Here is a 114,392-nt window from a genome sequence, read left to right as displayed (position 1 = left end):
CACTTCTTGCCGGTCTGGATGTCCGAGATGGTCCCGCTGGGATTGGCCGACCACTGCTGGGTCGGTCCGCCGGTGCAGGGCTTGAGCAGCAGGCTGCCGCCGGACATGTCGGCGCACAGCCCGTTGCGCTGCAGGAAGGTGCCGTCGAAGCTGAACTGCTGCTCGGCTGCGCCGGAGCAGGTGGCCATCCCCAGCCGCACGCCGCTGCTCGCGCTGTTGTGCGGGTCGTCGATGCAGGTGGCCGTCGAGGCGTTCTTGTACGGGCCCACGGTGACGGTCGGTTTGGCGCCGCCGTAGCAGCCGCCGGTCGCGGTGTTGAAGATCGGGGCGGAGTCGTACGGCTCGCCCGAGGGCGGATCAATGACCACCGGCTCCATCGACGGGGTGTTGTCCGCGGTGTAGTCGGTCAGCGCGTTCTCGCACTCGATGGCCTTCATCGGACTTCCGCCCTTGCCGCCGAGCCAGAGGTCGAAGTGGGCGAGCTTCGGCCCGCCGTTGGGGCCCTTGCCGCTCCAGTCGGCGCTGCACTCCTCGCAGCCGTCCTCCATGACGAAGTACTTCCCGACCCGCGGGACCCAGATCCTGGTGCCCGGCGCGATCTCGGCCTTGTCGCTGGCGAAGGTGATCGGGTCGGCGTAGGTGCCGGTGCCGCCGGCGGTGCTGTGCAGCGTGGGGTAGGAGATGGCGCCGCCCGGCGGCGTGTTGTCCCACCAGCCGTAGAAGGTCAGGAAGGTCTGCTGGGTCGTGGCGTGCGTCGTGGCGTGCGTCGTGGCGTGACCGGCGGCGCCGGTGCGGGCCGCGGCGATCGGCGCTCCGGCCAGCAGAGCTGCGAGGGTCATGACCAGGGCGGTACAGGCCGTAGTGACGATCATCGTCAGCGTGCCTCTGCGCATGGGTGGGCCTCCAGGCCGTCGGGTGTCCAGGCTGGCCAACTTCCTTGACGTAGCAGCGTCGTCGTCCTGTGGGGTACGCGTCAATAGTTGTTAGGAAGTTTTCCTAACTGATCTCTCACAGGCGCGATGCCGACCGGCGTCCGCCGGACAGGCCCTAGGAGGCTCGTGAAGATCTTGGGTTCTGGCCTCGCCGCGCGAGCGGCGGGGCCAGACTGCTTCTTGTGGCGATGGGTGAGTGGTCCGGGGAGACGGTCGGGCCGGATGTCTGGGAGACGTGCCGGGGGTTGATCCCGGTGGGCAGCGTGTTCGCGTTCCTGGCCGAGCACCGTGGTGAGTTGTTCCCGGCGGTGATGTTCGCGGACATGTACCCGTCGGCGAACGGGCGGCCGAGCATGCCGCCGCAGATCCTGGCCGCGGCGATCGCGCTGCAGGCCCTGCACGGCCTGTCGGACTTCGAGACGGTCCAGGAACTGCGGTGCGACCTGCGGTGGAAGGCCGCGTGCGGACTGGGCCTGAACGACACCGCGTTCGACCCGTCGCTGCTGGCCTACTTCCGGCGCCGCCTGGCCCGCTCTCCCCGGCCCAACCGGATCTTCGAGGCCGTGCGGGAGGTCGTGCGGGCCACCGGTGTCCTCAAGGGCAAGCACCGGCGGGCGCTGGACTCCACCGTGCTGGACGACGCGGTGGCCACCCAGGACACCGTCACCCAGATCATCGCCTCCGTCCGGGCGGTGATCCGCGAAGTCCCCGGCGCGGATACGGTCGCGGCCGTGCACTGCACCGCCCACGACTACACCGACCCGGGCAAACCCCGCATCGCGTGGAACGACGAGCAGGCCCGAGCCGACCTCGTCGACGCCCTGGTCGGCGACGCGCTGCGGCTGCTCGGGCACCTGCCCGAGCAACAGCTCGGCGAGAAGGCCGCGAACGCGGTCGGCCTGCTGGCCCTGGTCGCCGGGCAGGACGTCGAGCCCGCCGAGGACTCCGACGGACGCGACGGACGCTGGCGCATCACCCGGGGCACCGCCCACGACCGGATGGTCTCCACCGTCGACCCCGAGGCCCGGCACGTGCACAAGACCCGCACCCACCGGCAGGACGGCTTCAAGGCCCACCTCGCCATCGAGCCCGAGACAGGGTTATACACCGCGGTCGCCCTGCGGCCCGGCGCCGGAGCAGAACACCACGAGGCCGCCGTCGGACTCGACCTGCTCGCCGACGAGGACGCCCCGGTGGACGCCTTCGCAGACACCGCCTACTCCACCGGCGACGCCCGCCAGGCCCTGGAACAGCAAGGGCACCGACTGTTCCTCAAACCCGCCCCACTGCGGGCAGCCGTCCCCGGCGGCTTCACCCTCGACGACTTCACCATCGACACCACCGCCGCCACCGTGACCTGCCCCGCCGGACACACCGTCCCGCTCTCCGACCCCGGCGGCCGCCACCAGCAGCGCAAGGCCACCTTCGCCGGCCTGTGCACCGGATGCCCCCTGCGCGAGCGGTGCACCAAGGCCAGGGCCGGACGCACCCTGACCATCCGCCCGCACCACGACCTCCTCACCGCCGCCCGCCGCCAGGCCGCCACCGACCCCGACTGGCAAGCCGACTACCGCCGCTGGCGACCACCCGTCGAACGCGCAGTCGCCTGGATCGTCCACCGGGGCAACCGCAGACTCCGCTACCGCGGCACCATCAAGAACGACACCTGGCTCCACACCCGAGCCGCCGCCCTCAACCTCCGCCGCCTGATCAACCTCGGACTCACCCACACCGGCAGCACCTGGCAACTCACCCCGGCAACCAACGCATAACCAGAGGGGCAGCCCGGCCTACGGCCGGACAGCCCCTCAACAAGATCTTCACGAGCCTCCTAGGCTCGGGCGCATGGGTGTCGAGGAGCGGGAGAGCGTCGACGGGGTCCGGGTGCCGGTGCCGCCGTTCGACTCGTACGCGGAAGCGCAACGCTTCCACCGGCTGCTGCTGCTCTTCCTGCGGGATCTGAAGGAGGCGGGCGAGCCGATCAGCAGGCAGCAGTACCTGCTCGCCGGGGTGGTGGACCTGCACGGGCCCGCCGCGGCCTCGGCCGACCGGGCACCACAGGCGCAGCAGCCGTGCTGTGCGCTCTGCGGCACGCCCTACCCGTGCCGGACCGTGCTCGCGGTGGCCGTCGGGGCCGGGCTGCCCATCGCGTGGTCCGCTCCCGCCGAGGTCGTGCCCGTGCTGCGGGACGCGGGTCTGCCGCCCGGGCCCGGGGGCGAGGTCACGGCGGAGAGCGTCGCCTGGGAGCGGGGCTGGGGCGCGCGGCGCGAGGCCGGCGGCGGCTGGGAGATCGGGATCACGATCGACCGGGGCGAGGTGGCGACCGTGAACGTGCCGGACGACGCCGCGATGGCCCGTTACCTCGCCGACCGGGCGGGCCCGGCGAGCCCGTTCCCGTACGGCTGGGTCGAGGACCCGGCGCAGGTCGCCGCGGTGCGCCCGGCGGCCTACACGCAGGCGGCGCAGTGGCGCGAGCAGGCCGGACTGCCGTACCTGACGGAGCACCAGGCGTTCGGGGCCCCGCCCGCATGAGGCGGCCCGGGGCAGGCCGCGGACGGTCGGGGGCGGGCGTCAGTCGTCCATGGCACCCTCCACGACCCACCACAGGACGCAGGCCAGCGGGCCGCCGACCGCGCCCATGACCACCGCGATCCACAGCATCCCGTAGGCCCCATCGGTCACGGGCGACCGCTGCGGGTGAACGGGATCGATCCGCACGTTCACCCGGTGGCCGTCGGGCCACTGGTCGGAGGCCCCCTCCCGGGTGCTGTAGTCCCGCCCGTCCACCGACCAGTGGTAGCGGCAGTCGAACCCGCTGTCGGGGCCGCTGGTGCAGTCGGTGACGGTGGCCGGCACCCGCAACGTGGCCCGCCGGTCGCGGTCGTGCTCGTGGAGCCAGCCGCTGAGGCCGAAGGCGAACAGGCCGCAGAAGACGGCGAGCAGCAGGGCCATCAGCGCGTGGGTGAGCAGCGGGCCGGCGATCCGGCCGGAGCCCCCGCCCTCGCGCAGGAACGGGCGCACCGCCGCGGTCACCGCCATGACCGCCGCTGCGAAGCCGGCGCCGACCCAGCCGGCGTACCAGGTCTCCGACCCCCACGGTGTGAACGCCGTCAGCAGGGTGCCGGCCAACACGGCGGCGCCGGCCAGGCGTTGGAGCGTGCGCACGGCGCCGCGCGTCCACCGGCGCGCCCGGTCGGCCGGGTGCGGCTGGTCGGCCGGGGCCCCGGCAGTCGCACCGGTGGGCCGCCGGTCCTCGGGAGTGGCGGGTCGCTCGTCCTCGGTCGTGGTCACGGGCTCAGGCTGACAGAGCGCCGCGGCGGGCAACAGAAAGCAGCGCTAACCCCGGCTTTCGCCGATGCTTACGGCTGCGGGGTCGGCGACTGCGGGGTCCAGTCCTCGCCGAGCAGGCCGAAGAGCAGATCGTCGGTCCATTCACCCTTGATCCAGGTGTGGCCCGGACGCAGCCCCTCGCGGCGGAGGCCGACCCGCTCCAGCAGCCGGGCCGAGCCGAGGTTGCGGGCGTCGCACTCGGCCGAGACCCGGTGCAGGCCGCGCCGTTCGAACAGGTCCGACAGCACCGCGCGGACCGCCTCGGTGGCGTAGCCGTGCCCCTGGTGCCCGGCGGCGAAGGTGACGCCGAGCTCGGCCTGGCGCAGGTTCTCCGCCAGGCACACCCCCAGGTCGCCGACGAGCTCCCCGGTGGCCCGCAGCTCCACGGCGTACTGGAACCAGCCGGCCCGATCGGGGTCTCCCTCGGCGAACGTGCGGACCAGCTCGGCCGCGGTCGCCGGGTCGACGGGCGCGCTCCAGCCCTGGTAGCGGGCGATCTCCGGGTCGGACCGGTAGGCGGCCAGCGCGGGGGCGTCCGCGGCGTCGAAGCGGCGCAGCCGGAGGCGGGGCGTCCCGATCAGCTCGATCAACATGGCAGCAGCCTCTCACCCCCGTCACCGGGGCTGTGCAGCAGGGCGGTTGGGAGCCCGGCCCCGGTGACCTCCGGCGCTACTCCCCCGCCTCTGCCGGCGCCCCGTCGCCGCTGCGACCGGCGGTGGGCAACTGGTCCTTGATCAGCTGCATGACCGAGCTGTCGGTGAGCGTGGTGACGTCCCCGAGGCTGCGGTGTTCGGCGACGTCGCGCAGCAGTCGGCGCATGATCTTCCCGGAGCGGGTCTTCGGCAGCTCGGGGACCACGAGGATCTCGCGGGGCCGGGCGATCGGGCCGATCTCGGTGGTGACGTGCGCGCGCAGGTCGTCGGCCAGGCCCTGGCCGCCGTCCCCCGCATCGGCCCGCAGGATGACGAAGGCGACAATGCCCTGCCCGGTCGTCGCGTCCGTCGCGCCGACCACCGCCGCCTCGGCCACCTTCGGGTGCGAGACCAGCGCCGACTCGACCTCGGTGGTGGAGATCCGGTGGCCGGACACGTTCATCACGTCGTCCACCCGGCCGAGCAGCCAGATGTCGCCGTCCTCGTCCTTCTTCGCGCCGTCGCCCGCGAAGTACAGCCCGGGGAACTGCGACCAGTAGGTGTCGAGGTAGCGCTGCCGGTCGCCCCAGACGGTGCGCAGCATCGCCGGCCACGGCTCGGTGAGCACCAGGTAGCCGCCCGCGCCGTTGGGCACCGGGGTGCCCTGCCCGTCGACCACCTCGGCGCCGATGCCGGGCAGCGGGCCCAGCGCCGAGCCGGGCTTGCAGGTGCTCAGTCCCGGCAGCGGGCTGATCATCTGGGCGCCGGTCTCGGTCTGCCACCAGGTGTCCACCACGGGGCACCGGTCGCCGCCGATGTTGTGCCGGTACCAGATCCAGGCCTCCGGGTTGATCGGCTCACCGACCGAGCCGATGATCCGCAGGCTGGTCAGGTCGAAGCGCTCCGGCACCTGCCCGCCCCACTTCATGAAGGTGCGGATCGCGGTCGGGGCGCAGTAGAGGATGCTGACCCGGTACTTCTCGACGATCTCCCACCAGCGGCCCTGGTGCGGGGTGTCGGGCGTGCCCTCGTACATCACCGAGGTGGCGCCGTTCGCCAGCGGGCCGTAGACGATGTACGAGTGGCCGGTCACCCAGCCGATGTCGGCGGCCGTCCAGAAGACGTCCTGCTCGGGCTTGAGGTCGAAGACGGCCCAGTGCGTCCAGGCCACCTGGGTCAGGTAGCCGCCGCTGGTGTGCAGGATGCCCTTGGGCTTCGCGGTGGTCCCCGAGGTGTACATGATGTACAGCGGGTGCTCGGCGTCGAACGGCTGCGCCTCGTGCCGCGGCGACTGCCGGTCCACCAGTTCGTGCCACCACAGGTCCCGGCCCGGCGTGAACGGCACGTCCTGGCCGGTGCGCCGGACCACGACCACGTTGCGCACCTGCGGGCAGTCGGCCACGGCCTGGTCGACGGCGGGCTTGAGCGCGGCGGCGGTGCCCTTGCGGTAGCCGCCGTCGGCGGTGATCACGACCCGGGCGTCGCAGTCCAGGATGCGTCCCTTGAGCGCGTCGGCCGAGAAGCCGCCGAAGACGACCGTGTGCGGCGCCCCGATCCGGGCGCAGGCGAGCATCGCGACGGCGGTCTCGGGGATCATCGGCATGTAGATGGCGACCCGGTCGTCGGCCTGCACGCCCAGCTCGGTCAGCGCGTTCGCCGCCCGGCAGACCATGTCCTGGAGGTCCGCGTAGGTGATCGTCCGGGTGTCGCCCGGCTCGCCCTCCCAGTGGAAGGCGACCTTGTCGCCGTGTCCGGCCTCGACGTGCCGGTCCACGCAGTTGTGGGCGACGTTGAGGCGACCGCCGACGAACCAGCGGGCGAACGGCGCCTGCGACCAGTCCAGCACCTGGGTCCAGGGCTCGGCCCAGGTCAGCCGGTCCGCCTGGGCGGCCCAGAACGCGAGCCGGTCCTGCCGCGCCGCGCGCACCGTCCCGGCCGTGGCGTTGGCCGTCGCGGCGATCTCCGCCGGCGGGGGGAAGCGGCGCTCCTCGCGCGACAGGTTGGACAGGATCTGGTCACTCATCGCCACTCCTCAGGTGCTACCGGGGCCCCGGAGCCGGGCTGCCCTCGTGCCCGCCGAGCGGCACCACCGGCAGGACGGTCCGTTTGAAGGTGCTGTTGGTGACGATGGCGAAGGAGGCGTACCAGGCGACCGCGGCGGTCACCAGCCCGGCCCAGCCGCCGACCTTCGTCCAGGTGTCGGACTGCCCGAAGGCGCCGATGGTCAGGAACAGGAAGGTCAGGTCCAGCGTGACGAAGACCGCGAGCACCGCGGCGGTCGTGCGCGCGGCGGCCACCGCCATGTAGGCGGTGAAGATGGTCCAGGCGAGCAGGAAGAGGCCGGTCGCCTGGTAGAGCTGGTGGACCCGGAGCAGATGCGGGACCACGGTGCGCACGAATCCCCAGTAGGCCAGCCAGAAGGCCCCGAAGGAGGCGAAGGCCGTGGCGGCGAAGGTGTTGCCCCGCCGGAACTCCCACATGCCGGCGAGGATCTGGACGAGGCCTCCGTAGAAGAAGGCCAGCGGGAGCACGACGGTGATGACGGACTGGCTGACCAGGCCGGCGTTGAAGCAGCTGAGCACGAAGGTGGTCATCGCGAAAGCCGCGAGACCCAGGGCACCCGGATCGGCGATCGTCACCGCCGCCGGCGGCGGAACGGGTGCGGCCGGTGGACCCGGCGGGACTGGAGGAACCGCGGATTCCGCATCCGTGCGGCCAACGTCTGCCACGATGACTCCTCTCCCGCGGCGTGCCGGTCACCCGCTCCGCCGGTCGGGCTGTTCCGCTCCGGCGGCGGACGCGGCGCCGGTGGACGACGCAGCGGTTCTTTCCGGCGCCCACCGGGTGGGCGGGCGTCACGCATCGAGTGCTGCCGGACCACGGGTACGCGGCGCGGCACCTTCCATTCTCCATCCGATATGACCGGTGCCACATCCGCTGTGGACGGCGTTCGCTGTGGACAGCGCTGCGCACGCACGCGGCCACCCGCCGGGGTCCGACAGGTGCTCCCCCGCGTGCAGGTCCCGTGCCCGGTCGACGCCACCGCGGCTGGAGTGCCGGATCGCCGCGCTCACCCGGTACCGGCCGGCCAGCAGCACCGGATCGCTGCGCCGGCGCCCGTGGCCGTGGCCGCCAGGCGCGGGTGTGGGCGTGGGTGTGGGCGCGGGGAACGGGCTGGGCGCCCAGGACGGCGGCGCGAACCGCGGGTTGCGCCGGTCGACGGTTGACGTACCGTCAGGTGCGAACACCCGTCCCTCGTAGAACCCTTCGTCGTTCAGCTCGCGCGGCCGGGCGAAGCAGCCTCGCGCCAAGTCGCCGCCCTGCACGTGTATCTGACTCACCGTAGGGGGGTTTTCCGGTTCTGCCGCGATCGGGGCGGAGCAGCGCCTACCCTGGCTGTCATGTTCATCCTGGAGCTGACCTACATCGCACCCCTCGAGCGCGTCGACGCCGCCCTCGCGGAGCACAACGACTGGCTGGACGCCCACTACGCCTCGGGCACCTTCCTCGCCTCCGGCCGGAAGGTGCCGGCCGACGGCGGCGTGATCATCGCTGTCGGCGACGACCGGGCGAGGATGGAGGAGATCGCGAAGAGCGATCCGTTCACGGTGGCCGGTGTCGCCGAGTACGCGATCACGGAGTTCGGTGCGTCGAAGACCGCTCCGGCACTGGAGGCGTACCGCCAGGGCTGACACGCGGCGGTCGTTCGGCCACTACCCCATGCTGCTGATCCTCTCCGGCTTGATCACGAAGATCACCCGGACCTGGTCCCGGCCGCCGTACCACGGGTACGCCGTACCCAGGTACTTCTGCGCAAGCGCCTCGATGTGCTCGACCGCGCCCTCGGTGGTGACCTCGACCACCCGGCCGCGCACCTGGAAGTAGCGCGAGGGGTTGTCCGGGTGGGAGATCGCGACGGCCACCCGGGCGTCGCGGGCGATGTTCCTGGTCTTCAGGTGCGTCTGCACGCTGTTGATCAGCACGTGCTCGCCATCGGTGTCCACCCAGGTCTGGGTCAGCTGCGGCGAGCCGTCGGCCATCGAGGTGGCGAGGTAGCAGGTGCTGGGTGCCTTCAGCAGGTCGAGCAGTTCTTCGGGCAGGTTCACGGTGGCCTCCTGGAGGTCTGACGCTGCGCGGGCCCGGTGGCCTGCCCAGTTCGGTCGACGCGCAGCATACGAGCCGACGTCCGCGCGCGGAAACCCGGATGACCGCAGCCGTCCCCGTCCTCGACAATGGCGCGTGCTGATCGACCACTGGCCCCTGCTGGGCCTGCGTCTGACCACCCCCCACCTGGAGCTCCGGCTGCCCGGCGAGGACGAGCTCGCCGCGCTGGCCACGAGCGGCGGGGAGCAGGGATGAGCGCCAGGGACGTTCGCGTGTGCTTCATCGGTGACTCCTTCGTCCAGGGCGTCGGCGACCCGGAGTACCGGGGCTGGGTCGGGCGGGTGCTCCAGGCCGGCCGCGGTGACCTCACGGCCTTCAACCTCGGCATCAGACGCAACACGTCCGAGGACGTGCTGCGTCGCTGCTGGCCGGAGGCCACCGGCCGGACGGTGCCCGGCGCCGACAACCGGCTGGTCGTCTCGGTCGGCAGCAACGACACGGTCGAGGAGGACGGCAGCGTGCGCGTCGAGACGGCCCGCTGCCTGGAGAACCTGGCGGCGCTCCTCGACGGGAGCCGGAGCCGGACGATCGCCGCGCTGGTGGTGGGTCCCCCGCCGGTCGTCGACGCGGGCCCGTGGCAGGCCTGGCTCGCCGACCCGCCTCGGCACTGACACGGCAGTGGGAGGGGGTGCGGAGCCGGGGTGCCGGGGTCGGACCAGAGGTCGGCCGGCACGACGCCCACGGATCTGCCGCACGGATCGAGGAGGTGGCCCAGCAGCTTGTCCTGGCGGAGCATCACCGCCCGGTCGACGAACTCCAGGCCGGGGTGCCGGGTGGCCAGCTGCGTCTCGAAGCGCAGGACATCGGAGAGGGAGTGCAGGCTCGCTTCCACGAGGAGGTTGTACGGCCCGCTGACCGCGGCGCAGTTGCGGGTCTCCGGGCAGCGGACGAGCGCGTGACTCCGGTATCCGCAGCGGCACCGACGCGGTGAAGGCCCTCGCGCTGGGCGCCCGTGCCGTGGGCATCGGCCGCCCGTACGCCTACGGGCTCGCGGCGGCACCGCGGGCATCGTGCACGTGCTGCGCTCGATCCTGGCCGAGGCCGACCTGGCCATGGCGGTCGACGGCTACCGCGACCTCGCCGCCCTCACGCCGGAGGCGCTGCGCCGCACCCGGTAGCCCCAACGCCGGGCGCACCCCCGCTCCGCCCGGCGCCGCTTGACACTGCAAACATGGGATGTTCCCATGTTCCCATGTTCCCATGTTTGCAGTGCCGTGGAGGCTGGCAGCCCCGCGAGCAGATCTGCGGACGGACCTGTGCAACAGACCTGTTCCAACAGACCTGGGGAGGGCCCTCGATGCCACTGCGGAACGCCGCTCGCGCCAGCCTCGTCGATCTGGTGATCGAGCAGTTGGAGCGCCTGATCAGCGAGGGCGAGTGGCCGGTCGGCAGCAGGATCCCGGCCGAGCCGCTGCTGGTCGAACAGCTCGACGTCGGCCGCAACACCGTCCGCGAGGCGGTGCGCGCCCTGGTGCACACCGGTCTGCTCGAAGCCCGCCAGGGGGACGGGACGTACGTCCGCGCCAGCAGTGACTTCGGTGCGGCCGTGCAGCGGCGCCTGCGCCGCGCCGCCGATCTGGAGATGTACGAGGTCCGGGCGGCCCTGGAGCGCGACGCCGCCCGGTACGCCGCCCAGCGCCGCACCGAGGACGACCTGCGGGCGCTGCGGGCGGCGCTGGCGCGGCGCGACGACGCCTGGCGCGCCGGCGACGTGGCCGCCTTCGTGGACGCCGACGTCTCCTTCCACCGCGCGGTGGCCGCCGCCGCGCACAACGCCGTGCTGGCCGAGCTGTACGAGCACCTCAGCGACGCGCTGCGCTCGGCGCTGCGCGCGGTGGTCGACCAGCCGCTGCCCGACCCGGTGCGCCACCAGTTCGACGCCCACGCGGCCATCGTCGACGCCATCGAGGCCCGCGACGCCGACGCCGCGGAGCGCCATGCGCTGGCCCACCTGGCCGAGGCCATGGCCGCGCTGCGCGGGACGGACACCGACCAGCCGATCGACTCGACCGAGGAGCACCGTGCCTGACGACACAGCGGCCACGGCCGACGCACCCGCGAACACCGAAGCCACCACCACCACCACCGCCACCACCGCCACCACACAGCTGGGGGCGGGGCGGGGCCTGCTCTTCCTGGGCGTCGGCGTGGTCCTGCTCGCGCTCAACCTGCGCCCCGCGCTCGTCGCCGTCTCCCCGCTGACCGACACCATCCGGGCCGACAGCGGCATGTCGGCCACCGCGACCAGCCTGCTGACCGCGCTGCCGCTGCTCTGCTTCGGCCTGCTCGCCCCGCTCGCGCCCAGGATCGGGCGCCGGCTGGGGGTGGAGCGCGCGCTGCTCGCGACCATGGCGCTGGTCGGCGTGGGCACCGCGCTGCGGCTGCTGGACTCCGTCGTCGCGCTGTTCGCCGGCACGGTGGTCATCGGCGCCGGGATCGCGGTGGCCAACGTGCTGCTGCCCGGCCTGATCAAGCGCGACTTCCCGGGCCGGGCGGGCCTGATGACCGGCCTGTACTCCATGTCGCTGTTCGCCGGTGCCGCGCTCGCGGCGGGCATCACCGTGCCCGTCCAGCACGCCGCCGGACTCTCCTGGCGCACCACGCTGGCCTGCTGGGGCGCACTCGCCCTGGTCGCCGCCGTGGTGTGGCTGCCGCAGGCCCGCCGCCGCACCGCCGTCCCGGCCGCGGCGGCCGGGCAGGGGGCCCGGCCGGTGCGCGGTCTGTGGCGCTCGCCGCTGGCCTGGCAGGTCACCGCGTTCATGGGACTGCAGTCGCTCAACTACTACGCGGCGGCGGCCTGGCTGCCGAGCCTGCTCAAGGACGCGGGCCTGAGCGAGGGCGATGCCGGGTGGATGCTCTCCTTCTCCTCGCTGCTCGGCATCCTGGGGTCGTTCGTGGCCCCCGTCATCGTCGGCAGGCGGCTGCCCGCCGGGGTGCTGGCAGCCGTCGGCGCCCTCGGCTGCGCGCTGGGCTTCGTCGGGCTCCTGACGGCACCGGCCGGCGGCGCCTACCTCTGGATGGTCCTGCTCGGCCTCGGCCAGGGCGTGAGCATCAGCCTCGCGCTGCTGTTCATCGTGCAGCGCTCCCCCGACATCCGGCACACCGCCCAACTGTCCAGCATGGCGCAGTGCTTCGGCTACATCCTGGCGGCCAGCGGGCCGGCCGTGCTGGGTGCGTTGCACGACGCCTCGGGCAACTGGACACTGCCGCTGACGGTCCTGCTCCTGCTGCTGGTCCCGCAGGTCGCAGTCGGCTTCGGCGCGAGCCGGGACCGGCACGTGGCAGGGACGCCTTCCTGCTGATCAGCGGGTCAGCAGGAAGGCGTCTGCAGGTCAGCCGATCAGCAGGTCAGCCGATCAGCTGATCATCAGGAAGGCGTCCCACTCCTCGGGGTCGCTCGCGGGCGGCCCGGTACGGGTGTAGGCGTGCAGGGCGAGGGCTGCGCCTGCCGTCCCCTCCAGCAGGCCGGGCGGATCACCGGCGCCGAGTGCCGCGTCGAGCTGCTCCGCGACGGTGGCGGCGAGCGCGGGGAGGTGGGCCGCCAGCTCGGCGGAGGCGGACTCCTGCGCCATCCGCTGGGTGATCCGCAGCAGGCCGCCGGTGCCGTGGCAGAGCCCGGGGCCCTGGAGGTTCCAGCCGGACGGGTCGTGCAGCGTGTCCGCCAGGGCCGCGACGGCGGTGGTGCGCCAGTCGGCGCGGCTGCGGGCCGCGCCCGCCAGGAAGAGTGCGCGCGCCGCGCCAGGGGTTCCGTAGCACCAGGCCGCCCGGGTCGGCAGGTCGACCGGCAGGCGGCCGGCCTCCTCGTCCTCGACCCGCACGGTCATCGGCCAGGAACCGCCGATGCCGAGCCGCCTCCTGGCGGTGTCCCGGTCGGCGGCGGTGTCCAGGTCAGTGGCGGTGTCCGGCTCGGTGGCGGCGGATGCCGTCGGCGCGGTCGGGCCAGGTGTGCCAGGGACCCGCCGGGCGCTGAGCCAGCTCGCCAGCGCCTCGATCGCCTCGTCCTGGCCGGGCACCCGCACGCCGCGCAGCCGGGCCAGGGCCAGCAGGGCGAGCGGGCCCGGGATCCCGTGCGCCAGGCCCAGGTTGAGGTGCCCGCGGGGGTGGTCGGGATCAGGCCCTGGCCGCCCCGGTCCGCCGGCGGTCCACCAGCGGGGCAGCGCGCCGCCGGTCGGCTCGGTGAGGGCGACCAGCGCGGCGAGCAGCTCGGCCAGCACCGGCCCGTCCGGCTCCAGGGCGAGCAGCAGGCGGCCCAGGCCCGCCGCGCCGGAGACGGTGTCGAAGGTGTGCGAGCGCAGGCCCGTACCGGCGGCCAGGTCGGCACGGAGGTCGGCGACCCGCCCGGCCGCGGCCTGGCGGACCCGGGGGGCCAGCCCGTCCAGCAAGGTGCGGTACTCGCCGGGGCGCCGCGCCATGGTGCGGGCGGCGAAGGCGATCGCGGCGGCGCCGGAGTAGAGCCCGCCGCTTCGCATCGCCCCGGGCGACTTCGCGGCGGCCACCAGGTGCCCGTGCGCGGCACGGCGCAGCGCGGCGTCGTCCTCGCGGTCGGCCAGCACGGCCAGCGCGAGTGCGGTGCCGCTGTGGCCGGCCCCGAGCGAGTGGGCCGCGGCGGGTGGCGTGCCGTCGCCCTCGGCGGCCAGCCGGTCGGGCGCTCCGGGGCTGCTGAGCAGGTCGGCGACTGCGCGCAGCGGATCCGTGGGGTTCATCGCCGCTCCCGCGGGTTGGTGTGGCGCGAGCGGTGGGCCTCGACGGCGCCTCGGGCCAGGGCGTAGGCGCGGCGTTCGGACTCGCGGTCGATCCCGACCAGCCGATTGTGGCCCATGTGCAGCAGCGAGGCCAGCGCCGGGTCGGCCGACCTCTGGTCCAATCGGGCTGCGTACCGGGCGAGTTCGGTGGCCCGCCGCTGCCAGGCCTCGGTCAGCGCGGGGTCGGCGGGCAGCAGGCCGCCCGCCGGGCCGGACGGTCCGTCGGGGCCGATCGCCCGCAGCGCTGCCGCGCGCTGGGACCGGAACGCCTGGTGGTGCTGTTCCGACTTCGGATACATCGCCGCCAGCCATGCGCCGACCGCGGGCGCCTCGCCGGCTCCGGCGCGGCCGGCCAGGAAGGCCTGCGCGGTGCCGACGGCGTTCACCGCGGCCAGCAGGTCCCGGGAGAGCGCGCGCTCGGCCCGGGCCAGTCGCAGGGCCGCGAGCGCGACCAGGCTGTCGGCGTGGAAGACCCGTTCGGCGTCGGCGAGCACCTCGGCGCCGCCGTAGCGGTCGGTCTCCGGCGCGTAGCTCTCCAGGCGCAGGTCCGTGCCGAGCCCGGCCCGGCGCAGCTGCAGCACCCAGTCGTGCAGGCGGGGCAGCAACTCGGCGGCCAGCGCCGGTGGCGTGCCGTGGAAGCGCAGCCGCAGGTGCGGCGCCGAGTCCTGGTAGCGGATGAAGAACCAGCGGTCCACCTCGGCCGGCAGTGCGTCGACCAGGCGGGGCAGGTGCTCGACCAGGACCTCCTCGTGCCGTGCCTCGGCCACCGCGAGCCGGGCGAACAGCCAGGAGCTGCCGGGCAGTTCGACGATCCGCTCGCGCCGGGCCGGCAGCGGGCGGCGGGGGCGGGCCACCGCCGGGCCTCTCGGGGTCCGGCGCAGCGGGACCACCAGCTCGGCGGTCCGGGCACCGTCCGGTCCGCACAGCCAGCCGCCGTCGCCGGCGGGGGCGAGTTCCTCCTGGAGCACGGTGTGCTCGGCGGAACGCGCCTGGCTGTGCAACAGCCGCCGGTGCCACGGGAGATCGAGGTCCAGGCTGATCCGCTGGTCGCCGCTGATCAGCCGGACGGCGGCCGGCACGCCCCAGCGCCGGCGCCAGCGGACCAGCCCCTCCTCCCACTGCTCGAACGGGGCCGAGGCCGCCGGGACGGGCGCGGTCAGCCGCCAGGTGGCCGGTGCCAGCACCACCCGGCCCCGGCGGACCCGCGGCAGCACCGGCGCGCTGCTCGCCGCGCCCCAGTCCCAGGACTGCCAGGGCCGCTGCCCGGTCAGTGCCACCTCCTGCAGGAAGCGGGCCGCGTTGGGCGCGCCGCTGCGCAGGTTGAGCACGTGGTGGGCGGCGGCGCGGACCTCCCGGCCGAGGCTGCGGGAGTACACCGCGAGCCGCTCGGGATCGGCCAGCACGACCAGGTCGTCCAGGGGCAGCGCGCACGGGCCGCCCGGGTCGGCGAAGGCGCTGACCACCACGCGGTGGTCGAGCCAGCGCGGGGTCAGGGCGATGTTGGCGTGGCGCGAGCGGTAGGGGGTGAACTCCAGGTGCGCTTCGAGGGCGTCGGTGCCGTCGGGAGCGGCAGGTCCGGCGGCCTCGGCCAGCAGGGCCCCGCCGCTCGCCCCCTCGCCCGCGCCGGTCGCGTCCGCACCCGCACCGACACCGGCACCCGCACCGACACCGGCACCCGCGCCCGCACCGGCGCCCGCGAGGAGGGTGGCGAAGCGGCCGAAGGTGGCTCCGGCGCGGTCGCTGCCGACGACCGGGGAGAGCACCAGGCGGAAGTCCCCGGCGTCCAGCGCCGCCAGGGAGTCCGCCGCCAGTTCGGCGTACAGCTCCAGGGAGGCGGGCGGGGTGTCGGCGGCGCCGCCCGGCTCCTCGCGCGGCGCGACCAGCTGGGCCACCAGGGCGTCGTCCAGCAGCACTTCGGGCAGCAGGCCGCCCGGCTCCCGGTCGGCGAGGGCGCCCGCCGCCAGCTCGGCGAGCACCCGGTCACGGGCCGCGTCGGCGTCGCCGCGGCTCCGGGACGGCTGGGGGTTGGCGGCGCCGCGGGGGCCGGCCGGGCGCCGGTAGCCGGCCGGCGGCCCCAGACCGGTGTCCGGGTCGAGCAGTTCGGCCAGCCCGACCGGGCTGTCCACGCCGTACCGCTCGACGAACTCCGCGTGGTAGGAGCGCAGATGCTCGGGTGCGGTGGCCGGCGGCGACATCCGCCAGAGCAGCGCGGCGGTCTGCTCCAGTTCGGTGCGGACGCCGTCCGGCAGGACCACCTCGACGTCCAGCGCCAGGTCCGCGTGGAGCGGGCGGTCGGCCGGGGCGAGCCGGGTCATCCGGGCGCGGAGCTCGCGCAGCAGGTCGGTGGCCTGCCCGCGCGGCAGGGCTGCCGCGTGCGCCAACGCGCCGCGGATGGCCGCGAGTTCGGCGCGCACCGGGTGGCCGTCGGGTATCCGCTCCAGGACGTGGCCGAGCAGGTCGGTGCTGTCCGGCGGGGGCGTCAGGTCGGTGAGCAGGAACCCCTGGCCGACCAGCGAGCGGATCAGCGTGGCGACCGCCTCGGCCGGGGCCGTCGGGAATTCGGCGGTCAGCGCGGCGAACAGCTCGGTGTACCCGACCGGCTCGGCGGCGGTCCGGACGGCGGCGCGGACCACGGCGGTGGCCCGGACGGTGCGTTCGGTGAGCGGCTGCGCCTCGTCACCGGCGCCGGACCGGCGCTCGGACGAACGGCCGGGCAGGCGCTCGGGCAGGTACGGCAGGACCAGGCGGCCACCGCGCAGCCGGGCCTGCTGATCCACGGCCAGCCGCAGCCCGGGCAGCACCGCGGGATCGGTGCGCAGCCGGTCGAGCAGCGGGAGCAGCCAGCCGAGATCGGGCCGCAGGGCGCGGCGCTCGGCGGCGGGAGCGGCTTCGACACCGGCACCGGCTTCGGCCCCGGGCCAGCGCACCTTGGCCGACGGGCCGAAGCGCGCCGCCGCCACCGCTGCCATCAGCCCGAACGGGGTGGGCCGGGTGGCCATCCGCAGCCGGTAGCGGGTGACCGCCTCGGCCGCCCGGCGCAGCGCGGCCGGGCGGGGCGTGCTGCCCGCGGCGACCTGACCGAGCAGGTCGGACAGCGAGGGGCTGGACAGCTCGATGGCCTCGCGCAGGGCCGGATCGGCGGCCGCCTCGGCCAGGTGCGCGAGGAGGGCGTCGGCGTCCGGCCCCGAGGGTCCCGACGGCGCCGACGGCCCCGGGTGCACGGGGTCCGCCGGGTGCGCGGGGCCGGCCGGGGCCGGGTGGCGGCGTGAGCGCGGCAGGGCCGGCGTCCGCAGCAGGACCGGGCCGGTCGCGGTGAAGAGTCCGTCCTGCCGCGCTCCGTGCGTCTCGACCACTGTGCTCCTCGTGCCTCGTGCCTCGTACGTCGTGCCGCTGTCGGCAGCAGTGCCGTGTCGTCAGCGCGGGTCGCCTGCTGACGGCGGGTCGGGTCGTGTCTACCTCGGCGATCGAAAACTGTCCACTGTCGATCGAATGGTTTCGACTTTGGCTGAACTCGTCGATTCATTCGCGCAAAACCATTGCTGGGGCCATTCAGGACGCCTAACGTCCGCTGCAGCTCGCGGCACTCAGCCGCAGCACCGACGAAGGGAGGCCCCCATGGCCGACGACATGCTGGAGCTGTTCGACCTCGACGTGCAGGACGTGGTTTCGACCGAGCTGGCCGAGCAGGAGGAGTCCTTCATCAGCTTCTCGTGCGACGGTTCCTGCACCCGTCCGTGGTGTATCTGATCCATTAGCAGTACCGCACCACAGGGCGTGGTTGCCCAGGCCGTCCGTTCGGCCCGGGCAACCACGCCCTTGGCATGCCCTCGTCCGGCTCAGTCCCCCGCGGCCAGCGGTCCGTGGCCCGGCGCCGCGCCGTCGCCCCCTGCCGCCGGCAGCGGTCCCCGGGCGAGCCGCAGCAGCTGCTCCGGGGTCAGTTCGGCCAGCCGCGCACGGCCGAGCCGGAGCACCTCGGCGGCCGTGGCCAGCAGTTCTTCCGGCGTCGCCGGGCGCTCCGGCAACCCCTCCGCCCAACCTCCGCGGGCCAGCCAGCCGCCGACGGCACTGCGCAGCTGCCCCGTGCCCGCCTCCCGGATCGTGAAGGAGAGGTGCACCGCCAGGCCTTGATGGCCCGTCGCGGCGTGCGGGGCACCGCGCGGCACGTACAGGACCTCGCCCGGCCGCAGCACCGAGTTGTGCGCCACCGCGCCGGGCTCGGGGGCCGGCCCCGGGCGCCAGCGCCCGTCGGCCGGAGCCTCGTACACCGTCCACTCCTTCTCCCCCGCAAGCTGCACGACCAGCACGTCCGCGTCGTCCCGGTGCACGTCCAGCCCGCGTCGGCCCGCGCCCGTCGCGAAGCAGAACGCCTCGGTCCGGCGGCCCAGTTCGACCGCGATGTCGGCGGCCAGCGCGCGCACCGGCGCGTACCACTGGTCCAGCTGCGGCAGCAGCAGGGTGGCACCCTCGGCCAGCAGGGCGGCGATCCGGTCCGGATCGGCGAAGCCCTCCTCCCGGCGCCCCGCGACCAGCCGGGCCGTGCAGAACTCCGCAGGTGGGACGACCTCACCCGCCCGGACCATCTCGACGTAGGGCACCCGCAGCAGTCCGCCGCGCAGCACGGCATCGAGCTCGCTCGGCCGGGGCAGCCCCGCCGGCCACCCGGCGGTGCGGAACACCCTTGGCCGGCGCTCCCCCAGCACCTTCGCGAAGGCCTCGGTGTCCCCCACCAGTTCGGTCAGCACTCGTCCCATCGCCCATCCTTCCGTCCAGCAGCCCACCACCGGTCGACCGTCGCACAACTGACGGGTGAACGACTGGACCTGGTTCATCGCAAATCAGCCACCGGTCGGGAATCAGCCAGCTTCGTGCCGGAACGCGACGGGCGGACCGGCCGGCCGGCGGGACAGATCGGGCAGATGTGACACGGGTCACAGGCCGGCGCCGGCCGGATGTGCCCCTGAGTGCCCGGTCAGAGCAGCGGTGGCGCGTCGGGGGCCTCGTCCAGCAGGTGCGGCCCGTTGTTGCGGACGCTGTTGACGGTGGTGGGGACCGGCCGGACGGTGAGGTGGCCGCCGGCGGGGGTGTGCAGGAGCGGGCGGAGCCGGGCGGGCTCGGTGCGGTCGGGATCGAGCCAGGCGTCGAAGTCGTCCTGGTGGACCGCCAGCGGCATCCGGTCGTGGACGCGCCCGGCGTCGTCCGTGGCCCGGGTGGTGATGATCGTGGTGGTGGTCAGCCAGGCGAGCGGGTCGCCGTCGGGGCGGGTGGGGTCGCGCCAGAACTCGTAGAGCCCGGCCATCGCGAGCAGGGTGCCGTCGGCCGGCGCGATGAAGTAGGGCTGCTTGTAGGCCTTCCGGCCGTCGGCGGCCGGGACCGGGGCCCACTCGTAGTAGCCGTCGGCGGGCAGCAGGCAGCGCCGGGCGGCGAAGGCCTTGCGGAAGGCGGGCTTCTCGTGGACGGTCTCGGAGCGGGCGTTGATCATCCGCGCGCCCACAGCGGGGTCCTTCGCCCAGGACGGCACCAGTCCCCAGCGCAGCGGGCGCAGTTGGCGGGCGAGCTCGCCGGTGTCGCGGTCCAGGCGTTCGAGCACGGCCCAGACCGGGTCGGTGGGCGCGGTGTTCCAGCTGGGCGCCAGCGCCTCGGCCGGGTCCCAGCGGCTCACGCCGAACAGGGAGACGAGGTCCTGGGGGCTCGTGGTGGAGACGAAGCGACCGCACATGGCTCCAGCCTGCCACGCCCGCTGCTGCCGGGCGTCCCACCGCCCGGCGTGGCCGAAAAGGCCGTCTACCCCACCGACCCGGGGCGGAGAACCATGAGGCCCCACGCACGGCACCGGCGCCGTGCGCCACCGGAGGCCGGTCGTTTCCGGGCCGCTGCATCCGGTGCAGGAACAGGAGGAATGCGATGCCGTCGTACAGGCTCACGCTGACAGCGAGGCCGGGCCGGCCCTACCCGGACCTGGGGACGGGCACGGTCCCCGGTGGTCCGAGGCCGGTGCCCCTGACCCTCCACCACATCGTTCCGTTCAGCCTCTCGAAGGGCCTGGCCGCCCTGTGGAACGCCGTCGCCGCCGACGGCGCACTCTCCGCCGCGCAACCGCTGCTGAGCGCGATCGCCCTCAACGTCGACCGCTACGGCACGAACCTGGGTTCCGCCGACCGGGAGCGGGTCAAGACGATCGCCAACGGCATCAAGAACGGCACGATCACCCACAGCTCCACCGCCACCACCACGCCCGACGGTTGGGACAACTTCGCCCAGGTGTACGCCTGGCTCCCCGGCAACCTCTTCTGCGGGCCGACGGACCGGGCCGACGCACCGGCCAACGACGACTTCGACGCCCCGGCCCGGCTCATCATCGGCACCGGCGCGCAGTACACGACGCTCCAGACGGCCGACAGCAGGATCCGGCAGTACCTCGCGGACCGGAAGGTGGGCTATGCCGAGCAGGCCTACGACAGCCTCGGCACCGTCGCCCGGAGCAACCTCGCCTTCACGCCCTTCACCTCCACCCAGTGGACCTGGGACTCCGGCAGGAACCTGCCCAAGGTGAAGGGCTCCTGACCCGGGGCCCGAGCGCGAGGCACGAGGACGAACAGCAGTACCAGCGGGGCGGGCGCGACGAGTTCCGCGTCCCGCCCCGCTCAGTCCGCCAGGCGGGCGAGCAGCTCCGGGTGGCCGGCCAGGGCACCGGCGAGCACCTGGCGGGCGAGCGGCCGGTAGCGCCCGGTGTCCGTGCCGGCCCAGTCGATCGGACCGAACGGCGGCTGCGGGTCGTACTCGATGAGCAGCTGGATCTCGCGCGCCACCTCCTCGCCGGCCACCCGGGCGACCAGGTGGAGGGCCATGTCGATGCCGGCCGAGACGCCGGCGGCGGTGACGTAGCGGCCGTCCTCGACCCAGCGCTCGGCCACCGGGGTCGCCCCGAAGCGGGTCAGCAGGTCGCGGTACCACCAGTGGGTGGTGGCCCGGCGGCCCTCCAGCAGCCCGGCGGCGCCCAGCAGCAGCGAGCCGGTGCAGACCGAGCCCACCAGGTGGGCCCCGCTCGCGGCCTGACGCAGGCGCTCCAGCAGCTGCTCGTCGGCGAGCGCGGCGAGGGTCGGGGCCAGGCCGCCGGGAACCACCAGCGCGAACGGCTCGGGGACCTCGTCGAAGGTGTGGCTCGGCACGACCGCGAGCGGGGTGTCGGTCCCCATCGGCTCGATCCGCTCGCCGACCACCACGGTGCGGAAGCCGGGCGACAGGTCCCGCAGCGCTGAGCAGACCTGCAGCGGGCCCACCAGGTCGAGCACCGTGATGCCCGGGTAGGCGACGAAGGCGATGGTCCGGAGAGCGGTCCCGGGGTCCGCGGTCGCTCCGGTCTGGGTCTGGGTCTGGGTCTGGGACATGAGTTCGGCTCCTGGTGTGCTGCGTCGGCTCGTCCGGGGCCGGACGGCTGGTCCGGCCCCGGTCTCACCGTCGCCCACACCGCGCGCCGGCCGGGCCGAGCCGGGGCGTCGTGTCCGGAATCCTGTGATCCCTGTCCGTCGGACCTGCCCGTGAGCGCGCGCGAGCGGAATCGGGCCGGTGCAGTGCGTGCCGGTTCGATGCGTACCGGTTCGATGCGATGCAGTGCGGTTCGGTGTAGTTCGGTACAGGGCGGCAGATCAGCGGAAATGAACGCGGTGTGCCCGAAAGGACATCGCTACCCCTGATGACAATGTGACCTGCGGTTCAAGTTTGACCTGCAGTTGTAGAGTCAGCTGACGACCCTGGTACATGCCAGGTTCTGCACGCGCATCGCTTGATGGGGAGGATGCATGGCGCTCAAGCTGCTGGGCCCAGTCGAACTGGACCATGAAGGACGCTCGCTCGATCTCGGCGGACCACGGCAGCGCGTGGTCCTGGCGATGCTGGGACTGAACGTCAACCAGACCACCTCCACCGAGCAGCTGATCGACGCCGTGTGGGGCGACTCGCCTCCGGTCACCGCACGGGGTCAGATTCAAGTGGCCATCTCGACACTGCGCAAGCGGTTCGCCGAATCCGGCCGGCCGCAGGCCATCGGCACCCGCTACCCCGGCTACGTGCTCGAACTGGACCCGGCCAGTGTGGACAGCCTGGAGTTCGACCGACTGGTCGCCGTCGCCCGCGAGGAGAGCGCGGCGGGCGGCACCCTGCAGGCCGCGGCCACCCTGCGCACCGCCCTCGGACTCTGGCGCGGCCCGGCCCTGGACGGCGTGCCGAGCGACCTGGCGCAGCGCGGCGCCATCCGGCTCAACGACCGGCGGCTGACCGTCCTGGAGGAGCGCATCCGGCTGGACCTGATGCTCGGCCGGCACGGCGACCTCAGCGCCGAGCTGACCGCGCTGACCTGCCAACACCCGTTGCGCGAGCGGCTGTACGAGCTGCTGATGCTGGCGCTCTACCGCTCGGGGCGTCAGGCCGATGCGCTGGAGGTGTTCCAGCGGGCGCGCCGGGCGCTGACCGAGGAGATGGGCATCGAGCCCAGTCAGGAGCTGCGCGACCTGGAGCAGGCGATCCTGAACCAGTCCCCCGCACTCGACCTTCCCTCGACCGCCACCTCCTCGGCCACGCGCGTCCCTGCGCCCAGGTCGGCTGCACCCGAACCGGCGAAGGAGGCGGCTTTTCGTCTGACACCCCGTCAACTTCCGGCCAGCATAAGTGATTTCATCGGCCGTCGCAGTCAACTCGACGACATCAAGAAACTGATCGTACCGAACGCCCAGGAGGGATCTGCGGGCTACGCGGTGCCGATCGTGAACATCTGCGGTCCGGGGGGTGTCGGCAAGTCGGCGCTGGCCGTGCGCGCCGCACACGAGCTGGGTACGCACTTTCCGGACGGCCACCTCTACGCCGACCTGCGCAACCCGTCCGGGGACGGCCGGACCGAGACGCTGCTGGCGCGGTTCCTGCGGGCCGTCGGGGTACCGGCCAAGGCGGTGCCCGAGGACCTCCAGGAGCGGGCCGAGATGTACCGCAGCAGGCTGGCCGACAGCCGGGTCCTGGTCGTGCTCGACGGGGTGACCGACGCCGCGCAGGTGACGCCGCTCCTGCCGGGCAGCGCCAGCTGCGCGGTGATCGTCACCAGCCGGGTCCGGCTGGCGAGCGTGCCGGGCATCCACCAGGTGGACGTCGACGTCTTCGACATGTCCAACGCGCTCGACCTGCTCTCCGGGATCATCGGCCGCCCGCGCGTGGAGGCCGAACTCGACACCGCCGTCGAGCTGGTGAACCTGTGCGACGGCCTGCCGCTGGCGCTGCGGATCGCCGGGGCCCGGCTGGCCGCACACACGCACTGGCCGATCGAGCGGCTGGTGCGGCGGCTGCGCAACGAGCGCCGGCGGCTGGACGAGCTCAGCCACGGCGGCCTGGAGCTGCGCCCCACGATCAGCCTGACCTACCGGGCGCTGCCGCCGTTCGCGCAGCGGCTGTTCCGGTTGTTCGCCCTGGTGCAGGTGCCCGACTCGCCGGCCTGGATCGCGGCCGCGCTGCTGGACACCGACGCCACCACCGCCGAGGACACCCTCGACACGCTGGTCGAGGCCCAGGTGATGGACATCGTCCAGTACCCGAACTCACCGTGGCCGCGCTACCGGTTCCACGACCTGGTCCGCGCCTACGCGTGGGAGGAGTTGCTCATCAGGGAGCCGCGCGAGGAGCAGGAGGCCGCGCTGGCCCGCATGCTGGGCGGCTGGCTGGCCCTGGCCGAGGACGCCCACCGCAAGGAGTACGGCGGCGACTACACCATCATCCACGGCAGCGCGCAGCGCTGGCGGCTGCCCGAGTTCGCGACGGCCGGTCCGTCCGCCGGTCCGATGGACTGGTGGAGCACCGAACGGCGCGCGCTGGTGACGGCCGTCCGGCAGGCGGCCGACGCAGGGCTCGACGAGCTGTGCTGGGACCTGGCGCTCAGCTCGGTCACGCTCTTCGAGTCCAAGGGGTACTTCGACGACTGGGAGGAGACCGCCCGGCTGGCCCACGAGGCCGCGCTGCGCGCCGGCAACCCGGTCGGGCAGGGGGCGATGCTCTACTCGCTGGGGACCCTGCACATGTTCCAGGCCCACATCGAGCAGGCGCAGGACTACTTCGGCCGGGCCCAGGTCCTGTTCGAGACGGCTGGGCACGACCACGGGCGTGCCCTGGTACTGCGCAACTCCGCCTACCTGGACGGGCTGCGCGGCGAGCACGTGGCGATGCGCGAGAAGTACGACGAGGCGCTGACCGTGATGCGGCTGGTCTGCGACCGGATCGGCGAGGCGCACATCCTGCGCAGCCTGGCGGGCTGGTGGATGACCGCCGGCAGCATCGACCGGGCCCGCGGCATGCTGGAGCAGGCCCTGGTGATCTCCCAGGAGGAGAAGTGCCTGCGGGTGGAGGCCCAGGTGCTGCAGCGCTTCGCCGAGCTGTACCTGGCCACCGACCAGGTGCCGCAGGCCATCGAGGCGCTGCGGGAGGTGCTGCGGATCGTGCGGGACATGGGGGACCGGATCGGCGAGTCGTACGCACTGTACGGCCTGGGCACCGTGCGCCAGCGCGAGGGGCGGCTGGAGAGCGCGGTCGAGACGCTCACCCGGGCGCTGAACCTCTCGCGGCAGGTCGGCGAGCGGGCGATCGAGGCCCGGTCGCGCTACGCGCTCGGCGAGATCGCGCTGCAGCGGGCCGACTACGCGCTGACCACCACGCACCTGGAGGCGTCCCGGGCGCTGTTCGCCGAACTGGGCGCGCAGTCCTGGCTGGAGCGGGCCGAGGACCTGCTGGCCGAGGTCGGGCCGCCGGCGGTGCTGTGCTCCGCCCAGCCGGAAGCCTGCTGAGGCGGCAGGTGCCCCAGGAGCGCCGCGTGCCCGGCCGAGACCGCCGGGCTCGCGGCGCTCGCGCGCCCACTCAGCTCTCCCAGCGGATCCGGTCCGCGTACCAGGCGGCCAACTCGTCGGCGTGCTGCGCCACTTCGGCGGCGTCCCGACCGGTGATCACATAGCCGCAGAGGAACTTGCCGGACTTCTGACCGCCCTGGTAGGACTCGCCGACCGTCCCGTGCAGGCGCTGTTCGACCACGAAGTCCGGCGGGTCCCCCGGCAGCGCGGCGAGCCGGCCGTGTTCGGGGTAGAAGACGACCCAGCCCGCCGCCCGGCCCGGTTCGGCCCCGCGCACCGCCTCGCGCACGGCCTCGCCGGGGGCGGCCGGGCCGCCGAGCTGGGCGGCGAACCACCGCTCGTCCAGGTCGAAGCCGTTGCAGGCGCGGATCGCCGCTCCGGTGAGCGCGCCGCCGGTGCGGCTGGCGACCTCGCACAGCACCAGGCGGTCGTCCGGGGTCAGGAAGACCTCCAGGTGGAAGGTGGTGCACTCAGGGGTCGGCAGGGCGGCCAGCACCTGCTCGGCGTACCGGGTCAGCCGCGGCACCAGTGGGTCGTCCCCGGTGAGCTGGGCCGCCCCCAGGTAGTCCCCGGAGCGGAACGACAGGCAGTCGTTGAGGTAGTGCGAGACGTAGGCGGCGGCCAGGCGGCCGTGCGTGAGCAGGCCGTCGACGATGTACATCCGCCCTTCGACGAAGGTCTCCACCTCGGCGTGCTCCGGCAGGCCCGCCCGCAGCAGCGCGCCGAGGTCGGCCTCCTCGTGCAGGATGTGGGTGCCGGTGGAACCGGACCCGTAGGCCGGCTTCACCACGACCGGGTACCCGTGCTCCCGGATGAACCCGAACAGGTCGAAGGCGACCCGCACCGGCGCGAACTGCGGCACCGCGATGCCGCGTTCGCGCAGGATCGTCTTCATCAGCACCTTGTCGCGGAACGCCTGGGCGCTGTCCCAGTGCTGGCCGGGCACGTCGAGCAGTTCGCGCAGCCGGGCCGCGCGCAGCACGTCCCCCTCGCCGCGGGCGAGCACCGCGGACGGGCGCTGCCCGCCGGCCGACTCCAGTGCGGCCAGCTCCAGTTCGCCGCCCTCGTGGTAGCCCGTGATGGGCCGGGCCTCGGGCAGGTGGGCGTACTGCGGGTACTTCTCGGCGGAGACCAGCAGGGTCAGCCGGGCGCCGGCCCCGGCCGCCCAGGCGTCGTAGGGGGTGTCGGCGTGGTCGCTGTCGACGAAGGCGAGCGCGTGGGGCGCCGTGCCGGCGGTCACCGGTGCTCCTCCTCGCCGACCGAACCGACCGAACCGGTAGTGCCGGCCGTGCCGGCCGTGCCGACGGCGCCGACCAGGTGGTCGCGGGCCGGCCGGGCCGGCAGGCCGTCGATACTGCTGCTGTTCTTGGTCAGCATGTACTCCTCCAGCTGTTGTCGGGTCTTTCGCTCACCCCACTTGTCCTGCAGGTCGCGTTCCCGCACCAGGTCCATCTCGGGCACGGTGAACCCGCAGGAGTCGGTGATCCGGTGGATGTGCGCGACGATGATCGAGCGCGGGATCGGGTGGCTGCCGAAGCGGCCGATCAGGTCGTCCCAGCGCGGATCGTCGGGGAAGACGCACTCCCCCCGGCCGTACAGGCGCAGGATCTTCGGCTGCCGGGAGAACGAGCAGAGCATCAGCGTGATCCGCTCGTTCTCCCGCAGGTGTGCGATGGTCTCGGCGCCCGAGCCGATGAGGTCGAGGTAGGCGACCGTGGTGCCGTCCAGCACCGTGATGGTGTCCATGCCCCCTTTGGGCGAGACGTTGACGTGTCCGTCGCGGTTCAGCGGGGCGGTGGCCACGAAGAACATCGGCGCCTGGGCGATGAACTCCACCAGTCGGGGGGTCAGTTCCTGGTACTGCTGTCCCATCTGCCGTTCTCCTCAGGTCGGGAGCGGGTGTCAGGTCGGGAGCGGGCGTCAGCTCAGGAGCAGGTCCCGGCTCAGGCCCAGCGGGCGCTCTGCCGCCACCACCGCACCGCCTGGTCGATCCGCTCCGCCACCTCGGCGGGGTCGGCGCCGCGGACCAGGGCCGTGGCCGCGCCCTCGGCCGCGTGCGCCACCCCCTGGCACACCGTCCCCGCCTCCAGCTGGAGGCTGAGCTCGACCCCGGGGACGGGGCACGGCCCGGCCGGGGGCGTGAAGGTGCCGTGCCCCGGGGGAATGACCAGCCAGCCGTAGTAGCCCCCCTCGGGCTGCTCGGGCTGGTGGCGCAGGGTGAGCTCGGAACCGCACTGCGCGCGAAGCCCCTCGCGGGCCAGCTGCACCCCGAACGCGCGCTCGTAGACCTGGGCGATCCCGGCGCCGCCGGCCCGGCTGGCGATCTCGCAGAGCACCGGCTTGCCGTCGGCGCGGATCCACGCCTCCAGGTGGAAGGCCATCGGGCCGTCCGCGACGGGCAGCGCGGCTATCAGGTCGGCCGTGAGCTTCATCAGCACGGCGTGGCGCGGGTCCTCGGCCGCGATCAGCACGCTGGACAGGCTGGAGTCGTGCTCCAGGTGCTCGGCGACCCCGCTGTTGTACTGCGAGGGCCAGCCGTGCACGATCCGGCCCTCGGACATGATGCCGTCCACGTGGCAGAAGTCGCCCTCGACGAAGAACTCGGCCATCCAGTGGCCGGGCAGGTAGGGCAGCGTCGACTCCTGCTCGCGGGCCAGGAACGCGTCCACGCCCTGCTGGTCGCGCAGCACGTGCACGCCCTCGGCGCCGTAGCCGGAGCGCGGCTTGACCACCACGGGGTAGCCGACCGTGTCGATGAACTCCATCAGGTCCATCGCGCTGTCCACCGCGGTGAACGCCGGTACCGGCAGGCCGGCCTGGCGGGCCAGCTGCTTCATCAGCACCTTGTCGCGGTAGGCGATCGCCGAGGCCGGGCTCTGGCCGGGCAGGCCGAGCCGGGCGCGCAGCCGGGCCGCGCGCAGCACGTCCTGCTCGCTGGTGGAGGCGATCCGGTCCACCGAGAACTCGCGGGCGGCCTGCTCGGCGGCCAGGTCGGAGGACCACGCGTGGTAGTCGGCCACCAGCCGGTGGCGGGGGAAGTACTTGGCGAGCTCCTCCGGCGTGTCCGCAACCGCCTTCTCGGTGGTGAACAGGACGACGGTGTCCGGGGTGTCGTCCAGCCACTCCTGCAGCGGACGGGAGGAGAGCGGCTGGCGGGAGAGAATGAGCGTGGTGGTCATGATCAGCTCCTGACGAGGGCGGGGTGGGGGACGGGCTGCATGGCGCCGTGCAGGTGGACCAGGCTGTCGCCCGGCGCGCCCTGCCGGGCGTGCTCGACGGCGGCGACGACGACGTGGTGGTCGCCGATCCTCAGGGTGTCCTGCCGGGAGCAGACCAACCAGCTGAGGCAGTCGTCCAGCAGCGGGACGCCGTGCGGGCCGAGCCGCCAGCGGGTGGCGGGGCCGAAGCGGTCGGCGCCCTTGCTGGCGAACAGCTGGGCCAGGTCCCGCTGTTCGGCGCTGAGGATCTGGATGCCGAACCACTCGCTGTCGCGGACCTGCTGCCAGGTGGAGGAGGTCTCGGCCAGCGCGAAGGAGACCAGGGCGGGCTCGGCGCTGATCGAGGTGAAGGAGGTGATGGTGACGCCGACCGGGCCGGGCGCGGTGAGCACCACGATGCCGGCGGCGTGCGAGCGCAGTACCGAGCGCAACTGACTGGCGTCGACGTCCGTCCGCGTGGTCACTTGACGGCTCCCGTCGCGCGGTGGGCCGGGCGAGCCAGGCCGAGGTTCTCGCGCAGCGTCGTGCCCTCGTACGCGGTGCGCATCAGGCCGCGCTTCTGCAGCTCGGGCACCAGCAGCGTGACGATCTGGTCCAGGCCGTCGGGCAGGCAGTCGGGCATGATGTTGAAGCCGTCGGCGCCGTCGTTGACGAACCACTCCTCCAGCACGTCGGCGATCGACTCGGCGGTGCCGACCAGCCGGTGGTGGCCGCGGCCGGCCGAGACCGTCTGGTAGACCTGACGGATCGTCAGCCCCTGGCTGCGGGCCTGCTGGTAGATCAGCTGCTGCTTGCTGATGCTGCCGCCGGTCTCCGGGAGCTCGGGCAGCGGGCCGTCCAGGTCGTAGCCGGACAGGTCGACGTCGCCGAGCTGCGCGGTGAGCAGGCTCATCCCGAGCACCGGGTCGACCAGGCTCTGGAGTTCGTCGAACCGGTCCTCGGCCTCGGACTGGGTGCGGCCGAGGATCAGGAACGCGCCGGGCATCACCTTGAGGCTGTCGGGGTCGCGGCCGTGGTCGGCGACCTGCTTGCGCAGTCCGAGGCGGTAGGTCCGGGCCTGGTCCAGGGTCTGCTGGACGGTGAAGACGACCTCCGCCCACTGCGCGGCGAAGTCCTGGCCGTCCGCCGAGGAGCCGGCCTGGACGATGACCGGGTGGCCCTGCGGCGGGCGCGAGACGTTGAGCGGGCCGCGGACCGAGAAGTGCTCGCCCTTGTGGCCGAGGATGTGCAGCTTGGCGGGGTCGAAGTAGCGCCCGGACTCCTTGTCGTAGAGGAAGGCGTCGTCCTCCCAGCTGTCCCACAGGCCGGTGACCACCTCCATGAACTCCCGGGCGCGGTGGTACCGGGCGCTGTGGTCGGGCTGCTGCTCCAGGTTGAAGTTGCGCGCCTCGGCGTCGGTGGCCGAGGTGACCACGTTCCAGCCGGAGCGCCCGTTGCTGAGGTGGTCGAGCGAGGCGAACTTGCGGGCGATGTGGAAGGGCTCGTTGTAGGTCGTGGAGGCGGTCGCGGTCAGGCCGATGTTGGTGGTGTGCACGGCGAGCGCGGAGAGCAGGGTCAGCGGCTCGAAGTGGACCATGCGGCCCTGGCGGCTGAGCTCGTCGGCGTCCTTGTAGTGGGTGCGTACACCGGCGCCGTCGGACAGGAAGACCATGTCGAACAGGCCGCGCTCGGCGGTCTGCACCAGCGAGCGGTAGTAGTCGAACTCCAGGCTGCCCTGCGGACGCGAGCGGGGGTGGCGCCAGGCGGCGACGTGGTGGCCGGGGGCCGGCAGGAAGGCGCCGAGCTTCATGGTGCGGCGCGGGGTGGTGGTCACGGCTGATCGCTCCGATCGGGACGTTCGGTGAAGAGGTTCGGGTCAGGAGAGGCGGCGGACGGGCGAGCCGGCCAGGAAGGCCTGGATGTCCTCGACCGCGTGGCCGTAGTAGGTCCGGTAGTTGTCACCGGTGACGTAGCCCAGGTGCGGGGTGGCCAGCAGGCGCGGGGCGGTGCGCATGGGGTGGTCGGCGGGCAGCGGTTCGAGGTCGAAGACATCGATGCCCGCACCGGCGATGGTGCCCTCCCGCAGCGCGTCCAGCAGGGCGTCCTGGTCGACGATGGCCGCCCGGGAGGTGTTGACCAGGTAGGCGGTCGGCTTCATCAGGCCCAGCTCCCGCGCGCCGAGCAGGCCCCGGCTGCGCTCGCCGAGCTTCAGGTGGACCGACACGAAGTCGGCACCGGCCAGCAGTTCCTCCTTGGAGCCGGCGAGCTCCACGCCGGCCTCCGCGGCCCGCTCGGCGGTGAGGTTCGGGCTCCAGGCCACCACCCGCATGCCGAAGGCGAGGGCGATCCGGGCCACCCGGGTGCCGATCTGGCCGAGGCCGAGCAGGCCCAGGCAGGCGCCGTTCAGGTCGGTGCCGACCGTGTTCTGCCAGCCCCCGGTGCGCACCGCCGTGTTCTCGGCGACCAACTGCCGGGCCAGGCCGAGCAGCAGCGCGAAGGTCAGTTCGACCGGCGGCACCGAGGAGCTGGCCGTACCGCACACGGTGACGCCGTGCCGCTCGGCGGCGGCCTGGTCGATCACCGAGTTGCGCATGCCGGAGGCGACCAGCAGGCGCAGCTTCGGCAGTCGGGCGAAGAGCGAGGCGGGGAAGGCCACCCGCTCCCGCAGCGTGACGATGATATCGAAGTCCGCCAGGGCGGAGGCAAGTTCGTCCTCGTTCGGGAAGTGTTCGGGGAACCGGACGAGCTCCACCTGGTCGGCGATCGGCGACCAGTCGGCGTGGGTGAGGGCGGCGTCCTGGAAGTCGTCGAGGAGGGCGCAGCGCAGACGCATGATCAGTTCTCTTTCGTACGTGTGGTGGTGCTGTCGGCGGTACCGGCGCCGGCAGTGGTGACACCGAGGCCGGGGCCGTCCGGCAGCGTGAGGGCGCCGCGGTCGATGCCGAGGCCCCGGAACGGGTCGTCACGCAGGTTGAGCGGTCCGTCCAGATCCAGGTGGTCGGCCAGCGAGGCGAGTTGGGCCATCGCCGTGACACCGAGGGTGCTCTCATTCTTGCACCCGAGCATGATCCGCAGACCGGCGGCGCGCGCCAGGACGATCATGTCGAGTGCGGCGCGCAGTCCCCCGCACTTGGTCAGTTTGATGTTGACGCCCGAGACGGCGCCGCGCAGCCGCTGGATGTCGGCCGGGCCGGCGCAGTCCTCGTCGGCGAAGACCGGGATCGGGGAGCGCTGGTGGACGTGGCGCAGCCCGTCCGCGTCGCCCGCGGGCACCGGCTGCTCCAGCAGCTCGACGCCGTGCCGGTCGAGCTCGGCGACGACCCGCAGCGCGCGCTCGGGCTCCCAGGAGCCGTTGCCGTCGACCCAGATCCGCCCCGGGTAGGTGCGGCGCAGGTGGCCGACCCGGGTGCCGTCGTCGTCCGCGGTGAGCTTCAGCTTGAGGATCGGCCAGTCGCGGTACGCGGCCCCGCGCTCGGCCAGTTCCTCGTTGGAGCAGGCGCCCAGGGAGAGCGCGGTGGGCGCGATCGGGGCGCCGGCCAGGCCGAGCAGCTCGTGCAGCGGCCGTCCCGTCGCCTTGCCGAGCAGGTCGTGCAGGGCCAGGTCGACGCCGGCCAGCATCGCCGGGCGGATGCCGGCGGCGGCGAGCCGGTCCAGGGTGTGCCGCAGGGTGAACGGGGAGGCGTCCGCGAGCAGCTCGGCGCAGGCCTCGGGTTCGCCCGGCTCGACGGCCAGCGCCGCGCCGTACCCGGTCAGACCCTGCCAGGAGAGGCGGACCACGCTCTGGCGCACCTCGGTGGTGACCCCCCGGTTGCTGGTGAAGGGGTGCGTGAGGGGGATCGCCACGCGCTCGTGGGTCATCCTCATCCGCCGCACACCTCCTCGAAGGCCGAGACCAACGAGGAGGCCTGGCGGAACGTCAGCTCACGGAAGCCCTCCGGCTCGGTGGACAGGTCGGCCTCCCGCGCCGCGCCGTCCCGCGGCACCCCGGCCTCGGGCCGGAAGCGACCGCGCAGGTAGTCGGAGAAGTCCTCCTCCCGGGAGGCCACTTCGCGCAGTGCGACGTCGTGGACCTGCTCCGGATCGGCGGCGCGCACCGCCTTGATCACGCCGGCCAGCTGGTCCAGGTCGCCGAAGGAGGAGCCGGGCGGGCAGAGCATGAAGACCTGGGCCGGCAGCAGGACGAAACAGATCGGCTTGGCCTCGGGGAAGTGGCGCACCAGGGTGCGCAGGATCTTGCGCATCGGACTCAGCCGGGTCTTGCGCGCGAAGTAGCCGTTGCGGCGCGGCGGGCAGCCCGCCATGGCGCGGGCGCCCCAGTGCAGGTGGGTGATGAACGGCCCCTCGTCGGGGATGCCGGTCTCCTCGGGCCGGTGCTCGCCGAACAGTGCGAACAGCACGTTGGCCAGCAGCAGCGAGGGCACCGGCAGGACGGTGGGCAGGGCGGCGATGTTCGCGAAGAACCAGGTCGGCTCGGTCAGTGCGCGCAGCGTGAGCAGGGTGCCCTCGGCCAACGCGCGCACGGAGTCGTAGCGGTGGCCGTCCAGCAGGAACCCGGCGCCGTCGCGCACCGGCCCGCAGCGGCCCACCTGGCCGTCCAGGTGGACGGCGTGGCTGAGCAGCTCCGACAGGGTCCGCTCCGGGCTGCTGTCCGCGACCGCCTCCGTGATCAGCACGCAGAGCATGTCCAGCAGCAGCGCCTCGTTGTCCATCAGCGACTGCGCCCAGCTCTTGAAGCGGTAGCCGGGGATGCCCAGCATGCGCTCCCAGTGCACGGTGATCAGCGCGGCCAGTTCGCCCTCGCGCTCGGTCTGCACCAGCGGGCAGAAGAGCGGTCGGCCGCGGTCGCGCAGCGCGAACTGCCGACCGTCCCAGGTGTACAGCGGCAGGGCCCGGGCGCCGCCCCGCTCGACCAGCGAGCCGGGCAGGTAGACGTCGTCACCGCCCTCGGTGTCCGCCTCGGTGCGGGTGAATCCGTAGATCAGCGGGTAGCCGTGGCCGGCGCCGCAGATGGCGCCGTTGAAGTCCATCGCCCCGGCCCGGCCCTGGGCGATGTCCGCCCAGTTGCCGAGGTGTCCGGTGCGCGGCGGCAGCAGATCGTCGTGCCGGTGGATCACGTCGAGGACGGTGCCGATCGGCACGTCCCGGGTGCCGAGGTGGACCGGGGTGAGGGTCCGGGTGCCGTCGGCGAGCCCTTCGGCGTCCGCGCCCAGGCCGAGTTCACCAAGGATCTGCAGGCTCATCGGGCCTCCTCCGCGCGCAGCCGCTCCAGCAGGTAGGGCAGCGTGCCGCCGGATCCCAGGACCTCCCACTCGCCGGCCGAGCGGACGTCCGCCCGGGCGGTGAGGACCACCTCGCCGGCGGCCACCCGCACCCGTCCGGTGGCGGCGACCTCGCCCAGGTCGAGCTCGAACTCCTCCGCCCCGGTGAGGCCGAGGTCGGCCCAGGTCTGCCCCTCGGGCAGCAGCAGCGGCAGGATGCCCATCGCGCACAGGTTGCCCCGGTGGATGCGCTCGTAGCTCTCGGCGAGCACTGCCCGCACGCCGAGCAGCCGCGGCCCCTTGGCCGCCCAGTCCCGGGAGGATCCGGTGCCGTAGTTCTTGCCGGCCAGTACGATCAGCGGAGTACCGGCCAGGGCGTAGCGCTCGGCGGCCTCGAAGACCGGCAGCCGCTCGCCGGTGGGCAGGTGGGTGGTGGTGCCGCCGCCCGCTCCCTCGACCAGGTGGTTGCGCAGTCGCGGGTTGCTGAACGTGGCCCGGGCCATCACCTCGTGGTTGCCCCGGCGTGAGCCGTAGGAGTTGAGCTCGGCCGTCGCGCGCTCGTGCAGGTAGCGTCCGGCCGGGGAGTGCTCGGGGATCGAGCCGACCGGCGAGATGTGGTCGGTGCTGACGTTGTCGCCGAGCGCCACGAGCACCCGGGCGCCGCGCAGCTCGGTGGGCAGCGCCGTGGCCGGGCCGACGTACGCCGGCGGCCGGATGTAGGTGGACTCCTCGTCCCAGGCGAAGACCTCGCCGCCCGGTACCGTCAGGTCGGCCCAGCCGGCGTCCGGGGCCTGGCCCGCGCCGTAGACCTCGGTGGTCACGAACTCCTTCTCCAGCGCGAGCAGTTCCTCGGTGCTCGGCCACAGGTCCGCGAGCCGGACCGGTGCCCCGTCGGCGTCGGTGCCCAGCGGCTCGCTGCTCAGGTCGATCCGGACGTGGCCGACCAGCGCGAGGGCGACGACCAGGGCCGGGGAGCCGAGGTAGGCCGCGCGGACCTGGGCGTGCACCCGGGCCTCGAAGTTGCGGTTGCCGCTGAGCACCGCGCAGGCCGTCACGCCGTCGCGCTCGACGGCCTCGGCCATCTCGGGGTGCAGCCCGCCGCTGCCGCCGTTGCAGGTCATGCAGCCGTAGCCGGCGACGTGGAAGCCGAGTTGCTCCAGATCGGCGAGCAGGCCGGCCTTCTCCAGGTAGCGGGTGACCGCCTGGGAGCCGGGCGACAGGCTCGTCTTGACGTGCGGCGGCACCCTCAGGCCGCGGGCCACGGCCCGCCGGGCCAGCAGGCCGGCCGCGAGCATGGCCTGCGGGTTGGAGGTGTGGGTGCAGGAGGTGATGGCGGCGATCGCCAGGTCGCCGTCGCGGTGCGGGCCGGTCTGCCGGGACTCGCCGGTGAGCACGCTCGCGAGCGAGCCGGGCAGCTCGGCCAGCGTGAGGTGCTGGTCGGGCCGGCTGGGGCCGGCCAGGCTCGGACGGACCGAGCCGAGGTCGAACTCGACGATCCGGCCGAAGGCGGGCTCGGTGGCCGACCGCAGCAGCTGCTGCCGGCCGCAGTACTCCTCGACCTGCCGGACGTGCGCCGCCGGGCGGCCGGTCTCCCGCAGGTAGGCCAGGGTCTGGGCGTCGACCGGGAAGAACGCGGTCATCGCGCCGTACTCGGGCGCCATGTTGGCGATCGTGCAGCGGTCGGCGACCGACAGGCCCTCGATGCCGGGGCCGGTGAACTCCAGCATCAGACCGCGGACGTTCTCCTGGCGCAGCAGCCGGGTCAGGGTGAGCGCGAGGTCCGCCGCGGTGGTGCCGGCCGGGACCGCGCCGGTCAGCCGCACGCCCACCACCGCGGGGATCCGGATCGGGTGGGCCAGCCCGAGCATCAGGGCCTCCGCCTCCAGCCCGCCGACGCCCCAGCCCAGCACGCCCATGCCGTTGACCATGGTGGTGTGGCTGTCGGTGCCGATGACGGTGTCGGGCACGAGCCGGCCGTCCTGGTCGGTGGCGACCACGGTGGCCAGCTGTTCGAGGTTGACCTGGTGCACGATGCCCTGGCCCGGCGGGATCACCCGCAGCCCGTCGAAGGCCTCCTCGGCCCAGCGCAGGAACCCGTACCGCTCCCGGTTGCGGGTCATCTCCCGCGCCTCGTTGCGGGCCTGGGCGTCGGGCCGGCCCGTCCAGTCGGCCTGCACCGAGTGGTCGACGACGACGTCGACAGGCAGGCCCAGGTTCACCCGGCGCGGCTCGCGCACCTGGTCGCGCAGGGCGGCGAGGTCCACCAGCAGCGGGATGCCGGTGTAGTCCTGCACCAGGATCCGGGCGGGGCGGAAGGCCATCTCCAGGGCCGGGTCCCGGCCCTCGGCCAGGCGCTCCAGCAGCTGCCCGGCCTGCTCCTCGGCCCCCTCGCGCAGCAGCGACTCGGCGAGCACCCGCCCGCAGTACGGGACGGCGGCGAGGTCCAGGCCCGCCCGCTCGGCGAAGGCCGGCAGGTCGGTGGCCGGCGCGGGCCGCTGGTCGATCAGCGTGTCGGCGGTCATACGGCGGCTCCGGGGAACGGGCGCGAGGCGGGGCCCTGGTAGTCGAGCAGCGGGCGGATCAGCACGTTGTTCGCCTGCTGCTCCAGCGCCTGGGCCACCCAGCCGGCGGTGCGGCCGATCGCGAACAGCACGATGGCCAGGTCGTCCGGCAGGCCCAGCAGGCGGTAGGCCAGGCCCGCGTACAGGTCGACGTTGGGCGCCAGGCCGTGGCGACCGTAGGGCTCCATCGCGGCGGCCACCGCGTCGAGGATCGCCAGGCCGCTCTCGTCGCCCCGCTCGCGGCTCAACTCGACGACGGTCTCCCGCAGATGACGCACCCGCGGGTCCTCGGTGCGGTAGACGCGGTGGCCGAAGCCCATCACCGGCTCGCTGCTGCCGAAGCGCTCCGCCACGTAGCGCGGGGCGTTCTCGGGCGAGCCGACCGCGTCGACCAGCTTGACGGCGCGCTCGGCCGCCCCGCCGTGCACCGAGCCGGCGAAGACCGCCAGCGCCGCGGTGATCGCGGCGTTCATCCCGGCGCGGCTGCCGACGGCGACCCGGGCGGCCACCGTGGAGGCGTTGGAGCTGTGGTCGGCGTGGACGATGAAGCCCTTGTTGATGAACCGCACCGCGGCCGGCGTCGGGGCCTGGCCCAGCAGCGCCGTCAGGAACGCCTCCGCGTAGGGGAGGTCCTCCTGCGGCACCAGCGGCTCGCGGCCGTTGCGCACGGCGTGGTGGGCTGCGACGATCATGGGGATCCGGGCCAGCAGCGTCAGCCCGGCCTCGCGGGACTCGGCCGGCGTCTCGTCCCGGCTGCGGTCGCCCGGGGTGAGCGCGCCCAGGGCGGAGACGCAGGTGCGCAGCGCGTCCGTGGGGTGGGCCTCGGCCAGCGACCGGATCAGGTCGAGGACCGGTGCGGGCAGCTCGCGGCGGGCGCTCAGCTCCTTGCGGAAGACCTCCAGCGCGCCCTGGTCCGGCAGCTCGCCGTTCACCAGCAGGTGGGCGACCTCCTCGAAGCTCGCGTTGCGGGCCAGGTCGTGGATGCTGTAGCCGCGGTACTCCAGGATTCCCTCGGTCCCGTCGATCCGGGTGATCGCGGAGTGGTCGAGCACCACGCCCTCCAGCCCGCGGTGCACGGTGACCGCCGCGGCGGCGGGTGCGGCGGCTGCGGGTGCGGCGGCGGGGCCGGGGGCCGGTGCCGGTGCGGCGGCGGGGCCGTCGGCCAGGAACTCGCGGATCGCCGCCACCGAGCGCAGGGCGAGGGTCAGCTCGTCGTCGATGCGCACCCCGTGCGCCTTCTCGATGGCCACCATCAGCGAGACGTGGCCCAGCGAGTCCCACTCGCGGACGGACTGGTACTCCAGGTCGTCGGTGATCAGGTCGGCCTGAATGCCGAGGGTCTGGGCGATGAGCTGGTCAGCGCTGTGCATCGTTGCCTCCGTTGAAGCTGAACTGGTCGGTCACGTTCTTGGCGCGGTCGTCGAGCCAGCAGCGCAGTGCGTTGCGGTCGACCTTGCCGTTGCCGTTCACCGGCATCTCGTCGATGACGTGGACGGACTTGGGCACCATGTAGGCGGGCAGTCGGTCGGCCGCCGTCTCGGCGAGCCGGCCGGGGTTGGCGGCGCCGGAGACGACGGCGGTGATCGTCCCCGGGTCGGGCCAGGTGAGGCAGACGGCCTCGGCGCAGCCGTTGCGGCGCAGGACCGCCTCGATCTCGCCGAGCTCGACGCGGTAGCCGCCGACCTTCACCTGCTGGTCGTTGCGGCCGATGTAGACGAAGCCGGCCTCCTGCCGGCGCACCAGGTCGCCGGTGCGGTAGTAGGTCCGGCCCTCGTGCTCGAAGTAGCGCTCGGCGGTCAGCTCCGGCGCCTGCCAGTAGCCCGGGGTGGTCTGCGCGCCGGCGACGCACAGCTCCCCCGTCCCGCCGTCGGGCACCGGCGCCAGGTCCTCGTCGACGACGAGCGGGTGCAGCCCCGGGAACACCTCGCCGATCGGCACGTTGTCGTGCACGCACAGCTCCGGGCTGGTGGCCGGGTCCCAGCGGTGCACCGAGCAGGCGATGGTCAGCTCGGTGGGCCCGTAGAGGTTCTCCACCGTCGAGTTCGGCGCGGCCGCCTGCCAGGCCTCGGCGAGCTGGCGGGGCAGCGCCTCGCCGCAGAACAGGCTCCAGCGCAGTGTGGGCATCCGGCCCGGGGTCAGCGCGTCGCGCTTGTTCAGCACCGCGGCCACCGAGGGCACCGAGAACCAGACGGTGATGCCGTTGCGCTCCAGGTAGCCGAAGGGCGCGAGGAGTTCGAGGGAGTCCATGGCGCAGACCCGGGCGCCGTGCTCCCAGGCCATGAACAGGTCGAAGACGGACAGGTCGAAGGTCTGGTCGAAGGTCTGGCTCAGCCGGTCCTGCGGCGTCAGGCGGTAGCGCTGCTGCGCGGCGTCCAGGAAGGCACGCGCATTGCCGTGGGTGACCGGCACCCCCTTGGGCGTGCCGGTGCTGCCCGAGGTGAACAGCAGGTAGGCGAGGTCGTCCGGGGCCGCCTGCGGCAGCTCGGCCAGCGGCTCGGCGCCGGCCAGGTCGGCCTCGGTCAGCACCACCGGCGGCTGCGCCAGGTCGGCGATCAGCTCGTCGAGCTGGGCCTTCGAGGCGGCGTCCACGATGACCGCGTCGAGCTCGGCGCGGGCCAGCATGGAGGCGGTCCGCGCCTGCGGGAACCGGCGGTTGAGCGGGACGAACGCGGCGCCGGCGGCCAGGGCGGCCAGCACGCCGAGGTAGGAGGCCTCGTTGCGGTAGGCGAAGACGCCCACCCGGCGGGGCTGGTGGCCGACCGCCTGGTGCAGTCGGGCGGCCCAGCCGCGGGCGCTGCGGTCGAGTTCCGCGTAGCTGTAGTGGCGCCGGCCGATGGTCAGCGCGATGTCGTCGGGGCAGGCGGCGGCATGGGCGAAGAAGCCCGAACCGAGGCCGCGCGAGAGGGCGGTGAGAATCCGGTTGGAATCGGTGACGGTCATGGTGGGGATCACCTGTCGTGGCTGGGTATCGGTGCCGTCCCGACGAGCCGGTCGGGACGCGGGGCGATGGTGGCTAGGGTCCGCTCGGGCGGCCGGTGTTCGGCCGGCCGGGTGCGGATGGAGATCCGGGCGGCGAGCGCGCTCGCCCGGATCGCCGCGTCCGGTCCGTCCGCGCCGCGGCTGAGGACCAGGCCGCAGCGGTCGTAGGACCAGGCGACGGGGACGACGGTGTCGCCCGGGGCAACGGTGATCTGGGCGTCGACCACGTCGGGGTGGGCGAGCACCTCGGCCAGCCCCTCGACGCTCTCGACGACGCCGGGTTCGGCGGTCAGGAAGCGGATCGCGGCGCCGCACCTCGGCTCGCCCGGTTCGACCGGGGCGGTGCGCCCGGCGTACCAGAGGAAGGCCAGCGCGTCGGTGTCGATGCCGTAGACCTCCTGGACCAGGTCGGCGATCCGGTCGCCGCCGCGCCGGCTGTGCGACTCGACCAGCCGCGGCCCGTCGTCGGTGAGGATCACCTCGGTGTGGGCGGGGCCGTCGGCCAGGCCGACCGCGTCGAGCGTGCGGGAGACCAGGTCCTCGACCTGACGGGCCGTCCTGGGGTCCAGCCCGGCCGGCTGGGTGTGGCCGATCTCGACGAACGAGGCGAGCTTCTCCTTGGCCGTGAAGGCGAGCACGACGTGCCGGCCGGCGTAGCTGAAGGTCTCCACGCTGAGCTCGGTGCCGGACAGGTACTGCTCCATCAGGAACGAGTGGAGTCCGAACCCGGCCGCCCACTCCCCCGTCTCGTCGGCGGACCCGGCGTCCTCGACCAGGCGCACGCCCAGGCTCCCGGAGCCGAACCGCGGCTTGATCACGGCCGGGCCGTGCTCGTCGACGAAGGAGCGGATGTCCTCGGCGGTGTGCCCGATCCGTGCCGCCACGGACTCGATGCCGCGCTCGGCGAGCAGCGTCCGGAAGGCCAGCTTGTCCTGGAGCACGCGCACGGTCTCCAGGCCGTTGCCCGGCAGGCCGAGCGCGGTGGTCGCGGCGGCGGCCGACTCCAGGCCGTCCTCGATCATCGAGACCACCCGCACCAGCGGACGCAGCCGGTGCACCGCGGTGAGCAGCCCGGTGACGGCCTCAGGGGTGCGGTAGTCCGTCAGGTGGGCCTCGGCGACGTGTGCGAGGCCGGCGGTGTCCAGCTCCTGCGGCCCGTGGATCCAGACCACCTCGAAGCCGGCCGCGCGCACCTTGCGCAGCGTGGCGGGGGTGCCGCCGATGACCGCGATCCGCGGGGCGGCCGCCGGGTCCCCGTCCGGGGCGGTCAGGTTCTGCTCGCTCATGCCCGCAGCTCCCGTCCGGCCTCGGACTCCAGCCAGCGGACCACCTCGACGTTGTCGGCGCCGTCCGGCAGCTGCGCGTGGGCCTGCTCCCAGATCCCGCGGCAGGCGCGGCTCAGCTCCGCCGGGCCGCCGACCTCGGCCATCAGCCGGTCGGCGATCCGGATGTCCTTGAGCATCAGGCGCTGGGCGAAGCCCGAGTCGAAGGTGCCGGTCAGCACGTGGGCGGGCAGCTTGGTCTCGGAGGCGTGGTTGCGGCCGGTGGAGGCGTTGACCACCTCCAGCATCACGTCCGGTGCCAGACCGAACGCCTTTCCGGCCAGGAGGACTTCGGCGGTCGCCGCCAGGCTGACCGAGGAGAGCAGGTTGTTCAGCGCCTTCAGCGCGTGCCCGGCGCCGGACGGGCCGACCCGGTACACCCGGCCCAGCGCGGCGAGCACCGGCTCGGCCAGGTCGAGGGCCTCGGTGTCGCCGGCCGCCATCAGGGTCAGCTCGCCGGAGCGGGCCGCCGCCGGGCTGCCCGAGACGGGGGCGTCCACCACGTGCACGCCGTGCCGCGCGGCCAGTTCGCGCAGTTCGCGGGTGTCGCGGGGGTCGCTGGAGCCGGTGTCGACGAGCAGCGAGCCCGGCGTCATCGCCTCCAGCAGTTGCTCGGCGACCGCCCGCACGGCGGCCCCGTCCGGCAGCATGGTGATCACGACGGGCGCGGCCAGGTCGGCGGCCCGCGCGGCGGCGGTGATGCCGCTCTGTCCGGCCAGCCGCTCGGCGGCCGCGGTGTCCAGGTCGAAGACCGTCACCGCGAAGCCCGCCTCGGCCAGGCGCCGGCTCATGCCGCCGCCCATGGTCCCGAGTCCGGCGAATCCGATTCGCATGGTTGAGTTCACTCCGTTCACGTGCATCAGGGCGTCCCCTCGCCCACCAGGGCGGGGATCTGGGCTCCACCGGCCAGCGCGACCCGCTCGGCCACCGCGCCGGTCAGCGCGAAGACCACGGCCGCACCGGCCCAGCCGACGGCCCCCGAGCCGAGCAGCAGCCCGGTGACCACCACCGGGCCGAAGACCCGCTCGGTGGCCAGGCCCAGGCCGAAGATCGAGAGGTAGCGACCGCGCGCCTCGGCCGGGGCGAGCGCGATCGACAGGTTCCAGGTCGCCGAGGTGGTGACCACCTCGCCGAGCGACAGCGCGAGGATCGCCGCGACCAGCAGCAGCACGGCCGACCGGCCGTGGGCCGCCCCCGCGGCCGCGAAGCACAGGCTGCTGGCGGCCAGCGCCGCCCCACCCCACAGCAGCATCCGGCTGCTGCGCCGCAGCCCGTCGGCCAGCCGGCTCACCGGGAGCTGGGCGACCACCACGAGGACGGTGTTGAGCGCGTACAGCACCGAGACCGTCGCCCGGGGCGCGGAGGTGTGCTGCAGCACCCAGACCGGCATCGCGACCAGCAGCAGCACGTCGAAGAAGGAGAGCAGGAAGTTCAGACCGGTCAGGGTCAGGTAGTGGCGGCCCGGCAGGGCCCGGGCGCGCCCGCCCTCGCCGGCCGGCGCGGCGGTGGGGCGCGGCGTCGCGGGCAGCCGCCGCACCAGCAGCGCACCGCCCAGGAAGGCCGCGGTGATCAGCAGCATGGTGATCCGGTAGGCCCGCGTCGTGTCCAGGGTCAGCGTCACGCCCCCGGCCATCGCGCCGAGCCCCAGGCCGATGTTGCGCACCACGTTGACCACCGCGAGCAGCCGGCCCCGGTCGCGCTGTTCGGGCAGGGCCGCGGCGACCAGCGCCTGGAGCACCGGCGGGCCCGCCCGGTCGAAGGCCACCGACAGGAGCGTGACCACCAGGTACTCCCAGAGGTTGGTCACGAAGGCGAAGGCGAGGAAGCACAGGCCGCGCCCGGCGTAGACCACCGCGAGGATCCGGCGGGCACCGTGCCGGTCGGCCAGCACTCCGGCGAGCAGCGAGGCCGCCAGGGCGGCGGCGCCGGCCACCGCCAGACCGGTCGCCACCTGGTTGGCGGTCAGACCGACGTGGCGGGTGAACCAGGCGATCGAGCTGGCCGTGAAGAGGCCGATGCCCAGCGACTGCACCAGGGCGGCCAGGGCCAGCCGGCGTCCGTCGGCGGTCAGCTCGTGCACGCCGCCCGGCAGCCTCATCACTCGGCCCCGAGGTCGAAGTCGACGAGGTCTTCCAGCTCCATCTCCCGCACGATCCGCCGGATCCCGGAGAAGTCGCGCACCAGCAGGCCGCCGCCCGCCGCGTTGCGGCAGTCCGCGACGATCTCCTCCGCGTCCGCGATCCCGGCGTGCCGCAGGATGCCGGGCCAGACCGCGAAGTCCTGGGCGACGAAGGCGTGCAGGGCCTTGGGCAGGGCCGCCACGAAGGTCCGGCGCTGCTCGGCGTTCAGGTGCGTGTACAGGCCCTTGGCCACCTCGACCATGACGGAGGAGTGGGCCGACTCGTCGCGGGCGTGCAGCCGCGGGACGAGCGCGTGCAGCGGCTGGACCGTCTCGTCGCGCGAGAGCAGCTCCAGGTAGGCGTTGACGCTGATCTCCGAGACGGTCGTCCAGACCAGCTTGAGCAGGTCCCGCTCCCACCGCTCGGAGACGTTCGCCTCCGCCTCCAGCAGCCGGCGGTACGTCACCGTGTGCGGGTAGACGGGCTCGTCGGTCACCTGGCGCAGTTCGCGGGTGCGCTGCATGGCGACCATGTGCATGTAGGTGTGCCACACCTCGTCGACGTGGGTCTGCTGGACCGCGCGCTTGGTGTGCACGCCGTCGGCGCCGGGGAACACGCCGTGCATGATCATCGCGAAGGTGGGGTTCGCGACGTACTCCTCGGCGGCGATGACCCGCTCGTTGTAGACCAGCCAGGCCAGCGTCTGCACCCCTTGGCGGGCCTGCGGGCTGGCGGCCAGGTACTTCGGGTGCTCGGCGAACGGCAGCAGCCGCTCGGGGTAGTCGGGCAGCGCGGCGTCGTACTCGCCCGGGTCGGTGACCTTGTCGAGGTCGGTGCGGATGGTGGCGCGCCGCGGCCAGGAGTCCGCGATCCGGCGCAGCACCGACTCGTCGATGCCGTGCGCGTGCTCGTGCCCGTCCTCGGTGGTGGTGTCGTCGACGGTGTCGAAGGCGTCGATGTCGGTCAGCAGGGTGCTCAACGGTTCTCCTCCTTGCGGGCCACCGCGTCGATGACGTCGGCGAGGAGGGCGACGCCGCGCGCCAGCTCGTCCTCGTCCAGCACGATCGGCGGCATGATCTTGAGTACCTGGCCGCGGGCGCCCGAGGTCTCCACCAGCAGGCCCGCCTCGAACGCGGCCCGCGAGACACGGTCCGCCAGCTGCGGGTCGGTGAAGGCGAGACCGCGGATCAGGCCACGGCCCCTGGGCGTGCAGCCGAGCTCGGCGAAGCGCAGCGCCAGGCCGTCCAGCAGGCCGTCCAGCGCGCGGACCCGCTCGGCGAGGCGCTGGACGAAGGCCGGGTCGGCCCAGTGGTCCAGGACGGCGGTCGCGGAGACGAAGGCCAGGTTGTTGCCGCGGAACGTGCCGCTGTGCTCGCCGGGGCCGAGCTGGTCGAGCTCCGGCTTGACCAGCACCAGCGCCATCGGCAGCCCGTAGCCGCTGATCGACTTGGACAGGCACACCAGGTCGGGGGTGATCCCGGCCTCCTCGAAGCTGAAGAAGGCGCCGGTCCGGCCGCAGCCGGCCTGGATGTCGTCGACGATCAGCAGGATGCCGCGCTCGCGCGCCACCTCGGCCAGCCGGCGCAGCCACGCCGGGCTCGCCGCGGCCAGCCCGCCCTCGCCCTGCACCGTCTCCACCACGAACGCGGCCGGCTTGCCGATGCCGCTGCCCGGGTCGTCCAGCAGCCGGGTCAGGTAGTCGATCGTGTCCACGTTCTCGCCGGCGAAGCCCTCGTAGGGCATCCGCAGCACGTTGCCCAGCGGCACCCCGGCGGCGTCGCGCTTGAACGCGGTGGCCGAGGCGGCCAGCGCGCCGAGCGAGAGCCCGTGGAAGCCGCCGGTGAAGGCGACGATGTCGGTGCGTCCGGTGACGCGGCGGGCCACCTTGAACGCGGACTCGATCGCGTTGGTGCCGGTCGGACCGGTGAACTGCACCCGGTAGTCGAGGCCGCGCGGGCCGAGCACGACCTCCTGGAAGCGCTCCAGGAAGCGGCGCTTGGCACCGGTGTGCAGGTCGAGCCCGTGCACCGGCCCGTCGGCGAGCAGGTAGTCCACCAGCGCCTGGCGCACCGCGGACGGGTTGTGACCGTAGTTCAGCGCGCCCGCGCCGGAGAGGAAGTCCAGGAACTCGCGGCCTTCCTCGTCCCACATCCGGTGCCCGACGGCGCGGGTGAAGACCGCGGGGAAGCGCCGGCAGTAGGTACGGATCTCGGACTCGAGCTCGTCGAAGACCGCCGTACCGGGCAGGGTCGTCGTCATCGGGCACTCCAGGGGCTCATGGTGGAGATCTGCTCGATCTCCTCGGGGGTCAGGGCGGTGCGCGGCGAGAGCGGGAAGCGTCCGTCGAGGGTGAGCCTGATCAGCTCGCCCATCCGGTCCGCGATCAGGTCGGGGGTGTAGGCCACCGGGACCTCGGCGGCGTCGATCACCGCGGTGGGCGGGAAGAACCGGCTGCCGCGCGCCGGGCGGACCACCGCGTCCCAGATGTTGAGGCTCTGGCCACCGAACTCGGCCCGGCCGCTGAACACCGAGTACAGCGGGATGCCGTCGGCGGTGGGAAGGCTGAGCGCCTGGTTGACCGGCTCGCTGACCATCTCGACGATCAGGCCGGCCGCGCCCGCGTCCCGCACCCGGCGGGCCTGGGCGAACATCTGCCGGGCGCCGTCGAGGGTGTCGCCGTGCCGGCTCAGCGCACCGCTCTGCGGCGTGTAGCCGAGGTGTCCGAGTGCGGTGCACCCGCTCACCGCGAGCGCCTGCAGGCAGTCCAGGTCGCGGTCGCCGGCGAGCTCCAGCTTCACCGCGTCGGCGCCCGCCGCACGGAAGCGCTCGCCGGCGGCCAGCGCGAGGGGGACCTCGCCGGTGGCGCCGTCCGGCAGGTCGGCCAGCAGGAACGGCCTGCGGTGCGCGGGGAAGAACGCGTCGAGCGCCTCCCGCACCTCCGCCACCAGGGCGACCAGCGTGCTCATCGCCCACTCCCGCTCCTCGGGGCCGGACAGCACGGTGCTGCTGCGCCCGAGGTGGGTCATGAAGTAGGAGTCGCCGACCATCACGCACTCCAGTGGGCAGTCGGCCAGGTCCGGCGCCGCCAGGGCCCGTGCCAGCCCCTCCACCTCGTAGCCCCGGTAGGCGTTGACCTTGAGGCCGACCCGGGCGGGTGCCTCGTACCGGTGCAGGAACGGAGTGATGCCGGAGCGCTCAAGGACGATCGTGTCAGTGCTCATCGAGGCCCTCCTCGTAGATCTTGTTGATGCGGTCGATCGCCTCGGACACCTGCGGCGGCGGCGCGGCGGTGAAGCACAGGCGGGCCCAGTTGCCGCAGTGGGCCCCGAACACCCGGCCGGGGGCGAGACCGACCCCGTGGTCGGCGCAGGCGCGGACAAAAGCCTCGCCGTCGCCGTAGGCGGACAGGTCGAGGAACGTGTACAGGCCGCCGGTCACCGCGGTGTGCGGCACCTTCAGCGCCGAGTCGGCCAGCCACCAGGCCGCGGCGGCGCGGTCGCGACGCCGGGCCAGTTCCTCGCGCGGCGTGCGCAGCGCCTCGCGGGCGGCGAACTGCGCCGCGGTGGAGACGGAGTAGAGCGTGTGCAGCGACCACTTGGTCAACTGCCCGGTCAGGCCGGACGGCGAGACCAGACAGCCCACCCGGGCCCCCGGCATCGCGTAGGTCTTGCTGCAGCTGTACACCGAGAAGGTGCGCTCGCCCGCCGCGCCGACGGTGGCGAAGTCGGTGAACCCGACCCGGGTGAAGTCGTAGTTCTCGTAGGCGTTGTCGGCGATCAGCCACAGGTCGTGCCGCTCGGCCAGCGCCGCGAGGGCGCCGAGCTGGCGCTCGTCCAGCCGGTAACCGGTCGGGTTGTTGGGGTTGTTGAAGTAGATCGCGCGGGTCCGCGGGGTCACCGCCCGCTCGATCGCCGCGACGAAGTCGAAGTCGGGGTCGGCGCCGAGCTCCAGGAAGACCGGCACCTCGCGCGGCACGCCGCCGGCCGCCCACACCAACCCGGTGGCGAACAGCCACTGCGGCGACAGCACCAGCACCTCGTCACCCGGGCGCAGGATCGCGTGCAGCACCACGGCGATGGCGTGCGTGGCGCCGTTGGTCACCAGCACCTGTTCCGGCTGCACCGGGGCGCCGCGCCGGGCGGTCAGCGCCTCGGCGAAGGCCGTGCGCAGCTCCGGAACGCCGGCGGGCGGCGCGTGCTGGTGCGGCGCGATCGCGAACTCCTCGCTGCTCCAGACCCGGGGGCGGGCACACGGGTCGAAGACCGTCTTGCCCTGGTGCAGGCCGATCGGAGCCGCGTCCCCGCTGCGGCGCAGCAGTTCCTCCACCTGGACCAGCGGTGAGGGCGGGATCTCGCTGAGGTCGTTGGCGAGTGACGGCATGGTGGAGTGCTCCTCGATTCCTCGGATGGCCGTGGCGGGGACTGTCGTGGCAGGGACGGACGGGCGGGCCGCCCGGGTCACCCGGGGCTGAGCCCGGCGGCGGCGCTCAGCCGGGCGGCGGCACCGTGGGCCGGCCGGTCCAGCCCGAGGTTGTCGCGCAGGGTCGGCCCCTCGTACTCGGTGCGGAACAGGCCGCGGCGCTGGAGCTCGGGCACCACGAGCTCGGCGAAGTCCGTCAGGCCGTCGGGCAGCACGGGCGGCATCACGTTGAAGCCGTCGGCCGCGCCACCGGTGAACCACTCCTCCAGGGCGTCCGCGATCTCCTGCGGGGTGCCGATCACCACCCGGTGGCCGCGGCCTCCGGAGACCGACTGGTAGAGCTGCTTGATGCTCAGCCCCTCGCGGCGCGCCTTGTCGTAGACGAGCTGCTGGCGGCTGGTGCTGCCCTGGGTCGGCGGCAGTTCGGGCAGCGGGCCGTCCACGTCGCTGCCGGAGATGTCCACGTCGCCCAGCAGCTGGGTCAGCAGGCCGTACCCGACGACCGGGTCCACCAGCTCCTGCAGGGCGGCGTACTTGTCCTCCGCCTCCGCCCTGGTGCGGCCGACCACCGGGAGCACCCCGGGCATGACCTTCACCTGGTCGGGGTCGCGGCCGTGGTCGGCGACCTGCTCGCGGATGGCCCGGTAGAAGGCGCGGCCCTCGTCCAGCGTCTGGCTGGCGGTGAAGACCACCTCGGCCCAGCGGGCGGCGAAGTCCTGCCCGTCCACCGAGGCGCCGGCCTGGATGAGCACCGGGTAGCCCTGGGGCGGGCGGGCCACGTTGAGCGGGCCGCGCACCGCGAAGTGCTCGCCGCGGTGGCCCAGCACGTGGAGCTTCTCCGGGTGGAAGAAGCGCCCGCCGTCCTTGTCGTAGACGAAGGCGTCGTCCTCCCAGCTGTCCCACAGCCCGGTGACCACCTCCATGAACTCCCGGGCCCGGTGGTAGCGGTCGCCGTGGTCGGGCTGGGCGTCGCGGTTGAAGTTGCGGGCCTCGGCGTCGGTCACCGAGGTGACGACGTTCCAGGCGGCCCGGCCCGCGCTCAGGTGGTCGATCGAGGCGAACTTGCGGGCCAGGTGGAAGGGTTCGTTGTAGGTCGTCGAGGCGGTGGCGGCCAGGCCGATCCGCTCGGTCGACACGGCGAGGGCGGAGAGCAGGGCGACCGGGTCGAACTGCAGGAACCGGCCCCAACGGCTCAGCTCCTCGGCGTCGTTGTACGGCGTGCGGATGCCGACGCCGTCGGCCACGAAGAACATGTCGAACTTGGCGCGCTCGGCCGTGCGGACCAGGTCGCGGTAGTGGCCGAAGTCCAGGCCGCCGTCCGCCCGCGCTCCCGGGTGCCGCCAGGAGGCGACGTGGTAGCCCGGGACCAGCAGGAAGGCCCCCAGCTTCATCATCCGACGATTCCCACCCATGACCGTTCGCTCCCATGTCCGTTGACGAGCTGGCTGTTGACGAGCCGCCTGGTGCCGTGTCGGCGACCTGTCCGGCGTGGCCGGTGTTTCCGGCGTTTCTGGCGTGGCCGGTGTTTCTGGCGTGGCCGGTATGGCCGGTATGGCCGGTGTGACCGGTGTGGCTGTCAGACGCTCAGTGCGTCGGCCTGGATCGCGCCCCAGTGGGTGTCGCCGGGGCCCGGGTCGGCGGCCGGCGTGACCGCGCCCCAGTGCGTGTCGTCCACGGGCTGCACCACGACCGGCGCCGTGCTGCCCCAGTGGGTGTCCGCCGGGACCACCACCGGCGGCGTGCTGCCCCAGTGGGTGTCCGCCGGGACCACGACCGGCTGCGTACCGCCCCAGTGGGTGTCGGCCGGGACCATGACCGGCGCCGTGCGGCCCCAGTGGGTGTCCGCCTGGACGACGCTCGGCTGCGTGCTGCCCCAGTGGGTGTCCCCGGGAGCCGGGTCGGCTGCGGCCACCACGCTCGGGCCGGCCGGGTGGGCGTTGCCCGGAGTCCCGTCGGCGCCCAGCTGCGCGGCCGGCAGGACCGCCGCCAGCACCGCCGCCGCCCCCGCGGCCAGGCCGAGCACCGAGCGGGTCAGGATCCGGTTCTTCGTCATCACGTTCTCCCCATGGGCAGGTCTTCGGTCGTCCGCCGGGCTTCCCCGAGCTGAGAACAGTTCAACGCCCGCCCCTTTCGAACCTCCTTTCGCCAGCCCTTCGTGCACCGGCTTCTTCGAGAAGCCGTTCAGAAGAAGTCGAGAAGGATCCCTCGCGAGGCTTACGGGTGCACACCGGTCAGCCGTTTGTCAGGCGTTACGGAGAGGCTTCGAGATGACGAGTTGCGGCATCACCCCGCGCAGCGTCAACATGCAGGGCGTCCACCTGCTGGACACGCTCACGGCCTGGGCCGTCGGGGACGGCGGAATGATCCTCGCCACCGCGGACGGCGGCGCGCACTGGGTCGCCCAGGGGCACACCGAGAAGGACCTGCGGGCGGTCTGCTTCGCGGACCCGGAGCGCGGCTGGATCGCCGGCCGGGACGGCACGGTGCTGCGCACCGTCGACGGCGGCCGCAGCTGGCTCACCGCCGACTCGGGGACCTCCCACAACCTCTACGGCGTCTCCTTCGCCCCGTCCGGCCTGGTCGGCTGGGCGGTCGGCGACAACGGCACGATCATCGGCTCCGTCGACGGCGGCCGCAGCTGGCAGCCGCAGACCGCGCCGGACCGCGTCCATCTGACGCGCTGTCACGCGGTCGACGAGCAGGTGGCCTGGGCCGTCGGCAAGCACGGGCGGATCCTGGTGACCACCGACGGCGGGGCCACCTGGTCCGTCCGGGACGGCGACAGCACGGTGGACCTGCGGGGGGTCTTCGCCGTCTCCGCCGAGGTCGGCTGGGCGGTCGGCCGGACCGGCACCATCCTCGCCACCCGGGACGGCGGCCGCAGCTGGAGCGCCCGGCCCAGCGGGACCGAGCTCGACATCTACGGGCTCTGGGCCTCGCCGGACGGCACCGTCCTGCGGGCCTCCGGCGACAACGGGCTGCTCATCGGCTCCGAGGACGGCGGGGCCGGCTGGGCGGCGCTGTCGAGCGGCACCGGAAAGGACGTCGTCTCGCTGGTCTTCACGCCCGACCTGCGCAGCGGCTGGGCGGTCGGCGACGACGGCCTGATCCTGAACTCGCTGGACGGCGGCCGCAGCTGGCAGCCGCAGCTCGACGGCATGTTCCAGGACCTGCTGGGGATCCACGGCGCCGGCAGCTCCCGGTGGGCCGTCGGGGCCCGCGGCACCCTCGCGGTCAGCCGCGACGCGGGCGCCGGCTGGCAGGCCCGGGAGACGGGCGTGCGCGAGATCCTCTGGGACGTCCGCCTGCTCGACGACGAGCGGCACGGCTGGGCCGTCGGCGCCCGCGGCACCGTCCTCAGCACCGAGGACGGCGGCACCACCTGGACCCCGCAGCAGGCCCCCACCCAACACGACCTGTTCGCCGTACACTTCAGCACCACGGAAGCCGGCCGCCGCGCCTGGGCCGTCGGCGCCCGCGGCACCGTCCTCACCACCGAGGACGACGGCACCACCTGGACCCCGCAGCAGGCCCCCACCCAACACGACCTGTTCGCCGTACACTTCACCGGAGCCGACACCGCCACCGGCAGCGGCCGGCGCGGCTGGGCCGTCGGCGCCCGCGGCACCATCCTCACCACCGAGGACGACGGCACCACCTGGACTTCTCAACCAGCCCCCACCCAGGACGACCTGACGGACATTCACCCCATCGACGGCACCCGGGCCTTCGCCGTCGGGCACGGCGGTACGCTGCTGGCGACCCGGGACGGCGGCGCCGGCTGGTCCCGCTGCGCGAGCGGCACCGAGGCCGCGCTGTGGGCGGTCGCCTTCACCGGGACCGGCGAACGCGGCTGGGCGGTCGGCGACAGCGGCACCATCGTGGCCACCGAGGACGGCGGTCTGCACTGGTCCGCCCAGGAGAGCCCGGTCGGGGTGGACCTCAAGCAGCTGTGGGCCGACCCGGCCGGCGGCGAGGCGTGCGCCGTCGGCGACGGCGGCCTCATCCTCACCACCGAGCAGGACGGGAAGTCCTGGACCGTGCGGGTGGCTCCCACCGGCAAGAACCTCTACGGGCTCCTGATGTCCGAGGACGGCTCCGAGGGCTGGGCCGTCGGCGACGGCGGCACCGTCCTGGTCACCCGGGACGGCGGCCCCTGGCACCGGCGCTCCGGCGAGAGCACGGCGAACCTCTACACGATCGCCGCGCCGGACGCCGACCGGGCCTGGGCGGTCGGCCGCGGCGGCACCATCGTCGCCACCGCCGACGCGGGCGCCTCCTGGTCCGTGCAGCCCAGCGGCACGGAGCGCGACCTCATGTCGGTCGACGTCCTCCCGGACGGGCGCAACGGCTGGGCCGTCGGCGACCAGGCCACCATCCTGGCCACCCGCGACGGCGGCGCCCACTGGCTGGCGCAGCAGATGCCGGCCGCCGGCCCGCCGCTGTGGGCGGTGCGCTTCGCGGATGCGCAGACCGGCTGGGCGGTCGGCGCCGGCGGCACCGTCCTGGCCACCGTGGACGGCGGCCTGACCTGGCTGCCGCAGCACTCCGGCACCGACGACGACCTGCTCGGCCTGCACGTGGTCGACGCGCGGACCTGCTGGGCGGCCGGCGACAACGGCACCGTGCTCAGCACCCGTGACGGCGGCCGCAGTTGGCAGCGCCACGACACCGGCAGCACGCTGAACCTCGCCGCCGTGCACTTCTCCGCCGACGCCCTGGTGGGATGCGCCGTGGGCCGCAGCGACATCGTCGTGACCACCACCGACGGCGGCCGGACCTGGCAGGTCGGCAGCACCGGGACCGGCATGACGCTGTGGGACGTGCGCGTGCTCTCCGCCCGGCAGGTGTGGATCGTGGGCGACGAGGGCGCCGTGCTGTCCCGCCCGGAGGGCTCCACCGCCTGGCCGTGGCACCGCCACAGTCCGCGCAAGACCACTGCCCGCCCCTGACGACCACCTGACCGAGCATCAACTCACCACCGAAGGAAAGCAGAACCATGACCGAGAACCCCGCCGTCCCCACCACCGCGCTCGCCGACTTCCTCGGCCGCGAGCAGATCATGGACATCGGCATCCGTCCGCTGTGGACGCCCGTCCCGCGAGTGGCCGGACCGGCCTTCACCGTGCAGTGCCCGCCCGGCGACAACCTGATGCTGCACGCGGCGATCCACCGCGCCGAGCCCGGCTCCGTCATCGTCGTGGAGTCCGGCGACCTCGACTACGCGCTCGCCGGCGGCAACGTCTGCGCCGTCGCCCAGCGCCGCGGCATCGCCGCCTTCGTCCTCGACGGCCTGATCCGCGACCTCGGCGAGGTGCGCGAGATGGGCTTCCCGGTCTTCGCCCGCGGGATCATCCCGATCCCCGGCGGCAAGAAGGTCGTCACTCCGCTGAACGGCGCGGTGCGCTGCGGCGGTGTGCAGGTGCACGCCGGCGACCTCGTGGTGGCCGACGAGGAGGGCGTCGTGGTGGTCCCGGGCGCGCGCCAGGAGGAGGTGCTGCGCGACGCCCGCGCCAAGCGCGCGAAGGAGGACGCGCAGTCCCTGGACGACTGGGAGGCGGCCCACCGCGCCCGGATCGACAAGAGCCTGGCCGAGCACGGCTTCCAGGGCTAGGGCCGGTCCCAACCCCCACCCCGGGGTCCGGAACCGGCCCTCGCCCCCCACACCGTGAGGAGAACCACTGTGCCCGAGCACGTCCTGGTCATGGGTACCGGGCGGGAGTACCCCGCCCTCGTCCGCGCGGCCAGCCCCGGCGCCGACACCACTGTGCTGTGCCGTGTCGAGTACGTCCACAAGCTGCGCCTGGCGCACGAGAACGCCCGGGTCGTCGCGGTGCGCGAACAGGCCCCGGACGAGGAGTGGATCGCGCTCGCCGCCGCGGTCCACGCGTACCACCCGTTCACCCGGATCGCCACGGTCGGCGAGCGCGACCAGGACCGCTGCGCGGCGGTCGGCGCGGCCCTGGGCCTGCCCACGCACCGGCCGGAGACGGTCGCGATGGTCCACGACAAGAACCTGATGCGCAACCGGCTCGACGAGGCCGGCGTCGACACCACGGCGCACACGCTGGCCACCAGTGAGCAGGACGTGCGGGCCTTCCTGCGCGCCCACGGCGGGCCGGTCGTGGTGAAGCCGGTCGCGGGTGCCGGCAGTGCCGGCGTCGCCCTGGTGCACTCCGAGGAGGAGGTCGCCGCGGCCTGGCAACGGGCCACCGGCGACGACGCCTGGATCGGCTCCACGGAGAGCGGCGTCGTCGTCGAGGAGTTCCTCAGCGGCGAGCAGTACAGCGTCGAGGCGTTCTCCGAGGCGGGCGAGCACCTGGTGGTGTCGATCACCCGCAAGTACTCCGACCCGGTGAGCTTCGTCGAGCTCGGTCACGTCGCACCGGCGCCGCTGACCGAGGTCGCGGCCAAGGAGGTCGAGGGGTACGTCACCCGGGTGCTCGACGCGCTCGGCGTCGAGTTCGGCGCCACCCACACCGAGGTCGTGCTCGGGCCGGACGGCCCGCGGGTGATCGAGACGCACCTGCGGGCCGGCGGCGACGAGATCCCGGAGCTGACCCTCGACGTCACCGGGGTCGACCTGGCCGACTGCGTGGTGCGCCAGACGCTCGGCGAGTCCGTGCTGCCCGGCATCCGCGCCACGCTGGCCGAGCCGCGCGAGCCGATCGCCTCCGCGATCTGGTTCGCGGCGCTCGACGGCGCCGGTGTCCTGGCCGAGGTGTCCGGGTCCGAGGCGGCCGAGGCGGTGGCCGGCGTCAGCGAGGTGCAGTTGCTCGCCCGGCCGGGCGCCGTGATCGCGGGCCTGGCCTCCTCGGAGTCCCGGGTCGCCCAGGTGCGCGCCACGGCGGCCACCGCGGACGCGGCCGTGGCGGCCGCGCAGGAGGGCGTCGGGCGGCTGGAGTTCCTGTTGCAGTCCCACGCACGAAAGAGCGAGACCGTCTGATGGCCGTAAGAAACCGCTTCCTCACCACGCTGGACCGCATCCTCCTCCCCCCGGGCCCCGGACGGCTCATCGCGCTGATCACGGGCGTGATGTCACTGGGCCAGGGCATCTGGGTGGCGCTCAACGCGATCTACGCCATCACGGTGCTGCACCTGTCGACCGATCAGTTCGGCCTGTGCCTGAGCGTGTCCGCGGTCATCGTGCTGCTGTGCAGCACCCCGCTCGGCCACCTCGCGGACCGGGTCGGCCCGCGGACCGTGCAGTTCTGGTCGTTCCTGGCGATGACGCTGCTGACGGCGGGGATGCTGCTGGTCCACGGCTTCTGGCCGTACCTGGTGGTCGCCTCCGGCCAGAACCTGGCCTACCGCGCCGGGCGCAGCGCCCGCAAGGCCATGATCGCGGGGCTCATCCCGCCCAAGGAGCGGATCCAGGTCCTCGCGTACGCGCGCTCCTCGAGCAACCTCGGCGTCTCGGTCGGTGCCTGCCTGGCCGGTCTGACGCTCGCCATCGGGTCGCGCTCCGCCTACCAGGCGGCGATGGCCCTCGCCGCGTGCGCGTTCCTGACCACCGCCCTGCTCACCTTCAAGGAGCACGCCGTCCCGCCGGTCCCGGCCACGGCCGGGCCGGCCCTCGGGGTGCTGCGCGACTGGTCGTTCCTCAGCTTCACCGTGCTGGACGGGCTGTTGAGCGCGCAGGGCGTCCTGCTGGACGTGGTGCTCCCGCTCTGGGTGGTGCAGCACACCAGCGCGCCGCGGTGGATGAGCGCGACGCTCCTGGTGGTCAACACGGCCTTCGTGGTCGTCGCGCAGACCAAGGCGGCCAAGGGCACCGACACGCCCACCCGCGCGGCGGCGGCCAGCTTCCAGGGGGCCGGCGCGGTGTCGGCCGCGTGCCTGCTGTTCGCGGTCACCGGTTCGACCTCGCTGCTGCCCGCCTGCGCCCTGCTGGTGCTCGGCGCGCTCACCCACGCCTTCGGCGAGGTGCGGCAGTCGGCGGGCAGTTGGAGCCTCGCCTACGCGCTGGCCCCGGACCACGCGCAGGGCCAGTACCAGGGCACCCACGCGATGGGCCAGGACCTCGGGCGGATGTTCGCGCCCGCGCTCTTCACCTGGCTGGTGATCGGCCACGGCGGCCCCGGGTGGATCGTGCTCGCGCTCGGGTTCGCCCTGCTCGGCGCGACCATGCCCGCCCTGGTCGCCCGCAACCCCCGCCTGCAGGCGCTGGCCGACGAGACCGCGGCCGACGACGCCGGCACCGCGGCCGACGAGGCCACGGCTGACGGAGCGCCGACCGCCAAGGCCACGGAGCCGGCCACGGCTTGAGACCACGTCGGGCGGGCCCGCAGTCCTCGTCCAGGTATGCCGATGACCTGACCAGTGAACTGGTCAGGTCATCGGCATACCTGGCGACGGCGGATGCGAGGCCGTCGGGCTCCGGTGGGCGCGGGGACGGCTCCCCGCGCCCACCGACGGTCAGGTCGACCCGTCAGGCCGACCCGTCAGGAGCGGTGCGCCGCCGCCCGGCGCAGGTCGTCGAGGCTGTCCGCCAGGAAGCGGCGCAGGTGATGGGCGAGGTCGGTGCGGGCCAGGCACTCCTCGCCCGCGCGGATCGTGGCGGCATCGGCCGCGCCCACCGGGAACAGCGCGAGCCCCATGCCCTTGGCGATCGCACCGCCGCGCTCGCCCGCGCTCGGCACCTGCTCGAAGTACCGCTGCACGTAGGCCTGCTGGGTGGCCGGCGAACCGGAGCGCCAGAAGCCCTCGGCGGTGGCCACCAGTTGGCGGTTGGAGAGCAGGCCGGGGGTGAACAGCCGCTCCCAGGCGCGCTCCTTGGCCGCGTCGTCCGGGAGCGCGGCCAGCGCCCGCGCCGCCCCCTGCTCGCCGGTGTTGGTGGGGTCGGCGGCCAGCTCGGCCGCGATCCGCTCCTCGTCCGCCAGGCCGGCCGCGGCCAGCCGGGCGAGTGCGGTCCACCGCTGGTCGGCGTCGAACGCCACGCCCGGCGGCAGGTCGCGCCCGGCCAGCCAGCCGTTCAGCTCGGCGAGCTGCTCGTCCCCGGTGGCGGTGGCGATCACCGTGCGCAGCGAGGCGGTCCGCAGGCCCCGGCTCGCGTCGGGCCGGGCGAGCAGGAGCCGCGCCGTGTCGCCGATCAGGACCAGCGCGGCGGGCCGCTCGGCCGGGGCGAGGTAGCGGGCGACGACGTGGTCGACGGCGAAGGTCAGCACCCCTTCCACGATGCTGTCGGTGCTCTCGGCCGGCAGGTGGGCGGCGACCAGCCGCAAGTAGTCGTCGGCCGGCAGCTCGGCGCTGCGGGCCCGGTCGCGGGCGTTCTCCCAGAGCACCGCGCGCGCCAACTCGTCCGGCACGGCCGACAACGAGACCGCGACAGTGGCCGCCGAGTGCTCGTCCAGCCGGATCCGCGCCCAGCTGAGGTCGCCGTCGTTGGGCAGCAGCAGGGCCGGTCGGGCGGTGCCCGCCAGCTCGGGCAGCGGGGTGCGGGCACCCGGGCCGACCTCGGCGTCCAGCTGCTGCCGCACCACGAGCGCCTCCCCCTGCCGCTCGTAGACGCCGATCCGCACCCGGTGCGGTCGGCTGCCCTCGTTGACCAGGGTGGCGCCGACGAGCACGCCGTCCTGCGCCTCGACGTCGATCCGCAGCGTGTCCACGCCGGTGGTGCGCAGCCACTGGTCGGCCCAGCCGGGCACGTCCGGCCCGTCGGCGCTGGTCAGCGCGGAGAGGAAGTCGTCGAGCCGCGCGTTGCCCCAGCGGTGCTCGGCGAAGTAGTCGTTGATGCCGGCGAAGAACCGCTCGTCGCCCAGCCAGTGCACCAGCTGGCGCAGCGCCGCGGCGCCCTTGGCGTACGAGATGCCGTCAAAGCTGGCCAGCGCCTCGGCGGCGGAGTCGGCCCCGGCGGCGGCGATCGGGTGGGTGCTGGGGCGCTGGTCGGCGTCGTAGCCCCAGCCCTTGCGGCGGCTGGCGAACAGCGTCCAGGCGCCGGTGTACTCGGTGGCCTCGGCCGCGACCCGGTGGCCGAGCATCTCGGCGAACGACTCGTTCAGCCACACGTCGTCCCACCAGGCCAGGGTGACCAGGTTGCCGAACCACATGTGGGCCATCTCGTGGCAGACCACCATGGCGCGCATCATGCGCTGGGCGTCGGTGGGCTCGGAGCGGAACAGCAGCTCGTCCCGCAGCACCACGCAGCCCGGGTTCTCCATCGCGCCCCAGTTGAACTCGGGCACGAACACCTGGTCGTAGCCGCCGAACGGGTAGCGCTCGGTGAAGAGTTCGTGCAGCCGGTCGAACGAGGCCCGGGTGACCTCCAACAGCTCCTCGGCCTCGCGCTCCAGCTCGGCGGCGAGCGAGCGGCGGGCGTACAGGCCCAGCGGGATGCCGTCGTGCTCGGTGCGCACCGCGTGCAGCGGACCGCCGACGACGGTGACCAGGTACGGGGAGATCGGACCGACCGGCGAGATCTCCCAGCGGCCGTCGGTGAGCCGGCCCGCCGCACCGTTGCCGATCACCGTCCAGTCCTCGGGCGCGGTGACGGTGAAGGTGAACGGCGCCTTCAGGTCCGGCTGGTCGAAGCAGGCGAAGACCTTCGGGGCGAGGTCGGGGCCGCACGAGGCGTACACATAGGCCGCCCCGTCGGCCGGGTCGGTGAAGCGGTGCAGGCCCTCGCCCGTGCGCGAGTAGGCCATGTCGGCCTCCACCAGCAGCTCGTTCTCGGCCGCCAGCCCGGGCAGCGGCAGCCGGCCGCCCTCGACGAGGGTGGCCGGGTCCAGCGGGCGGCCGTTCAGCTCGGCGCGCAGCAGCGCCTCGGGCTCGACCTCCACGAAGGACAGCGCGCCGGGCTCCGCGCAGCCGAACCGGATCACGGCGGTGCTGCGGAAGGTCCGATCGCCCCGGGTGAGGTCCAGGTCGACGCGGTAGGAGTGCACATCGAGCAGGCGGGCGCGGGCGGTGGCTTCGGTACGAAGAAGTGTCGGCATTACGGCATGCTTTCGCACGTCACGCACTCCGGACAAGGGCCCTTGGGGCAAGCTGCGCGCCGGTCGGCGGCCATCTCGTCGGCCACCTCGTCGGCCACCTCGTCGGCCAGGCTCCGATCCGCGGCCGGCGGGCCGTCGGAACGTGAGCCCGGTTACGTCGCTCCGGGCGTCTACTACGGTCGCCCGTAGGCCCCGCCGCCCTGCTCGGACTTCGGATGAGCACGTGCGAGGGGCGGCCTGCTACTGCCCGGTGTCGTACTGGGGGATCTTTGTCGGCCCTTCGCGGGCCGCTAAGAATGGGCCGGGTCGAGCCGGGCCGCCCGCCTCACTGCCGGTTGCCCGAAACCCACGGAAGAAGGTGTCCAGATGTCCGGATCGGCCCTGTTCGCAGGTGCCGCGCTCGGCGGCGCGCCGGTCGGTGCGGCCGGCCGCGTGATGGCTTTCCTGGACTACTTCGCCGGGGTCTTCACCCTGCTCTCGCTGACCGCGGTGGTCGTGTGCGGGCTGGCTGCCACCGACCGCCTGGTCCTGACGCCCCGGCTGCGGGTGGCCGTCCAGTCGGTGCACCGGGCAACTGCCGTCGCGGCGCTGGGATTTCTGGCGGTCCACATCGCGGTCAAGGTCGCCGAGCACCACGCCGCCCCGCAGAGCGCGGTGCTGCCGTTCACCGGCAGCACCGCCGTCGCGGTCGCCCTGGGCACCGTCGCGGCCGACCTGCTCGTGCTCGTCGCGGCGACGGGCGCACTGCGCGGGCGGTTCGCCGGCAGCCGGCACGCCTGGCTCTGGCGTGTGCTGCACGCGGGCGCGTACGTCTGCTGGCCGGTCGCGCTGGCCCACGGGCTGACCGCCGGACGCGCGGCGCACGCCTGGGTCCTGTGGGGCTACGGCCTGTGTGCGGCGCTGATCGCCCTCGCCCTGCTGGTGCGCGCCCTCTCCTGGCTGGGACACCGCCGCACGCTCAGCCGGCACCGGCACCGCTCCAAGGCGCACCGGCCCGGCGCACCGCGCCCGGCCCCGCCGACGGGCCGCTCCGCGCCGCCCAGCGCCGGCGGCCGGCCGGCCGCCTGGAGGGACCCGGCCCCGGCGCGGGCCTTCGGTCCGCTCATCGGCCCGCTCAGGGGCCAGGTGCCCCAGCAGCCGCGGCACGCCGCACCACCCGTCCCCGGGCCCCTGGGACTGGCCCGGCCCGGTGGTGGCCGGTGAGCGCCCGACGCGAACCGCCGCAGGTGCGCGGGCTGGGGACGGCCCGGCTGATCGCCGGGCTGGACCGCTTCCAGCGGCTCGACCTGGCCGCGCACACCCGCGTCCACCCCCCGCTCCCCCGGCCCGCCCGGGACGCCCTGCTGGACCTGGCCGAGCGCATCGATCTGCGCGGACGCGGCGGCGCGGGCTTCCCCTTCGCCCGCAAGGCCCACGCCACGGTCGCCGCCGCCGAGCGGACCGGCACGCGGCCGGTCATCGTGGTGAACGGCGCGGAGGGCGAGCCGCCGAGCGCCAAGGACCGGATGCTGCTGGCCCGTACTCCGCACCTCGTCCTGGACGGCGCCTGCCTGGCCGCCGCCGCCTTCGGGGCCGAGGAGATCGTGATCGGCGTCGCCGCCGGCAGCCCCGGCGAGCACTCCGTCCCCGCCGCCCTCGACGAGCGCGACCTGCCGTGCCCGGCCCGGACCGTGTGCCTGCCCGAACGCTTCGTCTCCGGCGAGTCCGGCGCACTGATCCGTGGCATCAACGGGCTTGCGGTGCTGCCCCCCGCGGTGAAGGCCCGCGGAGCCGAGGGCGGGCCGGCCGGCGTTGGCCGACGCCCCACGCTGCTGTCCAACGCCGAGACCTGGGCGCAGCTCGCCGTGGCCGCCCGGCTCGGTCCCGCGGCGTACGCCGCGGTCGGCACCGGCGCAGAGCCGGGCACCGTCCTGCTCACCGTCAACCGTCCCGGGGCGGAGCCGCTGGTGGTGGAGGCCCCCAGCGGCACGAGGCTGGGAGAGGTGCTGGAGGTGTCCGGGCTGCCGCCGGGGGCCGGCGTACTGGTGGGCGGCTACCACGGCGGCTGGCTGGACCCGGCGGCCGCCGTCGGCGCACCGCTCTCCCGCGCGGGTCTCGCCGAGCGCGGCGGCACCCTCGGCGCCGGCGCGATCGTCGCGCTCCCCGCCGCCACCTGCCCGCTCGGCGAGATCACCCGGGTCGCGGCCTGGCTGGCGAGCGAGTCGGCCGGGCAGTGCGGACCGTGCAAGCGCGGCCTGCCCGACGCCGCCGAGGCCCTCGCCGCGCTGGCCGCGGGCACCGGCGGGCCCGCGGTGCTGGAGGACCTGCGGCGTGCCCTCGGCGGCGCACGGGGCGGCGGCGCCTGCTCGCACCCCGACGGCACGGCCCGCTTCGTGCTGAGCGCGCTCGACGTCTTCGCCCAGGACGTCGAGGCCCACGTCGCCGGCCCCGGCTGCGGACGCCCGGTCCTCGGCCTGCTGCCGCTCCCCCGCGACGAAGGCGCCAGCCTGGAAGTCGACTGGTCCCGCTGCGCCGGCCACGGACTGTGCGGCGTGCTGGCCCCCGGCCTCGTCCGGCTCGGCCCGCACGGCTTCCCGGTGTCGACCACCATCCCCGTCGCCCCCTGGCAGGACCACGACGCCCGCCGCGCCGTGAACCAGTGCCCCGCCCTCGCCCTGCACCTGCGCCGCCCTTAGGCCCGTCCGGCGGGGGCCCGGTCGAGGAGTGCCTGAACGGTTCCGGGTATCAGTCGACCAACCGCGCGATGGTGGCGAGCAGAAGCTGTGTGTCCGTCAGATCCGTCAAGACCGCGTCAGCCCCCGCGTCTTCGAGTTCCTGCACACCAGTGGTCCCGGAGGCGACACCGATCACCCGCGCCCCACCCTGAAGGCCGGTTCGCGTGTCCTCCAGGGAATCGCCGATGATCACCGTATTGGCACGGGTGAACGCCGTCCGGTGCTTCAGCCCCGCACGTCGCTGGGCCACGGCGACGAGCGCCGGCCGGTGGGAATCGTCCGAGGCGAACGCACCGATCGAGCTGTCCAGGTACGAACTCAGCGCGAACGCCCGGAGCTTGATCGCGGCGTTGGCCCGCAGGTTCCCCGTCAGCACCGTCGGGACCAGCCCGGCACTCCGGTGCACTGCTTGCAGAGCGGCGACCGCCCCGTCCATGAGCCGGCCCTCCTCGCGCATCTCCGCCCCGCGGTCGGCCAGCAGCTCCGGCAGCAGCCGAATGACATGCTCGGCCAAGGTTTCGACCTCCGCCTCGGGCACACCGTTCTCGCGCAGCAGTCGCCGCACGGCCAGCGGCATCGTCACCCCGGTGCCCCGGGCGGGCAGCCGTTCGACAGGGCGGCCGACGACCCGCGCGAACGCCTCGCGGTAGACCCGCCGGTCGGTCTCGCCGACGTAGAGCAGTGTCCGGTCGATGTCCCAGAGGACGAGCGCTCCGGCAGGCATGGTCAGCTCCCTTGAGTCAGCAGGAGGTCGGCGCGTTCGATCAACTCACGCGCAGTCGACCCGTCGCCGAAGGATCGCAGGTCGTCGGCCGTACGGCCGAGGTGATCGTGCAGGCGGGGCGACTGCACGCCGACCGCCAGCTCCAGCACGCTCTCGACAGCCGCGAATCCCGCCTCACTCTCGCCGCTCCGCAGGTGGGCCGAGGCCGCTCGCGCTTCGAACAGGGCCCGGGTCCGGCGATCCGCCGGGTTCAGGGAAGCGTGGGCCGCTTCGAACTTCACCGCAGCCTCTCGCGGCTCGCCCAGGTCGAGGTGGCAGCTGCCGGCCTGACCCGCGATCTCCCCGCTGTTGATCCAGTACAGCCAGCCGGGGTCCTCCTCCGACGGGCCCTCCGCAGCGAACTCGGCGGCCGCACCCAACGCCCGCAGACACGCCTCCCGCTCGCTCAGCCTGGCGTGGCCGCGTGCCTGTCTGGTGAGGAGCATCGCCTTCAGCGAAGGCGAGTTGACGGCCCGGACCTTCTCCCGCGCCGCCTGCATCGCGCCGACCGCGTCGCGGGGATCACCGTCGGAGTAGCTCTGGATCGCCAGGTAGGAGAGCGCTCCGGCGCCGAGCCGCGGATCGCCGGAGGCGTGGGCCGCACGCAGCGCGCCGAGGAGGGCCTGTTGGGCGGCGGCGTGACGGCCGGCGTCGAAGTGGAACCACCCCAGCTGGGTGGCAGTGTCGGCGGCGATGGCGGCAAGTGAGCGGCCGGTCGCTTCGTCGTAGCTCGCGTGGCGCAACATGCCTTCGACGAGAGAGAGATGGGCACGGGCAAGATCCGCGAGGCTCCCGCTGCCGGTGCTGGCATCCATGTGCCGCAGCTGGTCGACGGTGCCCCCGAGGTGCGCAATCAGCTCGCCGGTGATCCGGCCGCCCTTCTCGGCCCGGTTCAGCGGCTCCGGGTCGGCGATGCCCCAGTGGTGGATGTGTACGGTCAGCGCCGTACCTGACAGGGTGAGAAATCGGCGGCGGTCCATGGACTCCCCTAACACCGCGTTGTGCAGTGCGGCCACCATACGACCCGCGGTCCAGGGCAAGCCGGGGTCCAGGAGGACCGCACTGCCCGATTCGCCGGTGTCCTGGCTCGGGACCGGCGTGGGCTGGGGAGTTGTCGCGAGCCGACGGGGAAGGCTGATCAGGTCCGCCGGAACCCCGAGGCCGACGAGGAAGTCGAGCGCCTTGTCGATGTTGGTCAGGCGGCGACTGCCGGCCTCCAACATCGACAGGTAACCCTGGCTGACGCCGGTGAGCGCGGCCACGTCCTCCTGCCGCAGCGAGGCTGACTCCCTTACAGACTTGCTGAGTTGACCGAAGTCCCAGCGCGCGAGGGAGTTCCGGACCGCCGGGTCCAGCCAGACCCGCGCCGGGATCTCCTGCCGGACGGGCGAGGGCACCGCGGCCACACGCGCGCATGGGCCGCAGAGAGCACCCTCGGTGTTGTAGCGGCTGAGCCAGCACCCGCACCTGCCGCACAGTTCATCTGCCAAGGCCGTCCCCATCCGCTCGGCAAGGTCTGGTCCACAGCGCCCATCGTGACGGCGATCCGGATATCACAGCCGTGATATCCGGGCCGCGATGTGCGCCCAGCACCGCTTTCGGAGCACCCTACTGCTGTCAGCGACGCCTTGGGGACGGAACGTGACGACCCCGCTACCTGTCCGCGCCAGAGGAGCCGGCGGCCAGGTCAGGCACCGCGCAACCCCCTTCCACAGAGGAGGTGTAGCCATGTCGTCACCCCGAACCACCTGGAGTCTGGGCAGTGTCCCCGACCTCACTCCGATCCCGACGCCGGACCAGAGCAGCAATGTGCTGCGCTGCGACCTGCCGGTCACGAACGAGGCCGGCCAGGCCGCCCGAGAGCAGTTGAAGCGGCACTTCGCCACCTGGCTGACGGAGACCGGTCGCGACAACGCCGAACTGGTCCTCACCGAACTCATCGCCAATGCCGTCGCCGCCTCCATCGGGGCGGAGGCCATTCTGCTGACCGCCCGGGTCACGGCGGGCCAACTGCTCATCGAGGTCTTCGACGAATCCCCCGGGGTGCCGTGCCCCCGGCTGACGGACGACTTCGCCGAGGACGCGCGCGGCCTCCTGCTGGTCGACGCGCTCAGCACCGCGTGGGGCTGGCACCCGGCCCCGGGCGGCAAGGTCGTCTGGGCGCTCCCGAAGGCCGGTGCCGCGTGAACTCACGCCGCCATCTCGACCTCAAGGTCACGCAGCGCGGCGGAGGCCTGGTCGTGCAGATCCGGCAGGGACCTGCTGGCTCGAAGTACCCGCTGGAGCTGGTGCGGCAGGTGGTGGGCAGCGGCGCCGACGAGACCTGCGGACAGCCGCTCCCGCGCCGCGGCCGAGTCACCATGGCGCAGCCGGACCTGCCCGACGGTGATGTGCTCGATGATGCGCCACTGGGCCGTCGTGTGCACGCTCGGCTGCGGAGCGCGGTCGAGCGGCATAGTCGGCGGCTCCAGCTTCAACGCGGCGAGGCGTTCCTGCTCGACAACCACCGCCGGCTGCATGCCCGGAGCGCCTTCAGCGGTCCACGACAGCTACACCGTGCGCTCGGCGATCCGCTCGCCAAGTGGAACTGGCTCCCCGGCCTCCCCACGCACCAGCACGGCGCTCGGGTGCTGACCACCGCACCCCGCTCGGCGCTGACGACCGCCCCGCGAATCCCGTAGCCCAAAGGCCGACCGGCGGCGCCCCCCACCATCTCCTGGTGATGCAGGCGCACTCCCGCGTCCCGACGCCAGGTCCCGCAAGGGAATTCCTACGCACGAGGAGCCACACATGGTCCAGCGGATCAGCATCGAGACCCCGATTGCCGTCGCCGACGAGTTCGACCTCGACGTGAGCACCATCGAGACGGCCGACGCTGCCAGCCTCCAGGTGCTCACCGACGACGGCTGCGGCAGCACCTGCGGCGCGTGCACCACGGGCGTTCACTGACCCACCCGGTCGGTGCCGCCGGCCGACGGCCAACGCGGCGGCACCGACCGCTCTCTTCCGCTTCTACTACCGAGGTCCACCATGTGCCCATCCGCACCGACGGCTTCCTACCGCGCCGCAGGCGTGGCGCTCGTGCGCGCCGTCGCCCGCCCTGACCTCCCGGCAACGGCCTGGCCGGACCTCACGGCCGCCGGTGCAGAACTGGCTCACGAGCAGGCGGCTTGGCTGCGCGCGGTCTGGGCCGACGAAGACCTCGCCGAGGCACTGAGTCTCGCCAGCCCGACCCTCTCCCGCCGCGTCGAGCAGTTGCTCACCGCCGAGCGACCGACGCCGCGGGACGTGCGGCACGCCGCCCTGTCCACCGCACGGTACCTGCTGCGCGCCGGCGGGCGCCCGACTCCGTTCGGGCGCTTCGCCGGAGTCCAGGCCGCCGACTTCGGCCCAGCCGCCAGCCTGCGCTGGGGCGGCGAACACCACGTGGTGGCCCAGGCTTCGGCGGCTTGGATCTCCCAAGCGATCGAGCGGTTGGAAAACTGCTCCGCTCTGCTCGCGCGACTCGACGTGACCGCGAACAACACCGTCCACGTGCGTGGCGGATACCTCGTGATTCCCCATCAGCCCCTCACCCGATCCGGGCGCGGCACCGTGGCGGCCGAAACGACCCTGCGCCACACCCGCCCCGTCGCCTTCGCTCTCTCTGCTGCCCGCCACCCGATCCGGTTCAAGGAGTTGGCGGACAAGCTCGCCGCCGAGTTCCCCGCCGCGCCCGGCCAGCGGATCACCGGCATGCTGTCCGAGCTCGTCGCCTGGCGGGCCCTGATCACCAGCCTCCACGCCCCGGCGACCGAACCCGACTCCCTCGGCCACCTCGTCGCAGCCCTGCGGCACGCGGACGCCGGCCAGGTTCCCGACACCGGTGCGCTGCTCGCCGAGGTTCGCGCGGTCCACGCCAACCTCGCTGTCCACGACCAGGCTCCGAGCCCCGCTGCCCGTGCGCGGATCCAAGCGGCGCTCACCACCACCGGCCGACTCCGTGCAGCGGATCGTCCGATGCTGGCCGTCGACCTTCGCCTGGACGCCGACCTCATGCTCCCGCGGGCGGTGGCCGACGAGGCCAGCCGTGCAGCCGACCTGCTCGCACGGGTCAGCGCCTTTCCGTACGGCGTCGCCGCCTGGCGGACCTACCACCAGAGGTTCTACGAGCGCTACGGACGAGGCGCGCTGGTGCCGCTGCTGGACGTGGTGGCTGACAGCGGGATCGGCTGGCCCGACGGCTATCCCAGCGCCCGGCCGGCCGAGGGCCCGCGCTTCGACCAGCGCGACGAGGTCCTGGCAGCCCTCGCGCAACGGGCGGCGCTCGACGGCGAGCGCGAGGTCATCCTCGACCATGCACTGCTGACCGCGCTCGACCTCGGCCCCACCGAACTCCGCCTGCCCCCGCACCTGGAGATCGTCGCTCGGCTGCATGCCCGTGACCAGCAGGCTCTGGACACTGGCGAGTTCCGGCTGGAGGTGGTCTCGGCCTCCCGGGCCGTCGGAGTTTCGGTCGGACGCTTCCTGCACCTGCTCCGGCCTGAGCACCGCACCGCCTTCTGCGAGGTACTGACCTGCCTGCCGGCCATGGACCAGGAGGCCGTCACCGCCCAACTCTCCTTCCCTCCGCTGGATCCGACGACCGCACACGTGGCCCGCAGCTCGCCGACCGGCCGGCTGGTCATCAGCCTCGCCGAGCACCGGCCGTGCAGCGACGGCGTGCTGCGCCCGCAGGACCTGGCTGTGGGTTGCGACGGTCGCCGGATGTACCTGGCCGCTCCGATGCTCGGTGTGCGGATCGAGGCTGCCGCCACGCACGCGCTGAACCTGCGAGTCCACACACCGCCGTTGGCTCGGCTGATCGCCGAACTGTCCAGAGCCCAGTGCGCGCAGGTCACCCGGTTCTCGTGGGGATCGCTCGGCTCGCTGCCGTTCCGGCCCCGGCTCAGGCACGGTCGAGTCATCCTCTCCCCCGCTGCCTGGCAGCTGTCCGCTACCGAACTCCCTTCCTCGAACGCCCAGTCGGAGCGATGGGACGAGGCCCTGCGCGACCTGCTGCGCCAGCGGCGGGCACCCCGGTTCGTGGAGCTGTCCGCCAACAGCCAGGGGCTGCCGCTCGACCTCGACCGCCCCGGCCACCGCGCTCTGTTGCGCGCCCACCTGGGCTCCGCCCCGCACGCCGTCCTCGTCGAAGCTCCCGAACCTGCCGACCTCGGCTGGGCCGGCGGTCGGGCCCACGAGATCGTGGTCCCGGTCACCGTGACCCGGGCCTCGGCCTGGCCACGCCTGCCCAAGCCGACCACCGCGCGGCTCCTGCGTCGCGGCCACGGCGACGCTCCCGGAACCTCCCGGGTGCTGCTCGCCTCGCTGTACGGCGACGTGGAACGCCAGGACGCCGTCCTCACCCGGCACCTCCCCGACCTGCTCGGTCGACTCGGTCATCCGGGGTGGTGGTTCGTGCGGTTCCGCGATCCGCGCCATCACCTCCGGCTGCGCATCGCACTGCCCGACCCGGCCGACTTCGGCTCCGCCGCCACCGTCGTCAGCACCTGGGCCTCCGAGCTGCACCAGGCCGGCCTGCTCGCCGAAGTCGCCTACCCCACCTCGTACACGGAGACCGGCCGATGGGGCGACGGACCGGCGTGGGAGACCGCAGAGCAGGTCTTCCGTGCCGACTCCGCTGCCGTCCTCGCCCACCTGTCCCAGCCCGTCCGCCCGGGCCGGCACGCGCTGCTGGCCGCTCACACCGTGGCCATCGCCGTCGGCTTCACCGGCTCGACCACGGCCGGGCTGCGCTGGCTCATCGAGAACGTCCCCGCCAGGGCCCCATCGTCTGTCGCCCGCCCGGTGTTCAGCGAAGCCGTGCGTCTATCCGACCCCGCCGCCGACTGGGCCGCGCTGCGTGGCGAGGCGGGCGGAGCCGCGATCGTAGAGGCCTGGGCCGAACGCCACCAAGCTCTCGGCGACTACCGGCGCCGCTTCCCCAGCCTGGACACCCAGGGCGTCGATCCGGACGACGTGCTCGCCTCCCTGCTGCACTGCAGCTATGTCCGCGCCCACCGCATCGACTTCGGCGTCGAGGCGGAGGTCCTGTACCTGGCCCGGGCCGCCGCCGTCGCCCGGCTTTCCCGGGACAGTGACCTGTGACGCCGCACCCCGCGTTTCAACTGTCCTTCCGGATCGCCGAGTTGCTCGCCGACCCCGGCAGCGTGCCGAGCAGTTGGACGAGCCGTCCCCAGTGGCGCCAGTCGCTGGCCCACGGCGTACCCGGCGTCGCCCTCCTTCACATCGAACGCGCCGCCGCGGATCTCGCGCCCTGGGAGCCCGCCCGCGCCTGGCTCAGGGTGGCTGCCGACGCGCCGGTCACCTCCGGGCCGGACAGCTACCTCTACTACGGCGCTCCTGCCGTCGCGCACGCCCTGGCTTGCGCTGCTCAAGCCCGGCCCGGCTCCTACCAGCGCGCCCTCGACTGCCTCGACCGGATCGTGGCTGCCGATGCCGTGCGCCGGTGCGAGGAGGCCCAGACTCGGATCAAGCGCGGTGGCCTGGCCTCCCTCGCCGAGTTCGACACCATCCGTGGCCTGTCCGGCATCGGCTCCCTTCTCGTGCACCGGGATCCGCGTGGAGCGGCGATCCGGCAGGTCCTCGCCTACCTGGTCCGGCTCACCGAGCAGGTCGAGCACAACGGCCGGCTGCTGCCGGGCTGGTGGACGGCGGGCGGACCGTCCGGACAGGCTGACGCTCGGTTCCCCGACGGCCATGCCAACACCGGTCTCGCGCACGGGATCGCCGGACCGCTCGCCCTGCTCGCCCTGGCGCTGCGCCAAGGCGTGGAGGTGGAAGGCCAGCGGCCGGCCATCGGCACGATCCTGGAGTGGCTCGCGCGGTGGCGCGACGAGCACGCCTGGCCGTACTGGATCACCCACGCACAGCTGACCGGCGCCGGCCGGCTGCCGCTGCTACCGCAGCGGCCGAGCTGGTGCTACGGCTCAGCCGGGGTGGCCCGCGCCCAGCAGCTCGCCGCCCTCGCCCTCGGCGACCACCGCCTGCGCCACGAAGCCGAACACTCCCTGGCAGCGGCGCTCCTGGACCCGCCATCGCTCGCCGCGACCACCGACCTGTCCGCCTGCCACGGCTTCGCCGGACTGGCCCACATCGCTCACCGCGCCGCCGACGACGCGTCCCCGCGCAACGCCGCCCGGCTGCGCTCCGCCGCCAGCCTGCTTCTCGACATCGCCCAACCACCCGGCACCGCCCCCGACGAACAGGCCCGCCGCCTCCTCACGACCGCCGGGCCCGCCTTCCTGGAAGGCGCCACCGGCACCGCCCTCGCCCTGCTCGCCCCTGCACTCGGGGCAAGCCCAACAACCCCCTGGGACACCTGCCTCCTGACCGCCTGACCGCCTGACCGAGGACCGATCGATGACCGCTGACTGGATCCAGCACGACCTCACCCTCGCCGACCGCGCCACCGCCGAGCGTCTCGCGGCTCATCGCCTCGCACCTGCCCTCACCGACGCCCAGAACTCGGGCGAGCTGAGGGACTGGTGGTACATGCGCAAGGCCCCCTTCCGGCTCCGCTACCGCGCTCGGCTCCCCGCTCCGACGGTCGTCATGCTCCTGGACGCCCTCGTTCAGGAACAGTCGGTCGAGCGATGGAGTCTTGGGATCTACGAGCCGGAGACCGAGGCGTTCGGCGGCCCGGAGGCGATGGAGGTCGCGCACCGGCTGTTCCACAGCGACAGTCGCCATCTCCTGGCCCGTGCGGCCGGTCGGGCGACGTCGACGCTCGGGCCGGCCGAGACCGTCGTGGTGCTGGCCGGAGCCATGCTCCGCGCTGCCGGTCTCGACTGGTACGAACAGGGCGATGTCTGGGCGCAGTTCGCCGCACTGCGCCCTGCGCCGCCCTCCATCGACTCCGAGTGCGCCGCAACGCTGAGCGCTGCGGCGCACCGCCTGATGAGCGTGGACACCCGTCGGCTGACCCAGGACGGCGGCCCGCTGACCTATCACGCCGCATGGGTCGGTGCCTTCGAGGAGGCCGGGCAGGACCTCGTACGACTCGCCCGGGACGGTCGCCTCACCCGTGGACTCCGCGCTGTCCTCGCCCACCAGCTCCTCTTCCACGCCAACCGCGCTGGTCTGCCGACCAGTCACCAAGCCGCCATGGCCGCAAGCATGTTGAACGCCGTCTTTTACTCCGGCGAGAGCCCCGCACTCTCGCAGCCCACCATCCGCACAACCACTAGGGTCGCCCACGTGACTACTCTCAGCGACAGCGCTGCCGTCCCGACCTCCGCGCAGCTGCGCGACAGCCTCACCGACCGGCTGATCGCCCAGCAGTCCATCAGCAGCACCGCGGTGGAGAACGCCTTCCGGGCCGTGCCGCGGGAGCGGTTCCTGCCAGGCTTCCCCTTGGAGGCCGCGTACGCGGACAACCCCAACTACACCAAGGCAGACGGCTCCGGCACGCAGATCAGCGCCGCCTCCCAGCCGGGGATCGTCGCCCTGATGCTCGAACAGCTCGCCGCCCGCCCCGGCGAGCGGATCTTCGAGGCCGGAGCCGGAACCGGCGTCAACGCCGCCTACCTCGCCACCCTGGTCGGGCCCCAGGGCCACGTGGTGACCGTGGACGTGGACGACGACCTCGTCGACGGTGCCCGTAAGCACCTCGCCGACGCCGGTATCACCAACGTCGAGGTCGTGCGCGGCGACGGCGCCTTGGGCCACCCGGACGGCGCTCCGTATGACCGCGTGATCGCGACCGTGAGCACCAGCGAGATGCCAACCACCTGGCTCCAACAGGTCCGACCCACCGGCCGGATCGTCCTGCCGTTGCGCCTTCGCGGCACCGCCTCCCGAACGATCGGCTTCGAGCGCCGGGGCGACGGTTGGGCCTCCGTCGACGACCAGCTCGCGGTCTTCATGCCGCTGCGCGGCAGCATGGACGACGCACGGCGCACCGTCGCCCTCACCGGCGAGGGCGACGTGACGCTCCAGGTCCACAAGGACCAGGCCGACGTGGTCGACGGCACCGCGCTGCTCGGCGTCCTCGACCACGAACGCCACGAGCACTGGACCGGCGTGACCATCCCGGCCGGCACCACCTACGAGTACCAGGACCTGTGGCTGGCCTGCACACTGCCCAACTCCCTGATGCGGATGAGCGTGACCGACATGGCTCACCAGCGGGGCGTGGCCCGCATGTTCGGCTGGGGCTCCATGGCCACCGTGCACGACGGCTCCCTCGCCTACCTCACCCTCCGGCCCGGTGAGCCGAGCGAGGACGGCCGCAAGACGTACGAGACCGGCGTCATCGGCCACGGCCCCGACGGCGAGGCGCTCGCCGACCTCGTCGTCCAGGAGATCCGCACCTGGGACAGGGGCTTCCGCGACCGCGCGCCGCGCTTCGAACTCCCCGACAACCCGGCTGGCGTGGCCTCCGACCTGGCTGTCGGCCGCTTCGTCCTGGACCGCCCCCACCGCCCGATCACCGTCATCTGGGAGTAGCTCGCGTGCACCCGACCGGACCCGTCGCCCAGCGCTTCCCGCTGATCCCCCGGATCCGGCCCGCGTGTCTGCCCCTCGACGCCCGTGTCGGCCGGCTCTGCGAGCTGGCCGACACGGGCTCCCAGCGGCAGGACCCGAGCCTGGCATCCACCGTCTTCAACCAAACCGCGCTGCTCGCCTCCGACCTCGGCCTGCCCGACTACGCCCGCGCGCTGTGCCACCGCCACGCCGGCCTCTACCTCACCCTCGGCCCGCTTCCCGCAATGAGCGCGATCCGCGGCCTCGAACCCCTCGTCAACCTCGCCCGCCTCCACCTGCGCGCCGGCCGCCACGACCAGGGCCACCGCCTCCTGCTCGACCTCTACCACGCCGTCACCGCCGGCACCGCGACCGTGCTCGACGGCATCACCGTCCCCGCCGACCTCACCGAGACCGACCAGCAGCGCACCGAAGTCCGCACATGGCTGTGGCGCGTCGTTCTCGCCGACGGCACCCGAGCCCTCACCGCCGCGGGCCGTTGGACCGAAGCGCTGCGCCACATCGAGAACCACCGCGGCATCGGCCAGCGCATCCTCGACGGCCGCCAAGTCGCCGTCCTCGCCCGCGCCACCACCGGCGACACCGCAGGCGCCCTCTCCCTGCTGGAGACCACCGAGCCGGGCGACCCCTGGGAGGGTGCGGTCACCGCGGTGCTCACCGCCCTCCTCCACCCAGAGCACCAACCGACCACCACCACCGCCATCGACCACGTTCTCGCCCTGGAACCAGGCAAGGGCCTGGCCGTGTTCACCACCCGCCTCACCCTGTCCGCCATCGACGCGGCCGACCAGGGCACAAGCACAGCCGCACGCGACCTGGCCGCAGCCCTGATCAGCCGGACGCTGGATCCACCGGACGGCTACGCCGCACGGGAGCTGCTCGCCCATCCCGCCTGTCGCACCCTGCTCACCGCTACCCAGGGCCGCGGTCTCAGCGATGCGCTCACGGCGTGCGGGCTCGGAGATCGGCGCCTACCAACCACGACCAGAACGCGACTGAGGCAGGCCCTCGCACTCGCCACGGACGTGCTCAGGAAGACCCCGCTCGACCAGGAACCTCAACCGGCAGGTCGCAGCTGAATCCCTGCCGGCCGCGAGCTTCTGTCAGGGCTCGGCCCCGGGCCAGCGAGCAAGGAGCGCCGGGTCGCTCACCACGACCTGTCCGCGTGAAACAGCGATGAGGCGGTGCTCAGTCAGTACACGCAAGACCCGCACCACCGACTCCCGGGAGGCGCCTACCGCGCCGGCGAGTTCCTGCTGATTGATGGTCAGCCGGCGGGCCACTCCGTCAGCGGCGTCCGGTACCGGGGTCCCATAGCTCCGGGAAAGCCTCGCGAGGACCAGTGCCGTACGTGCGACGGTCGGCAACGCGCCGAGGTCGGCCCTGCCGACGTCGGACTCCCGGAGCCGGACGGCCACGCTCCTCAGCACGGCGAGTGCGAGTCCACCGTGTGTTTCCATGAGGGCGGTGAATCTCGGTGCCGGTACGGCCACCCCCGCCACCTCCCCCATGGCTGTCGCCGTCGCGAACCGGAGCCCACCATCCAAGCTGGACAGCTCACCAAGCAGCTCGCCTGGTCCGCGCAGGGCCAGGAGGCTGGTAAAGCCGGTCGCGGACACCGCGGTGACCTTCACCAACCCTTGTTGGAGGAGAAGCACGCGATCCGCGGTCTCACCCTCGCGTAGCAGAAGCTCACCGCGCCGCCAGAACAACTCCTGGCCCGCAGACTTGATCAGGCCTCTCCACTCTGCGGACAGCGCGGATCCGACCACCGTGCACCCCCTTCGAACTCCACCGTAGCCCGTCTCCTTCTCCCTCTGCGCCGTTTGACGCAGACGTTCCCCGCCGCTTCAGGTACCAAGATGAGCAGCCGGTCGTCTCAGCGCACCGGCCGCGGAATTCCGTTGACACTGGGAGACCCACATGAGTGCCTCGACCATTGGTACCAGCGACCCCTCGTTCCCAGAACCTTCGAGCGCCACCACCATCGCTACCGGTACCGCAGGTGGACTCGACGCGGCATGGCGGATCCACGGCTCGCTGTGCGACTGGATCGGCCGGGTGGACGTCAAGGCATCGTTCGCTCTGAGTCTCGAAACAGCCGCTCTGGTGGCGATTACCACCCTCCTCCAGACCGCGCAGAGCTCTGGGACGTACTCCCAGAGGCGTCAGACAACCACCGTCGTAGACCTCTGGTTCAGCGCGGTACTCATCGCCGCTGGTCTCGTGTTCGCCATCGCGGCAGTCGCTCCCCGCATCGGTTCCCGCAGCGATACGGACGACTGGCGGCACAACGCCATCTACTTCGGCCATCTGAGGCGCTGGAACGCCGACGAGCTGGCCAACGAGCTCGCAGACCAGGATCTGCTTCCAGCGCTCAGCAGGCAGCTGGTGACGCTCTCCCGAATCGCCTGGGCGAAACACGTACGGGTGCGCGCCTCCCTGGTCCTGGGCGGAATCGGGGTCACGCTCGCCGCCATGCCGGCGATAACGAACCTCATGGCGTAGAAACGCGTTGGCGAAAGTCAGGTATGCCAACCGAAGCAACACGAGCGGCCATCCTGCCGCGTCTGCCAGGCAACCCGTGAGCTGTATATATGACATTCTCGCAGGTGCAGTGCCACCTTTCGGCCAATGAAGTGCTCTATGCGGACAGTTGCCCGACGGTCGACCTCTCGCGCCTGGTCCAGGGTAGAAATCGGATGCCGCGCCATTCCGCGCGACTGCTGATCATCGGTCTGGCGGGGGAATGCTGGCGCTGCTGAGCGGGAGCGTTTCCCTGCTGATCCAGTAGCCGGTCGATTCGAGCCGTTGGGGGATTTGTGTACCAGTGTCATCGGGCGCTGCTCGGCGAGCGCCTGTGGAGCAAGATCTGCCGCTTGGCCCCGGGAAAGGAGGTGCCCGCGAAAAAGGTGCTCCTGGAGCAGGGGAGGCGCGGGGTCCAGGTGCTGGTGCTGACCGCCGGTTCCGCGGCCATCGTCCGTGAGGACGATCGCGGCCGGCGCACCCTCCTCGCCGTTCGCGGCCCGGGCGAACTGCTCGGTGAGCAGTCGGTGCTGGGCGGCGGCGAGCGCAGCGCCAACGTCATCGCGGTCGAACCGTCGGTGCTCCACACCGTGCCTGCCCATGCGTTCCACGCGTTCGTCGAGGAGAACGACCTGCTGCCACTGTTCCTGCGGCACGCGTTCAGCAGAGTGAGACAGGGTGACGAGATCCAGCAGGAGCTGGCGGCCGCCGAGGTCCCGGTCCGGCTGGCCGCAGCACTGCTGCGCCTGGCCGCGCCGGCTGCCGAGGACGTGCCGGTGCCCGTGACCGTGCGGCTGAGCCAGGACGAACTGGCGCAGCTGATCGGCGTCCACCGGAACACCGTGGTGCAGAACCTGGCCCCGTGGCGCAACGCCGGCTGGGTGCGGTCCGCCCCCGGCGGCGGTCTGGTGCTGCACGACCTCAGGGCACTGCGGCAGATCCTCGCCTTCTCCTGAGACCCGCGTCACACGGCACTGCCCAATTCTGGGCAGCGGCCGCTCCCGGTCGGGGACATCCTGATGCCCGCCGCCCCGGCCGGGGCGCAGAACGGCAGGAGAGGAAGACCGGCGTGGAAGAGTTGCAGGCCGAGGACCCCAGGGACGTCCCGGACTACGAGGCGGTCCTTGCCCTCGACATGAGGGGCTACAGCAAGGCCGCGTCCCACCTGATGTCACCGATGCGCACGAACCTGGACGCCATGGTCGCAGCGGCCATGGCCGAGAGCGGCTTGGCCGAGGAGTGGCAGCAGCGCAAGTACTGGGGCGACCGAGGCGACGGCTTCCTGCTGGCGATGCCGGTGCGGCGGCTCTGGCGCCTGGTCGACCCGCTGCCGGAGAAGCTGGAGGCGGCGCTTGCCGCCTACGACGCGCAGCGCCGGGCCGCCGACCCGGAGATCCGGGTGCGGATGAGCGTCCACGTCGGCCCGCTGCCCTCGGACTACCACGGTGACCCGATGAACGACGCCTGCCGGTTGCTGGACAGTGGTGCCGCGAGGTCGGCCCTGGAGCAGGCGAAGAAGCTCGACTCGTTCCTGACGCTGATCATCTCGGACGCCGTGTTCCACGCGGTGGTCCGGGCGAAGCGGACGCTTCGGCTGACGGCAAGCGACTTCCTGCGGGTACGCGCGGAGGTCGACGACAAGTTCGCCGAGCTGGCCTGGGTGCACGTCCCGCGGCGCAGCCCGAACGACCTCGCCGGGCTGGAGACTCCGGCGCCGGTCGAGCCGGTGGCCGAGCCGTCGGCCGAGGCCGTGGTGCCGACCGTCCAGCCGGCATCCAAGTACCACTTCGGGCAGACGGGCAGCGTCACGACCGAGCCCTCCGGAACGGTCAACGTCTACCAGGACGGCCAGCGGCCCTGAGGAGGATCGTGTACACGGAATACGAACCCGCGCCCGGCGGAGGGTTCCGGGTCGCCGCCCCGGAGCCGGTGGAACCGAAGGGCGTGGAGCTGGAGTTCGAACCACCGCTGGCACCTGAGCCCGCCCACGCCGAGATCGCCGATGTGCTGAACGAACCGTGGCTGCAGGACGAGGAGCTGCAGGCCATGGAGCGGCCCCCGGCCGTGGAGCCGGAGGTGCCCGAGCGCGAGCAGCCCGCCACCTCCGTCCACATCGATGCGCTGGGGGTCTTTCTCGCCGAACCCAGCGGTACCGTCAACATCCAGCGGCGGGTGCTGGACCAGTTGGAGTCCCACCTCGTCGATCGGGAGGCGATCCGCTCGGACGTCTCCTACTGCGAGGCCCCGGAGTGGACCGCCGCGGAGCTCCGGATGGAACAGATCCTCCACACCTCGGCGCTGATGCTGGTGGTGGCGCCGCGTGGTTCCGGGGCCACCACGTTCTGCAAGCGGCAGCTGGCCCTGCACACCCCGCGGGACGTCGAGATCAAGGTGACCGAGGTCGACTGGAACCGACCGACCATCGGAAAGCTCCCGACCGGGAAGAAGCGCGCCTACCTGCTCGACCTCCAGGACCAGGAGTGCGACCGGATCGAACAACCCTTCCTGACCGGCTTGCAGAAGTACGGCGAGGACTTGGCCGAGATCGGCTCCTTCCTGGTCATGACGATCACCCCGGAGCTGTGGGCCGATCTGACGGGCTATCGACTCGGCACGCTGGAGGTGGTCCGACTCACCGGCCTGCCGGACGCGGTTGCGGTGCTGAGGCAGCACCTGAGAGCCCGGCAGCAAGACAGGCTGATCCGGTACACCGAGGGCGCCGCGATCCAGGAAGCGCTCCAAACGGCTCTGCCGGTCCGTGCGGTCCGGCTGGCCACCGAACTGATCGAGCTGGCGGACCGCCTGCGGCAGCGGGCGCTGGAGGAGGGCCTCGACGAGGGCACCGTCACGGCTCGGACCGAGGCCGAGTTCAGGCAGCTGGCCATTGGCTGGGAGGCGGAGCTGGACCAGCGGTTCGGCGATCCGCTGCCGTCGGGCTCCGCCATTGGCCAAAAGGTCGCAGCGGTGCCGTTCAAACCGGAGGAACGCTACCTCGCCATGGCGCTGGCGCTGCGGGGCTCGGCGCCGGCCTCGCAGGTGCAGGGCGATGCCGACCGCCTGGCGGCGGCGATCGGCGGCGAGTCGGAGGAGGGGCGCGGGACCAAGCGCTCGCCCGACCTCCGGCAGGTCTTCGCCCGAGCGGGACTGCGCTCGCAGCTCGCGGCCATCGGCGCGCGGGTCGAGCTCACCGGCCGGGCGGAGTTCACCAGCCCCGGCTACGGGGAGGCCATGCTCCCGCACGTCTGGGGGCAGTACGACGACCGGATCCGCAAGTGCCTGATCCGCTGGATGGTCTCCTGTGTGGGAACGCGCGGCGAGGCGGCCGACGATCCGGTGGTCCGCACCATGATCCGACTGATCGCCTCGTTCCAGGACGCCTCGAAGCTGCAGGACGTCCAGGAACGCGGGATGGCGGTGGGGCGCCCAGACGTCGTGGTGGCGGTGATGGTGGCCGCCGCCCGGGACGAGAGCCTCCGGAAGCGGGCCCGGCGACTTCTCTATGACTGGGCCACGACGGCGGACAACAAACTCCTGGTCGTCGACGTCTGCCGAGAGTTGGTCAAGGATCAGCCGGGACCGGCGCTCACCCGGCTGCGCCGGGTCGCCGACAGCGGTAACGCCGAGGTGCTGACGAAGGTCCTCGAAGTCTTCCAGGAGATCGCTGAGGACCCGGAGCTCACCGACTGGCTGGCCCGGGCGGCGCAGAGCTGGCCCCGACAGGCCGATGGTGCTGCGACACCCTCCGCCAACCTGGCGACGCTCGCCCTCCTGGGCGTGGTGCGGGACGGCGCGCCCTGGGCCTCGGCGGAGTCCCGCTCGGATACTGAACTGGCCAAAGCGCTCCGAGACCTGCTCGCGGACTTCGAGCGCTACCCGAAGGTGGCGCAGACGATCCGCAGGTGGGTCTTGCAGAGCCCGCGAGGCGAAGTCCGGGATCGCGCGCTGAACGCCTTGCGCGCCGCCTTCCGGGGCCACAGCGGCCTCAATGCCCTCTTCGCACTGCTGATGATGCTGGGCGACATCCGTGATCCGGACGGCGGCAGCCCGGCGGACCGGCTGCGTGCAGCCGTGATCGAGGACGAACCCGAACTGGCGTCTCTCATCTCACCGTTGGAGGTGTCGGCGGATGAGGTTCCGGTTTCGCCGTGAGCCCGCGCGACTGCACTGGGACTACCCGGAGCGCCGACGGCTGCCGAGCAACCTTCCAGCCGTGACGTTCATGGCGCTCTTCTCGGCCTCCTGGCAGCCCGGCGGTTCCGCGGCACCGCACGAGGGGCAGAAGGCGGCGATCGCGCTCGGCCTCCGGGAGATCGCGAGAGCCGCCACCGAGCAGTGGGACCCGGAGGACGTGCTGGCTGCCCAGGACGCTGCCAACGCGGCGCTGGGCGCACCCGTGGACCAGCCGGAGCTGGGTGTCCTCGGGCTGACCGGCACGGTGCAGCTCTGGCTCACCGAGGAAGCCGCGGCGACGGCGCGGCAGCACCGGACGGACCATGCGCGGGTCGCCCGGCTGCGCTTCCTCAAGGCGCACCTGTACAACGACCCGGAGCTGCTGCTGTTGGACCACCTCGAGCGGCGCCCGCAGGACATGCGGGACTCCGGCATCGTCAAGGAGTTCCAGAAGGTCGCACGGAGCATCAGGGTCGGCGGGGAGGTCTGGTACCCACTACTGGAGGCACTGGAGGAGATGTCGACCAAGGGGGCGATCGCGGATGCGGACGTCTATGCGATGCGGGTCGTGCTCAAGGTGCTTCGGGAGGCGATGCCCGAACTGATCGACCGGCATGGCCTGAGGACACAGGCAGAGCTACTGCTCGACGGTTTCGGCGAGGAGCCGAACGGGTCGGGGCCGGCGCGGTAGGTGGCCTTGGATCGGGGGCGGAGAGGGGCGTCACCCGGTGGGCAAGTGACCGGAGACGAGGAACTGATGGCGGATCGGACGATCCGCCATCAGCTACCTGCTCCTGGGTCCGCACGCGTTCAGCCCCTGCGGCTACCGCACGGGCTGGTCGTCGACTGTCCGGCCGCGGGCCTCGATGGCCTTGACGACGGCGGACATGTCGGAGTCCGCGTAGCCGAGTTGACCGGTCTCGGCGAAGAGGGCCCGGCAGACGTCGAGCAGCGGGGCCGCGATGCCCGCCGCGGCGGCGGTGTCGGTGATCAACCGGGCGACCTTCTGGGAGTCGGTGATCGACGCCTGGACCGAGAAGTCCTCGCCGGCCAGCTTGGGTGCCTTCAGCCGCATGGTCGTGCTCGCCAGTGGCCCGGCGCCGAGTACCGCTACCAGCTGGTCGAGGTCGAGCCCTTGGCGCCGCGCGAACTGGAACGACTCGGCCAGCCCGGTCACCTGGGTGATCAGGAAGGTGTTGACCGCCAGCTTCATCAACAGCCCGTTGGGCACCGGCCCGCAGAACGTGAGCTCACGGCAGAGCGGTTCGAGCAGCGGGCGCACCGCCGCCACGTCCTCCGGCTCCCCGGCCATCAGCCCGACCAGCTCGCCGGCGGCGGCCTGGGTGCTCGATCCGGAGACCGGCGACTCGACATAGCGGCCGCCCGCAGCGCGGATCTCCGCTGCCAGCTCCTGCGAGTAAGTCGGCTCGAACGTCCCCATGTTGACGATCGTGCGGCCGGCGACACGCTCGGCGAAGGCCGGCGTGCCACGGCCGAGGACGGCGTCCACGCCCGGGTCGTCGAGCAGCATCAGGATGACGACCTCGCTGCGGGCGAACACACTCGCCGCATCGGGGGCCACTTCGGCTCCGGCAGCCGCCGGCCTGCGGGCCTTGGCGGTGGTGCGGTTCCAGACCAGCAGCGGGGTACCGGCCTTCACCAGGTTGAGCGCCATCGGCTCGCCCATGACGCCCAGCCCGATAAAACCCACGGAGAGTAAGCTCATGGGGCAGAGCTTGGCATACTGACGGATCACCCGGCCAGGCACAACGGGTACTTGTCCGCTCGGAAAGCCATCGCCGCTGGTCATGCCCCCTACCGGTACTCGTTCATGGTCAGGACGTGGCCCAGGGCACGTTCCGGTACCGGGTGCAGGCGGGCCCGAAGGCTCCTAGGTTTGAGACAGAGGGATCCGACACACAAGGAGCCCTGCCTCCCTGGACCGATCGTGTCGGCTCCCGATCCCTCAGGAGATGACACCGCATGACGACGTCAGCCGAAACCCCGGTCCTCGACACCCTGGCCGCCATGACCCTCGACTCGATCGAACGGTGCGGGTTCCCGACGGACACCCTGCTGCTCACCCGCATCGCCGCGCTCGTCGCCATGGACGCACCGCCGATGTCCTACCTCACCCACCTCGGCGCCGCCGACGAGTCCAACCTGACACCCGAGCAGATACAGGACGTCCTGGTCGCCATCGCACCGATCGTGGGCACCGCCCGCGTGATGTCGGCGGCCACCCACATCGCCCAGGCCCTCGGACTCGCCATCGCGGTGGCCGACTCCGAGGCCGGAGCGTAGCCGTTCGGACGCGCCCGGTTGCCCCGTCGGGCACGCCTGGTTGCCTCAGGCGTGCTCGGTCGCCGGGATGTCTCCCGCGGAGACTGCCGTCCTGAGTGCGCCGTGGTCCCGGGTGTTCTGGTCGGCGTAGTGGAGCGCGAACTCGGCAACAGCGCGGTCGAAGGTGTCGGAGCTGCCGAGATAGGCGGCGACGGCGATGCGGTCGCCGGTCCGGGCGTGCGCACGGGCCAGGGCCGCACCGCACAGTTCGGCGTACTGGCGCAGCAGCCCCGGGTCCATCGTTTCGACGTCGGCCGATCCCTTCATGTCACGCAGCTGCCGGCAGTAGAAGTGCCGGCCCGCCGGTCCGGTCATCCAGCCGAGGAAGATGTCGCCCGCGGCCTGCATCAGCCGCTGGCCCGCGACGACCCGGTGCCCTTGGTGTGCCTGGTCCGCGGCCGGCAGGTAGTCCTGCAGGACGGACGGTCCGGCCTCCTTGATCTGCAGGAAGAGCGGGTCCTGCTCGTCGCGGCCGGTGAGCAGCAGGACGAAGCAGCGGGTCCCCACGCTTCCGACGCCGACGACCTTGCGCGCCGCATCGACGAACCGGTACCGGTCCAGCAGGAGGCGGCGCTCCTCGGGGAGCGTGCCGCGGTACTCGGCGAAGATCTTGCCGACGGCCCGCAGCTCGGGCGGGCCGACCGGTTCCAGCAGCGGCGGGTCGTCGACGATGCGCCGGTGGCCGTCCCGGACCTCGGTGAGCTTGCCCAGTGCCTGCAGGCTCGTGCGACCACGCGCGCGCCCCAGGTTCGCCTCGACCCGCTTCCTGCGACCGGGTTCGCTGACGAGCGGGAGGATCGCGGCGGCGTCGAGTCGCTCGTACCAGACGGCGAGTTCACCCATCCCGGCCAGTCGTCGCATGGCGAGCCGGTACGCCTGGACCGCCGCACGGGCTGCCCGCCGCGCGTGCTGGTCACTGTGGCCGTTCTGCCTGGCGGCGACCGCGAGGCTGGCGGCCAGCCGTTTGACGTCCCATTCGAACGGGCCGGGCAGCGTCTCGTCGAAGTCGTTCACATCGAAGACCAGGGCGCGTTCGGGCGAGGCGAAGACGCCGAAGTTCAGCAGGTGGGCGTCGCCGCAGAGCTGGACGGTCAACCCGGTGTCCGCGACGGCGGCGAGGTCTGCGGCCATGACCGCCGCCGCGCCCCGGAAGAACGCGAACGGGGACGCCACCATGCGTCCGTAGCGGATCGGCAGGAGGCCCACCACCCGGTCGGCGGCCTCCTGCTGCAGCACACCGAGGGGATCGGGCCGGTTGGCCGCGGCGGTCCACCGTCCGTGCGAGCCGCGTGCCACGCGCTGGCGCACGGCCCGGCCGTGGCGGGCACGTTCGGTCGGACTGTTCACGATGTCCTCCTCTCCACCCCCTTCAAGCCTGGGCGCGCCAGCAGCGGCGCGCACGTCCTCGGGCCTCGCGGGCGGCCCCACGGGCGGCTCCCGTGCGGTCGTCGCGGCCGTCAGCCTGGCCAGCGGGCCCCTTCCCGTCCGGTTTGCCCCAACCGGTCGAGCCCCGGGCGGGTCTGGCGGCATCGAACGGGAGCGGCTGGCAGGATGCGCCCATGCCATCGGAAGCCGCGAGAAGCCCGGCCACGTCGGGCTCCGTCCTGCTGACTCTTGCCGCCGGGCAGTTCCTGATGGCGCTGGACAGCTCCGTCATGAACGTCTCGATCGCGTCGGTGGCCAAGGACGTCGGTACCACCGTGACCGGGATCCAGGGTGCGATCACCGCCTACACGCTCGTCATGGCGATGTTCATGATTCCCGGCGGCAAGGTCGGCGTGCTCATCGGCCGCAAGCGCGCGTTCATGATCGGCTGCTGCATCTACGGCTGCGGCTCCTTCACCACCGCGCTCGCCCCCAACCTCACCGTGCTGCTGATCGGCTGGTCCCTTCTCGAGGGCATCGGAGCGGCGCTGATCCTGCCGGCGATCGTCGCGCTGGTGGCCGGCAACTTCGCGTCCGAGCGCCGGCCCGCCGCCTACGGGCTGGTCGCCGCCGCGAGTGCCGTCGCGATCGCCGTCGGCCCGATCATCGGCGGCATCGCCACCACCTACTTCTCCTGGCGCTGGGTGTTCGCCGGCGAGGTCGTCGGCGTGCTCGCCGTCCTCGCCTTCGCCCGCCGCCTCGCCGACGCGCCCACCGAGACCGGTCACCACATCGACCTCGTCGGTGCCGTGCTGTCCGCCGCCGGCCTCGGGAGCTTCGTCTACGGCGTCCTGCGGTCCAGTGAATGGGGCTGGTTCCTGCCCAAGCCCGGCGCACCCGCCTGGCTCGGCGTCTCGCTCGTGGTCTGGCTCATGCTGGCCGGCCTGCTCCTCGTCCGGGTCTTCCTGTCCTGGGAGGACCGCCTGGTGCAGCGGCACCAGGAGCCGATCCTGGATCCCGCCCTGCTGCGCAACCGGCAGCTCACCGGCGGGCTGACGATGTTCTTCTTCCAGTACCTCGTCCAGATGGGCGTCTTCTTCCTGGTCCCGCTCTACCTGTCCATCGCCCTGGGCCTGTCCGCTCTGGCGACCGGCGCCCGGCTGCTGCCGCTCTCGCTGACCCTGCTGGCCGCCGCGATCCTGATCCCCCGGCTGCGCCCGAAGGCCTCACCGCGCCGGGTCGTCCGCCTGGGCATCCTGGCCCTGTTCGCCGGAGCCGTGGTCCTCCTGGCGGCGCTCGACTCCGGAGCGGGAGCGGACGTCGTCACCGTGCCGCTCCTGCTGATCGGCCTCGGTGTGGGGGCACTGGCCTCCCAGCTCGGCGCGGTCACCGTCTCCGCCGTACCGGACGAGAAGAGCGCGGAGGTCGGCGGCGTGCAGAACGCCGTCACCAACCTCGGTGCCTCCATCGGAACAGCACTGGCCGGCTCGATCCTCATCGCCACCCTGAGCGCCTCGTTCCAGACCAGCATCGAGCAGAACCAGAGCCTGCCTCCCGAGGTCGTGAGCAGCGCCACCGTCAAGCTCGAGAGCGGCATCCCGTTCCTGTCCGACCCCCAGCTCCGCAGCGCCCTCGACAAGGCCGGCACCAGTCCGGAGGTGGCGCAGGCCGCGATCGACGCGAACAGCGAGGCAAGGATCGCCGGCCTGCGTGCGGCGCTCGGCGTCCTCGCCCTCACCGCTCTGCTCGCCCTGTTCTTCACCAGGCGGATCCCGGCCTCCCAGACGGGCTCGGCCTCCCCCACGGCCTGACCGCTTCGGCCCTCCCGTCCACCGGCGGCGGAGGCGTTCGCGAGGGACGGCCGCGCCTGCGAGCCCGGCGCCGACCGGTCGACGCGCTGGCCCGATCCCGCTGTGCAAGCCTGGAAGAGGAGTGCTCCACCTGCCGCCGACCCGGCAGCAGACCCTCCGAAGGAGCTAGACATGGCCAGCAACACGAGTGGGGCGCCGAGAGGCGCCGTGACAACCCGGCGGCCGTTCGCGACCGGCTGGACCTTCTTCGCCGCGGCGATGATGGTCTTCGGTGGCGCGATGTCGGTGTTCGAAGGGATCGCCGCCATCGCCAAGGACGACCTGGTCGTCGTCACGCGCCACTACTCGTACAGCTTCAACACCACGGGCTGGGGCTGGGTGCACCTGATCCTGGGTGTCCTCGTCGTCATCGCGGGCGTGGCCCTCTTCAGCGGCGCCGTGTGGGCACGCGTCGTGGGTGTCCTCCTCGCCGGTCTCGCCATGGTCGCCAACTTCCTGTGGCTGCCCTACTACCCGTTCTGGGCGATCGTGCTGATCGCCATCGACATCTTCGTCATCTGGGCGCTCTGCGCCGGCATGGTCGACGGGGACCGCGAGGTCTGAGCCTCCGGCCGCTCATCGGGGCGCAACGGTCGCCCCGATGGCCGGACGGCCGGCCTCGTCGGAGCACGTACGGGCGCTCCCTGAGCCGGTGCCCGGCAGGCGTGGCGCACCCGGCCGACCGCCCGGGCGTCTGTACGGTGAGCCGGTGACGCACATCATCCCGTGGCTGCGCAGAGCCCGCCGGGGCGACCGTGCGGTCTCCCGCACCGACTACGCGGGCGCCGTCTACGGATCCCTGCTGGCCGCGTCCGTGATCGCCGCGTCGAGCACGGCCGGCAAGTTCCCCCGCTTCGAGACCGTCGTGCTGCTGCTCGTCACCGGGCTCGTCTTCTGGGTCGCCCACGTCTATGCGCGCCTGGCGGGTGAGCGGTCGGTGGGCCGTCGCATCGACTGGCCGCAGGTGCGTGACGTCGGACGGGTCGAGTGGTCGATCACCGAGGCGGCCGTGCTGCCGGCGGCCGTGGTGGCCGTCAGTCCGCTCCTGGGCCTGGGCCTCACCGCCACCGGCTGGCTCGCCCTGGCGGTCGCCGTGGCGCAGCAGGTCACCTGGGCCTACCTCGGCGCCCTGCACGCCAGTGCGTCACGTCGCAGCGCTGCCCTGGAGGCCGCGGTCAACCTGGTGCTCGGGCTGGTGATCGTGGCGGCCAAGGTCGGGTTGAGCCACTGACGGAGCCGCCCCGGCACCACCGCAGGCGACCCGACTGCCGCAGCACAGCCCCGGCTCGACCACCGGCTATGCCGAGGCGCGCGGGGCGAGGAACTCACGGACGGCGAAGGCAGCCAGCACCACCACCGCGAACCAGAAGACGACCATGGCCGTCGGATGGGCCCAGAACACGAAGACGACGGCGGCGACGAGCAGGATCGCGACCCCGATCCACCGCTTCCACCTGCGCACGAACGGCTCCACCGGCCCGGCACGGAAACCCACGGAGTCCGCCGCCGAACGCGCACCGGCCATGCCGCTGCCGGCGATGCGGCGCGTGGCCGCTGCGACACGGGAGGGACCCGAGAGGAAGGCCCCGAGCGCGACCAGGACAGCGAGCACGCCCACCGCGCGCACCGCCTGGCGCAGGAACACCACCAAGGCGTCGAAGACCGCCCCGGCCGCCGCGGGTGAGGCGTCCGACGGCAGATGGTCGAGGAAGTAGGAGCGGAAGACGGCCAGTGCGATGCCGAGCAGCAGCATCGCCGCCGCGATCCCGAGGGCCGCCCCGATCAGCGCCCGGCGCCGACCGACCGCGGTGAGCACCCCCGCCGCGGCGAGGAGCACCGCGATGACGGGCAGCCAGTTGCCCAGGATCTCCAGGAGCCGGAAGGCGCTCCTGATCTTGGCGAGGTCGGGAGAGGAGAAGATCACGAAGTCGGTGTGGACGTCCGGGATCCTGGCGGCCGGTGCGAAGCCGGCATCGACCAGTTGGGCCTTCACCTGCTGCACGGCCGGTGCGATGTCGAGGGTCACCTCGTCGTTCGTCAGCTGCACCGCGGCGCCGCCCTGCCCCGTCAGCGCCTTGTCCATCGTGGCGTGGCCGGTGCGCAGCGCCTGCTCCCACACGGTCGCGAAAGCGTCGCTGGTCACCACCCGCTCGGCGGCGCCGTGGACGAGGTCGGTCAGCGCGCTGGTGAGCGGGCCGCTCAGGCCGTTGACCAGCTGGGCCAGTTGCGGCGGCACCCCCTGGGCGGCGGCGGCCGAGGAGAGCTGGTTCACCACCCCGGAGACGTCGATCTGCTGCACCACGCCGTTGGTGATGCGGTCGGCCGCCGCGCCCTGCACATCGGGGTTGTGGGCCAGCGGCGCGAGGGCGGCCACGAACCGGTCCGTGTCGCTGACCACGTCGTGCGTCCACACCGCGATCACCGCGAGCAGTGACAGCACGGACGCGACGACGATCAACACGGTCGAGCCGGCCGTCCGCAGCCGGTGGTGCTGCTCGCGGGGCCCGGCCGCAGCCTCCAACTGGGCGATGCGGCGGCGCATCTCACCCAGTTCCCCCTCGCTCGGCTGGTCGGGCGGCCCCGAGTCGGTCGACGACATGGGCGGTGGCTCTCTTCCAGCGGGAGGGGCGGCAGTTCAACCGTCGGGACCCGGGCGTCGGACCCCTCCACCGCAGCAGACCCGAGTCACCCCCCTCGCACGACCGGAGAGCCCCCACCCGGGTGGCCGACTACGCCGGACGGGTGCCACCCACGGCATGGCCGGCGTCCCGGTCACCCGGTCTGACCCCGAGCGCGCGCACCGTCTCAGTCGGCGGCGGAGCCCGGGTCGTCGAGGTCGTGCAGCCCGGCCGGGTCCTCGTCGGTCAGCACCTGCCCGGCCGCGGTGACGAACCGCTGGGCGTGGCCGCGGTGGACGCACAGGAGTTGGTCGTGGGTGCCGGTGCGGTTGCGGTGCACGGCCAGGGCCGGACCGTACTTGCTGTTGTGCCCCGGCATCTCGGTGTCCCTGCTCCACGCCGCGCCGTCGAAGGCCGACCACCAGAGCTGCTGGCGGGCGGGGTCGCGGTGGACGCACATCAGTTTGCCGTCGAAGACGGCGAGGCCGATGTTGCTGCGGGTCCGGTGTCCGGGCAGCGCGCCCTCGGGTGTCCAGGTGGTGTCGCGCAGCCGGCTCCAGTGGATCGCGCCGTCCTTGGGGTTGCCGTGCAGCAGGTGGAGGGCGCCGTCGTACACGGCGAGCGCCGGGGACCTCGTGGTGGCGCAGCCGGGGACGGGTTCGGGGGCGGTCCAGCTGCGGCCGTCCCGGCTGGTGGTGACCATGATCCGCTGGGCGGCGTCGGCGTAGGCGAGGTGGAGAGCGTCGCGGAAGACGGCCAGCGCCGGGCCGTAGACGCTCTCGGCGTGCGGGACCGGCTGGTCCGGCTCCCAGGTACGACCGTCGTACGAGGTCAGCGCGATGCTCCAGTCGCCCGAGCCGCGGCGGTGCGCGCAGTACAGCCGGTCGTGGAACACGGCCAGGGCCGGGCTGCCCAGGGTGTGGTGGGCGGGGAACGGCTGGTCCTCGGACCAGCTGCCGTCTGCGCGGTGCGCGCTCCACCACAGGTCGGGGTCATCGCCCCGGCCCTGGTAGACGCAGTACAGGTCATCGCGGAAGACGGCCAGGGCGGGGGTTTCGGAGGCGTAGCGGGCCGTGAACGGCGCCTCGGGTCCCCAGCCCGCGCCCGGTTCGAAGACGCTGAACCACAGGCCCGTCCGGTGCGGCGGCGCGTCGAGGGCCATGGGGGCGAGGAGGGTGGGCGCGGCCCACGGCGAGAGCAGTTCGCACCCGGCGCCCCGGGCGGCCGACCGGATCCGTTCGGCGCGTCCGAGGAGTTCCGCGCCGACGGCTTCGGCCATGGCTTCGGGCAGGGATCCGGCGAGCACCTCGGACAGCAGGCCGTGGAAGCCGCTGACGGGCCCGGTGCCGTCCAAGGGGGCGAGGCGGTCGGTGGCCCGCTGGTCGAGGCGGAGGGCGAAGCCCCACTCCAGCAGGCGGAGCGAGACGGGAGTCCCCGCCGCGGCGAGCTCCTCGCCCGCCCGTTCCGCGCGCTCCACGGCTTTGGCCGACGGGGCGTCCGGGCCGAACTCCGGTGCCGTGCTGCGCTCCCGCCCGGGGGCGGTGCCTTCGATCGCCATGCTGTCTTCCTGCCTGCAGGGCCGCGGTCCGGACAGCCCGCGCGGCGCGCGGGCGAACCGTCCGGATCCACGGACATGGACGCTTGCGGACTGTTCCCGGCAGCTGTGCGCCGGGCTGCGGGCTCCCCCACGGTTCACCGGGAGACCGGTGCGGACGAGCAGCCTTTCGGCCGCCTGCCTTCGGCGAACGCGCCTCCGGGTCATGGAGGCGTGGTGCGGAGACGGACGGGATGAGGACGGTCGGCCGGAGCGGGTGGCGGGATCGGCCGCGCGTCGTGCGGCAACCGGAGGATCGGGTCGCCGACCCGGATCGTCCCACCGCGGACCACCTCGGCCCGCAGCCCGCCGCGGTGCAGCAGGCCGCGGATCAGGCCGGGGCGGACCAACTGTTCGAGCCGGGCGCAGGGTTCGCTGAGTCTGAGGCCGCGCAGGGTCACCCCGCCGACCTGGAACTCCTGGTCCACCAGCGGGTTGAGCCGGATGCCGCGACAGACGAGGTTGCGGCGGCACTCGGCGGAGGTGAGCGTGATGCCGTGTTCACGGGCCAGGGCGTCGAGGGCCTCCGCCTCGATGAGGGTGACGTCGCAGACCCCGGATGCCCGGCCGGTCCCCCGGCGCCGGGGCCGGGGGCCCTCGCCCGCCCAGTAGTTGCGGTCCCCTGCCAGGCCGCGGCCGGTCACTGCACGGGCCTGCGCGACGCGGACGGTGGGCTCGCCGGGGCGCGCGGCGAGGTGCAGGGAGGTGACCCGGCCGGGTCCGGGCGGCGGCGGAGCCTGCGCCATGGGCTGCTCACCCCTTCAGGAAGTGGTCCGTGAGGGAACGCAGGGTGCGGAACTGGTCCACGTCGATCTGATCGAGCCGCAGTTCCCGGCCGATCAGGTCCTCCAGCAGCAGGACGAACTCCATGAAGCCGAGCGAGTCGATCAGCCGGTTCTCGATCAGGTCGAGGTCCTCCGGGATCTCCTCGACGGTGGGGTTGCGTTCGAGCAGCCAGTCCACGACCGGTTTGACGGCGTCGTCCATGGTCACCTCTCCTGGATCCGGTGCAGCTCTTCGGTCGTGCTCGTGCGCACACCTCAGGTGGCATTCGGGGGGCCTGCGCCGGTCTGCCGCACGCTCTCGTACTCCTGGCGGACCCGGGCGACGGTGGCGGCGGCCGGGTGCAGGGCGGTGACGCGGGTGCAGGACCGGCCGCAGTACATGGCCATCTCCTCGATGCGGCCGGTGGTGCCGTCCCCCGGAGCCGCCGCGCTGTAGCGCGGTACCGGGTAGTCCCGCCCGCCCACCCGGGTGGTGGCGATGAAGGTGGCCGGGGCGCGGTCCTCGGTGTCGGTGAGGGAGTTGCGCAGGACGCGGTGCGGGCGGTGCGGCCAGCCGATGTCGAAGAGGGAGGTGATGACGGTGTCATCGGCTCCGGCCTCGACCACCCGCCGTTTGAACTCCGGGTGCGCGGTGGATTCCGCGGCCGGAACGAACAGGGTCCCGGCCATGGCCCCGTCTGCGCCGCGCGCCACGGCGTCCGCGAGATCCCTCCCCGTGGCGATCCCGCCCGCGACGGCGAGGACGGCGTGCGGGTGGCGGGTGCGGACGCCGGCCAGCAGGGCGTCCACGGGCAGCCGGCCGAGCAGGTGGCCGCCGGCGTCGGTGCCTTGGAGGACGAGGACGGCCGCGCCCAGTGCGAGGGCCGTGCCGGCGTCCTCGAGGGTGCCGACCTGGACGACCAGCGGGTGTCCGGCGCTCCGCACGGCCCGGGCCGCGTCGGCATCGGGCAGCCCGAAGGAGGTGACGAAGCCGCCCCGGGGCAGTTCGGGCATGACCGCCCGGAGCTGGCCCAGGCAGCCGGCCGGGCCGGTGACCTCGGGAACCACGTTCACCCCGAACGGGCGGGAGGTGGCGGCCGCCACCTCCCGGACCAGCCGGGCGGCCCGCGCGGGCGGTTCCTTGTACAGCGCGAGAGTGCCGCCCGCTCCGGCCCGCGACACCGCGGCGCACAGCGCGGGCCCGGCTATGGCGCCCATCCCGGCCTGCAGCAGGGGCAGTTCGAGGCCCAGCCGAGCCGCCAGCCGGGTCACGAGCGCTCTCCCGCCTGCCGTACCGCGCGGTGCGCAGCCGCCAGGTCCCCCTCGAAGCGGTCGCCGAGGGCGTGCACCCAGCGCTCCAGGCCGAAGGCGACGCAGCCGGTGAAGGCCGGGCGGCCCGCGTGGCGGATGGCGCGGCGCTCGCCGAAGAAGTTGCGGTGGTTGTTGGTGGAGGCGACGGCGGTGCCGTCGGTGTGCAGGTACTCGTCCTTGACCGGGGCGAGCAGCTGCATGACGGTGCGGGCGCCGTCCTTCTCGAAGAAGGGGTCGGTGGCGGGCTGCCGGTCCAGGGGCAGGCCGAGGGCCGCGCCGAAGGCGGCGATCCGCTCCTGGTGCCGGGCGAGGTGGGCCCGTACGGCTTCGGCTGAGCCGACGCACACGATCTCGCGCATGGTGAACCCCCAGAGCCTGCGCAGCCCGTCGTGGTGCTCCTCGTTGCGGAAGCACTGCGCGACGGTGGTGATCAGGACGGGGGTGTCCGCGCTGGTGCCGGTGAGGTGCAGGAGGCAGCCGTAGCAGGCCGCGGAGGGCAGCAGGTGGGTGGCGTCGGCCAGGTCGACCGCCGGCAGGGCGGTGGCCCCGGGCGGGTCCGCGGCGAGGGCGGCCAGCCGGTCGGGGCGGATCCGGGTGACCGGGCTGCCCAGGTGCGGGAAGTTGCGGAAGTAGTCGAGGGTGCGCAGGTCCTCGGCCCTGAGCAGCGGCGGGTAGCTCTGCTGCCGGGCTCCGGCCTCGGCGCCCCACCGGGTGAACACCGCGTCGAGTGCGTCCTTCAGCAGGACGGCGGGTTCGTCGAGGGTGGCCAGTCCGTCCCGGACCCACCAGGTGTTCCCGGTGGCCGTGGGGTCACTGACGGGCATCGAACACCCCGATCCGGTGGAGGAAGTCGGTGGTCTTGTGCAGGACCTTGGCGTGTGCGGCCTGCCGGGCGGGGTGGGCGAGCAGCCGCCGGCGCAGCGCATAGCCGTCGGTGAGGCCCGCGTCCCGGTAGACGGCCGGGTTGTAGAAGGACTCCATGCTGGTGGTGAGGTAGCGGCCGAGGTAGCTGCGCAGGTCGAGCCGGGCCTCCTCGTGCAGGTCGCTGTCGAGGAGCCGCTGCCACAGCAGGTGCACCAATCGGCAGCCGAAGGCGATGTGGCGGGACTCGTCCTGGTGGTGCAGCCGGTTGATGTGGCGGACGGTCGGGTGCAGGCGGGGGTCGGCGGCCAGCTGGACATTGTAGTGGTCCACGATCTGCTCGAAGATCAGGATCCTGGCGAAGACCAGGAAGTTCTCGACGTGCGGGTCGCGCGGAGCCTCGGGCAGCTTGACCGACTTGTCGGGGTAGATCTTGTCGGCGTACTTGAGGCAGAAGGTGGCGAAGAACCACATGTGGTCGTTCTCCTCACCGATGAAGTGGTGGAAGAACTCGGAGGGGAGCTCGAAGCCGGGCGTGTGGATGCGCCGGGTGACCTCGATGAGCAGTTCGCGGATGCCGTGCACGTTGAGGCTGTAGAAGTTGACGCTCTCCCACCGACTCAGGGCCTGGAGCTGGGCCGGGCTCAGCTCGTCGAACAGCTCGGTGCCGTGGACGGAGAGCAGTTCGGGGGACATCCAGAGCCCGTCGGTGGGGATCGCGGGCGGCCAGTCGAAGGTGGTGAACGGGTTGTAGTAGTCCGCGGTGGCCTTGTCGGAGAGCCGGTCGAGCAGGGCCCGGAACTCGGCATCGTCCGCTGTCGCGGGGCCGGCCGCCGTCGCGGGGCCGGAGGCCGTCGCGGTGCCGGCCGCTGCGGTGGGCGGGGGGTTCTGGGGGCGCACGGACGTCACTCCTTCCATCGGACGGCCGCCAGCAGGGCCCGGTGGAGTTCGGGGGTGGCTGCCGCCACGCAGGACTGCTGGTTGCTGACGGTCAGATCGGTCAGGACCGTGCCGCCGAGCGGCTGTCCGTAGCCGTCGGTGATGACCGCCCCGGCCCGCTCGGCGAGGAAGACGGCCGCGGCGATGTCGTACGGGAACAGGTGCAGGACCCGGCCGTTGCCGACGCGTTCGAACTCGGGCAGCAGCGCCGGGTCGTCGCGGAGCAGCCGGTTGCCGATGTCCACGTAGGCGTCGAGCTGGCCGGTGAGCAGCCGGGAGATGGACCAGGTGGCGCTGTTGAAGACGAAGACCCCGCCGGTGTTGGCCGAGCGGTCGATGAGGTGGCCGTATGCCTCGGTCATCAGGCGGGCCGGGTGGCCGTTGAACTCCAGCGACCAGAACATCCGCGCGGGGTCGGTGGTGCGGGTCAGCGCCGGGACCGGGTGGTCGTAACCGTGCGCGGTGATGCCGGGCGTCGCCAGGTCCCCGTAGAGGTAGGCGCCCGTGCGCAGTTCCATCAGCAGCGCGTGTTCGACGTCGGCGATGCGCGGGCGGTGCGACATGCGGGCGACGGCGACCGAGACGGTGGCCGACTCCAGGCCGGCGACAGCGGGCCGGGTGCCGTCGATCGGGTCGACGACCAGCAGGTGGGGCGGGTCCGTGCCGTGGCACTTCAGGCCCCGGTCCTCGGAGTAGACGGCGACCGGCAGATCGTGGTCGACGACGTACTGCCAGACGGCCGCCTCCGCGACCTCGTCGAGGCCGAACTGGGCGTCGCCGCCCGGTGAGTGGCCTCGGACCGCTCGGCTGCCGGCCCGGTGCCGGGCGGCCAGAACGGCCTCGCGGACGGCACTGGCGAGGCCGATCACGTACTGCCGCACAGCCGCGGCCCCCGGGGGGCTGTCGCGCTCGGGACCGGTCATGCGGCGGCCTCGGCGGCGAAGAGGGCTTCGAGCCGGTCGCAGAGCAGATCGGCCTCGGCGCGGGTCAGGATCAGCGGCGGGCGGATCTTGATCACGTTGCCCCGGCCGTAGCGGGAGGTGCGCAGGATCAGGCCATGGTCCATGCCGCGCCGGGCCAGGGCCTGGGCCCGTTCGCTGTGCGGGTTGCCCCGGTCGTCGCCGATCTCGATCCCGATCATCAGGCCGAGGCCGCGCACGTCCACGACGGCGGGGTGCAGGGCGGCCAGCGCGCGCAGCCGCTCCATGACGTGGGCGCCGACCTCCCGGACGTTCTCCAGGAAGCCGGGGCGGCCGATCACGTCGAGGGTGGTGGCCGCCGCGGCGGCGGCGAGGACGTTGCCGCCGTAGGTGAAGGAATGGTGGTCGGCGCTGAGTCCGGCCATCCGCTCGTCGGCGACGATGGCCGCGATCTGGGCGCCGGAGCCGCCGAGGCCCTTGGCGGTCGTCAGGATGTCGGGCCGCACCCCGTAGTGTTCTGCGGCGAACATCCGGCCGACCCGGCCGATGCCGGTCTGGATCTCGTCGAAGATGAGGACGATGCCCCGTTCGTCGCACAGGGCGCGCAGCGCGGACAAGTAGCCGTCGGGGGGCACGATGTTGCCCCCGCTCCCGGAGACCGGTTCGACGACCACGCAGGCGACGCTGCCGGAACTGGCGTGGTCCAGGAAGTCGTTGATCCGCTCGACGCACAACATGCCACAACTGTCCGGTCCCGCCTGGCGGTAGAAGCAGCGCAGGCAGTAGGGGTCGGGGACCTGGAGAACGCCGGGCATCAGGTGCGGGAAGGGAGCCTTGCGGAACGACTCGCCCGACATGGTGGTCGTCATCATGGTCTGGCCGTGGTGGCTGCGGAACAGGGTGACGACGTCGCGGCGGCCGGTGGCGATCTGCGCCATCTTGACCGCGCCCTCGTTGGCGGTGGAGCCGCCCGACACCTTGAGGTGCACCTTGGTCAGGTTCGGCGGGGTGACCTCGACCAGCCGCCGGACCAGCTCGTTCACGGGGGCGGTCTGGAAGGTCGAGGTGGTGTGCACCAGCCGTTCCACCTGGTCGCGCATGGCCTTGACCACTTCGGGATGCCCGTAGCCGAGGCTCAGGTTGAAGGTGCCGGACGCGCAGTCGAGGTACTCGTTGCCGTCGGTGTCGTACAGGTGGATGCCCTCGCCGTGGTCCATGTCGTACGTACTGACCGGGTAGTACAGGTGTTTCTGGGCATAGCTCAGGGCGTCGCTGCGGACGTCGCTGCGAGCACCGCTTCGCGCGTCACTTTGGGCATCGCTCTTCGTATCGGGCTGATCGCGCATGAGGTCGGCCATGTGACTCCTGTCGATTTCCGTCCCCCGGACACGACGGACGGCGGATACCGATATCTCCGAGCATCGGTATGGCAGGCTCCCCGGGATTACGGGCAGCGGGGGTTCACACATCCAGGACGAAGGTGAACTCGGCGTCCCAACCCTCGGCGGTCTCCCGCACATCCATCAGACATTCCGGCCGGAAATACTTGTCGAGGTGGTTTCGGCGTTCGCCGGGGAAATACAGCATCGTGGTCAGCACGGATCCGCCGGGCGGCTGCACCTTCACGTGTACGTGCCGCGTCCGCCCCGGGTACACCGCGGGCAGCACCGTCTCCAGCCGCCACCGCCCCTGGTCGTCCGCGAACTGGTGGCCGCGCAGCCGAAAACCGTCGTCGTCGTAGACGCCGGCATCCCCGACCTGCCAGAAGTCGAGCAGGGCGCCCGCTACCGGCTCGCCCTCGCGGGTGCGCACGGTGCCGTGCAGCACCATCGGGACGCCGCTCTCCTCATCGCCCCGGAAGCTGGTCCTGAAAGGGGTGTCGGGTTTGTAGTACGGCCCTTCACGCAGGGCGGGCGTGGGGGGCGTCCCGTTGCAGCGAACGGTCGGCGTAAGCGTCGTCAGGACGTTCTTCGAACCTTCGTTCTCCACGGCGGAATCCTCCCCAGGTCAAGGATCTTTCGCTTCGGCCCAGGCAGACTAACCGGTTTTCCTGGTGCTGAGAAGACGGCCGTATGCCACCTCTCCGCCATTGACTCGACACTTATGGCCAGACTTCCGCGATCCGCACGGACAGCAGTTGTCTCCTGGGAATTACGCGGCGCACGGGCCTGATGGGAAGAGGGAGGACCAGTGGCGTGCGCTCGTCCGGCCGCGGTCCGGTGGACGGTGGCCGCGGTCGGTATCGGTGGGCGCGGTCAGTACCGGTGGACGGTGGACCGGTGCAGCACGGCGCGGGCGCGGGCGAAGTAGGCGGGATCGGGCGGAGCGGTGAGGATGTCCGCGAGCGCGAACAGGTCCAGCGTCCGGCTGAGCCGCAGCCAGTCCCCGGGCAGCCGGCCGTTCCCGCCCCGGAAGCCGTCGACGAAGCCCGCGGCGAAGGCGGGCGGGTACTCGTGGGCGAAGCGCAGCATGTTCCCGACGTCGAAGAGCGGGGAGCCGCTGAACGCCAGCTCCCAGTCGAGCACGGCGGCCACCGCCCACTGCCCGGCCCGTCGTCGGACCAGGACGTTCTTCGGGTTGAAGTCGCCGTGCACCAGGCTCCGTTCACCCGCCACGGCGGCCAGCGCCCGGGGCCCGCCGCGGGCCAGGTCACGCAGTACGGCGGAGTCCGTCGCGCTCAACGGTCCGTCCGAGGCCGCCGTGACCAGGCAGCGCTCGACGAACCCGGGCAGGTCGTCCAGCGGGCCCGCGCCGTCCGGGGCCGGTTCCAGCGAGGAGTCACCGAAGACACCCGGGCGGGGCAGCTCGGCCCGGCCGATCCGCGCCAGCACCGCACCGACGGCCCGGCCCAGGGCCCGCGCCTCGCCGCTCACCAAGCCGTCCGCGAGCACCCGGCTGAGCGGGGTCCCGTCCACGAACCGGTAGAGCAGGGTGGGGCGGCCGGTGGCCCGGCCGTGCGGATCGGCTGCGACCACCTCGGTCACCGGGACGGTACGGGCCGCCGCCCGCCCGAGGACGGCGATCTCCACCGCACAGGTGTTGCGCGGGACCCTGCTGCCGCTGGGCCGGTAGCGGCGCAGCACGTAGCGCTCCGCGCCCGGCGCGTCGGGGGGCTGGGCGGTGAGCAGGACCATGTCGTTGGTGAACCCGCCGGGCAGCGGGTCCGTCTCGTGCACCAGGGCGCCGGGCAGGGCGTGCCGGGTCAGCCAGGCGTGGGTGGCCGGGTCCAGGAGACCCACCGGATCGGGACGCGTCACACCGGCCAGCCTGCCCGGCCCGGGGCCGCCCTCATGCATCCGGTCCCCCCGATGGCCCAGCGCCGGGCCGCGGCCGTGCGGCGGTGGCCGCCCCGGCCGCCCCCGCCGCCAGGACCAGCCCGCCGGCCGGTCCGGCGAGCCGGCCGAGCCGGGCCGGGACCACGAAGTCCTCGGCTGCGTGCTCGGGCAGCCCGGGGTATCCGCCCAGCGCCGCGGTCAGTTCGGCGCGGAGCAGCGGAAAGAGCCCGGGGAGTTCCGCGACGCCGCCGCCGATCACGATCCGCTGGGGCGCGGTCGTGTAGACGATGTTGCGCAGCCCCGCGGCCAGGTAGGCCGCCTCCAGCCGCAGCGCCTTGCGCAGCGCGTCGCCGGTCAGTTCTTCGGCCGGGGTTCCCCAGCGGGCGCCCATCGCCTCGCCCCCCGCCAGCCCCTCCCAGCAGTCGCCGTGGAAAGGGCAGGAGCCGGGAAAGGCGTCGCCCGCGATCCGGGGCACCGCGAGGTGGCCCATCTCCGTGTGGACCAGGCCACTGACCACCTTGCCGCCGATCACCGCGCCGCCGCCGATCCCGGTGCCGACGGTGAGGTAGACGTAGGTGTCCAAGCCCTGTGCAGCGCCCCAGCGGCCCTCGCCGAGGGCCGCACCGTTGACGTCGGTCTCGATGCCCACCGGTACTCCGAGTGCGGCAGCGATCGGTCCGGCGACGTCCACGCCGGACCAGCCGGGTTTGGGGGTGGCGGCGAGGTGGCCGAACTTGGCATGGCCCGGCCGCAGTTCGAGGGGCCCGAAGGAGGCGATGCCGATCGCGTCCAGCGGTCCGGTCCTCGCGGTGGTCTCCCGGAAGAAGGCGATGGCCCGGGCCAGGGTGGGGCCCGGTTCGCCGGTCGGGAACCGGGTCTCGGCCTCGATGCGGTCGGGGGCCGAGCCGACCAGGCAGACGAACTTGGTCCCGCCGGACTCGATCGAGCCGAGGCGCGGCGCGCTCACCCCTCCACCGGCCAGCCGTCGGCGCCGACCGGGCCGGAGTGCGAGCGGATGACGACCTTGAGCGCGTCGTAGCACGGCGGCGGTTCGCTGCCCTCGCCCCCGGTGGCCCGGTCGCCCCCGGTGAGGCCGCCGAGCGCGGTGAACGCCTGCGCGTACCGCTCGAGCGGGAACTCGTGCGTCACCAGGCGCTCCAGGATCGAGCCGGAGCTGGTGCTGATGCTGGTGCTGGTGGCGGCGCCGGTGCTGGTGCCGGCGCCAGGGCCAAGGCCGCCGCCGGTGCCGCTGCCGGTGTCGGGTCGCTGAGGGGCGCCGAGTTCGGCGGCCAGGTCCACGGCGACCGGGAAGATGTCGGCCCGGTAGTCCCCCGCACCGATCAGCCGGATGCCCCGGTTGGTGAGCTGGAGCGGGCGCAGCGGCACGGTGTAGGTGTCGTCGAAGCCCATCACCACCACCCGGCCGCCGTCGTCGATCAGCCGCAGCGCCGCGTCCAGGCCGGTGCCCGTGGTGTCGAAGACGACGGAGGGACGCTCGCCGCCCGACGTCTTCAGCACGGCTTCGGCCGGGTCCGTTCCGGCCACGTCCACCACGTGCGCGAAGTGTTCGCGGGCCAGCTCCAGCCGGTAGCCGTCCGGCTCGGCGACGGTGACCCGGCGCGCCCGGCGGGCGGCCACCAGTGCGGTCAGCATCCCGATCGGGCCCGCGCCGAGCACCACCACGGTGTCGTCGAAGGTGAGGGAGGCGGCCTGGACGTTGCTCAGGACGCAGGCGAGCGGCTCGATCAGCACCGCGCTGCGGAAGGGCAGCCCGGCGGGAACCCGTTCGACGAAACGTTCCGGCAGGGTCACGGCCTCCGCGTACGTGCCGTCCCGATCGACGCCGACCTCGGTCCCGGCCTTGTGACGGCAGAAGTTGGTCGCCCCGCGGCGGCACGGGACGCACCAGCCGCAGTACAGCGTCGGGTTGACCACCACCCGGTCCCCCACCGCGACCGAGCGCACCTTCGCCCCGGTCCCCCGCACCACGCCCACCGACTCGTGCCCCAGCACCACGCCCGGCCGGGCCAGGAACCGCCCGAGCAGGATCTTGCGGTCCGTTCCGCAGACCCCCGTACCGACGATCTCCACCACGACGTCATCATCGTGCGCGACCCGTGCGGCGGGCCTGTCCTGCAGTTCGGCGGAGCCTGGACCCAGATAGACGAGAGCGCGCACGAGACCTCCCCATCGGTGTTCGGAAAGGCGACGCTAACGCAGCCGAAATACGACCAGGTAGACACCTCTGAGCCATTTCGCGGCTGCTGTCGCTGAGGAGAGACGGCGGTTGACGTGCGCGGTGTGGGTCAGGTGCCGTGTCATGGGACGGGTGACGTGTTGTGGGTCGGACGGCCGCCGCGAGTCAGGCCGGCGGCGCCGCGGCACGGCTGGCCGATACCGCACCGCCGCCAGACCGCGGCGGCCGCGGTGGGGCGGCGGCGCCGGGGCGGCGCCGACTGGGTACGTCGGATCACGTTCCTGGTCGCGACAGTCGGTCCGGCGATCCGCCCTGAAGATCTCGCCGAGCCGGCGCCGCTCCAGTACCTGCTCGGCCTCCGGGGCGGCCCAGCGCCAGAGCGTCGCGGCGCTCGCCGACGCAGGCGCGGTGTCGGTGGGCGCTGCCGTGTCGGATCAGCCGAGACCGAGGTGCGCGTACCAGCGGGCCACAGAGTCCTTGTGGCCCTGCGGCATCACCAGGTCGGCCACCTCGTCCTTCCGGAAGAGCCCGATCTCCTTGTGCTCGGCGCTGACCACCGGCGCGCAGTCCTCGCCGAGCCGTTGGCAGCCGTAGGCCACGATGAAGACGTGGCGGTCGGGGATCGGCCGGTACATCCACACATCGAGCAGCGGACCGGCCTCGACCTCCCAACCGCTCTCCTCCTGCACCTCGCGGGCGGCACAGTCCGGCGGCTCCTCGCCGAGTTCCAGCTTCCCGCCCGGCAGCTCCCACTCTACGCGAACTCCGCCCGCGCTCTCCTGGAAACCAGCGCCGAATCGTTGAACGCCGTGACAGCATTGGTGGATGATCAATGCTGAGGATCTGAACCCGGGAGTGGGGGCGTGATGAAATTTCTCCTTACCGACTCCGGCGTCAGGAACGCGAGCGTGCTGGCGGCGCTGGTCGATCTTCTGGGCAAACCGATCGCCGAGGCCAGCGCCCTCTGCATCCCCACCGCAGGTTACGGGGGGCCGTACGGGGATCCGGGTGGGCCATGGCGTTTCATCAGCGGACAGTCCCCCAGTCCCATGACCGAGTTGGGGTGGAAGTCGGTGGGCGTGCTGGAGCTCACCGCACTGCCCAGCATCGACAAGGAACGCTGGGTCTCCTGGGTCCGAGAAGCAGACGCCCTGCTGGTGAACGGCGGCGACGCGCTCTACCTGTGCCACTGGATGCGGGAGTCCGGACTGGCCGACCTCTTCCCCTCGCTGCGCGACACGGTCTACGTAGGGCTCAGCGCCGGGAGCATGGTGCTGACTCCCCGCATCGGGGAGGAGTTCGTCGGTTGGAAGCCACCCACCAGGGACGACACCACGCTGGGACTCGTCGATTTCTCCATCTTCCCGCACCTCGACAGCCCGGATTGTCCGGAGAACACGATGGCCGCGGCGGAACGCTGGGCCGCCAAGATCAAGGGTCCGGCGTACGCCATCGACGCTCAGACCGCCATCAAGGTGACCGACGGCGACGTCGAGGTCGTCTCCGAGGGCCACTGGAAGCTGCTCAATCCGGCATCATGAACGTCGACCCGCCCTCGTCGAGCCGGCCGCAAGCCAGAACCACACGAGCCGGCATCGCCAAATCCTGAGCCGACTTCCGCCGACTCACCCGCCGTTCCAGCTCAGCCCGTTCCGCAGCGGTGAGGTTCAACGGCGCGACGACGCCCACAAACCAGGACGCCTCGCCGTGAGTCGGAGACAACTCACGGGTCGATCCCTGCAGAGCACAGCATCCAACCCGCGGGTTCCCGCTGAAGAGCCTTCAGTTTCCCTGAACTCGTGGAGGTCCGAGGGTCCAGAGCGGCCAGGCCGATCTCGTTGAACCGGTGGATCACATCACGCACCGTGTCCTCGTCCACCTGGACCAGCCGGGCGATGGCCGGGACCCTGTTGCCGCCGGCCGAGGCCAGCAGCATCACGCCCGCCGGTAGCGCACCGAGTTCGTACTGCCCCGGCGCACGATCCGCTGCAACTGCTGGCCCTCTTGGTCCGTGAGCCTGCGGACCTTAACCGGCGCTGCCACCGGCCTCCCTCCTTCAGCCGTCGAGGCTGTCGAGCGCGGTTTCGGCGTAGTGGGGCCAGGCATGGGCGTGGGCCACGGGGATGGCGACCCAGTCTTTGAATGGGCGGTGCTTGCCGGAGGGATCGAAAAGTTCGGCTCCGGGCAGGGCAAGGGCCTCGGCGTGGCCGGGGGTGCCGTCACCCAGCCGGAGAGCCAGCAGGTCGCCCTTGAGGCAGGCGAATGCCTTACCGCGGGCCTTGAGACCGCGCTTGCCGAACATCGCTCCGGCGGTGGCACCGCGTACGGCGAGGTCGGTGGCGATCTCGTCAAACAGGTCGTCAGAGGTCATGTGTCGGGTCCTCGCTCCATCGAGTTGAAACGTCTCGCGACATCCAACCGGCACGCCGCCCACCAGCGCCAGCCCGGAGGACCTTCTCGGTCACCGCACTGGGGATGTCATCTCCCAGCTCGCACGGCCGCCCTCCGCGCCGGCAACGGCTGGCATCCCGGAGCCGTCAGGCCGTCAGGGCTTGCGAGGTAGTGATGTCCAGCTGTCGGAAGGCGTCGATGACGCACTGGGGCCAGGGTGCGGCGCCGCCGTGGGAGTCGACGTTGGACCACAAGTGCTGGCCGCTGGCGACGCAGCAGGGCCCGAGGCCGGTCCCGGGGCCGGCCGGACTCCGGTGAGCCCGGCCGGCCCCGGAGGCTTTCACGTGTCGCGATCCACCAGGTTGCCGTGGCTGAGGAGCACGACCCGGGCCCTCGCCACCGCTGTCCTGCTCGGGGAGGCGGGCACCGTTGACGTTCACGTACGGCACAGCCGATGCCATGGTCCTTCGGTTCGCGCCGGTGCCGGTGCCCGCACGGGTGCGGGAACAGGTGCGCGTGCGGGTGCTGATGAACCCGACCAGCCGGCTGTCGGCGGCGGCGTGTCAGACCCTCAGGTCGAGCACCGGTTCGCTGAACCGGGAGCGGCCGCAGATGACGGTGAAGACCGGAAACGTCGAGCGGGGCAGGTCGAGCGTCCGTTGCAGCCAGAACTCGCCGAAGGATCGGGCCGGGCGGGCGAACAGGCCGTGCGCGGCGGCGGCGGTGGTCAGCCCGTGGGTGGCCCAGCCGCACCAGAGTTGGAGCAGTGACCAGCCGGCCGGCCCGAACTCCGCCAGGATCCCGTCAAGGTCGGCGGCGAAGACCCACACGGCGTTCGCGTGGCGCAGCCCGCAGTCGACGGCGGGCGTCAGCGGGTAGCCGAAGGCGTCCGCGAACCGCCGCATCAGGTCGGAGTCCTGCTGCTCGCACTCCACATGGCCGCGCGCCACCGCGTAGCGGCCGGTGGGGAGCCCGGCCGTTCGCTGCAGTACGACGCGGGTCAGCACCCGGCGGCCCACCTCGGGGAGCAGCGGGCCCGGCGCCGGCCGGTCGAGCCAGGCGAGCGTGTCGCGCAGGAACTCCGCACCGAGCACGGCGGGTCGGGCGGAGAACCCCAGCAGGCCGGCCCGGGTCCGCCCGGCGGACCGGTTCCACAGGGTCCGGGCCCAGTCGGGCCGCGCGGGGCCGGCATCCTGGCCCGCCGGCTCACGCTCCGCAGGGCGGTGCTCCGCCGGCTCACGCCCCGCCAGGTCCGGTACGCTGCGCACGGGTTCGCCCGCGCCGCACGAGAGCGCGGCGAGCGGTGCGGTCACCGCGTCCGCCTCCCGGACCAGCTCCTGGCCGGACTGCTCGCGCAGCAGCCCGCACTCCCGCGCGTGTTGCTCCGCGTCCCCGAACCCGTCCGTGCCCGGCAGCGGGCGGCTGGACGGCAGCGGGCCGGCGCCTTCGAGGGTGACGACCAGTGGCGGGGACCAGGCCCCGGGACCGCCGTATTCCAGCAGCCGGCCGGCGGCGCGGGTGAGTGCGGCGTCCGAGCGCAACCGGACCGGGACGCCCAGCAGGTCGGCAGCGGTGTGCAGGGCGCGCAGGTTGATGCCCAGCTCCAGCAGGCTCAGCGTGCAGCGCAGGCGCCCGTAGTCGACTGGCAGGTCGGTGTAGCGCGCCGCCAGCACCACGGTGAGGTCGCCCGGGGCGGGGAGCAGCTCCGCGAGGTCGCCCCCGCCGTCCGCGTTGTCCGAACCATCTGAGTTGTCCGCGTTGTCCGCATTGTCCGAGACGTCCGCGTCGTCCTGCAGGTCGATCAGGGCGTGCCGGTAGATGTCCAGGTAGGCGCGGGATCCGTCGGGTGCCAGGACGAAGGCGTGCACGGGGAACTTGCTGCGCACCGAGGCGATCGCCCGGTGGTCGTTGAAGTGGTGCGAGGGCTCGCGTCGTTGCAGGCCGAGGGCGCAGACCAGCAGGTGGCCCGCCAGGTCCCCGGGACCCAGCGTGGCGAGGGCGTCGGCCGGCAGTGGTTGCGGGTACGGTGCGTCGGCCAGCAGCCGGTGGGTGCCGGCCGGCAGCGGCCGCCCACGGCTGCCGCGGGCCCGGGCCGGGGGCAGGGTCGAGGTGGTGGAGTCGGTGTCGCTGCCCGGGGTCAGCTCGGCCAGTGCGGTCCGCAACGGGCCCTGGCGGTAGGCGAAGAGCCGGACATCGGTGGTCGTCGTCATCGGAGGCGCCGCCTCAGGGGAAGGGGTGGGGGTCGAAGGGGAAGTCCTCCTCGCGTGGCGGCGTGCCGGTGGCCTCCGCGATGGCGGAGGCCAGCCGGGGGATCCCGGCGAGCCGCTGTTGTGCCTGCCCGAAGCACATCGGCAGGATGCCGGGGACCACGGACTTGACGACGGACAGTCCGGCGGCGGTGTGTTCGGGGGTGGACTGGTCGACCACCACGATGCGCTCCAGCCCGGCCTGCCGGAACAGCTCCGCGACGAAGCGCAGGGCCTGGGTGACGTCCCCGTCGGCGGCGTTGGTGAAGACGTCCGGCCAGCCGGGAAACGCCTGTGCCGGGCTGACCACCGGTCCGCCCAGCAACTCGCTCATCCGGGGCAGCAGTTCGGGGTAGGCGTAGCGCTTGTGGTGGTCGGACATCTGGGCGACGAGCCAGGGGTCGGTGGCGAGCGGGCGGGCCGCCTCGATGTCCCAGTCCGCTCCGGAGCTGACCATCTGGGACAACTCCCACAGGCCCGCCCGGGCGGCGGCCACCGGGTCCACGCCGGAGCCGGCGGAGCTGAGGGTGGCCGGCATCCGGCCGTCCTCGCGCAGCGCCATGACCCAGATCACCGGGATCGCGAGGTCGATCGTGGCGACCAGCAGGTGGACCTGGTAGCCCTGCTCCTCGATCTGCCGGATCAGCAGCCGGCACTCGCGGTCGGTGATCTCCTGCGCTGCGATCCGGGGCAGCGGCCGGCGCCGGTGCCAGGAGAGCAGGAAGGCGTCGCGCTCGGCCAGCTCCAGCAGGGAGTGCAGGGCGGCCTCCTCGTAGCTGCCGCCGAGTGCGCAGCCGCTGGAGGAGTCGTGGAAGTGGCGCGTGCGGCCGGTGTGTTCGGGCGCATCGGAGAGGGCGGGGTAGCTGTACTGGTAGAAGCCGACCTCGGCCGGGACGAGCAGCGGCCGGCCGCCGTCCAGCGGGTGGCCCCACACCCAGTCCATCGGGGTGTCCTCGTCGAAGGGCCGCAGGCTGCTGAGCGGCGAGTCCAGCTGCCGCGCGGTGTGGTGGCCCAGCCCGGCGAGCCCGATCGCCTGCTCGCCCAGCTCGCGCGCCGTGGCGCCGCGCACGAGCGGGGCTACGTGCGGATATCCGGCGCTGCGCTCGTACGCCTCCAGGCAGCCCACGGGCTCGGCGCGCCGGAAGGTGGAGCCGCGGCCGTAGCCCGGGAACGTGGCCCCGAGCAGGCGGGTCTCGGTCATCGCCATGGCGACCGGGCGCAACCGCTGGGTCCCGAGCACCGGTCCGAACCGGGGATCGGTCAGCGCCGCGCGCATCCGCTCGGGGTCCAGACCGAAGGGCGGCTCGCCGCGGTCGGGCGGTTGGGCGCTGGTGGGGCGCGGGAGCAGGGGACGCGACCGGGGCGGGTCGCAGGGGCGGGCGACCCGCGGGCCCGGATCGCTCGCGCACACGGGGCAGCGGTGGCTGGGCGTCACCCGGTGCCGGCGCAGCCGGCCTTCGTGGGTGAGCGCGAGCAGGTCGCCCGGGGCGAGCAGCGGCCGGGCATCCCGGAGCAGTTCGGCCAGGAGCTGCCCGAGGGCGGGTGCCAGGACCGGCGCGCCAGCGGCCCGCCGTCGCGGTGTTGGTGGCGCCGCCGGGGCGGTGGTCGGCTCGTGGGCCTGGCCCGGCGCGTCGCGGTCGGTGTCGCGGACCTGCGCGCAGCCGGCGCAGGCCGACGTGTCGTCAGGGGTCCAGAGCGGCCCGAGCAGGATCTCCGCGGGGGTCGCCCGCACCGACAGCAGCGGGCGGCCCTGCTCACGGGCCAGCGCCAGTGCCTCGCTCTCCCACGCAGCGTCGTAGCCCGCGCAGACCGCGATCAGCGGCGGGTCGGGTTCATCCGTCAGCTCGTGCCAGGGGAGCGCCAGCAGGTCGGCCGGCGCGCCGGGCCCCTGCAGGATCCGTCCGCCGGTGACCTGTGTGCCGGTGACCTGTGTACTGGTGACCTGTGTACTGGTGACCTGTGTGCCGGTGACCTCTGAGCTGGTGACCTGTGTGCCGGTGGTCCGCGGGCTCGTGATCCGTGCGCTCATGCCAGGGCCACCCAGCCACAGGCCAGCGCCAGCTCGCCGACGGTCGCGTCGCGGACCAGCCGTTGCGCGCGCGGCTGCAGCCCCAGGACCCGGGCACGCGCGAGCAGTTGGCGCAGGCAGTCGTCCACCTGGGCCGGCGGGGCGACCTCCAGTGACCACGTTCCGACCGGGTCCGGCGGCAGGACGGGTGCCTGCGGTGCGCTCCGCGTGGCCGCCTGGAACTGAGCGCGGGCGGTGGCGGCGAACAGGGCCGCGTAGGCGGCGGAGGCCGGGCGCGGGCCCCACTGCGTGGCCAGGACCTCGCCGGTGGCCTCGTCCACCACGCTGACCAGGTGCCAGTCCAGGCCGCTCACGGTGTGCCGGTGCAGCTCGGCGGGGACGTCGAAGAATTCCCTCAGCAGGCCCCAGAGCGTCCGGGCCGTGATGCCCTCGACCTCCTCCCAGGCCAGCGGGGCACCGACGGACCGGGCCAGGGCCTCCTGTCCGGCCTGCCGGAGCAGGCCGTCGACCAGGAGGTGGGCCTCGGTGAGCCCGGCCGCGGGCACCAGCCCCGCATTGCCCCCAGCCCGGCTCAGGTCCTCGGTCCACTCCTCACCGGCGCGGTGGCGCAGCACGGCGAGCCCGGCCGTATGGCCGGCGGCTGCGCGGTTCCGGCCCCACCCCAGGACGTGCGGACCGACTGTCCCACCGACGAGGGCGGTGGACGGTCCGGGGCCGGGCACCACCTGGGCGGTAACCAGGCTGAGGGGCAGTTGCAGGAGGTCCAGGTCCCGGCCCCAGCGGGCCAGGCCGGTCCACCGGGCGGTCAGCGCGGCGTCGAGCTGAACCTCCCCCGCCGGGGCCGGGACGACGGCTTCGGAGCCGGGCCCTCGGCCGGGCTTCACGTCGGGCTCCCGGCCGGGCTCCACACCGGGCTTCACGTCGGGCTCCCGGCCGGGCTCCACACCGGGCTCGCGCCCGGGGACGGTGCTCTGCGCCGGCTCCAGCGGGCGCCAGACCGGTCCGGTCCCGGCCCGCGGCACCGGAACGGCGGTGGTCCGCACCGCGTGGCCGTGCACCACCCAGGCGGTGCACGGACCGTGCGCGGTGCCGGCCAGGTGGGCCAGCACGCCCTGGGCGGCCAGCGACCCGGCCAGCACCGCGCTGATCGGGCGCGGCGCTGCGGAGTCCACCCCGGTCAGCTGCCAGTCGGTGGCCCGGGCCCGCACGGCCAGGAACGCCCGCACCTCGGCCGGGTCGGAGCAGACCGGCCCGACCAGCGCGACGGCGGGCCCGGCGGCCACCGGCACCACGGGTGTGCCCGGCGCCAGCCGCGCGACGGCGGCGAGCAGGTCGAGCGGGGCCTCGCAGTCGTCGATCAGCACCACCACGGCCGCGCGGGCGGCGCGTTCCGACAGCGCGGAGCGGTCGATCCCGGCAACCTCTCCGATGCCGTTGGCGACCTCTCCGATGCCGTTGGCGGCCAGCCCGCGCCGCACGGCCTCGGCCCCGGGGCCGCCGCCGCCGACCACCACCCGGGCGGCGCGCACCGCGGCGAACGCCCGGTAGGGCTCGGCGCAATGCGCCTCGAGATAGCACAGCAGCGCGGCGTGCTCCTCGGCGCTGCGCCGGTCCGGCAGCGGGCCGTCCACCGCGTCCAGGTCGATCAGCACGTCCTGGGCGACGAGCGTGCGCACGATGTGGTCCAGGACGGGCCGGGCCCGCTCGTCCCCGGTGGCCGCCACCATCTCGTCCAGGCTCGTCCCGTTCAGCAGCGCGTCGAGCTGGTCGTCGACGATGGTGAAGAGGGCGGGCGGACCGGACAGGACGAACGAGCGGTCCCCCCGGCTCCAGTGGATCCCTTGCGGCACCGGGGCGTAGTGCGCGTCCGGACGGAGCTTCACTCGCATGACGTCCTCAGCTGGAATCGGGCCCCGGCGGGGCGGTCGAACTCGATGACCCACTCGAAGGCGTGGCGCCCGCGGTGGACCCCCGGCAGCGCCTCCTCCAGGTAGCTGCCCGGGGAGCGGCGCTCCAGGAACCAGGGCAGCGCCCGCACCGCCAGCGCGCTGGCCAGGTCGGCGTACTGCGGCTTCTCCGGCCGCCACTGCGCCGGTCGGCCGCCGCCCGCCGGTATGCGGGCCGGGGCCGCCCGGTCGGAACCGGTCTTGATCACGACCTCGTCCGGGACCGCGTGCACCGCCCGCCAGGCCGTGAGGTCGACCAGGTGCTGCGCCGCCTCGGTGGGGCCCGGCGCGGACGGGAAGTCGGCCCCGGGATACCAGCGGCGCCGCTGCAGGACCACCTGGCCCACTGTCAATCGCGGTGAGGCCACCGTGCGGTGCGGCGCGTCGGTCGCGAGGGGCCGCTCCCAGCCGAAGGCGTCGACTGCCACCGGACTGGTGTCGGCCAGCAGCGTGGCGATGCGCAGCGGGGCCGGGTGCAGCTCCTGCCAGCGCATGCCCAGCGTGACCGGACGCACCCGGGCGCCGTCGGCGTCCAACAGCACCAGCTCGTCGCGGTCGGGGTCGTGCGCGAGCCGGATCCCGAGCCACTCCCCGGGGGTGATGGTCCGCTCCAGGAGCGGGATGCGGTGGTTGATGTTGAACCCGTGCAGGCCGCGGTCCTCGCACGGCTCGACGCCGTCCGCCGAGAAGACCGCGGTGGCGCGCCGGGCGATCGACTCGCCCGCCCGGCCGCCCAGCTCGCGGTCCGCGCCGAGGAAGCGCATGCCGAGCAGGCCGTGGCCCGGGAAGCAGCCGTTCAGCACCAGCCGCCCGGCCACCGGCTGGACCGTCAGCCCGTAGGAGGCCGCCGGGCGCCGGAACCGCTCGGGCAGCGCGGCGGCCAACTCGGCCAGCAGGCCGGGCTCCAGCGCCAGTTCCTCGGCCTGCGGCTGCTCGGCCCGGTGGCGGGCGATCCGCTCGCCGACCGTTCGCACGGCGGTGGCGCGCACCTTCAGCAGCCGGGCCAGCGAACCGTCACGCGGGCCGACGTTCCCGTCCGGCCCGCTGAGGCGAGTCCCGGCACCGCGCAGAGCCTCGACCAGAGCGGTGGCGTGGTCGACCAGCGGGACCGAGGCTCCAGCACCGAAGCGCTCGACGAACAGGGCGCACGCCAGCGCCCGCAGCTCGTGGTGGCGCTCGAAGAGCGCGGCGAATTCCGCGACCTCGGCCAGGTCGTCGAGCGCCGGCCGGTAGCCGTCGGCCGAGACCGTGAACGGGTCGAGCACGTAGTCCTCGTTGACCTGCAGCCGCCCCGGCCGGGCGCCGTGCTCGGTCAGCCGTTGCTGCACCGAGTCCAGCCGGTTCAGCAGGGCCACCCGTTCCGTCACGGTGGCGCGCGGGAGCCGGTCGAGCGCGGAGGCCGCCTCGGCCAGGGCGGTGGCCGCAGCCGGGTCGTGCCCGCGCAGCAGCTCCAGGGCGGCCGGCAGGGGGTCTGCCGCCTGCTCGTCCAGGACCGGCCCGGGCAGCAGGATCTGTGCCTCGCACGCGGCCAGGACCAGCTGCGCGGCCTGCTCCCCGGAGCATCCCAGACGGTCCGCCAGTGCCCGGCCCAGCTCGGCGGGCGAGACCGGTCCCAGCGTGAGGAGGTCCAGCAGGGTGGTGAGTTGCGGGGTGAGCGGGGTGGAGAGCACCCGGATCTGCGCACCGTCGCGCCGGCGGAACCGTACGGCGTCCTGGGTGGTGCGCAGCGAGGAGTTGCGCCGCACGGTGGCCGCCGGCGCCGCTTCGCCGCCCACCTCGCCGCCCGCCTCGCCGCCCACCTCGCCGCCCACCTCGCCGCCTGCTTCGCCGCCCACCTCGCCGCCTGCCGGCAGCAGGCCGTCGACGAGAGTGGCGAACAGGGCCCGGTCCACCGAGACGAGCGGGTGCGTCCGGCGGCGCTGGAAGGTGACCCGGTCGAGCGCCGTGCCCTGGTCGGACCAGGAAGCGAAGCCGACCGCGGTGAACCGGGCCAGCGGCGAGGTGCGCACCATGGCCCGTGCCAGGTGCTGCAGGATGCCCCGCTCCGACTTCCGGTCCTGCTTGGAGGGGCGGCCGGCGCTGCGCGCGTAGCGGCGCACGGCCGCGAGCACCCCGGGCGAGGTGAGCGCCAGAGACACCTGGAACGGCTCGGCCGCGACCGCCTGCGCAAGGGCGGCCCGCTCCTCGGCCAGGCAGTTCTCGTAGCCCGTGGTCAGCACGCTCCGCGCGAGGTCGCCGCGCTGCCGGGCGGCCAGCCACGCGCTGGTCGCTTCGGGCCAGCTGCGGTTCGTGGCAGACGGTTTGGGGGTGCGCTGGTTGTGGACCGCGCGCTTGAGCTCCAGGACGGTCCGCAGCTCGTGGCCGCCGGCGCCCGTGGCGAGGTCGAACAACTCGGCGCGGGCGGCGTCGACCAGGGCAGCGCACTGCCGCTCGGCCTCGGCCAGCGCGGTGACCGCCGCGGTCAGGGCGGCGGAGCCCAGACGGCGCCCGGGCAACGGGTTGACGCGCACCATGGCGGTGTCGGCGAGACCGGCCGGTCCCGGTGCGTGACCGGCCGTCCGTTCTTGTGGGTGGGGGGCCTGACCTGGTCCGGATCGATTGATGGTGACTCCAGGTGGGACGCGCTGCCCTGCCTCCAGTGAGCTGGGGCAAGGACACGCAGGGGGCCTGCCCGGTGCTGCTGGGCGAGGGGGACGCCGGCCTCAGAGCCAGGGGCGTCGGGGGTGGGGCAGGGTCACTCGTTGGAGGCGTTGATGACGACGCAGGAGCAACACATCGGCTCCGTGACCTCCATGCCCGGCTTGCCGAGCAGGTCCTCCAGGTCGATGGGGAGGAGCGGGGTGTGGGCACCCTGCGGGGCGTCGGCGTCCAGGACGGCCAGCTCTGTCAGATCGAAGGTGGCGAAGTCAATGCTCATGGTTCATCGGTCCTTTCTGGGACTCGCTCGGGGGACGCGGGAACTCCAGGCCCTCGAGGCGCCGAATGCCGCCCGGACCTGGAGCACTTGCCATCCTCCAGCCGCAACTCGCCGTGCGGCAAGGAGATCCGGTTGCAGCAACCTGCACCGCCCGGACCGGCGGAATTCGCGCAGGAAGTGGCAACTTGCTGCCGCGCGGGGGCGGCGCGAGCGCGGCGCCGTACGAGTACCGCACACCGTCCAGGGCCTTTCGCCGTTGCCGAATCCGCTGGTGACGCGGGATCATTGGCCACCGGACCAGCACAGGACCACCGCGAGGGCCGACACCTGCACACATCACTGACACCCGCCTGACGCGATCGGGTCGTGCATGGCGGTCGGAGGCGTCCAGTGCTACGGTCCGCCTGATGGACCAGCACGTTCGCGCCGCGCCGACCCCGCTGCGGCACCTGCGGGCCGACATGCCGCACGAACTCGAGGCGCTGGTCCTGCACCGGCTCCGCAAGACTACGCCTGCCGAAAACCTCATCCGCCCAGGTCAAGCGGCATGCCGGTACTCGTGGACCACTCCGCCGAGCCGATCGTGTCGGCGTATCTCCAGGCGGGCGATCCGTCCGGGATCAGTGATCGGCTCGGGCACCACGCGCAGTGGTGCGGCCTGGTTCATGGCCTGATGGGGCCGGTGCGCGTGGTGATGCCGCTCGAACTCGCGCAAGGCACGGCGTAGGTGGCGCTCGTTCCAGATCAAGGTCCGATCCAGGAGCTCGTGGCGGCAGGTCTGCACCCAGCGCTCCACGATGGAGTTCATCCGCGGCATGCGGATGCCAGAGAGCACGACCTTGATTCCGGCGTCGCCCAGGATCTGGCCGAAGAGCGCCGGGAACTTCGCATCCCGGTCGCGCATCAGGTAGCTGACAGCGGCTCCGGCATCCTCAAGGTCCATGACGAGATTCCGGGCGGCTTGGCCGACCCAGTGGGCAGTGGGATGCGCGGTAGCGCCCAGGACGCGGACACGGCGGAAGGCGTGTTCGATGACCGCGAGAATGTACTGCCGTTGGCCGGTCAGGGTGACGGTCTCGATGAAGTCGCGCCAAGAAGCGCTCCGGCCTGGGATCGCAGGAAGTCGGCCCAGGTGGTGGCGCTGCGGTCGGGCGCGGGGTCGATGCCCTCGGCCTTGAGGACCTCCCCTACGGTGGAGGCAGCGATCTTGATGCCGAGGGCGGCGAGTTCACCGTGCACGCGCCTGTACCCCCACGGCGGGTTCTCCCGCACCAGGCGCAGGATCTGAACGCGGATCGAGCGAACAGTCGGCGGCCGCTCCGGTCGCTTCGGCCAGCAGGCGCGGGTGTGACGCTGCTTCATCAGGTCGCGATGCCAGCGCAGCACGGTGTCCGGTCGGATCAACAGCCGCAGGCGGCGCAGGACTCAGCGCGACAGCGGAGCAAGACGCGCAGCAAGGAGAGCCAGGTCCGCTGGAGCGAACCTCACCCGGTCCTCACCGAGCTACCGCTCAAGGACGACAAGCTGATGACGCAGGGCGAGGATCTCCACATCCTTCTCACGGTCGCTCAACGGGAGCAGCCTCAGGGCGGCGAGCGCATTGGTGACAGTCGGGTGTGCCAGGCGAAGCAACAGGAGTGATCATCCTGCCGCAACCGCCGAGCAAGTCCTTGAGTTGCGCGAATGACATTCTCGGCAGGCGCAGTGGTGCCGCGACACACCTCGGGCTCTGCAGTGCCCCTGAATCGCTGCGAGTTCTTCAGAGGCTCTAGATTGTGGCTGTGACCTGCAGGTTTGGCTGTTGGCTGTAGTACTTGGCTTCGTATTCGGCGGGTGGGGTGTGGCCGAGTTCACTATGGAGCCGGGTGGAGTTGAACCAGTCGACATACTCTGCGGTGGCGATCTCAACGTCGGCAAGGGTGCGCCAGGGGCCCTGACGCTTGATGAGCTCGGTTTTGTACAGCCCGATGGTCGATTCCATCAGGGCGTTGTCCAGGGCGTCTCCGACCGATCCGATGGACGCGGCGATCTTCTCCTTGGCCAGGTGGGTTGCCAGGCGGAACGACGTGTACTGCGAGCCGGCATCGGAGTGGTGTATCAACTCCCTTGGCATTACCGGGAATCCGGAGCGGTCCCGCTGCCACAGGCCCATCTCGAGGGCTGAGAGGATCAGTGGGGTCTGCTTGTTGGTGGCCGCCGACCAGCCGACGATCCGCCGTGAGAAGGTGTCGACGACGAAGGCGACGTAGACGGTGCCGGCCCACGCCGCCACGTGCGTGAAGTCCGCCACCCAGACGCGGTTCGGTGCGCTCGCGACGAAGTTGCGCTGGAGCAGGTCGGGCGCCCGGTCGACGCTCTTGTCCGAGACGGTGGTGACGATCTTCTTGCCGCGCACCGCTCCTGACAGTCCTTCTGCCTTCATCAGGCGGGAGACCGTGCACTGGGCGACCGTGTGGCCGCGCCGGTTGAGTTCGGCCCAGACCTTGCGGTAGCCGTAGACGCCGTAGTTGCTCTCGTGGATCTCCTTGATGATCGGGACGATTTCGGCGTCGCGGCGGGCGCGGGCGGAGGTGGTGCCGCTCTTGTGGGCGTAGTAGGTGCTGGGGTGGATGCCGCAGTCGTTCGCGGTGAGCGTCCTGCAGATCGGCTCGACTCCGCCGAAGCGGTCCCGGTGCTCGTCGATGAACGCTACGAGCGTGTGTGTGGCCGGTCGAGCTCGGCCGCGAAGAAAGACGCCGCGGCCTTGAGGATCTCGTTGGCGCGCTTCAGCTCGGCGTTCTCCCGCTTGAGCGCCTTCATCGCCGCGGATTCCTCCGTCGTCGTGCCCGGCCGGGCGCCGGCGTCGGTCTGGGCCTGGCGGACCCACTTGCGCAGGCTTTCCGGGCCCACGTCGAGCTTGGCGCCGATCGACCGGATGCACTGGTACTCGGTCTCGTACTGATCGCGGGTCTCCAGCACCAGGCGTACCGCCCGCTCCCGGACCTCACTGGGGTATGGCTTCCTCATAACGGAATCGATCCTTCCAAGAGAAGGAGTCTCGGTCAAACCCGCAGCGATTCAGCCTCATCCTGCAAGGCAAGTTCGATGTGGCGATGAAGATGGACATCGGCAAGATCCGCAAGGACTACGGAACCAAGTACGACGCCGCCATCAAGGAAATGGTCGACTCCCTGCCGAACAACCGGAAGTTCCAGAAGTACCTGAAGGACAACGGCTGGAAGATCCGCGACTGCCTCCTAGAATGACCCCCATGGACATCGAGCTGACTCCCCCGAACGGCATCACCGGCTTCCCTCTGGGCGCCTCGGCTCAGGATGTCAAGACGGCAGCAGCTGCGCTGGGCCGAGTCACGGTGAAGAACGACGGATCCGCCAACCAGTTCGGCTACATGACGGTCACGGCCCTGCACCCCCAGTTCGAGATCGTCTGCCACCTCGAGGACGGCAAGACACTCAGCGCCGCAGAGATGTGGATTCCCCGCCCCGGTCCCGAAGAGATCACGGTCCGGTTCCGCGATCTCGACGTGTTTCGCACCCCAGCCCTCCGGCTGCTGGAGCAGTTGGAGGCGCTGGGCCTGCCTGTCGTGCACGACGAACCCAACTACTGGACCGTGCCCAACCTCTCGCTCGGCTTCGGCCGAGTGGCTGGTCACGAGGTCCCACTCGACACCGACGGCGGACCACTGTACTTCCAGAGTGTGCTGACCGGCCCAGCCGACTACTACAGCTGAGGCCATGGGGCGGTTCAGCGCAGACAGCTCACACCACATCCGGATCCAGGACGATAGAAGCCCACTCCACGTTGGCGGATGGTGCAAGTCCCCCCTCGGACACATATCATCAGATGACCTGATCAGCTTGCTGATCAGGTCATCTGCATTTTGTGCGCCCAGTGCTCCTGCATCCAGCTGGAGCCCTGCCGGCCGGGGGATCCGGACCCCAGGTAGGGGCGCCGCTTGGCTCGGCCTTATGGCGCCGGTGCGCGTTCTTCGCGCCGCGCGTGAGCACACGGCCTCAGCCAGAGCCACAGCGACAGACAGTGGCCGGTTATCCTGCGAGGCTCGGAAAGTCATCGCTGCTGGGGGTCAGGCTATGTACTGGCGATCGTTGACCACACTGCCAAGGACGCGGGTGCGCAGGAGACTTCGGCCTCCGGGGTCGTGTGCAGCGGATGCCCTCGGCCTGGTTCATGAGCAACTCGCGCCAGGTCGGTCCGGTGCAGCGCGGTAACGGGATCGATGCCCGCCACGGGGAGGATCTCTCCCACCGCGGAGGCGGCGATCGGGTTCTTGAGGCGGGCCGCCCCGCCCTGGATCCGTCGGTGTCCGCCTCGCGCTCTCACGAGCGAGCGGGAGGGTCCGTTTCTTGATCACCGTTCGGTCGGTGGTCACCCGGTCCGGGTTCGCCGCGCGTTGTGATCCTCCGGCTCATAGCGGACCGGTCAGGCGATCTGACGGCACAGCACAGCATTCTCGTGTCGGAGCACGAGCAGCTCGGCGCTGTTCGCTGCGTCGCGGCGCAGAAGCACCCCGGGAACGAACAGCAGCCGGCGAACCACCTTGTACACCGGCATGGCGATCACCGGGTCCTGGTGTCAGCCGAGGTCGGGCCGCCGCTGCCACCTGCGGCAACGATATTCCAAGCCTCACAACATCCGGGTTCAGTCGAGGATCTCTGAATTTTTCTCAATCGCCAGAAGGAGACTCTTCAGTTCGGAGTTCGATCGAAAACAGAAATTTTGATCCAGGGACATCAGCTCGTCAAGCGCGTCGACCAATGGGAGCTGCGGTGGCCCCTCGAGGACCTCCGCCAGCTTCATGGGCATCAATGTCCAGTTCTTGCCACTGGAATCAAATCTCCACTCAAACCTACTGGCCATTTCCGCGACCGCGGCACGAAGAATTTCCGCCATTCTGGCAGAGGGCTCCCGGTACCGCCAGACGATCGAGCTCGGGAACATCCTTGAATCAGCGGGGTTCAAACCGATGGCGTAGCGCCCCCATTCGAGTTCGCCAAGCAGGCGGAGGGTGCGCTTCACCGCTGACACCTCGGTCACGCCTTGAGGGTCGACCATGCTTCAGTCCCTCGGCCTTCTGCTGGTAAAACGGGTGGACAGGAATCCCGGACTCCCATTATCGCGTGGATTGAGTCCGCGAAGTGCGCGCTCATAGTCACCCAGAGGGATCGGCATCGAACCGAGGTCCGGGTCATACACATAGCGCCCATCGGAAAAGACCTCATGGTAATCGTACCGCTCCAGCACGCTGCCCCCCTTCTCGGGGATCACGATTTCATCGAACTTGGAGACCGGCGTGAAGCGAATAATCTGGCCCGCACCGCCTGCGGATTCCTTGATCTGCTGGGCGATCTCGGAACAGTCCAGGCTGGAATGGCGGGGCCCGCCGGCCATCTTTTGCAACTCGGCCAGCGCATCCGAATTCGGTGGATAGTCCGGGTTTGGTGCACGGAAATCGAAGAGTCCACGACCGCAGTCATCCGGCGCCAGGCCCAGCGGGTCTGCCCAGATCGTCGGATTGGGAACGTAGCTCTTGGCGTTGGGGGCAGCCCGCAAGCCCAGTGGGTCGACCGTGAGGTACCGAGCACTCTCCGGGTCGTAGTAGCGGTGGAGGTTGTAGTGCAGTCGGGTTTCAGCGTCGTAGTA

General features: G+C 72.8%; 96 protein-coding genes and 3 pseudogenes (2 of these 99 running past the window's edge). 35 read left to right on the top strand and 64 right to left on the bottom strand.

From position 1 onward, the window contains the following. A protein-coding gene (locus OG294_RS37130) for an RICIN domain-containing protein (RefSeq protein WP_327070977.1) crosses the window boundary here: on the bottom strand, positions 1-839 show its 5' portion. Its footprint begins 97 nt before the window's first position; 839 of the gene's 936 nt are visible here — the first part of the coding sequence; its start codon is at positions 837-839; the stop codon falls past the left edge of the window. A 281-nt stretch (positions 840-1,120) separates the two neighbouring features. Between OG294_RS37130 and OG294_RS37125 the strand changes: the two genes are divergently transcribed. After that, the gene (locus OG294_RS37125; protein WP_327071799.1) at positions 1,121-2,704 is read left to right on the top strand and encodes an IS1182 family transposase; all 1,584 of its coding nucleotides are present in this window, start codon (positions 1,121-1,123) and stop codon (positions 2,702-2,704) included. A gap of 73 nt (positions 2,705-2,777) precedes the next feature. Further along, positions 2,778-3,464 (top strand): hypothetical protein, encoded by a 687-nt coding sequence (locus OG294_RS37120; protein WP_327070976.1) that lies wholly within the window; start codon positions 2,778-2,780, stop codon positions 3,462-3,464. Between the two features lie 39 nt (positions 3,465-3,503). Here OG294_RS37120 and OG294_RS37115 read toward each other — a convergent pair whose 3' ends face one another. From OG294_RS37115 to OG294_RS37100, 4 genes are all read right to left on the bottom strand, one after another. Further along, complete coding sequence (locus OG294_RS37115; protein WP_327070975.1) at positions 3,504-4,223, bottom strand: DUF3592 domain-containing protein; 720 nt, start codon at positions 4,221-4,223, stop codon at positions 3,504-3,506. A gap of 68 nt (positions 4,224-4,291) precedes the next feature. Further along, positions 4,292-4,855, bottom strand: a complete 564-nt coding sequence (locus OG294_RS37110) for a GNAT family N-acetyltransferase (protein WP_327070974.1) — start codon at positions 4,853-4,855, stop codon at positions 4,292-4,294. A 76-nt stretch (positions 4,856-4,931) separates the two neighbouring features. After that, on the bottom strand, positions 4,932-6,917 hold the full coding sequence (gene acs / locus OG294_RS37105; RefSeq protein WP_327070973.1) for an acetate--CoA ligase: 1,986 nt from the start codon (positions 6,915-6,917) through the stop codon (positions 4,932-4,934). Between the two features lie 16 nt (positions 6,918-6,933). Beyond that, complete coding sequence (locus tag OG294_RS37100; protein WP_327070972.1) at positions 6,934-7,623, bottom strand: acetate uptake transporter; 690 nt, start codon at positions 7,621-7,623, stop codon at positions 6,934-6,936. A 672-nt stretch (positions 7,624-8,295) separates the two neighbouring features. Between OG294_RS37100 and OG294_RS37095 the strand changes: the two genes are divergently transcribed. Continuing rightward, a complete protein-coding gene (locus tag OG294_RS37095; protein ID WP_327070971.1) occupies positions 8,296-8,586 on the top strand; it encodes a YciI family protein in 291 nt (96 codons plus the stop codon). Between the two features lie 21 nt (positions 8,587-8,607). On the opposite strand, the gene OG294_RS37090 is transcribed toward OG294_RS37095, so the two are convergent. Further along, on the bottom strand, positions 8,608-9,000 hold the full coding sequence (locus OG294_RS37090) for a PPOX class F420-dependent oxidoreductase (protein ID WP_327070970.1): 393 nt from the start codon (positions 8,998-9,000) through the stop codon (positions 8,608-8,610). A gap of 249 nt (positions 9,001-9,249) precedes the next feature. Between OG294_RS37090 and OG294_RS37085 the strand changes: the two genes are divergently transcribed. From OG294_RS37085 to OG294_RS37070, 4 genes and pseudogenes are all read left to right on the top strand, one after another. Continuing rightward, positions 9,250-9,669, top strand: coding sequence for a GDSL-type esterase/lipase family protein (locus tag OG294_RS37085; RefSeq protein WP_327070969.1), 420 nt, complete (start codon positions 9,250-9,252; stop codon positions 9,667-9,669). 286 nt (positions 9,670-9,955) lie between these two features. Further along, positions 9,956-10,176, top strand: a pseudogene (locus OG294_RS37080) (alpha-hydroxy-acid oxidizing protein); the annotation flags it as partial. Positions 10,177-10,355: 179 nt separating this feature from the next. Then, on the top strand, positions 10,356-11,087 hold the full coding sequence (locus OG294_RS37075) for a FadR/GntR family transcriptional regulator (RefSeq protein ID WP_327070968.1): 732 nt from the start codon (positions 10,356-10,358) through the stop codon (positions 11,085-11,087). Then, the gene (locus OG294_RS37070; protein WP_327070967.1) at positions 11,080-12,360 is read left to right on the top strand and encodes a CynX/NimT family MFS transporter; all 1,281 of its coding nucleotides are present in this window, start codon (positions 11,080-11,082) and stop codon (positions 12,358-12,360) included. Before OG294_RS37075 ends, OG294_RS37070 begins: the two co-directional genes overlap by 8 nt. 54 nt (positions 12,361-12,414) lie before the next feature. Here the strand turns inward: OG294_RS37070 and OG294_RS37065 are convergent, their stop codons facing one another. Both OG294_RS37065 and OG294_RS37060 read right to left on the bottom strand, forming a co-directional pair. Beyond that, complete coding sequence (locus OG294_RS37065; RefSeq protein WP_327070966.1) at positions 12,415-13,761, bottom strand: lanthionine synthetase LanC family protein; 1,347 nt, start codon at positions 13,759-13,761, stop codon at positions 12,415-12,417. Continuing rightward, positions 13,758-17,153 carry a lantibiotic dehydratase gene (locus OG294_RS37060; protein WP_327070965.1) on the bottom strand — a complete coding sequence of 1,132 codons (3,396 nt, stop codon included), beginning with the start codon at positions 17,151-17,153 and terminating at the stop codon, positions 13,758-13,760. Before OG294_RS37060 ends, OG294_RS37065 begins: the two co-directional genes overlap by 4 nt. Before the next feature lie 262 nt (positions 17,154-17,415). On the opposite strand from OG294_RS37060, the gene OG294_RS37055 reads away from it, so the two are divergent. Beyond that, complete coding sequence (locus tag OG294_RS37055) at positions 17,416-17,547, top strand: hypothetical protein (protein ID WP_327070964.1); 132 nt, start codon at positions 17,416-17,418, stop codon at positions 17,545-17,547. Between the two features lie 89 nt (positions 17,548-17,636). Here the strand turns inward: OG294_RS37055 and OG294_RS37050 are convergent, their stop codons facing one another. Together OG294_RS37050 and OG294_RS37045 are read right to left on the bottom strand one after the other, a co-directional pair. Then, positions 17,637-18,551: a JmjC domain-containing protein gene (locus tag OG294_RS37050; RefSeq protein WP_327070963.1), complete on the bottom strand. Its 915-nt coding sequence runs from the start codon at positions 18,549-18,551 to the stop codon at positions 17,637-17,639. 218 nt (positions 18,552-18,769) lie between these two features. After that, the gene (locus OG294_RS37045; RefSeq protein ID WP_327070962.1) at positions 18,770-19,516 is read right to left on the bottom strand and encodes an SOS response-associated peptidase; all 747 of its coding nucleotides are present in this window, start codon (positions 19,514-19,516) and stop codon (positions 18,770-18,772) included. 275 nt (positions 19,517-19,791) lie between these two features. Between OG294_RS37045 and OG294_RS37040 the strand changes: the two genes are divergently transcribed. Next, on the top strand, positions 19,792-20,361 hold the full coding sequence (locus OG294_RS37040) for a hypothetical protein (protein ID WP_327070961.1): 570 nt from the start codon (positions 19,792-19,794) through the stop codon (positions 20,359-20,361). Positions 20,362-20,441: 80 nt separating this feature from the next. Here the strand turns inward: OG294_RS37040 and OG294_RS37035 are convergent, their stop codons facing one another. Beyond that, on the bottom strand, positions 20,442-21,185 hold the full coding sequence (locus OG294_RS37035) for a DJ-1/PfpI family protein (protein ID WP_327070960.1): 744 nt from the start codon (positions 21,183-21,185) through the stop codon (positions 20,442-20,444). Between the two features lie 411 nt (positions 21,186-21,596). Between OG294_RS37035 and OG294_RS37030 the strand changes: the two genes are divergently transcribed. Further along, positions 21,597-24,611, top strand: a complete 3,015-nt coding sequence (locus OG294_RS37030) for an AfsR/SARP family transcriptional regulator (RefSeq protein ID WP_327070959.1) — start codon at positions 21,597-21,599, stop codon at positions 24,609-24,611. Between the two features lie 70 nt (positions 24,612-24,681). Here OG294_RS37030 and OG294_RS37025 read toward each other — a convergent pair whose 3' ends face one another. From OG294_RS37025 to OG294_RS36930, 20 genes are all read right to left on the bottom strand, one after another. Further along, complete coding sequence (locus OG294_RS37025; RefSeq protein ID WP_327070958.1) at positions 24,682-25,911, bottom strand: ATP-grasp domain-containing protein; 1,230 nt, start codon at positions 25,909-25,911, stop codon at positions 24,682-24,684. Further along, entirely contained in the window at positions 25,908-26,543 is a 636-nt protein-coding gene (locus OG294_RS37020) for a pyridoxamine 5'-phosphate oxidase family protein (protein ID WP_327070957.1), read from the bottom strand. Before OG294_RS37020 ends, OG294_RS37025 begins: the two co-directional genes overlap by 4 nt. 71 nt (positions 26,544-26,614) lie before the next feature. After that, entirely contained in the window at positions 26,615-27,850 is a 1,236-nt protein-coding gene (locus OG294_RS37015; RefSeq protein WP_327070956.1) for an ATP-grasp domain-containing protein, read from the bottom strand. Positions 27,851-27,852: 2 nt separating this feature from the next. Next, positions 27,853-28,353: a flavin reductase family protein gene (locus OG294_RS37010; protein WP_327070955.1), complete on the bottom strand. Its 501-nt coding sequence runs from the start codon at positions 28,351-28,353 to the stop codon at positions 27,853-27,855. Further along, on the bottom strand, positions 28,350-29,702 hold the full coding sequence (locus OG294_RS37005; protein ID WP_327070954.1) for an LLM class flavin-dependent oxidoreductase: 1,353 nt from the start codon (positions 29,700-29,702) through the stop codon (positions 28,350-28,352). The genes OG294_RS37010 and OG294_RS37005 overlap by 4 nt, the downstream gene beginning before the upstream one ends. Positions 29,703-29,744: 42 nt before the next feature. Next, positions 29,745-30,701, bottom strand: a complete 957-nt coding sequence (locus OG294_RS37000; protein ID WP_327070953.1) for a D-2-hydroxyacid dehydrogenase family protein — start codon at positions 30,699-30,701, stop codon at positions 29,745-29,747. 2 nt (positions 30,702-30,703) lie between these two features. Continuing rightward, positions 30,704-31,732, bottom strand: a complete 1,029-nt coding sequence (locus tag OG294_RS36995; protein WP_327070952.1) for a mandelate racemase/muconate lactonizing enzyme family protein — start codon at positions 31,730-31,732, stop codon at positions 30,704-30,706. Continuing rightward, positions 31,729-33,108, bottom strand: coding sequence for a DUF6025 family protein (locus OG294_RS36990; RefSeq protein WP_327070951.1), 1,380 nt, complete (start codon positions 33,106-33,108; stop codon positions 31,729-31,731). Before OG294_RS36990 ends, OG294_RS36995 begins: the two co-directional genes overlap by 4 nt. Next, positions 33,105-35,648 (bottom strand): aconitate hydratase AcnA, encoded by a 2,544-nt coding sequence (acnA, locus tag OG294_RS36985; protein WP_327070950.1) that lies wholly within the window; start codon positions 35,646-35,648, stop codon positions 33,105-33,107. The genes OG294_RS36990 and acnA overlap by 4 nt, the downstream gene beginning before the upstream one ends. Continuing rightward, the gene (locus tag OG294_RS36980) at positions 35,645-37,057 is read right to left on the bottom strand and encodes a citrate/2-methylcitrate synthase (protein ID WP_327070949.1); all 1,413 of its coding nucleotides are present in this window, start codon (positions 37,055-37,057) and stop codon (positions 35,645-35,647) included. Before OG294_RS36980 ends, acnA begins: the two co-directional genes overlap by 4 nt. After that, positions 37,044-38,627 carry an amino acid adenylation domain-containing protein gene (locus OG294_RS36975; RefSeq protein WP_327070948.1) on the bottom strand — a complete coding sequence of 528 codons (1,584 nt, stop codon included), beginning with the start codon at positions 38,625-38,627 and terminating at the stop codon, positions 37,044-37,046. The genes OG294_RS36980 and OG294_RS36975 overlap by 14 nt, the downstream gene beginning before the upstream one ends. Before the next feature lie 8 nt (positions 38,628-38,635). Beyond that, positions 38,636-39,952, bottom strand: coding sequence for an ATP-grasp domain-containing protein (locus OG294_RS36970; RefSeq protein WP_327070947.1), 1,317 nt, complete (start codon positions 39,950-39,952; stop codon positions 38,636-38,638). After that, a complete protein-coding gene (locus OG294_RS36965; protein ID WP_327070946.1) occupies positions 39,949-40,821 on the bottom strand; it encodes an NAD(P)-dependent oxidoreductase in 873 nt (290 codons plus the stop codon). Before OG294_RS36965 ends, OG294_RS36970 begins: the two co-directional genes overlap by 4 nt. 26 nt (positions 40,822-40,847) lie before the next feature. After that, positions 40,848-42,086 carry an MFS transporter gene (locus OG294_RS36960; RefSeq protein WP_327070945.1) on the bottom strand — a complete coding sequence of 413 codons (1,239 nt, stop codon included), beginning with the start codon at positions 42,084-42,086 and terminating at the stop codon, positions 40,848-40,850. Next, the gene (locus tag OG294_RS36955) at positions 42,086-43,087 is read right to left on the bottom strand and encodes a diiron oxygenase (RefSeq protein WP_327070944.1); all 1,002 of its coding nucleotides are present in this window, start codon (positions 43,085-43,087) and stop codon (positions 42,086-42,088) included. Before OG294_RS36955 ends, OG294_RS36960 begins: the two co-directional genes overlap by 1 nt. Further along, entirely contained in the window at positions 43,084-44,367 is a 1,284-nt protein-coding gene (gene ectB / locus OG294_RS36950) for a diaminobutyrate--2-oxoglutarate transaminase (RefSeq protein WP_327070943.1), read from the bottom strand. Before ectB ends, OG294_RS36955 begins: the two co-directional genes overlap by 4 nt. Next, positions 44,364-45,329 (bottom strand): 3-methyl-2-oxobutanoate hydroxymethyltransferase, encoded by a 966-nt coding sequence (locus OG294_RS36945; protein WP_327070942.1) that lies wholly within the window; start codon positions 45,327-45,329, stop codon positions 44,364-44,366. Before OG294_RS36945 ends, ectB begins: the two co-directional genes overlap by 4 nt. Then, positions 45,319-46,488 carry a pyridoxal phosphate-dependent aminotransferase gene (locus tag OG294_RS36940; protein WP_327070941.1) on the bottom strand — a complete coding sequence of 390 codons (1,170 nt, stop codon included), beginning with the start codon at positions 46,486-46,488 and terminating at the stop codon, positions 45,319-45,321. The genes OG294_RS36945 and OG294_RS36940 overlap by 11 nt, the downstream gene beginning before the upstream one ends. A 77-nt stretch (positions 46,489-46,565) precedes the next feature. Then, positions 46,566-47,921: an LLM class flavin-dependent oxidoreductase gene (locus OG294_RS36935; protein ID WP_327070940.1), complete on the bottom strand. Its 1,356-nt coding sequence runs from the start codon at positions 47,919-47,921 to the stop codon at positions 46,566-46,568. A gap of 182 nt (positions 47,922-48,103) precedes the next feature. Beyond that, positions 48,104-48,580 carry a hypothetical protein gene (locus tag OG294_RS36930; RefSeq protein WP_327070939.1) on the bottom strand — a complete coding sequence of 159 codons (477 nt, stop codon included), beginning with the start codon at positions 48,578-48,580 and terminating at the stop codon, positions 48,104-48,106. A gap of 214 nt (positions 48,581-48,794) precedes the next feature. Here OG294_RS36930 and OG294_RS36925 point away from each other — a divergent pair, with 214 nt between their 5' ends. The 4 genes from OG294_RS36925 to OG294_RS36910 all read left to right on the top strand — a co-directional run bounded on the left by OG294_RS36925 (position 48,795) and on the right by OG294_RS36910 (position 54,795). Further along, positions 48,795-51,479 (top strand): WD40/YVTN/BNR-like repeat-containing protein, encoded by a 2,685-nt coding sequence (locus tag OG294_RS36925; RefSeq protein WP_327070938.1) that lies wholly within the window; start codon positions 48,795-48,797, stop codon positions 51,477-51,479. Positions 51,480-51,526: 47 nt separating this feature from the next. Beyond that, positions 51,527-52,141, top strand: a complete 615-nt coding sequence (locus OG294_RS36920) for an RraA family protein (protein ID WP_327070937.1) — start codon at positions 51,527-51,529, stop codon at positions 52,139-52,141. Positions 52,142-52,210: 69 nt separating this feature from the next. Continuing rightward, a complete protein-coding gene (locus OG294_RS36915) occupies positions 52,211-53,473 on the top strand; it encodes an ATP-grasp domain-containing protein (RefSeq protein ID WP_327070936.1) in 1,263 nt (420 codons plus the stop codon). Then, the gene (locus OG294_RS36910; RefSeq protein WP_327070935.1) at positions 53,473-54,795 is read left to right on the top strand and encodes an MFS transporter; all 1,323 of its coding nucleotides are present in this window, start codon (positions 53,473-53,475) and stop codon (positions 54,793-54,795) included. Before OG294_RS36915 ends, OG294_RS36910 begins: the two co-directional genes overlap by 1 nt. A gap of 176 nt (positions 54,796-54,971) precedes the next feature. On the opposite strand, the gene pepN is transcribed toward OG294_RS36910, so the two are convergent. Next, complete coding sequence (pepN, locus tag OG294_RS36905) at positions 54,972-57,461, bottom strand: aminopeptidase N (protein WP_327070934.1); 2,490 nt, start codon at positions 57,459-57,461, stop codon at positions 54,972-54,974. A 366-nt stretch (positions 57,462-57,827) separates the two neighbouring features. Between pepN and OG294_RS36900 the strand changes: the two genes are divergently transcribed. Both OG294_RS36900 and OG294_RS36895 read left to right on the top strand, forming a co-directional pair. Beyond that, complete coding sequence (locus tag OG294_RS36900; RefSeq protein ID WP_327070933.1) at positions 57,828-58,664, top strand: hypothetical protein; 837 nt, start codon at positions 57,828-57,830, stop codon at positions 58,662-58,664. Continuing rightward, entirely contained in the window at positions 58,661-60,136 is a 1,476-nt protein-coding gene (locus tag OG294_RS36895) for an NADH-ubiquinone oxidoreductase-F iron-sulfur binding region domain-containing protein (RefSeq protein WP_327070932.1), read from the top strand. Before OG294_RS36900 ends, OG294_RS36895 begins: the two co-directional genes overlap by 4 nt. 49 nt (positions 60,137-60,185) lie before the next feature. On the opposite strand, the gene OG294_RS36890 is transcribed toward OG294_RS36895, so the two are convergent. Continuing rightward, on the bottom strand, positions 60,186-60,899 hold the full coding sequence (locus OG294_RS36890) for an HAD family hydrolase (RefSeq protein ID WP_327070931.1): 714 nt from the start codon (positions 60,897-60,899) through the stop codon (positions 60,186-60,188). Between the two features lie 2 nt (positions 60,900-60,901). After that, positions 60,902-62,344, bottom strand: a complete 1,443-nt coding sequence (locus OG294_RS36885; protein WP_327070930.1) for a helix-turn-helix domain-containing protein — start codon at positions 62,342-62,344, stop codon at positions 60,902-60,904. A gap of 322 nt (positions 62,345-62,666) precedes the next feature. Between OG294_RS36885 and OG294_RS36880 the strand changes: the two genes are divergently transcribed. Beyond that, the gene (locus OG294_RS36880) at positions 62,667-63,125 is read left to right on the top strand and encodes an ATP-binding protein (RefSeq protein WP_327070929.1); all 459 of its coding nucleotides are present in this window, start codon (positions 62,667-62,669) and stop codon (positions 63,123-63,125) included. Between the two features lie 2 nt (positions 63,126-63,127). Here the strand turns inward: OG294_RS36880 and OG294_RS36875 are convergent, their stop codons facing one another. Next, positions 63,128-63,457, bottom strand: coding sequence for a hypothetical protein (locus OG294_RS36875; RefSeq protein ID WP_327070928.1), 330 nt, complete (start codon positions 63,455-63,457; stop codon positions 63,128-63,130). On the opposite strand from OG294_RS36875, the gene OG294_RS41270 reads away from it, so the two are divergent. The 6 genes from OG294_RS41270 to OG294_RS36850 all read left to right on the top strand — a co-directional run bounded on the left by OG294_RS41270 (position 63,359) and on the right by OG294_RS36850 (position 71,548). Next, positions 63,359-63,619 carry a TauD/TfdA family dioxygenase gene (locus OG294_RS41270; RefSeq protein ID WP_442789387.1) on the top strand — a complete coding sequence of 87 codons (261 nt, stop codon included), beginning with the start codon at positions 63,359-63,361 and terminating at the stop codon, positions 63,617-63,619. The two genes, OG294_RS36875 and OG294_RS41270, sit on opposite strands and share 99 nt — an antisense overlap. Before the next feature lie 109 nt (positions 63,620-63,728). Next, on the top strand, positions 63,729-63,887 hold the full coding sequence (locus tag OG294_RS36870) for an FxLD family lanthipeptide (protein ID WP_327070927.1): 159 nt from the start codon (positions 63,729-63,731) through the stop codon (positions 63,885-63,887). 132 nt (positions 63,888-64,019) lie between these two features. Next, on the top strand, positions 64,020-67,067 hold the full coding sequence (locus tag OG294_RS36865; RefSeq protein WP_327070926.1) for a lantibiotic dehydratase: 3,048 nt from the start codon (positions 64,020-64,022) through the stop codon (positions 67,065-67,067). Further along, entirely contained in the window at positions 67,064-68,320 is a 1,257-nt protein-coding gene (locus OG294_RS36860; RefSeq protein ID WP_327070925.1) for a lanthionine synthetase C family protein, read from the top strand. The genes OG294_RS36865 and OG294_RS36860 overlap by 4 nt, the downstream gene beginning before the upstream one ends. A gap of 22 nt (positions 68,321-68,342) precedes the next feature. After that, positions 68,343-70,430, top strand: a complete 2,088-nt coding sequence (fxlM, locus tag OG294_RS36855) for a methyltransferase, FxLD system (protein WP_327070924.1) — start codon at positions 68,343-68,345, stop codon at positions 70,428-70,430. A 5-nt stretch (positions 70,431-70,435) separates the two neighbouring features. Further along, the gene (locus OG294_RS36850; RefSeq protein WP_327070923.1) at positions 70,436-71,548 is read left to right on the top strand and encodes a hypothetical protein; all 1,113 of its coding nucleotides are present in this window, start codon (positions 70,436-70,438) and stop codon (positions 71,546-71,548) included. A gap of 24 nt (positions 71,549-71,572) precedes the next feature. On the opposite strand, the gene OG294_RS36845 is transcribed toward OG294_RS36850, so the two are convergent. Then, a complete protein-coding gene (locus OG294_RS36845; protein WP_327070922.1) occupies positions 71,573-72,241 on the bottom strand; it encodes a Crp/Fnr family transcriptional regulator in 669 nt (222 codons plus the stop codon). Positions 72,242-72,392: 151 nt separating this feature from the next. Between OG294_RS36845 and OG294_RS36840 the strand changes: the two genes are divergently transcribed. The 5 genes from OG294_RS36840 to OG294_RS36820 all read left to right on the top strand — a co-directional run bounded on the left by OG294_RS36840 (position 72,393) and on the right by OG294_RS36820 (position 77,856). Continuing rightward, positions 72,393-72,977: a Pycsar system effector family protein gene (locus OG294_RS36840; protein WP_327070921.1), complete on the top strand. Its 585-nt coding sequence runs from the start codon at positions 72,393-72,395 to the stop codon at positions 72,975-72,977. A gap of 371 nt (positions 72,978-73,348) precedes the next feature. Next, positions 73,349-73,951: a Crp/Fnr family transcriptional regulator gene (locus tag OG294_RS36835; protein ID WP_327070920.1), complete on the top strand. Its 603-nt coding sequence runs from the start codon at positions 73,349-73,351 to the stop codon at positions 73,949-73,951. A gap of 113 nt (positions 73,952-74,064) precedes the next feature. After that, the gene (locus OG294_RS36830; protein WP_327070919.1) at positions 74,065-74,856 is read left to right on the top strand and encodes a hypothetical protein; all 792 of its coding nucleotides are present in this window, start codon (positions 74,065-74,067) and stop codon (positions 74,854-74,856) included. An 8-nt stretch (positions 74,857-74,864) separates the two neighbouring features. Beyond that, positions 74,865-77,144: a hypothetical protein gene (locus tag OG294_RS36825; RefSeq protein ID WP_327070918.1), complete on the top strand. Its 2,280-nt coding sequence runs from the start codon at positions 74,865-74,867 to the stop codon at positions 77,142-77,144. Further along, complete coding sequence (locus OG294_RS36820; RefSeq protein ID WP_327070917.1) at positions 77,122-77,856, top strand: hypothetical protein; 735 nt, start codon at positions 77,122-77,124, stop codon at positions 77,854-77,856. The genes OG294_RS36825 and OG294_RS36820 overlap by 23 nt, the downstream gene beginning before the upstream one ends. A 132-nt stretch (positions 77,857-77,988) precedes the next feature. Here OG294_RS36820 and OG294_RS36815 read toward each other — a convergent pair whose 3' ends face one another. Continuing rightward, on the bottom strand, positions 77,989-78,891 hold the full coding sequence (locus tag OG294_RS36815) for an NAD(P)-dependent oxidoreductase (protein ID WP_327070916.1): 903 nt from the start codon (positions 78,889-78,891) through the stop codon (positions 77,989-77,991). 257 nt (positions 78,892-79,148) lie between these two features. Here OG294_RS36815 and OG294_RS36810 point away from each other — a divergent pair, with 257 nt between their 5' ends. After that, positions 79,149-79,469 carry a carboxymuconolactone decarboxylase family protein gene (locus OG294_RS36810; RefSeq protein ID WP_327070915.1) on the top strand — a complete coding sequence of 107 codons (321 nt, stop codon included), beginning with the start codon at positions 79,149-79,151 and terminating at the stop codon, positions 79,467-79,469. A gap of 45 nt (positions 79,470-79,514) precedes the next feature. On the opposite strand, the gene OG294_RS36805 is transcribed toward OG294_RS36810, so the two are convergent. After that, complete coding sequence (locus OG294_RS36805; RefSeq protein ID WP_327070914.1) at positions 79,515-80,855, bottom strand: DUF2252 domain-containing protein; 1,341 nt, start codon at positions 80,853-80,855, stop codon at positions 79,515-79,517. 212 nt (positions 80,856-81,067) lie between these two features. Here OG294_RS36805 and OG294_RS36800 point away from each other — a divergent pair, with 212 nt between their 5' ends. The 3 genes from OG294_RS36800 (at position 81,068) to OG294_RS36790 (ending at position 83,954) form a co-directional block, all read left to right on the top strand. Next, positions 81,068-82,684 carry an MFS transporter gene (locus OG294_RS36800; RefSeq protein ID WP_327070913.1) on the top strand — a complete coding sequence of 539 codons (1,617 nt, stop codon included), beginning with the start codon at positions 81,068-81,070 and terminating at the stop codon, positions 82,682-82,684. A 171-nt stretch (positions 82,685-82,855) separates the two neighbouring features. After that, entirely contained in the window at positions 82,856-83,287 is a 432-nt protein-coding gene (locus OG294_RS36795; protein WP_327070912.1) for a DUF7144 family membrane protein, read from the top strand. A 145-nt stretch (positions 83,288-83,432) separates the two neighbouring features. Then, on the top strand, positions 83,433-83,954 hold the full coding sequence (locus OG294_RS36790) for a hypothetical protein (protein ID WP_327070911.1): 522 nt from the start codon (positions 83,433-83,435) through the stop codon (positions 83,952-83,954). A gap of 66 nt (positions 83,955-84,020) precedes the next feature. On the opposite strand, the gene OG294_RS36785 is transcribed toward OG294_RS36790, so the two are convergent. The 14 genes from OG294_RS36785 to OG294_RS36720 all read right to left on the bottom strand — a co-directional run bounded on the left by OG294_RS36785 (position 84,021) and on the right by OG294_RS36720 (position 98,035). Beyond that, positions 84,021-85,322, bottom strand: a complete 1,302-nt coding sequence (locus tag OG294_RS36785) for a hypothetical protein (protein ID WP_327070910.1) — start codon at positions 85,320-85,322, stop codon at positions 84,021-84,023. A gap of 206 nt (positions 85,323-85,528) precedes the next feature. Beyond that, positions 85,529-86,899 (bottom strand): hypothetical protein, encoded by a 1,371-nt coding sequence (locus tag OG294_RS36780; RefSeq protein WP_327070909.1) that lies wholly within the window; start codon positions 86,897-86,899, stop codon positions 85,529-85,531. Between the two features lie 200 nt (positions 86,900-87,099). Then, entirely contained in the window at positions 87,100-87,681 is a 582-nt protein-coding gene (locus tag OG294_RS36775) for an MOSC domain-containing protein (protein WP_327070908.1), read from the bottom strand. Between the two features lie 7 nt (positions 87,682-87,688). Further along, positions 87,689-87,922 (bottom strand): acyl carrier protein, encoded by a 234-nt coding sequence (locus OG294_RS36770; protein WP_327070907.1) that lies wholly within the window; start codon positions 87,920-87,922, stop codon positions 87,689-87,691. 53 nt (positions 87,923-87,975) lie between these two features. Continuing rightward, a complete protein-coding gene (locus OG294_RS36765; RefSeq protein WP_327070906.1) occupies positions 87,976-88,971 on the bottom strand; it encodes an NAD(P)H-dependent flavin oxidoreductase in 996 nt (331 codons plus the stop codon). Then, positions 88,968-89,834 carry a hypothetical protein gene (locus OG294_RS36760; RefSeq protein ID WP_327070905.1) on the bottom strand — a complete coding sequence of 289 codons (867 nt, stop codon included), beginning with the start codon at positions 89,832-89,834 and terminating at the stop codon, positions 88,968-88,970. The genes OG294_RS36765 and OG294_RS36760 overlap by 4 nt, the downstream gene beginning before the upstream one ends. After that, positions 89,821-90,771 carry a diiron oxygenase gene (locus tag OG294_RS36755; RefSeq protein WP_327070904.1) on the bottom strand — a complete coding sequence of 317 codons (951 nt, stop codon included), beginning with the start codon at positions 90,769-90,771 and terminating at the stop codon, positions 89,821-89,823. The genes OG294_RS36760 and OG294_RS36755 overlap by 14 nt, the downstream gene beginning before the upstream one ends. Before the next feature lie 5 nt (positions 90,772-90,776). After that, positions 90,777-91,733, bottom strand: a complete 957-nt coding sequence (locus OG294_RS36750) for an inositol monophosphatase family protein (RefSeq protein ID WP_327070903.1) — start codon at positions 91,731-91,733, stop codon at positions 90,777-90,779. Beyond that, positions 91,730-93,088 carry an aspartate aminotransferase family protein gene (locus OG294_RS36745; protein WP_327070902.1) on the bottom strand — a complete coding sequence of 453 codons (1,359 nt, stop codon included), beginning with the start codon at positions 93,086-93,088 and terminating at the stop codon, positions 91,730-91,732. Before OG294_RS36745 ends, OG294_RS36750 begins: the two co-directional genes overlap by 4 nt. A 103-nt stretch (positions 93,089-93,191) precedes the next feature. Continuing rightward, positions 93,192-93,719, bottom strand: a complete 528-nt coding sequence (locus OG294_RS36740; RefSeq protein WP_327070901.1) for a dioxygenase family protein — start codon at positions 93,717-93,719, stop codon at positions 93,192-93,194. 266 nt (positions 93,720-93,985) lie between these two features. Further along, on the bottom strand, positions 93,986-94,987 hold the full coding sequence (locus OG294_RS36735) for a phosphotransferase family protein (RefSeq protein WP_327070900.1): 1,002 nt from the start codon (positions 94,985-94,987) through the stop codon (positions 93,986-93,988). Positions 94,988-95,018: 31 nt separating this feature from the next. After that, positions 95,019-95,972, bottom strand: coding sequence for an ROK family protein (locus OG294_RS36730; protein WP_327070899.1), 954 nt, complete (start codon positions 95,970-95,972; stop codon positions 95,019-95,021). Further along, positions 95,969-97,183, bottom strand: a complete 1,215-nt coding sequence (locus tag OG294_RS36725; RefSeq protein WP_327070898.1) for a zinc-dependent alcohol dehydrogenase — start codon at positions 97,181-97,183, stop codon at positions 95,969-95,971. The genes OG294_RS36730 and OG294_RS36725 overlap by 4 nt, the downstream gene beginning before the upstream one ends. A 453-nt stretch (positions 97,184-97,636) precedes the next feature. Then, entirely contained in the window at positions 97,637-98,035 is a 399-nt protein-coding gene (locus OG294_RS36720) for an NUDIX hydrolase (RefSeq protein WP_327070897.1), read from the bottom strand. A gap of 33 nt (positions 98,036-98,068) precedes the next feature. On the opposite strand from OG294_RS36720, the gene OG294_RS36715 reads away from it, so the two are divergent. Continuing rightward, positions 98,069-98,743: a Type 1 glutamine amidotransferase-like domain-containing protein gene (locus OG294_RS36715; RefSeq protein ID WP_442789286.1), complete on the top strand. Its 675-nt coding sequence runs from the start codon at positions 98,069-98,071 to the stop codon at positions 98,741-98,743. 266 nt (positions 98,744-99,009) lie between these two features. Here OG294_RS36715 and OG294_RS36710 read toward each other — a convergent pair. The 9 genes and pseudogenes from OG294_RS36710 to OG294_RS36670 all read right to left on the bottom strand — a co-directional run. Further along, positions 99,010-99,245: pseudogene (locus OG294_RS36710) on the bottom strand (helix-turn-helix domain-containing protein); the annotation flags it as partial. Between the two features lie 13 nt (positions 99,246-99,258). Next, positions 99,259-99,573, bottom strand: coding sequence for a hypothetical protein (locus tag OG294_RS36705; RefSeq protein ID WP_327070895.1), 315 nt, complete (start codon positions 99,571-99,573; stop codon positions 99,259-99,261). Between the two features lie 583 nt (positions 99,574-100,156). Continuing rightward, entirely contained in the window at positions 100,157-101,803 is a 1,647-nt protein-coding gene (locus tag OG294_RS36700; protein WP_327070894.1) for a hypothetical protein, read from the bottom strand. Between the two features lie 13 nt (positions 101,804-101,816). Further along, complete coding sequence (locus OG294_RS36695; RefSeq protein WP_327070893.1) at positions 101,817-103,868, bottom strand: TOMM precursor leader peptide-binding protein; 2,052 nt, start codon at positions 103,866-103,868, stop codon at positions 101,817-101,819. Beyond that, positions 103,865-105,751 carry a hypothetical protein gene (locus OG294_RS36690; protein WP_327070892.1) on the bottom strand — a complete coding sequence of 629 codons (1,887 nt, stop codon included), beginning with the start codon at positions 105,749-105,751 and terminating at the stop codon, positions 103,865-103,867. The genes OG294_RS36695 and OG294_RS36690 overlap by 4 nt, the downstream gene beginning before the upstream one ends. Beyond that, entirely contained in the window at positions 105,748-108,327 is a 2,580-nt protein-coding gene (locus tag OG294_RS36685; protein WP_327070891.1) for a hypothetical protein, read from the bottom strand. The genes OG294_RS36690 and OG294_RS36685 overlap by 4 nt, the downstream gene beginning before the upstream one ends. A gap of 221 nt (positions 108,328-108,548) precedes the next feature. Further along, positions 108,549-108,731 carry a hypothetical protein gene (locus tag OG294_RS36680; protein ID WP_327070890.1) on the bottom strand — a complete coding sequence of 61 codons (183 nt, stop codon included), beginning with the start codon at positions 108,729-108,731 and terminating at the stop codon, positions 108,549-108,551. 538 nt (positions 108,732-109,269) lie between these two features. After that, positions 109,270-110,198, bottom strand: a pseudogene (locus tag OG294_RS36675) (integrase core domain-containing protein). A gap of 301 nt (positions 110,199-110,499) precedes the next feature. Then, positions 110,500-111,737, bottom strand: a protein-coding gene (locus OG294_RS36670; RefSeq protein WP_327065281.1) for an IS3 family transposase whose coding sequence is annotated in 2 segments (ribosomal slippage) — positions 110,500-111,464 and positions 111,464-111,737 — 1,239 coding nt in all. Because the reading frame shifts where the segments join, the coding sequence is not laid out codon by codon here. 86 nt (positions 111,738-111,823) lie between these two features. Here OG294_RS36670 and OG294_RS36665 point away from each other — a divergent pair. Both OG294_RS36665 and OG294_RS36660 read left to right on the top strand, forming a co-directional pair. Further along, entirely contained in the window at positions 111,824-111,976 is a 153-nt protein-coding gene (locus tag OG294_RS36665) for a hypothetical protein (protein ID WP_327070889.1), read from the top strand. Positions 111,977-111,981: 5 nt separating this feature from the next. Beyond that, on the top strand, positions 111,982-112,461 hold the full coding sequence (locus OG294_RS36660; RefSeq protein ID WP_327070888.1) for a hypothetical protein: 480 nt from the start codon (positions 111,982-111,984) through the stop codon (positions 112,459-112,461). 710 nt (positions 112,462-113,171) lie between these two features. On the opposite strand, the gene OG294_RS36655 is transcribed toward OG294_RS36660, so the two are convergent. From OG294_RS36655 to OG294_RS36645, 3 genes are all read right to left on the bottom strand, one after another. After that, a complete protein-coding gene (locus OG294_RS36655) occupies positions 113,172-113,312 on the bottom strand; it encodes a hypothetical protein (protein ID WP_327070887.1) in 141 nt (46 codons plus the stop codon). A 78-nt stretch (positions 113,313-113,390) separates the two neighbouring features. Then, positions 113,391-113,804 (bottom strand): hypothetical protein, encoded by a 414-nt coding sequence (locus tag OG294_RS36650; protein WP_327070886.1) that lies wholly within the window; start codon positions 113,802-113,804, stop codon positions 113,391-113,393. 3 nt (positions 113,805-113,807) lie between these two features. Further along, a protein-coding gene (locus OG294_RS36645) for an RHS repeat-associated core domain-containing protein (RefSeq protein ID WP_327071798.1) crosses the window boundary here: on the bottom strand, positions 113,808-114,392 show its 3' portion. 66 nt of this gene lie beyond the right edge of the window; the window shows 585 of its 651 coding nt (coding positions 67-651); its start codon lies off the right edge, out of view — the gene reads right to left on this strand; the stop codon is at positions 113,808-113,810.

Source organism: Kitasatospora sp. NBC_01302 (assembly GCF_035976515.1).
Classification (GTDB): Bacteria; Actinomycetota; Actinomycetes; order Streptomycetales; family Streptomycetaceae; genus Kitasatospora.
The sequence above is the reverse complement of the archived record's forward strand: the minus strand, read 5'-3'. Positions and strand labels throughout refer to the sequence as shown.

Bases quoted from the DNA above. Each gene is read 5' to 3' on its own strand.
- OG294_RS37125 (WP_327071799.1), top strand. From the start codon at position 1,121: ATGGGTGAGTGGTCCGGGGAGACGGTCGGGCCGGATGTCTGGGAGACG.
- OG294_RS37120 (WP_327070976.1), top strand. From the start codon at position 2,778: ATGGGTGTCGAGGAGCGGGAGAGCGTCGACGGGGTCCGGGTGCCGGTG.
- OG294_RS37110 (WP_327070974.1), bottom strand. From the start codon at position 4,855: ATGTTGATCGAGCTGATCGGGACGCCCCGCCTCCGGCTGCGCCGCTTC.
- acs (WP_327070973.1), bottom strand. From the start codon at position 6,917: ATGAGTGACCAGATCCTGTCCAACCTGTCGCGCGAGGAGCGCCGCTTC.
- OG294_RS37095 (WP_327070971.1), top strand. From the start codon at position 8,296: ATGTTCATCCTGGAGCTGACCTACATCGCACCCCTCGAGCGCGTCGAC.
- OG294_RS37085 (WP_327070969.1), top strand. From the start codon at position 9,250: ATGAGCGCCAGGGACGTTCGCGTGTGCTTCATCGGTGACTCCTTCGTC.
- OG294_RS37075 (WP_327070968.1), top strand. From the start codon at position 10,356: ATGCCACTGCGGAACGCCGCTCGCGCCAGCCTCGTCGATCTGGTGATC.
- OG294_RS37065 (WP_327070966.1), bottom strand. From the start codon at position 13,761: ATGAACCCCACGGATCCGCTGCGCGCAGTCGCCGACCTGCTCAGCAGC.
- OG294_RS37055 (WP_327070964.1), top strand. From the start codon at position 17,416: ATGGCCGACGACATGCTGGAGCTGTTCGACCTCGACGTGCAGGACGTG.
- OG294_RS37050 (WP_327070963.1), bottom strand. From the start codon at position 18,551: ATGGGACGAGTGCTGACCGAACTGGTGGGGGACACCGAGGCCTTCGCG.
- OG294_RS37045 (WP_327070962.1), bottom strand. From the start codon at position 19,516: ATGTGCGGTCGCTTCGTCTCCACCACGAGCCCCCAGGACCTCGTCTCC.
- OG294_RS37035 (WP_327070960.1), bottom strand. From the start codon at position 21,185: ATGTCCCAGACCCAGACCCAGACCCAGACCGGAGCGACCGCGGACCCC.
- OG294_RS37030 (WP_327070959.1), top strand. From the start codon at position 21,597: ATGGCGCTCAAGCTGCTGGGCCCAGTCGAACTGGACCATGAAGGACGC.
- OG294_RS37020 (WP_327070957.1), bottom strand. From the start codon at position 26,543: ATGGGACAGCAGTACCAGGAACTGACCCCCCGACTGGTGGAGTTCATC.
- OG294_RS37015 (WP_327070956.1), bottom strand. From the start codon at position 27,850: ATGACCACCACGCTCATTCTCTCCCGCCAGCCGCTCTCCTCCCGTCCG.
- OG294_RS37000 (WP_327070953.1), bottom strand. From the start codon at position 30,701: ATGCGTCTGCGCTGCGCCCTCCTCGACGACTTCCAGGACGCCGCCCTC.
- OG294_RS36995 (WP_327070952.1), bottom strand. From the start codon at position 31,732: ATGAGGATGACCCACGAGCGCGTGGCGATCCCCCTCACGCACCCCTTC.
- OG294_RS36990 (WP_327070951.1), bottom strand. From the start codon at position 33,108: ATGAGCCTGCAGATCCTTGGTGAACTCGGCCTGGGCGCGGACGCCGAA.
- acnA (WP_327070950.1), bottom strand. From the start codon at position 35,648: ATGACCGCCGACACGCTGATCGACCAGCGGCCCGCGCCGGCCACCGAC.
- OG294_RS36980 (WP_327070949.1), bottom strand. From the start codon at position 37,057: ATGCACAGCGCTGACCAGCTCATCGCCCAGACCCTCGGCATTCAGGCC.
- OG294_RS36975 (WP_327070948.1), bottom strand. From the start codon at position 38,627: ATGACCGTCACCGATTCCAACCGGATTCTCACCGCCCTCTCGCGCGGC.
- OG294_RS36970 (WP_327070947.1), bottom strand. From the start codon at position 39,952: ATGAGCGAGCAGAACCTGACCGCCCCGGACGGGGACCCGGCGGCCGCC.
- OG294_RS36965 (WP_327070946.1), bottom strand. From the start codon at position 40,821: ATGCGAATCGGATTCGCCGGACTCGGGACCATGGGCGGCGGCATGAGC.
- OG294_RS36960 (WP_327070945.1), bottom strand. From the start codon at position 42,086: ATGAGGCTGCCGGGCGGCGTGCACGAGCTGACCGCCGACGGACGCCGG.
- ectB (WP_327070943.1), bottom strand. From the start codon at position 44,367: ATGACGACGACCCTGCCCGGTACGGCGGTCTTCGACGAGCTCGAGTCC.
- OG294_RS36945 (WP_327070942.1), bottom strand. From the start codon at position 45,329: ATGAGCACTGACACGATCGTCCTTGAGCGCTCCGGCATCACTCCGTTC.
- OG294_RS36940 (WP_327070941.1), bottom strand. From the start codon at position 46,488: ATGCCGTCACTCGCCAACGACCTCAGCGAGATCCCGCCCTCACCGCTG.
- OG294_RS36935 (WP_327070940.1), bottom strand. From the start codon at position 47,921: ATGATGAAGCTGGGGGCCTTCCTGCTGGTCCCGGGCTACCACGTCGCC.
- OG294_RS36930 (WP_327070939.1), bottom strand. From the start codon at position 48,580: ATGACGAAGAACCGGATCCTGACCCGCTCGGTGCTCGGCCTGGCCGCG.
- OG294_RS36925 (WP_327070938.1), top strand. From the start codon at position 48,795: ATGACGAGTTGCGGCATCACCCCGCGCAGCGTCAACATGCAGGGCGTC.
- OG294_RS36920 (WP_327070937.1), top strand. From the start codon at position 51,527: ATGACCGAGAACCCCGCCGTCCCCACCACCGCGCTCGCCGACTTCCTC.
- OG294_RS36910 (WP_327070935.1), top strand. From the start codon at position 53,473: ATGGCCGTAAGAAACCGCTTCCTCACCACGCTGGACCGCATCCTCCTC.
- pepN (WP_327070934.1), bottom strand. From the start codon at position 57,461: ATGCCGACACTTCTTCGTACCGAAGCCACCGCCCGCGCCCGCCTGCTC.
- OG294_RS36900 (WP_327070933.1), top strand. From the start codon at position 57,828: ATGTCCGGATCGGCCCTGTTCGCAGGTGCCGCGCTCGGCGGCGCGCCG.
- OG294_RS36890 (WP_327070931.1), bottom strand. From the start codon at position 60,899: ATGCCTGCCGGAGCGCTCGTCCTCTGGGACATCGACCGGACACTGCTC.
- OG294_RS36880 (WP_327070929.1), top strand. From the start codon at position 62,667: ATGTCGTCACCCCGAACCACCTGGAGTCTGGGCAGTGTCCCCGACCTC.
- OG294_RS36875 (WP_327070928.1), bottom strand. From the start codon at position 63,457: ATGCAGCCGGCGGTGGTTGTCGAGCAGGAACGCCTCGCCGCGTTGAAG.
- OG294_RS36870 (WP_327070927.1), top strand. From the start codon at position 63,729: ATGGTCCAGCGGATCAGCATCGAGACCCCGATTGCCGTCGCCGACGAG.
- fxlM (WP_327070924.1), top strand. From the start codon at position 68,343: ATGACCGCTGACTGGATCCAGCACGACCTCACCCTCGCCGACCGCGCC.
- OG294_RS36840 (WP_327070921.1), top strand. From the start codon at position 72,393: ATGAGTGCCTCGACCATTGGTACCAGCGACCCCTCGTTCCCAGAACCT.
- OG294_RS36820 (WP_327070917.1), top strand. From the start codon at position 77,122: ATGAGGTTCCGGTTTCGCCGTGAGCCCGCGCGACTGCACTGGGACTAC.
- OG294_RS36815 (WP_327070916.1), bottom strand. From the start codon at position 78,891: ATGAGCTTACTCTCCGTGGGTTTTATCGGGCTGGGCGTCATGGGCGAG.
- OG294_RS36810 (WP_327070915.1), top strand. From the start codon at position 79,149: ATGACGACGTCAGCCGAAACCCCGGTCCTCGACACCCTGGCCGCCATG.
- OG294_RS36800 (WP_327070913.1), top strand. From the start codon at position 81,068: ATGCCATCGGAAGCCGCGAGAAGCCCGGCCACGTCGGGCTCCGTCCTG.
- OG294_RS36795 (WP_327070912.1), top strand. From the start codon at position 82,856: ATGGCCAGCAACACGAGTGGGGCGCCGAGAGGCGCCGTGACAACCCGG.
- OG294_RS36785 (WP_327070910.1), bottom strand. From the start codon at position 85,322: ATGTCGTCGACCGACTCGGGGCCGCCCGACCAGCCGAGCGAGGGGGAA.
- OG294_RS36780 (WP_327070909.1), bottom strand. From the start codon at position 86,899: ATGGCGATCGAAGGCACCGCCCCCGGGCGGGAGCGCAGCACGGCACCG.
- OG294_RS36775 (WP_327070908.1), bottom strand. From the start codon at position 87,681: ATGGCGCAGGCTCCGCCGCCGCCCGGACCCGGCCGGGTCACCTCCCTG.
- OG294_RS36770 (WP_327070907.1), bottom strand. From the start codon at position 87,922: ATGGACGACGCCGTCAAACCGGTCGTGGACTGGCTGCTCGAACGCAAC.
- OG294_RS36760 (WP_327070905.1), bottom strand. From the start codon at position 89,834: ATGCCCGTCAGTGACCCCACGGCCACCGGGAACACCTGGTGGGTCCGG.
- OG294_RS36750 (WP_327070903.1), bottom strand. From the start codon at position 91,733: ATGACCGGTCCCGAGCGCGACAGCCCCCCGGGGGCCGCGGCTGTGCGG.
- OG294_RS36745 (WP_327070902.1), bottom strand. From the start codon at position 93,088: ATGGCCGACCTCATGCGCGATCAGCCCGATACGAAGAGCGATGCCCAA.
- OG294_RS36715 (WP_442789286.1), top strand. From the start codon at position 98,069: ATGAAATTTCTCCTTACCGACTCCGGCGTCAGGAACGCGAGCGTGCTG.
- OG294_RS36705 (WP_327070895.1), bottom strand. From the start codon at position 99,573: ATGACCTCTGACGACCTGTTTGACGAGATCGCCACCGACCTCGCCGTA.
- OG294_RS36700 (WP_327070894.1), bottom strand. From the start codon at position 101,803: ATGACGACGACCACCGATGTCCGGCTCTTCGCCTACCGCCAGGGCCCG.
- OG294_RS36695 (WP_327070893.1), bottom strand. From the start codon at position 103,868: ATGAGCGCACGGATCACGAGCCCGCGGACCACCGGCACACAGGTCACC.
- OG294_RS36685 (WP_327070891.1), bottom strand. From the start codon at position 108,327: ATGGTGCGCGTCAACCCGTTGCCCGGGCGCCGTCTGGGCTCCGCCGCC.
- OG294_RS36680 (WP_327070890.1), bottom strand. From the start codon at position 108,731: ATGAGCATTGACTTCGCCACCTTCGATCTGACAGAGCTGGCCGTCCTG.
- OG294_RS36665 (WP_327070889.1), top strand. From the start codon at position 111,824: ATGAAGATGGACATCGGCAAGATCCGCAAGGACTACGGAACCAAGTAC.
- OG294_RS36660 (WP_327070888.1), top strand. From the start codon at position 111,982: ATGGACATCGAGCTGACTCCCCCGAACGGCATCACCGGCTTCCCTCTG.
- OG294_RS36650 (WP_327070886.1), bottom strand. From the start codon at position 113,804: ATGGTCGACCCTCAAGGCGTGACCGAGGTGTCAGCGGTGAAGCGCACC.